This window comes from Kribbella sp. NPDC031520, from assembly GCF_055580825.1.
On sequence record NZ_JBVIKS010000005.1, the window covers coordinates 581762 to 696113 of the forward strand.

The following is a 114352-nucleotide window of genomic DNA, read 5'->3' on the forward strand; positions in this document are numbered from 1 at the left end:
CCGCTGCCGCGATCGGCAAACGTTCCAGGATCTCCTCGTCACTCACGCCGCCGAGTCTGACACCGGGCGTATTTCCGGCTCAACCGGGACGCTGATCCCTTGTGGATAACCGCGCGGCTCTGAATCCTGACAACAGGAAACCCAGGGGAGGGGAGCTATGTCTCAGCTTGCGGAAATGGGGGTCGACGCGCTGCGCTCGACCGTGGAGGGACCGGTACTGCTACCGGGCGACGAGGGCTACGACGACGCGCGCCGGTTGTGGAACGCCGGAATCGACCGTCGACCGGCTGTGATCGCCAGGTGCCGGAGCGCGGCCGACGTGAGCCTCGCGGTGCTGTTCGCCCGGGACCAAGGACTGGAGATCGCGGTCCGGGGTGGCGCGCACAGTACCGGCGGGAAGAGCGTCGTCGACGACGGGCTGATGATCGACCTCAGCCAGCTCAACCAGGTCACGGTCGATCCGGAGGCGCGCCGCGCGAGGGTCGGCGGCGGCGCCCTGCTCAGCCAGCTCGACGCGGCGGCGCAGGAGTACGGCCTGGCGACGCCGGCCGGGATGGTCAGTCACACCGGTGTCGGCGGGCTCACGCTCGGTGGCGGCATGGGCTGGCTGACGCGCAAGCACGGACTCAGTATCGACAATCTGGTCTCGGTGGAGGTCGTCGTCGCGGACGGCCGGATCCTGCGTGCGTCGGACGACGAGAACCCGGACCTGTTCTGGGCGGTCCGCGGCGGCGGCGGCAACTTCGGAGTGGTGACCGAGTTCGAGTTCCGGCTGCATGAGCAGGCGCCGATCATCCAGTTCGGGCTGGCGTTCTGGGACCTCGACCGCGGCGCGGACGTGCTCCGGCTGGCGCGCGAGGTGATCCCGAAGCTGCCGGACGACGTGAACATCGTGGTCGGTGCGGTGAACGCCCCACCGGCGCCGTTCGTCCCGGCGGAGTACCACTTCCGGCCGGGCTACGCGCTGATCGTGAACGGTTTCGGCGCGGCCGAGGAGCACGCCGCGGTGATGAGCGAGATCACGTCGGCGCTGCCGCCGCTGGTCGAGTTCGCGAGCCCGATGCCGTACGTCGCCCTGCAGCAGCTGCTCGACGAGGCCAACGCCTGGGGCTCTCACGCGTACGACAAGGGCCTGTACATCGACGACTTCAGCGACGAGGTGATCGACGTGATCACCGAGCACGTGCCGCAGAAGACGTCGCCGGGTTCGGTCCTGCTGGCGTACCGGCTCGACGGTGGGTACTCGCGGGTGCCGGACGACGCCACCGCGTTCAGCGGCAGCCGGGCTCCTGGGTACGGGTTGTTCATCGTCGGCCTGGCGCCGACGGCGGAGATGTTCGAGCCGGACCGTTCCTGGGTGCGGGCCTTCTGGGCGGCGATGGTCCCGGTGAGCCGCGGTATCGGCAGCTACGTCAACGCCGAGAGCGAGACCGACGAGGAGCGGATCCGGGCGTCGTACGGTGCCAAGTACGACCGGCTGGCCGCGATCAAGGCGACGTACGACCCGGACAACCTGTTCCACCTCAACGCCAACATCAAGCCAGCGGCAGCTGGTAGTTGACGAACGTCTGGTGGGTCGTGAAGCCGAGGTTCTCGTACAGGCCGAGTGCGCCGGTCGGGTTGTCGGCGTCGACGCCGAGGGCGGCCTGCTGGTAGCCGGCCTCCGCGGCCTTGGCGAGGACCTTGGCGAGCGCCGCCCGGGCCAGGCCGCGCCCGCGGTACGCCCGGCGGGTGCCGACCTGGCCGATGTACAGCTCGCGGACGCCCGTCGCCTCGGTGTCGGCGTCGTACTCGAAGGAGTTCACGTACGCCGCCACGGTGTCGCCGTCCATCACGACGTACGACTGGAGGCCGCGGAACGCCCGCGTGCCGATGCTCCGCGCCCTCCACGTCTCCACGCTGGGCTGTGTCCAGCCCCAGTGGTCCGAGAAGGCCTCGAAGTGCGCCTCGCGCAGCGCCTCCTCGTAGGCGGTGTCGTACGGCTTGAGCCGGAGGCCGTCCGGCAGCTGCGCCGCGGGCACCGGCCGGTCGAGTGGGCGGCGCATGTCGAAGTAGTACCGCACCTCTTCGAAGCCGAAGTCGCGCATCAGGGCGGTCGCGCCGGCGTTGGTGCTGACCGCGCCGGCGCTCGTGTACCCGGGGACGTCCGGGTGCGTGGCGAGATGTAGCTCGCCGGCCCGGCCGATCAGCCAGCGCATCAGCTGGGTACCGAGGCCGCGACGGCGCCACTCGGGGTGCACGGTACCTTCGGCGCGCACCCGGTCAACGTCCACCACGGACTCCCGGGCGTGGGCGATGCCGTAGCCGATCAGCCGGCCGTCCGCCCAGAGGGCGATGCTGTCGCGGGCCAGGTCCAGACCGGGCATCCGCAGTTCCTCGGCGAGATCCTCGGCCTCGAAGTTCTCGCCCTCCTGGTCGACCTCTTCCTTGGCTGCCCACAGCTCCGCGAACGCCTCGGCGTCGTCCAGTGTCAGCGGCCGCGCCGCGATCCCATCCGGCCAGTTCATGCGATCGACGGTACGGCGTGTGCAGGGCGGGAGCACGCCATTAACGGAGTTGTTCCGCGAGCCAGCGGACCGCCAGCGGGTACCGGTACTCGATCCCGCCGTGGGTGCCCTCGAACAGCTCGAAGTGCGTCCGCTCGTCCGGTACGCCGGCCTGCTGCACCGCCCGGTGGAACGCGGTCGCGCCGAGGTCCAGGTAGTACTCGTCCTGGCGGCCCGCGTCGATCCACACCGCCCGCAGCGAGCGGACCGCCTCGGCGTACTGCTCCTGCTTCGCCATCTCCACCGGGTCGCGGGACAGCCAGCGCGACCACACCTCCGGGATGGTCGCGCCGAGGTCGTCGAACGGCAGCAGTACGGTCCCGTCGGGCTCGGCGGAGTACGCCGACGCGTACCCGTACATCTCCAGCAGGTGCAGGTCCTCCATCGTGGTCCGTCCGGTCCGGGTCTCGAGCACTTCGAAGTACTTCTCGAAGCTGCCGTCGTACTTGTCCCGCAGCGTCCGCGCGCGCTCCGGGAACTCCGGCCGGTAGCAGACGTCGAAGAGCGCATCGCCCGCATGCGTCGCGAGCGCACCGAACACGTCGGGCCGCAGCATCGGCGTGACCATCGCGGTGTAGCCGCCGCTCGACTTGCCGGTGACGGCGCGGTGGTCGCGGTCCGGGATCGTCCGGTACGTCGCGTCGATCCACGGCACGATCTCGTCACACAGGTACGACTGGTACTGCCCGGTGCCGGGCGAGTCGAGGCACTGGCTGCCGCCGTACCGCGTCCACGAGTCGACGAACACCACGACCGCCTTCGGCGCACCCTCCTCGGCGAACATCGCGTCCAGGAGCTCCGGGTACGGCTGGCGGAACGGGGCGCGGTTGAACCACATGCCGACGTGGCCGGTGTAGCCCATCGTCACGTAGATCGACGGGTACCGGTCGTTCGAGTCGTCGTACCCGGGTGGCAGGTAGACCAGTACCGGCCGTTCGTGCGGGTCGCCGAGCGGGTTCCCGCGCAGCAGCTCGCTGGTGTACGTCGTCTGGTCCAGGCGTCCCGTGTACTCCGCCGACCACGGCAGCATGCGGTACCTCCTACATCGCGTCAGGGGCCTCGATCCCCAGCAGGCCGAGTCCATCCTGCAACACCTTCCGGGTCGCCGCGCACAGGGCGATCCGGCTTGCTCTGGTCTCGCCTGCACTGCTCAGCACCGGGCACTGCTCGTAGAAGATCGAGAGGGCGGACGCCACGTCGTACAGATAGGTGCAAAGCCTGTGCGGCTGGAGCGTCTCGGCGACCTGCTCGACGGTGGTCGCGAATCCGGTGAGCAGGAGGGCGAGCCGCTGCTCGGCCGGGTCATTGAGCTCGGTTACCTTCCCGCCTGGTGCATCCGCCTTGGTGAGCAGCCGGGTGAGCCGGGCGTGCGCGTACTGCAGGTACGGGCCGGTGTTGCCGGTCATCGCGACCATCCGGTCCAGGTCGAACACGTAGTCGTTGCCCCGGTCGCTGGACAGGTCGGCGTACTTCACCGCGCCGATCCCGACGGCCCGCGCGGTCTCCTCCCGATCCACCCCGTCCCGCCCGGCGAGCAGCGCGTCGGCCCGCGCCACCGCGCTGTTCAGTAGCTCGACGAGCTTGACGGTGCCGCCTTCTCTGGTTTTGAAGGGCTTTCCGTTCGGTCCGAGTACGGTGCCGAACGAGACGTGTTCCGCGGGCACATCGAGCCAGTGGGCCGTTCTTGCGAGGGTGAAGATCATGTCGAAGTGCAGCGCCTGCCGGTGGTCGACGACGTACACGATCCGGTCGGCGTGCAACGTGCTGACCCGATGCCGTACGGCGGCCAGATCCGTTGCGCTGTAGCCGAATCCGCCGTCGGACTTCCGTACGATCACGGGCAGCGGCGTACCGTCCCGGCCGAGGTATCCGGGCAGGAACGCGCACATCGCACCATCGGACTCGGTCAGCAGACCCTGCTGCTCCAGTTCGTCGACGACGTGCGGCAGATCGTCGTTGTAGGCACTCTCGCCGACGACGTCTGCTCTGGTCAGTGCGGACCCGAGCAGGGCGTAAACCTTGTCGAAATCATCGAGCGATACGTCGACCATGTGCTGCCACATCGCCCGTGTCTCCGGATCGCCTGATTGCAGTGCGACCACTCTCAGCCGGGCCTTGTCCGCGAAGTTGCCATCGGCATCGAAGTGCTTCCGGCTCCGCTCGTACAGGTGCTGCAATCCCTCCAGATCAAGGGATTCCGCCTTTGTCCGTTCCTCGAGCAGCTGCTCGATCATCATCCCGTACTGCGTGCCCCAGTCGCCGACGTGGTTCTGGCGGATCACGTCGTACCCGGCGTACGCCAGCACGTTGCACACCGCGTCGCCGATCACCGTGGACCGGAGATGGCCGACGTGCATCTGCTTCGCGACGTTGGGCTGCGAGTAGTCGACGACGACCCGTTGGCCGTTGCTGCTGAACGTCTGCGGCTCGTTGACCGCCTTCGCCAGCGTTTGCGGGAGCAGGGTCAGGTTGATGAATCCTGGTCCGGCGATCTGCGGTCTTTGGCAGAGGTCCTCGAGGTGCATGGCGGCGACGAGGCGTGCGGCAACGTCCCGCGGCGGTTGCTTCAGCTCGTTGCCGATCCGCAGCGCGAGGTTGGTCTGGAAGTGGCCGAACTCGGGTTTGGTGCTCGACCGCAGCTCGGGATCGTACGTACCGAACGCGGCGGCGGCAGCTTGGATTCTTGCGGACAGGACAGACAGCAGTGCGGACATGACAGAGTCCTTCAAGGGGAGACGCGACTGGAACAGGCTGAGGTGTTCAGACAGTGCGTCGTCGTCGCAGGCTGAAGCGCACGCGAAGGGCGTGGGACGGCTTCAGGCTGATCGACATGTCAGCCATTATGCACGAAGTACGGCGACGGTGCCGGGGTCCGATCCGCTAGCGGCACGATCGGCGGTACGTCGGTCTGCCCGAGGAACACCCGCCGGACGACGCGTTCGGCCGCGTGCCCGTCGTCGAACTCGCAGAACTTCTCCCGGAACAGCTGCCGGTGCTTGGCTGCCTCGGGCGCGGCGTACGCACCACTGCGGAGGGTGGCGAACAGCTCGCCGGCGGACCGGGCGACCACGCCCGGGGAGAACTCGGTGACGTCGAAGTACGTGTCCTGCCGGCTGTCGTCGTCGACGTGCAGCACGATCGGCCGGTCCAGGTTCGCGTAGTCGAAGGTGATCGACGAGTAGTCCGAGACCAGCACGTCGGCGGCCAGCATCAGGTCCTCGACCGGTGCCTTCGGCAACAGTGCGTTGGCGTTCGGGCCGGCGGCGAGGGCCAGCTGGGCCGGGTCGAGCCCGTCGCCGGACGTCGGCGCGTACAGGATCAGCAGCTGCGAGTCGTCGTATCCGAGACCGGCCCGGATCGCCCGGACCTCGTCGAGGGTCGCGGTCAGCAGCCGGTCGTTGCGCGGGTACCCGTACTCGAGCTCCTCGAAGTACGCCGGGTACGTCCGCTCCCAGATCTCCGACGAGTACCGGTTCGAGGACAGGTTGAAGTCCCAGCGGTCGACCTCGCGCATCAGCTCCTCGAGGTCCAGCTCGGTGCCCGTGTGGCACAGGTCGACCCCGACGGTCTTCAGCGGCGTACCGTGCTGGGTCTGCAGGTGGATCTGGCCCTCGCGCTTGTCCAGGTCCGCCGGCCAGTTGGTGTTGCTGACGAAGTACGTCGCCTTGCCGAGCAGCTTCTCGTACGCCGGGGAGCCCGCGACGACGTACTCGACGCCTTCCGGGATCGCGGCCAGGTGCTCGTTGCCGACCACCCACACGCCCCGCAGGTGTGGTGCGAGCTCGGCCGCCTTCTCGTAGATCGCCCGCGGGTTGCCGGCGTACTGCGTGAACCCGTACGCGCCGTACGCGACCAGGTTCGGGTCGAGCTTGCCGCGGCGGAGCAGCTTGCCGACGGTCTTGCGCGGGCTCGGGACCTGCAGCATCCGGGCGCTCAGCTTCAGCGTCGAGTACGTCGCGTAGTCGTCGTGGATCAGCAGCCAGCGCTTGAACCCGCGCGCCGTCCGGTCGGTGCTGTAGCCCTCGGGTTTCCAGCGCTTGGCGAAGGCGTGCGCGGCGTGGAAGAACTCGGCCCGGTCGTCGGGATCGATCCGCTCGGGCTTCGCGAGCACGGCGAGGATGTGGTCCAGCGACCGGTCGAACGCGAACCGGTGCCAGCCGGTCAGCTCCGGGTCGGACTGGATGAACGCGTGCACACGGTCGTACTGGTCGAAGATGTCCCACTGCCGGCGGCCGCTGGTGGCGTGGATGTTGCCGCCGGTGCGGTGCTGCCGGTAGTGCACGACGATCCGGTCGAGGGTCGCGATCCGCTCGGCGGTCAGCATCGTCGAGTACGTCCACGGGGCGTCCTCGTAGAACCCGGACGTGAACGCGAACCCGTGCCGGGTGAGGAACTCGTGGCGGTACGCCTTGTTCCAGACCACCTCGAGGAAGGTCAGGAAGATCGGGCGCTCGGCCGCGGTGAACACGCCGGCGCCCTCACGGGCGAACGCGTCGTGCCGCTGGCTGCCCAGCACCCGGCCGTCCCAGAAGATCCGCTCGTAGTCGAACATCACGATGTCCGGCTCGTCGGTGGCGTCGACCCGGGCCGCGATCGCCGCCAGCGAGCCCGGCGTGTAGACGTCGTCGGCGTCCAGGAACAGCACGTACTCCCCGCGGCACTCCTTCAGCCCGGCGTTCCGGGCCGGGCCGAGGCCGACGTTCTCCTCCAGGTGCAGCACCCGCACCCGCGGGTCGGCCGCCGCGTACTCGTCCAGGATCCGGCCGGACCCGTCCGGATCCGCGTCGTCCACCCCGATCACCTCGAAGTCGCCGAACGACTGCCCGAGCACCGAGTCCAGGCACGGCCGCAGCCACGCCCGCGAGGCATGACAGGGAACCACGATGCTGAACTTGGGGGCCATGCCTCGTCATCTTAAGGTCAGGGCATGAGTGTTGATGTGTTCGAGCCACTGGCGGCGCTGGAAGGGGTCGGTTCGGCGGCGCGAGCGGCCCGGGATGCGGTCGACGTACTGCTCCGGGACCGCGGGCTGCGACGGGTCGGTTCGGACATGACCGCGGAGGCGCTGCTGCGGGGCGCGCACGCGTCGGCAGCGCTGGCGGGCAGCACGGCGTCTGCGGAGGACGTACGGCGGGGCGCCGCCGACGGACTGGCCTCCGGCGCGGTCCGGATGACCGGCGAGCTGATGACGCTGGCCGCCCAGGCGGACAAGTCGCCCGTGCAGGTCTGGACCAGACTGCACCAGTTGGCGGCCGCCGATCTGGCCGGGGGAGACCAGTTGGGTCATCTGCGGACCAGTACCGAACCGGTGCCGGACGACATCCCGGGCCTGCCGCCGGCACCGCCCGCCGACGAGATGTGGGAGCGGTTGAGCGCTCTCGCGCAGAACCTCACCCGGCCGACGAAGGCGCCGGGGCTGGTGGTCGCCGCGATCGTGCACGCCGAGCTCGCCGTCCTGCGGCCGTTCCCGATCGCCAACGGACTCGTTGCCCGGGCCGCCGAGCGCTGCCTGTTGGTTGCCCGAGGCATCGACCCGGTCGCGGTGACCGTACCGGAGGGTGGTCACTATCTGTTGCGGGCAACCTATGCGTCGGGCCTCAGCGACTACACAGCGCAAGGTTTGACCGGGGTTCGTGATTGGTTGCTGCGGTCGTGTGAGGTGCTGACAAAAGGTGCCGAGCTCTCGCCGCTGGCCCCGTCCGGCCGGCCGGCCCCGGAACGTGCGAACGGCGCTCTCTGATGAGAACGCCGTCGCTGGCACGTCACCCTGGTTACCATGCGTGCACCGGTTTGCCGCCACAGGACTAGCCTGGGTCGCGCTGCCCCTTTGGGATGGGCTGGTCGCCGCGTGGGTGCCCGGGTTTCGTGCAATCTCTACCGGACCCGAAGGCCCTTTGCTGATTCCTTTGTACTCCTGAAAGCCCTTTCTGTGAAGGGGATGCGGCGCCTTCATGGAGTTGAGAACAATGAAGCTACCTTCAGCTTTCAGCTGCTCCGGGCACGCCGCCGCGACGCCAGCAGGAAGGCTCCCGCGACCACCGCCGCGACCACGCCGACCGCTACGGCCGGTCGTCGTACCGCCGGGAATCCAGTGTGCTCCGCGGGCTCCGCGAACTCCAGGACAGGCCACCCGCGCTCGGCCGCGACCCGGCGCAACGCCTTGTCCGGATTGACCGCGAACGGGTGCCCGACGGCGGCCAGCAGCGGCTCGTCGGTGATCGAGTCCGAGTACCCGTAGGAGGTCGCGAGGTCGTAGCCCTCGGCCGCCGCCAGCGCCTCGATCGCGGTCACCTTGAGCGGACCGTACGCGTACTCGGCGATCTCGCCGGTGTACTTGCCGTCGGCAATGACCATACGGGTGGCGATCACCTTGTCGGCGCCGAGCATCGCGCCGATCGGCTCCACCACCTCGGCGCCGGACGAGGAGACGATCACCACGTCCCGGCCGGCCTGGTGGTGCTGCTCGATCAGGTCCACCGCCTCGGCGTGGATCATCGGCCGGACGATGTGGTCGAGGGTGTCGGCGACGATCGCCTTCACGGTCGCGACGTCCCAGCCGGTGCACATCGCCGAGATGTACTCGCGCATCCGCTCCATCTGGTCGTGGTCGGCGCCGCCGAGCAGGTAGACGAACTGGGCGTAGGCGCTGCGCAGCACGGTCCGCCGGTTGATCAGCCCGCCGGCGTAGAACGGCCGCGAGAACGCGAGCGTGCTGGAGCGCGCCAGAATGGTCTTGTCCAGATCGAAGAAAGCCGCCGATCGAGCCGTCCCGGAGTCCGCCATGCAGTCGAGGATAGGCAGTCGGGAGAAACGCCGGGCGACCCGGGCTTTTGTGTGGGCCGGTCTCCCGTTAGACTGATGATCAGTGTGACAGTGACACTGGCCGCGAGCGTCCGATCGGGCGCGACCGGCACCCGGGTGGCACACCGCCGATCGAAATCTGATCGAGATGTGTGAAATCTGGTCTTGGGGGGTACATACCCCCTGACAGTGGCAGACTGTCGCCTCCTGAACGGCCCCCGGCTCCTCCCCCCGAGCCCGTGGCCGAAGACGGCCCCCGGTCACCCCCCCGCCGGGGGCCGTCGCCTTTCCCGGGACAGCCAGGTATTCGTAAAGATTCTCGCTTTTCTGCCCGTGGGAGCGTTCTCACTTTATGTAGGGTCTTGACAATGTAATTGCCTGGTCACAGGTTGTTAGGCATGAAACCGCCTGCACACCGCCCCCAGGCAGCGGTCGTCATCAGCCTGATCGCCGTAGTCATGGCCTTCCTGGTCCCCGGTTCCGCGTCCGCGGCCACCAACCTCGTCACCAATGCCGGCTTCGAGACCGGCACGCTCTCCGGCTGGAACTGCCCGGCCGGCGGCGTCACCACGTCCGACCCGCACTCCGGCTCGTACGCCCTGTCGGCGACGCCAAGCTCCGGCGACATCGCCCAGTGCGCGCAGACGATTGCGGTCCAGCCCAATACGGCGTACACGCTCTTGGCCTGGGTCAAGGGCTCGAACGTCTACCTCGGGGTGGACGGTGGTCCTTCGACCTGGACGACCAGCTCCGGCTGGAGCCAGCTGACCGTTCCGTTCACCACGGGCAGCACGTCCTCGGTGATGATCTACGTGCACAGCTGGTACGCGCTCCCGGCGTACCAGGCCGATGACGTCGTACTCGACGGACCAGGCGGCGCGCAGGACACCACACCGCCGTCGACGCCGGGCGGCCTGGCCGTCGGCAGTCCGACGTCCAGCTCGCTGCAGCTGACCTGGTCGGCCGCCTCCGACGCGAACGGGATCGACCACTACGACGTCGTACGGGGAACCGGGTCCGCGCAGAGTGTCGGCAACGTCACCACCTGGACTGCCACAGGACTGAGCGCTTCGACGACCTACTCGTTCAAGGTGCGGGCGTGCGACCCGAGCGGTAATTGCTCGCCGTACGGCGCTGCAGTGTCGGGCACCACCTCCGACGGCAGCACCGTCCCGCCGGCTGCTCTGCCCGCCCACGTGCTCACCGGGTACTGGCAGAACTTCAACAACGGCGCGACCGTGCAGAAGATCTCCGACGTACCGGCCGCCTACGACCTGATCGCGGTGGCCTTCGCGGACGCCGACGCGTCCAAGCCGGGCGGCATCACGTTCAACCTGGACAGCGCGGGGCTCGGCGGGTACACGGTCGATCAGTTCAAGGCGGACATCGCGGCGAAGCAGGCAGCCGGGAAGAAGGTCATCCTGTCCGTCGGCGGCCAGAACGGCAGCATCTCGGTCGGCGACTCGACCGCCGCGGCCAACTTCGCCTCGAGTGCGCTGGCCGTTCTGCGGACGTACGGGTTCGACGGGATCGACATCGACCTGGAGAACGGCGTCAACGCTCAGTACATGGGTCAGGCGCTGCGCAGCTTGCAGAGCCAGTTCGGTAGCGGGCTGGTGATCACGATGGCGCCACAGACGATCGACATGCAGAGCACCTCGACGGAGTACTTCAAGCTGGCTCTGGCGATCAAGGACATCCTGACCATCGTCAACGTGCAGTACTACAACTCCGGCTCGATGAACGGCTGCAACGGCCAGGTGTACTCGCAGGGCTCGGTCGACTTCATCACCGCGCAGGCCTGCATCATGCTCCAGGGCGGCCTGCGTCCCGACCAGGTCGGCCTGGGCCTGCCGGCGTCGTCGCGGGCGGCCGGGAGCGGGTACGTCGACCCGTCGGTCGTCAACAACGCGCTGGACTGTCTGACCGCGGGCACCGGCTGCGGCGCGTACCGGCCGAGCTCACCGTGGCCGTCGCTGCGCGGGGCGATGACCTGGTCGACGAACTGGGACGCGACGAACGGCAACCAGTTCGCTTCCCAGGTCGGCGGCCACGTGCACACCCTGCCCTGACCATGCACAGCTATCGACCGGCTCCGGTGCTGGAGGCGCTCGGTGTCTGCTCGGAGGACGAGCAGCTCTACCGGGCGCTCCTGGCCCGCCCGGAGTCCACTGCGACGGATCTGACTTCGTTCGTCGACTGGCCCGCCAACCGGGTCGGCCGGCACCTGCGATCGCTGTTGTCGCTCGGCCTGGCGTCCCGTACGCCAGGCCGTCCGGCCCGGTACGTCCCCGCCGTACCGGAAGCTGCGGTCGAGCTGCTCGCGCTGCGGAAGCAGGCGGCGATCGTGGAGGCCCGACTGGGTGCGGCGACGCTCACCGCGGAGTTCCGGCAACCGGACGCGTTCACAGTGATCCGCGGGAGCGAGGCGATCGCGCAGCGGTTCTACCAGGCGCAGCAGTGCGCGCAGGACGAAGTACTCGTACTCGACCAGTTGCTGCTGTCGAGACGTCCTGGGGTGACCTATCGGACGATCTACGACCTGGCCACGCTGTCATCGCCCGCTGATCTGGTGGCTGCTCGCTCGTCCGGCTGTCGCATCCTGCGCGACATTCCGCTCAAGCTCGTGATCGTAGACCGCCGCACAGCCCTCCTGCCCACTACCGCGGAGGTGGTCGTGGAAGTCGGCCCGTCAAGCCTCTTGGACGCTCTGCTCCGGCTCTTCGACCTCTTGTGGCAGCAGGCCAGCCCGCTGAGCCCAGCAGGTTGCGAAGGCCCGCTGACGTCGGACGACCAGCAGTTACTGTCGCTGGCCGCTGCCGGCCTGACAGACCAAGCCATAGCCCGTCGCCTGGGAGTCGCCCAACGAACCGTTGAGCGCCGGATGCAACGCATCCTGCGCGCCCTGGACGCCACGACGCGCTTCCAAGCGGGTCTGCGCGCAGGACAGCAGGGACTGCTCGTCTAGTCCGTCACATCCGCAACGGTGGCGCCGAGAGCCTTCGTCAGGGCTCCGGCGTCCACCGTGATGCCGACGCCGTGGTCCCCGCCGCCGATGGAGATCGTGCCGGTGATCCGCTCGTCCGCGATCACCGGCCAGTCGTGCGTGCTGCCGAGCGGCGTGATCGTTCCACGGACGTACCCGGTGACGTCGTACGCGGTGTCCTTGTCCGGCATCGAGATCCGGTTCACCCCGAGCAGCGCCCGCAGCTTCGGCCACGCGATCTCCCGGTCACCTGGCACCAGGACGAACCGGTAGTCGTCGTCGGACAGCCGTACGACGATCGTCTTGATCAGCCGGGCCGGTTCGATGCCACGTGCGGCCGCGGCCTCCTCCAACGAGTTCACCCGGCCGTGCCTGGTCACCTCGTAGGTGAGCCCCAACTGGTCAGCCGCTTCGGTCGCATTGGTCACCCGGCTAGTTTTGCACCTTGCTGGGAACGTTCCTGAGCAGCAGTGCGAGGACCAGCGTGACCGCGAACAGTACGGCGGCCTCTCCGGCGACCCCGGTCCACTGCGCCCGGCTCCACGCCGTACCTGCGAGTCCTCCGAACACCGAGGAGCCCAGGTAGAACGAGAACAGGTACATGCTCGATGCCTGTCCTGTCCCGACGCCGCTCGCATGCGCCCGCGCCGGCACCCACCCGCTGGCCACACCGTGCACTGCGAAGAAGCCTGCTGTCATCACAGCCAGCCCTAGGACGATCAGCGGCAGCGGAGCCGCCAGGGTGATCGCCACACCGACCAGAGTGATCAGACAGCCAATAGGAACGACGGCCCGGCGTCCGTAGCGGTCCGCCAACGACCCGGCGGTGGCGGAGCCGGCTGAACCGAGCAGGTAGACGCAGAACACCAGCCCGGCCGCACCAGCGCTCAACTCGTACGGCGAACCCGACAGCCGGAAGACCGCGCCGTTGTAGACGGCTACGAACGCGCCCACGCCGGTCGCCGCAATCCCGTACAGCGCGAGCAATGCCGGATCCCGCAGCACCTTGCCGGAGGACAGCCGTGCCGGGCTGGGGTGGAAGTTCCGTGACGCGGGCAGCAGCAACCAGACGACGGCGGCGCACAGTACGCCGACCAGCGCGATCCCACCGGTCGCGAACCGCCAGCCGCCGACATCGGATAGCCCGCCTGCGATGAGGCGGCCCGCCATGCCGCCAACCGCCGTACCGGCGATGTAGAGGCCGCTGGCTCGAGCATGACTGTCCTGGTGGACCTCCTCGCGCAGGTAGGCCATGGCAACCGCAGGCAGGCCGGCCATCGCGATGCCCTGCAGCCCTCTCAACGCAAGCAGGGTGTGCCAGGTGGGAGCGAACGCGCTGAGCAGTGCGAAGAGGGACGTCGCGGCGACCGACCAGCGCATCAGGTTGGTCCGGCCGAGCACCTCTGACGCCGGACCGGCGACGAGCAGCGCCAGACCCAGCCCGAACGTGGCGAACGACACGCTGAACGCGCTCTGACTGGGGGAGACGTGGAAGGCGTCGACGAGCTGCGGCAGCAGCGGCTGGGTGCTGTAGAGCAGGGCGAACGTCGCGAGCCCGGCCGCGAACAGCGCGACGGACAGCCTGCGGTACTCCGGGTCGCCGGGCAGGTACCCGGTCTGGCGTGCGACGGACTGGTGCATGTCTTCGACGGTCGCACCGTTCGAGCGATACGTAAAATGTCGATCTCAGTGGAATTCGATACGATTTCAGTATGCACGTCGAGGATCTGCGGTGGTTCGTGGTGCTCGCGGAGACCGAGCACCTGACCGAGGCGGCGGCCGCGCTCGGTACCAGCCAGCCGAATCTGACCCGGTCGCTGCAGCGCGTCGAGCGGGCGTTCGGCGTGGCCCTGTTCGAGCGGGAGCGTCGCGGCGTACGGCTCAATCCCTATGGCCGGCTGGTGCTGGAGGCCGCCCGGGCCGGTACTGCCGCGGTCGACACCGCGCAGCGGCGGATCGACGCGCTCCTCGACCCGGAGTCGGGGACGGTGCGGCTGGCGTTCCTGCATTCGGTGGCGACCAGCCTGATGCCGGACCTACTCAAGGCGTTCCGGGCGGCGGCGCCGCAGGTGGAGTTCGAACTCCGGCAGGAGCCGGCGCACGACATCGTCCAGGACCTCGAGAGCGGCGAGGCCGAGATCGCGATCATCGCGCCGCGGCCGGATCCGTCCCGGTTCGGCTGGCATCTGCTGGAACGGCAACGGCTGTGCCTGCACGTGCCGCCCGGTCACCCGCTCGCCACTCGGCGGCGAGTCGAGCTGGAGGCGGCGCGGGACGAGCCGTTCGTCGGGCTGCAGCCGGGGTTCGGGTTCCGGCGGGTCACGGACCGGCTGTGCCGCGAGGCCGGGTTCACGCCGCAGCTCGCGTTCGAGGCGACCGACCTCGCGACGATCGACAGCCTGGTCGGGGCCGGCCTCGGGGTGGCGATCCTGCCGGCCGGGGCGGTCCGCGGGAACGACAGTGGGGCGGTCTCGGTGCCGCTGGCCGGCGTCCGGGCGCAACGGGAGGTCGGGCTGTCGTGGCGGCTGAGTACGCCGCTGTCGCCCGCCGCGGAGCGGTTCCGGGCGTTCGTCCGGTCCCGCCCGGCGACGACCAGTTGACCGTCCAGGCGGCAACTTCCGTAGCGTTCGTCCGATTTTGCCGGTGTCGACTTGCAGTCGGGGGGCTTTGCGCCGCACCCTTGCCTGCGTGAGGAAGCGTCTGGGAGGGTTCCGGCCGAGTCGCCGGCTGCTGTTCGCGGCGGGGACCGCGGCGGCTGCGTCGACGGTCACAGCTGGTGCCGCCAGTGCCGCCGAGGCGACGCCGGGCGTCGCCCGGATCTCCGCCGGGGCCTACGGGTCCGGGGTACTCAGCGCCTGGGAGGGCTTCGCCCGGGCGATCTCGAACGAGGCACAGATCCGCCGGACCCGGGAGACCGACGGGGTCTTCATGTTCGGTGACAGCATCGGCGTCCAGGACGGACCGGCGCTCGCCCAGCAGCTCGCCCAGCTCGGGATCAACATGGCCGTCCACAACTGGGCCGGCCGTCCGGTGACGCCCGCCGTCGACGCACTGGACACCTGGGCGCAGGAGTACGGCCTGCCGCACCGGATCCTGATGTCGGTCGGCTCCAACGACATCTTCGCGCCGCCCGCGGTCGCGGCGCAGATCGACCGGACGATGCAGATCGTCGGCGACGAGCGGACCGTGTACTGGGTGAACGTCCAGGCCGCGCGGACCGGGCTCGGGCCGGACATCAAGGTCGCGGACCAGCGCAACAGCGCCTGGATCAACCTGCAGCTCGCCGATGCGCAGCGCCGCTACGACAACCTGCGGATCGTGCACTGGGCCGAGCACCTGGCCTCCAGCCCGAACCGGCTGGGCCGGCTGCTTCGGGACGGACTGCACCCGTCGATCCCGCTCGGGCGGAACGCCCGCAACGGCCTGATCATCTCGGCGATCAAGTCCGGCTGAGTCCGGCTGAGTACGGCGGTCGCCCGCCGCACCCAGCCGGTGGTTCTCAGAAGCCCGCGGTGATCCGGGTGAAGTCCCAGTCGTTCTGGGCGATCCCGCTGCAGTTCGACACCACACCGCCGCCCGCGCAACCGCGGTCGCGGTTCACCGACCAGAACGCCAGCCGGCCGAGCCCGTTGCTCTTCGCCCAGTTGGTGATGTTCTGCCAGGTCGCGGTCGTGGTCATCTCCTGCTGGTCGGACAGACCGTTCATGCCGGAGATGCCCTGGTGCGCGTAGGCCTGCGCGCTGGTCCAGCCGAAGGTGGACATCAGCTTGTTGTTCAGGCCCTGCTCCGCGGCCACCGTGTCGTTGTAGATGTTCGAGCTGCCGAAGTCGAACGGCATCAGCGTGAACACGTCGATGTTCGAGCCGATCGCCTTCGACTGGTCGATCAGCCGGTTGCCGTAGTACGTCGGGCCGGTCGTCGACGTACCGAACGTGACGATCGTCTCGATGCCCGGGTTGTTCTGCTTGACGATCTTCAGCGCGGTCAGGATCCGGTCCTGCACGGCCTCGTTCTCGAACTCGTCGGAGTTCTCGATGTCGATGTCGATCGCCTTCAGGCCGTAGGCGTCGATCACCTGCTGGTACGCACCGGCGAGTGCTTCCGGCGTACTGCAGTTGGGGCCGAGCTTGTTACCGCTCCAGCCGCCGAACGACGGTACGACGTCGCCGCCGGCCGCGCGGACCGCCGCGATCGCGTTGGCGTCCGCGCTGCCCTGCAGCGGGCGGCTGCCGTCCCAGGCCGGGTTGCAGCCACCGGACGAGAGTACGAACGCCATGGTGAACGCCTTGATGCCGGTCGCGTTCATCACGGTCGCTGGGCTCGGCGGGTCGCCCCAGCCCATGTAGAGGTACGGCGCGGCCTGCGGAGAGCCGGTGTTGGTTCCACCGGTGCCGGTAGTAACGGAGACGCTGCTGCTCTTCGCGCCTTCACCCGCACTGTTGGACGCGCTGACCTGGTAGCTGTACGACGTGTTCGCCGCGAGGCCGGAGTCCGTGTACGACGTACCGGTCGGCGAACCGACCTTCGTACCGTTGCGGTAGACGTTGTAGCTGGTCGCACCGGATACACCGGACCAGCTGAGGTTGACCGACGTACCTGACCCCGTACCGGACAGACCCGTCGGTGCACCGGGGACGGTGCCGCCACCGCCGCCCGAGCAGGATCCGCCGTTCAGGCGGCACGCGGCGAGGCCGGGGAAGTTGCCAGGGCTGCCGTTGAAGCCGAACGAGACGGTCGCGCCAGGGGCGAGCGGGCCGGCCCAGCTCGGCGGGGTGAACGTGTGCGTCTGTCCGCTGCTGGTGTGGTTGGCGTCCCAGGTCGAGGTGACGGTGTAACCGGACGGGAAGTCCAGTGCGACAGACCAGGTGCTGAGAGAGCTTGTGGTGCCGTTCGTGATGGTCACCTTGCCTTCGAAGCCAGTACCCCAGTCCTGCACCTTCGTGAAGCTGGCTGTGACTCCTGCTGCGCTGGCCGCCTGTGCGGTCAGCAGGGCGACAACCACCGCGGTGATGGCTGCTATCGCCAGAGAGATGCGTTTCATGGTGCTCCGATCAGTGGGCGGTTACGTGATCAGACCCGTCCCCAGAGTGCGGGAACGTTCGGCGGCTCCCAGCCGACCTGGGAGGTGTGCCCCTGGATGCATTTGTAGGTGACACCGTCGTACGCCACGAGCGCACCGGTCGCGTACGTCGTGTTCGGCGCCCATGGGGTGGCCGTCGGGGGCGTCGGTGTGGGCGTCGGCGTCGGCGTGGGGGTCGGGGTAGGCGTAGGCGTAGGAGTTGGGGTCGGCGTCGGCGTCGGCGTGGGGGACGGCGTCGGGCCGGAGCAGCCTGCGGTACTGGCGTTGACCGAATCGACCACGTTGTTGAAGAGCGTGACGCCGGTGTCCAGTGCCTCGAGCGAGTACATCATCGCGCCGGCCAGCCCGTTGCAGTGCTGGTAGTCGGCTTTCGCCTTGATCGACTGGGCGTTGTCACCGGACCAGAACGTGCCGTTGCTGTAGAACCAGCTCGACTGCGTCGCGTCGTCGAAGTGCGTGGCCGACGGGTTGTCCACGAAGCCCGTGAGCTCCTTGTAGAACGAGACACCCGGGACGTTTCCACTCAGCGCATGACCGTCAGCCGGACCGGTAGCAGTCTGGTACTTCCCGTTGTCAGTGGCCGGTACTCCCTTCCATCCCCTGTAGTAGAAGGGATATCCGATGCTCAGCTTGTTCGCCGGGAACCCGCCGGGGATGCCGTACGCCGCGTCGCCCGTCGTCCAGGCCTTCACCGCGGCGTCGACCGAGTACTTGCCCTGCCCCGGTGGGATCGGGTTGCTCGGGTCGTTCGGCGCCGTGTACAGCGGGTCCTGGAAGTTCGTCGGCCCGGTGGCCTCCCAGCCGCCGTGCATGTCGTACGTCATCACGTTGTTGTAGTCGAGGTACTGCCCGATCTTGTCGGTCTCGATCGTGGCGATCTTGTCCTGACCGGCTGGGGTCGCCGCGGTCAGGTAGTACTTCTTCCCGGTCTGGCCGCCGTACGCGTCGAGCTGCGCGCGGAACTCGGCCAGCAGCAGGGTGAAGTTCTGCTTGTCGGCGGCGCTGTAGTGGTTGCCGACGTGGCCGTTCGGCGAGCCCGGGTACTCCCAGTCGATGTCGACACCGTCGAAGATGCCGGCCGCGGAGCCAGCACCGCCGAAGCCGTCGATGACCGGCAGGTCGCCCTTCATGAACATGTTCACGCAGGAGCTCACGAAGGCCTTTCGCGACGCGTCGGTCGCCGCGGCGTCGGAGAAGTACTTCGAGTAGGTCCAGCCGCCGATCGAGATCAGGATCTTCAGGTTGGGGTACTTCGCCTTGAGCTTCTTGAGCTGGTTGAAGTTCCCCTGGATCGGCTGGTTCCAGACGTCGCCGACACCGTCGACGCTGATGTCCGCACCGTATGACTTGCCGTAGTCGGCGAACGCGTCACCGGCGCCGTCACCCGCGCTCGGGTTGCTCTCGTCCTGGGACGCGGCCTTGTTGGCCATGAAGCAGGTGTGGCTGGCCGGGTCGATGTTCGCGAAGGCGTAGTTGAGGAAGTCCAGCTTGCCCGCGACGCCGGTGGTGACCAGGTTCTTCGGGTAGAAGCCGTTGGCGTAGATCCCCCATTGGGTGAAGTACGCCGTCTTGACGCCGCCGCTGGTCGCCTGTGGCGCCGCGATGGCTGCGTTGGCCGGGGTGGCGTCCGGGCTTGCCAGCGAGACGCCGGCGGCGGTGATCAGGGCGGTGGCCGCGACGGCGGCGGTGGCTGCGAGCGTGCGTAATCGACTCATCAGAGTTCCTCCGGAGCGATGGGGCGAAGCGGTCCGGTGAAATTTAGTTAAAGACGCTTCGAAAGGAACGGTAACTGTTCCCGCCGGGTTGGTCGCTGGCTCGTCGTGGCGGGTTCCCGCTGCTGACGGAAACCCGACAACCCTTTGTCCACAGGGATCCGATGCCGTGTCCGGAAACCCCCGAACAACGGCATGTTCTAGGTATGGACACGAACTCGCCAACCCCATCGGTGCTGATGGCAACTACCAACGACGCCCTGCTCGACGACTTCCTCCGGCTCGCCGCGGCCGCCGCCGTCACGCCGCACGTCCAGACCGATCTGGGTGGCCTGCGGCGTCGGTGGCAGCTGGCTTCGCTGGTCGTCATCGGCCGCGACCTGGCCGAGCCGCTGGCCCGCCTGCAACCCGTCCATCGTCCGGGCGTCGTCGTGGTCGGCTCGGCCGCCGACGGCGACGACCTCTACCGCGCCGCCTTCGACATCGGCGCGGACCTGGTCTGCCGCCTGCCCACCGACGAACCATTGCTCGCCGGCAAGCTCGTCGACGCCCTCGACGGCGGCACCCGCACCGCCGTCACGCTGGCCTTCGTCGGCGGCTGCGGGGGAGCGGGCTCGACCACCCTCGCGGCCGCGGTGGCCGTGCTCGGCAACCGCCGGGGCTTGCGGACGATGCTGATCGACGGCGATCCGCTCGGCGGCGGCATCGAGCTTGCCCTCGGCATCGAACGCGATCCGGGAGACCGGTGGCCCAAGCTCCTGAACGCCTCCGGCCGGGTCAGCGCCGCCGCGCTCCGTTCCGCGTTGCCGTCGGTCGACGGCCTCGCGGTCCTGTCCTGGGACCAGTCCGACGTCACGGTCCTCCCGCCGGACACGATGAGCTCGGTGATCGGCGCCGCCCAACGCAGTACGGATCTGGTCGTCCTCGATCTGCCCAGACGTGCCGATCCCACGGTCGAGGAAGGATTCGTCCGCGCGACGGCGACACTCCTCGTCGTACCGTGCGACATCCGTTCGGTCGCCGCCGCGAAACGCCTCTGCGGCCCGCTCCGGTCCGTCGCCGGTGACGTCCGGCTCGTCGCCCGCGACTCCCGTCCCGGCCTGGCGCCCGCCGACGTCGCCACCCACCTCTCCTTGCCCTTGGCAACGAGGCTCGGCATCGACCCGAAGGTCCCGTCGGCCATGGACGACGGTCGTTTCACCCCGCACCGGCGAAGTCCGCTGGGCCGCGCCGCCACCGACATCCTCGACCTCTTCGACCCCTTGGAGTCCACATGACTACCGCCGTCGTTCCCACCGACCTGCTCGACCGCGTCCGCGGCACCCTCGCTCTCACCGGCGCCGAGCCGACACCGGTCCACGTCGCCGCGGCGCTCCGCGCCGACGGCACGATCTGCGGCGACGCCATGGTCCTCGCGGTCGTCACCGCTCTGCGTCGCGAAGCCCTCGGCGCCGGTCCGCTGGACAGCCTGCTCGGCGAGCCCGGCGTCACCGACATCCTGGTCAACGGCCCCGACGAGGTCTACATCGACCGCGGCCAGGGCCTCGAGTTCATCGCGATCCGCACCGGCGACGAACAAGCCATCCGGCGTCTCGCGGTCCGCCTCGCCGCCGCGGCGGGCCGCCGACTCGACGACTCCACACCGTACGTCGACGTCCGCCTCTCCGACGGCACCCGTTTCCACGCGGTCCTCGCACCGATCGCCGCGCCCGGCACCTGCCTGTCCCTCCGGGTCCCCTCCCGCAAGGTCTTCACCCTCGACGACCTGATCGCCGCCGGAGCGCTGCCACCGGCTGGTGCCGAGATCCTGCGCAACCTCCTCGATTCCCGCCTGGCCTTCCTGATCAGCGGCGGCACCGGCACCGGCAAGACCACCTTGCTCAACACCCTGCTCTCGTTGACGAATCCCGCCGAACGCCTGGTCCTCGTCGAAGACGCCAACGAACTCCGCCCCGACCATCCGCACGTCGTCCGCCTCGAAGCCCGCCCACCCAACATCGAAGGCGCCGGCGAGATCTCACTTCGCGACCTGGTCCGTCAGGCCCTTCGGATGCGTCCCGACCGCCTCGTCATCGGCGAGGTCCGAGGCCCCGAGGTCGTCGACCTGCTGACCGCTCTGAACACCGGTCACGAAGGAGGCTGCGGCACCATTCACGCCAACTCCGCAGCCGACGTGCCCGCCCGCCTGGAGGCCCTAGGTGCTCTGGCAGGCCTCTCCCAGTCCGCCGTTCACAGCCAAGCCGCATCAGCTCTGCACGCCGTGATCCACCTGACCCGCGGCCCATCGGGCCAACGCCGAGTCGCCGAGATCCGCACCCTGACAAAGCCTCCAGGCGCCCCGCTGACGACCCACCCGGCAGTCACCTTCCACCCCAACAACACCCACACCCTGCACCCCGCCGCCCACCTCTTCACCAGCGCCTCATGACCGCAGCCATGGCAGCCGCCCTCCTGACCCTCCTGGCCACAACCCTCGCCCTACCGCTGTCCCCAGGACTCCACCGACTGACCAATCCCGAATCCACCAAGGGCTTTCGACCAGCTCGCCGAGAGCTGCCGAGCCGCCATCTCCGCCGCCGACTCACCCGAGCCTGGTTCCTCATCCCTCCAATCGCCGTGGCCACAGCGATCCTCGGCACGCAGGTCCTCGTCTCGTTCCTCGCGATCACCGCCGTGCTGGCTCTCGTCGCCACCCAACGAGCCCACCACTCCCGGGAGAAGGCCACCACAGCCCGCCGTACCACCATCATCGAAGCCCTGGACGTACTGGCTGCCGATCTCTCCGCCGGCCGTCCACCGATCTCCGCCCTCGAGGGCGCCGCCTCCATCAGCCCCGACTTCGAAGCAGTCCATGCCGCAGCCAAGCTCGGCGCCGACGTGCCCGCTGCCCTGACCCGTGCCTCCACCACTCCCGGCGCGGCCGGCCTCCGGGCCCTGGCCGCCGCCTGGCGAGTGACCGAACAGTCCGGAACTACCTTCGCCGCCCTCACCGAACGCCTGGCCGACGCGCTGCGAGCCGACGAGTCCATCCACCGCCAAACCGAAGCCAGTCTCGCCGGCGCCCGCTCCACCGCCCGAATCCTGGCCGTCCTCCCCGCCGCCGGCATTGCCCTCGGCTACGCCCTGGGAGCCGACCCACTCACATTCCTGACCGCCACCCCACCCGGCTGGCTCTGCCTGGCCGCGGGCCTGTCCCTGACCGCCGTTGGACTCCACTGGACCACCCGAATCGCAACCCTTCGAACCTGATCCGCATGCCGCACGCACTCATTGCCGCCGCAGCCGTTGCTCTAGGCACCTACCTGGTCCTGCCACCCCGACCCGATCTCCGCCGCCTGACTCCACCTCGGCCACGCACCACACCAAGCCCACCGCGTTCCCACCGCCTGGCCGCAACCGCGATCGCCGTGGCAGCGCTCGTGCTCGTCGGCCTCCCGTGGGGCCTGCTCCCAGCCGCTATCGCGTACTACGCCATTCCCCGAGCCATCTCCCGCCTCGAGCCAACCGCCACCAAACAACGCAACGCCCTGATTGCCCGCGACCTACCTCTGGCCACAGACCTCCTGACCGCCTGCCTCCGAGCCGGCCGCCCACCCCAACACGCTCTTCGGTTGGTAGCCGAAGCTCTACCCGGCCCCTTGGCCGACCTGTTCACCAAGATCGCCCACCACCTGTCCCTGGGCGCCGACCCCACCAAAGCCTGGGCGCTGCTCGACACCGAACCGTCCTGCGTCCCGATGGCCAGAGCCATCTCCCGCTCCCTTCGCTCCGGCGCGCCGCTGACCAACACTCTCGAACACCTGGCCGACGAAACCCGCCGCAACCACCACCACACCGCCGACCAACAAGCCCGAGCCGCAGAATCCCAAGCCACGTTGCCACTGGGGCTCTGTTTCCTCCCCGCCTTCGTCCTTCTCTCCATCGTCCCGACCATCACCGACGCACTGATCCCGTACCTCCCACACCCCTGACCCAAGCCCTCCGTGAACAGGAGCCCCGATGCGCGATACACGAGTCACCGCCACGCCCCGCAAACGCACAACACAACGCGGCGCCATCACTGCCGAGTACGCCATCATGATCGTCGGAGCCTGTGCCCTCGGCGGCGTCCTGGTGGCCCTCCTCAGATCCCCCGCGATGCAGAACGCCCTCAAAGCCATCATCAACTACGGCCTGAAACTCGCCGGCGTAGAAGGCGTCCACCTGTAATACCCGCCCACCCACAATCCGGCGGCCGGCCGCCACCCCCTCCCCGGCCGGCCGCCACTCCAGGGCCGCCACTCCAAGGACGCCAATGCACGAAGACCTCACAATCGCCCCACCCATCCCCAGGTCTCCATCAGCTACCCGGCGCACCACCGCCCTCCGCGCGTCCCGAATCCTGCGGCGGCGAACTGAACGCGGCGCTGTGACGATCGAGATGGCTCTTGCTCTTCCGGTGCTGATCTCTCTTCTGCTGCTGGGGATGTGGTCCATCGGCCTCGTCGTGCTCAATATCCGTTGCATCGACGCCGCCCGCGACGTAGCTCGTGCGGTTGCCCGCGGAGACTCACCCGACCAGGCACAAGCAATCGGTCACCGCACCGTCCCGACCGCCACGATCACCATCACCCGCGATCAGTCGGACATTCACGTGACCGTGACCGCTGCTCCCACTCACAACCCACCGATCCTCAAGCTCATCGCTCCCACCACCCTCAAAGCAACCGCCACCCTGCAAGCCGAACCGGAGACGTCGTGACCCCGACCAAACGTGCTCGATCCGACCGAGGTAGCGCGACCCTCCACGCGGTCTTCGTAGCCATGCTCCTCTTCACCACCCTCACCGTCGCCGTCCTCTGGACCGCAATCTCGACGACCCGCCACAAACTCGCCGCCGCAGCAGACCTGACCGCCCTGAGCGCAGCCCACACCCTGGCCGACGCCGACGTACCAGGCGACGCACCTGCAGCATCCTCCACGCAGCCCGCGCAGCCCGCGCAGCCTGCGTCGCCTGCGCTGCCCGTGCCGTCTGTGCTGCCTGCTCCGCCCGCGTCGTCCGTGCTGCCTGCGCCGTCCGTGCTGCCCGTGCTGCCTGCTCCGCCTGCACCGCCCGTGCCCTCCCGGACTACGTCCCCGTGTTTGACAGCAGCGCGTACGGCGGTGCTCAACGACGTTCAGCTCGTCTCCTGCGAGGTAACTTCCACCGCGGTAACGGTCGAGGTTTCGCTCCAACTCGACCTTCGCGTAGCTCGCCCGACCCTGACCGCGAGCGCCCGAGCCGGCCCGCTGTGAGGCTGCGTCGTCAACCACCTTGCGGGTCGGATACTGGAGTGGTCGCGATCTGGTCGCAATCTGATAGAGATGCCGCGTTGATGTGGACGGCGTCCGCGGCAGCGTTCCATGATCGGGAACCGAGTACTGCTCATCTCCCGGACGTACTTCCCCGGCGCCCGGACGGTTACCTCGGAGGCTCGTTTGCCCGACCCGATTCGGCTGCTGCTGGTCGATGACCAGATTCTCAGTCGAGGCCTGCTTCGCAGCGGTCTGGAGCGTGAGCGCGATCTGCAGATCGTTGCCGAGCTCAACCGATCTGACGACGTCGTCGGTGCCGCCAAACGGCACCGGGCGAACGTCGCGCTGCTGGACGCCGGCGGTCCGGGCAACGACAGCATCACCGTCACCACCGAGCTGCGTACGTCGATACCGGAGTGCCGGGTAGTCATGCTCACGACGTACGGACGTCCCGTACACCTGCGCCGCGGGCTCGACGCCGGAGCGAAGGGGTTCGCGTTGAAAGGAAGTCCGGCACCGCAGTTGGCCGATGCGGTACGGCGGGTGCACCTCGGACTGCGCGTCGTCGACGCCAACCTCGCGGCCGAGAACCTCAGGTACTCCGAGACGCCGCTGAACGAAGACGAAACGGACACCCTCCGCGCCGCGCGGAACGGTGGATCGGTCGCGCTGATGGCGCGGAAGCTCGACGTCTCCGAGCGCGTGATCCGCACCCGCCTGTGGTCAGCCATCGGTAAGACCGGCGCCCGCACCCGCTCCGACGCAGTCCAGATCGCCGAACAAAACGGCTGGCTCCTCGACTGACCGCCGAACCGGTCCTCCAGAGCCTGCACCTCCCCGGCGCACCCCGACGCTGAAATGCGCGACGGCGGTGCCACTCGAGTGGTTGCGTGGGACGGAGGTGCCACTCGAGCGGCTCGCCGGGACGGAGAAGCGGCTCGAGTGGTTCGCCGAGCGGGAGCGTCACTCGGGTGGTTGCGTGGGGAAGGAGGAGACTGGGGCGGTGGATGCCGTGCGTAGTCAAGTGGTTGTGGTCGATGCGGCGAACGTGGTCGGGTCTCGGCCGGACGGGTGGTGGCGTGATCGGGTCGGGGCGGCCCGACGGCTGCTGGTTCGGCTTGCTGCGTTGGCGGAGCGGTTGCCCGACACCGACGTGATCGTGGTCCTGGAAGGCGCCGCCCGTCGAGCCGTCTCGGGGGAGGACGCGCCGGACGCGGGTCAGTTGCGCGTGGTCCTCGCGCCCGGCTCCGGTGACGACACGATCGTGACTGTGACCGGCGAAGTAGTTGCCCAGCCCCACCATCCCGCCGTCACAGTAGTCACCGCGGACCGAGGTCTACGCGAACGACTCAACCCCACCGGCGCCACCACCACCGGCCCCCGCTGGCTCCTCGACCAACTCGACGCCCTACCCCAGCCTCCGACGACCTGATACCCCAGCCTCCGCCCGTCCGCGGACCGCGCCGCCGCCACCTGTCCGCGCTGGCTCCTCGACCAGCTGGACGTCCTGCCGCACGCCCGACCACCTAGTACCTCAGCCCCTGCCTGTCTGCTGGGTCAGCTGCAGGTGGAGAGGAATTGGCCTGTGTGGGTTACCAGGAGGTGGGGGCCTGGAGTGGCGGGAAGGTGGGTTTTGGGGGTGGTGACGGGGTGGTGGGTGCCGTCGGGGGAGATGACGAGGGTGTTGGGGGCGTTGACCGCGACCAGTTCGTCGTCCACGCGGAGCAGAACGGGGGCGTTGTAGGACCAGGAGAGGGCGGTGCGGCCGGCGGCCAGGGCTTCGAGGGTGGCGGTGGGGAGTTCGTCGGGGCCTTCGGCGGAGGCGTCGACGGCGATCCAGGTGGTGGGGGTGCCGGGTGGGGTGATCGAGGTCGGGTTGTGCCAGTCGCTGCCGCCGATCGGGGTGGTGCGTTCGAGGCCCCACGCGTGCCACCACGCGATCGGGCCGCCCCAGGTGTGGTCCAGCCAGGAGGAGTGCCAGATCTCGGCGAGCGGCGGGTGTTCGGGGAGCGGCTGACGCCAGGAGCAGTCACCGCCCAGCGGGTGGTTGATGGAGAGCAGACCGCCACGGTCGGCGACCTCCGTGACCCAGGTGGCCGCTGGACGGCGGAAGTCGATGAAACCGATGTCGCCGAACCCGTTCGCGTGGCCGGTGTCGGTGGTGACTTCCTGGCCCGGGATCAGGCCGATGCCGAAGCGCTTGCCGAGTGCGGGGAGTTCGGCGTGATGAGCGACCGTGTTGTGGTCGGTGACGGCGAGTACGTCGAGACCGGCGGAGACGCCGAGCGCGGCGAGGTTGGCGATCGGGGTGGAACCGTCGGAGTGCAGCGAGTGGGCGTGGAAGTCGCCGGCGATCCACTTCAGTCCCTTGGCGGCGGGGAGGGTACGGCGTGGTGGTCGCTGGGGTACGGCGATCGCGGCTGTTAGGTCTGCGTACTCCTGCAGGCCGGGGATCGTGGCCACCGGGCCGGTGACCGCTTCGACGAGGACCTCAACACCGTCGACGGGTATCCGGTAGAGGCCGAGAACGATCCACCAGGTGCCGGGTTCGAGGGCGCCGGGGAGGTAGCCGGGGGTGGCGGCGTCGGGCGTGATCGCGAACGTACGGCGCGCCCCGCCGGACCAGCCGCGCCAGCCGGCGGCGCCCTCGCATCCGATGTCGATGACGGCGCCGTCGACCGGTGGGACGGTGAGCGTGACGAGGAGTCCGGGGCAGTCTTCCGGGATGTCCACGGGCAGCGAGTGCCAGACGGACTCGGCACGATCATCGAGGGTCCAGCGCCGACGGTAAGACGTGACTGCCATGAGTTAAGTCTCCAGGGTCAGGCGACGGCGGCCGGTTGACGGGCGAGGAGTTCGCCTGAGTCGCGGTCGTAGAGGAGGACTCGTGCGGCGGGGGCCGTGAGGGTTACTGCGACGCCGGGCGCGGGTTCTTCCTCTTCGGGGACTGTAACGCCGACCAGGGTGCCGTCGCAGTCGACCGTCACCAGGGACTGGGTGCCCAAGTTTTCGGCGACTACTACGGTGCCTCGCACGGCCGGGCCGGTTGCGTCGTTGTTGGTGGTGAGGGTCAGGTACTCGGGGCGGATGCCGACCGTCACCTCTGCGCCCGCCGGGGTGGAGAAGGTTGTTGCGGGCAACGATCCGCCGGCGACCGAGACCGCGCCCACCGGACCGGCGCCGTCGAACGATGACGCGCCGTCGAACGATGACGCGCCGGCCTCGCCGGCACCGTCCGGCGAGGTGGTGATCCGGCCCGGCAGCAGGTTCATCGGCGTGGACCCGATGAAGTTGGCCACGAAGGTGTTGGCGGGTCGGGCGAAGACCTCGCGGGGCGACCCCAGTTGGCGGAGCTTGCCCGCCTCCATCACGGCGATCCGGTCGGCAAGCGCCAGCGCCTCCGCCTGGTCGTGGGTGACGAAGACCGTGGTGATTCCCAGGTCGCGTTGCAGCTTCTTGAGGAACGTACGCGCCTCCAAGCGCAGACGCGCGTCGAGGTTCGACAGCGGCTCGTCGAGGAGCAGCACCTTGCCTTCGGAGGCGATCGCGCGGGCCAGGGCGACTCGTTGCTGCTGGCCGCCGGACAGTTGGCCGGGCTTGCGTTCGAGGAGTCCGTCCAAGGAGAGTTCGCCCGCGGTACGAGACGCAACTGAAGCGCGGGTGGCCGCGGCGACCCGCCGTACCTTCAACGGATACGTGATGTTCTCGGAGACACTCATGTGCGGGAAGAGCGCGTAATCCTGGAACACCATCGCGACGCCGCGCTTGCCGGGCTCCGTCCGGGTCACGTCCGCGGCGTCGATCCGGACCGTGCCCTCGGTCGCGGTCTCCAGGCCGGCGATGGTCCGGAGCAGGGTGGTCTTGCCGCAGCCGGACGGGCCGAGCAGGGCGAAGAACTCGCCGTCGGGCACGTGCAGGTCCAGCCCGTCGACGGCGCGGACGCCGTTCGGGTAGACGGTCGCGAGGCCTTCGATGTCGATGCCCGCCATCAGCTCTTGATCCCTCCGTGGAAACGGAACCCGTAACGCGAGTTCACCAGCAGGTACAGCACGACGACCGGGATCGAGAACAGCAGTGAGAACACCGGCAGCACCTGCAGGTTCACACTGCCGCCTTCGTCGGTGAGGGTTTGCATCAACACCGCACCGGGCTGTTTGTCGATCGACCGGATGAGCAGGAAGGGCACCAGGAAGTTGCCCCAGGAGTTGACGAACGCCCAGACCATGATGGTGGCCAGGCCGGGACGCGCGACCGGGAGTACGACGTCGCGCAGGATCTGCAGCGTGGACGCGCCGAACACCCGCGCCGACTCCTCGTACGACTTCGGTACCGCGTCGACGAAGTCCTTCAGGATGAAGATTGCTGCCGGCAACAACCCGCCGGTCATCACCAGCGCCACCCCGAACCGCGAGTCGATCAGCCCGAGCTGGAACATCATCACGAAGATCGGCACCATCGCCGCCGTACCGGTGACGACCGATGACAGCAGCAGCAACCCGTAGAGCAGTGCGTCCCGCCCCGGGATCCGCACCCGCGACAACGCGTACGACGCCAGGGCGGCGAACGCGGTCACGGCGACAGCGGTCGTGATGCAGATCAGCAGGGAGTTGACCATCGAGTGCATCGCATACGGATGTGCGAGCGTCTTCCGGAAGTTCTCCAGCGTCCAGTCCGGCCAGGTCACCCCGAGACCGGGCGAGGCGTCGAACGGGGCCGACGCGATCCACAGCATCGGTACGGCGAAGAACAGCGTGATCGCACAGATCAGGACGTAGAAGCCGATCCGGCGGAGCACAAAGGACGTCATGAGCGCCTCCGGAGCAAGCGCAGATAAACCAATGAGACCAGCAGGTTCGCGATCAGCAGCAGGAACGAGATCGCCGACGAGTACCCGAGCTCACCGCCCTGCAGCGCCACGTTGTAGATGTAGACCGGCACCGTCTCGGACGCGTGGTTCGGCCCGCCCTTGGTGAGCAGGAACGGCGAGAAGTCGTTCGCCGTCCACAGCGAGATCAGCAGCGTGTTCGTCAGTACGTGCCCGCGGATGTGCGGGAACACCACGTCCCGCAGCGTCTGCCAGCCCGACGCGCCTACCATCCGTGCCGACTCCAACTGCGACGGCGGCACTGCCTGCAGCGCGGACGAGTACAGCATCATCGAGAACGCCGTGCCGCGCCACGTGTTGAACACGACGAGACACAGCATCGGGTAGTCGATCAGCCACGCGGTTCCCGGCGTACCCAACAGACTGTTGAGAGTCCCGCCGTCGCGGTCGTAGAACGCGACCCACAGGTACGCCACCACCGTCGACGGCAGGATCCACGCGAGTAGCGTCAGGGCCTCGACGGTACGGCGTACCACCGGACGCGCGCGCCGCAGTACCCAGGCCAGCGTGAAGCCCAGGACGTTCTGCCCGATGATCGCCGAGCCCAGTACGAACAGCAACGTCAGCCACAACGCGTTGTGGAACAGCGCGTCGTTCAGCGCGCGGGTGTAGTTCGACAGGCCGACGACCGACGGCGACACGGCCTCGACGCCGGTCAGCCGGTAGTTGGTGATGCCGATGTAGATGGTCCAGAGCGCGGGGAAGATCAGGAACGCGCCGATCAGCAGCAGCGCGGGCGCGATGAAGCCGAGCGCGCGGCCGACGCCGAGGCCCGCGACGTCGCGCGCGGGTCCCCGGCCGCCGCCCGATCCACGTCCCGGCACCGGTTCGGCGGGCACGGGAGGTGCGGAAGCGGAAGTCATCAGTTACTGGTGACCTTGTCCTTGCCGCCGGCCGCGGCCTCGACGGCCTTCTGGTACGCCGAAGCCGCGGCGTCGGTGCTCTTGCCGGCCACCACGTCCGCGGTCGCCTGCTGCAGCGCCGCCGAGATCTTCGGGTACTCGGCGCGGCCCGGACGGTACTGCGTGACCGGCAGCACCTTGTCGGCGACGAAGCTCAGCATCGGGTCGCTCTTCAGTACCTCGCTGTTCACGTCGGACCGCTGGGTGATCTTCGCGGCACCGGCCAGCGACTCCTTCACCATCTCGGCGGAGTTCATGAACTGCAGGAACTCCCAGGCCTGCTGCGGGTACTTCGTGTTCGGGTTGATCACGGTCACGCCGCCGCCGGACATCGAGACGAAGTCCTGACCCTTCACGCCGGCCCCCGGCGTGCGAGCCGGGATCAGCGCCCAGCCGACCGCGGCGTCCCGGTCGGCCATCTTCGCGACGCCTTCCTTGGGCTCGACCACGCTGCGCCAGAAGTAGTCGCTCTCCAGCAGGATGCCGATCTTGTTCGCGGCGAACTCGGCGAACGACTTGTCCCGGCCCTTGGCCTCCTTCTGCAGCACCGGGTCCCCCAGGCCCGTCGAGTAGACCTGGTGGTAGAAGTCCAGCACCTGGCGCAGCTGCGAGGTGTTGCCCAGCCACTTGCCGTCGGAGTTCACGGTCGCGCCGGTGCCGGCCAGCAGCGGCAGCACGCCCTGCATGGTGGTCGCCTCGCCCATCGCGGTACCGGCGTTGATCTGGATCGGCGTCACGCCGGAGATCTTCTTCAGCGCCTGACCCGCGGAGATGATGTCGTCCCAGGACTTCGGCTGCCAGTCGGCGGGCAGGCCGGCCTGCTGGAAGAGCTTCTTGTTGAAGTACAGGACGCGGCCGTCGGTGCCACCCGGTACGCCGTACCGCTGGCCGTTGTAGCTGCCGAGCGCCTGGACCGACTCCGGGATCTGCTTCCAGCCGTCCCAGCCGTTCACCTTCGCGGCATCGCCGACGGTGTCGGTGAGCGGCTTGATGTAGTTCGCCTGGGCGAACTCGCCGACCCAGATGCCGTCGATCTGGAACAGGTCCGGGCCGGACTTGTTCGACAGGTCGAGGGACAGCTTCTGCTTGTAGACCTCGTCGTCGGAGCCGTCGCCCTGGAACTTGACGGTGACGTCGACGCCCTTGCCCTTCTGCTCGGCGACGAACTTCGGGATCAGTACGTCGGAGATGAAGGTGGCGCCGGCGCTGCTCTTGCCGCCCTTGACCGAGTTCGAACCGAAGGTCAGCTCGACCCTCTTGGCGTCCGCGTTGCGGTTCGCGTCCTGGCCGCCGCTGTCGCCGGACCCGGACGAACCGAGACAGCCGGTGAGCAGGGCGAGGGCCGCGGCGCCGAGTACGCCGGCGGTCGTCAACCGCGAGAGTGATCGCATCAGGGCTCCTTGCAAAGTCGTCCAGCGGGCGTGCCGGTCAAACATTGGCATCATCAGGCGACTATGTGAAGACTTTTTCCCAACCCTGAGTCGAACGTTTGCCAGGGGCTATGGGCAACCAACCGGAACTTGTCAAGCCGGGATCCCACGGGACGGATTGCGGAAGAGTTAAAGGTCGCTCAAGGTTCTGTGGCAACACGTAGTGAAGTAGATACACAGGGTTATCAGCGAGCTACGGTTTTGCCGTTCGCTTCAGGTGATCGGAGGTGAAATGACGTGAGACTTGTCCACGGGCTTGCTTGCCTGGTCGACGACCTGCTGGGTTGCTGGTGCTGGTGGTGACGGCCGGGGCGGCGACGACACCGGGCTCCCGCTGACGCGCAAGCAGCGGGCACTCCGGGCTCATTCCCCGAGCGCCGCCCCCCGAGACAGGAGAAGAAACGGCCGGCCCCGACGATGTCGGGGCCGGCCGTCCTCTCGTTGGCTCGGGGGCCTGTCCTACCTCAGCTCTGCGCCAGCTGCATCATCTGCTTCGGCAGTGTCGTCATCTGCGCCGGGATCGGCAGCTGTGGCCGGAGCAGCGACAACAGGCTGGCGGCCGCGCCGGCGATCGGCAGCGGCAGGGCCAGGCCCAGCGATGCCAGCAGTGCGTTCACCAGGGCCAGTACGGCGCCGAGGATGTCCAGGCTCGGGACCGGGAGTCCGCTCCAGGCCTCGATCGGAGTACTGGCGACGCTCATGCTGCCCGTCGGTTGCGCCTGCTTGGCCTTCCCCTTGCCAAGCAGCGACGTCAGGGCGAGACCACTGGCAGCGTTCACGAACGTGCCGGAGCTCTCGTCGTAGGACCACTTCTGCCCGTCGCCGCTACGGCAGGGCAGGACCAGCAGTGGCGCTGCGGCCGGCACCTTGGCCAGGTCCGCGCCGCTGTCCAGGCAGGCTCCCGTCTTCGCAAGGGCGCCACCGACGCTCTTGCTCATCGCGACCTGCAACTGTCCGGACTCGGTGTAGATCCACTCCTGGGTCTTGCCCTCCTTGCCCGGAGCGCAGGCCATCATGACCGCCATCGGGACCTTGTCGGCCGCGACGAACGTCAGGCAGTAGCGGGTGTCGGAACGGGTGGCGATCTGTTGGGCCACGCCCACCGTCACGCCGGGAGCCTTCGAACCGCTGGGTTCGGGGTTCGCGGCCTGGGCCGGGACGGCCGTGGCGATGGCGACGCTGACCGCGAGCACCACCACGCCGGTGCGGCTGAACAGCTTTCGGATGATCAAGACAACCTCCAGAGGTCGTGCTATCACTCGGCGTCAGGTCGTCGGGACCCCGTGCGAGAGCCGGAAACGCCGGCAGTGACTCAGCGCGACGTTGACGCCACAACAAGTAATGCACAGGTCTGGCGATCGGGGTTATCCCGATCCCGCAAAACTTGATGCCAATGGCAACAAACTGCCAGCCGGATATCGTTGCGCAAGGCATCGATATCCGGCTGGGAGGTTGCTGTTCCGGGGCTGTGAGCTGTTCGAGATGTTACGGCAATCCGCTGGAATTCCAGTAGTCCACTGTGTTGGAAGATGCCGTAGGCAACAGAGTTGTCAGTGCGGTTGTTTGGTGTCCCTGGGGTCCGGCGCGAGCTCCTGCTCGTTCGCCAGACGCTCGTCCGAGGGCGCCTCGGGCGTGGTGTCGGCCGCGTCGGCGGTGGAATCACTCTCCGCGATCTCGCCGCCGACGGTGTTACCTGACGTGACAGCCGCCTGGTTGCGGAGTTCGCGCATCTCCTTGCGGCGGCGCAGGTTCCGCGCGAGGCCCTTCTTCAGCAGCCAGAGCCCGGCGATCAACGCGGCGCCGGTGATCAGGCCGAGGAAGTACACGGTCGGCACCGAGACGCCGAAGTCGACGCCGAACACCTCGAGCTTGGTGGACACGGTCGACGACACCGAGACGCCGAGCCCGAACAGCACCGCCAGTGCGATCAGAACGATTCCGAGAACGGCCATGACGACCCGCCTCTCCGCCGGCTACACCGGCTCACTGCCCAGTAATGCGGTGAGCAGCGCCACGGCGCCGCTCTTGTCGAGTGGGTTGTTCTGGTTCCCACACTTGGGCGACTGTACGCACGAAGGGCATCCATCCGTGCATTCACAGTGTGCAATCGCCTCGCGTGTCGCGGTCAACCACTCGCGCGCCGCGGAGTACCCGTGTTCGGCGAAGCCGGCGCCGCCCGGGTGCCCGTCGTACACGAAGACCGTGAGCCGGCCGGTATCTGCGTGCCGGGCGGTGGAGACGCCGCCGATGTCCCAGCGGTCGCAGGTGGCGAACAGCGGGAGCAGTCCGATCGACGCGTGCTCGGCCGCGTGCGCGGCGCCCGGTACGTCGGCCAGCCCGAGCGACTCGACGACGCCGTCGGGGATCGTCCACCAGACCGCCTTGGTCCGCAGCGTCCGCTCCGGCAGGTCCAGCGGCTGCTCGTCGAGTACGTCGCCGGTCGCGATCAGCTTGCGCTGGTACGAGATCACCTGGCTCGTCACCTGGACCCAGCCGCGGGACAGCTCGGCCGTACCCCAGGTGCACGTCTCCTCGGTCGCGAGGATGCCGATCTCGGTGACGTCCCGGGCGAACGTCGTGTAGTCCGGCGAGGCCTGCTCGACGACCGCGGCGTGCTCCTCGAGGTCCAGCGAGCGCACCAGGTACGACTCGCCGGCGTGCACGTAGACCGCGCCCTCGTGGACCGAGGAGTGCGCCGAGCCGCCGTCGACCGTACCGAGCAGGCGCCCGGTGCGGTCCTCCACGATCTGAACGGTCTTCCCGCCGGCGGAGCGGATGTCGATCGCGTCGACGGCCCGCTCCCGGCGCGTCCAGAACCACCCGTGCGGTCGCTCCCGCAACAGCCCCTGCCGGACCAGTTGGGCGATGACGGACTCCGTGGTGGCGCCGAAGATCTCGTAGTCGTCGGCGGTCAGCGGGAGCTCCTGCGCCGCGGCACACAGCTGGGGACCCAGGACGTACGGGTTCTCCGGGTTGAACACGGTCGCCTCGACAGGCCGTCCGAAGATCGCCGCGGGGTGCCGTACCAGGTAGGTGTCCAGCGGGTCGTCACGCGCGATCAGCAACGCCACGGCATCCCCGCCGGTCCGACCGGCCCGTCCTGCCTGCTGCCAGAGCGATGCGCGCGTGCCGGGCCAGCCAGAGAGCAGTACGGCGTCGAGCCCGGCGATGTCGATGCCCAGCTCGAGAGCGTTCGTCGCGGCCACTCCGGTGAGCTCACCGCTCTGGAGCATCCCCTCGAGCCGTCTGCGCTCCTCAGGAAGGTATCCGGCCCGGTAGGCCGACACCTGGTCCGTCAGCGTGGGGTCGACCTCGGCCAGGTTCTCCCGGGCTGTCATCGCGACTGACTCGGCGCCACGTCGCGACCGTACGAAGGCGACCGTACGGACACCTGAGACGACCAGGTCGCTCAACAGGTCCGCCACCTCGGCCGTTGCGGAACGGCGTACCGGAGCGCCGTTCTCGCCGCGCATGGAGGTCAGCGGCGGCTCCCACAGGCCGAAGGCGATCCCACCGCGCGGAGAGCCGTCTGCGACGACCTCCTCCATCGGCAGGCCTGTCAGACGTTCTCCCGACAGTGCAGGCTCGGCGACAGTCGCGGACGCGCAGACGAAGATCGGATGAGCGCCGTACTGCGCACAGACCCGTCGGAGCCGCCTCAGTACGCCGGCGACGTGAGCGCCGAACACGCCGCGGTAGTGGTGGCACTCGTCGACCACTACGTACTGCAGGCAGCCCAGGAAGCGCGCCCAGCGCTGATGGTTCGGCAGGACCGATCGGTGCAGCATGTCCGGATTGCTCAGCACGTACGTCGCGTAGTCGCGCGCCCAGTCCCGCTCGGTCAGCTCCGAGTCGCCGTCCAGCGTCGTCGCACGCAGCCCCGGCACGGTGTACGACGAGACCGCGCGGAGCTGGTCGTGCGCCAGGGCCTTCGTCGGCGACAGGTAGAGCACCGAGGCTGTCCGGCGGTGCGGTGAAGCGGCCTGCGCGATGCTCAACGTGGCGAACGCGGGCAGCAGGTACCCCAGCGACTTGCCGGACGCCGTACCGGTCGCGACGACCACGTGCTTCCCGCTGTACGCGGCCTCTGCCGTCGCGACCTGGTGAGTCCAGGGGGCCTTGATGCCGGCGTCCTTCAACTGGTCGAGGACCTCGTGCGGGACCCAGCGTGGCCAGTCGCAGGTCTGCCCGAGCCGGGGCGGGACGGACTCGACGTGCGTCAACCGGTCGTCGCGACCGGCGGCCAGGCTCTTCAGAACCGCCGCCGCCTCACCACCTGCACGCATACGGGGAGCCTAGTCGCCGGGACGGACAGCCGGCGGCTGAGCGCCGGCTGAGAATGCACGTTCCGATGCACGCGCTATTTCCGGACGGGAATCGACTTCGCTCGGCCGAGATGAAAGAGTTTTCGGCAACGGGTCTTACTCACGGTCCGTACATGGTTGAATGCAGCAGTTCACGGGATCGGAGGCCGAAGTGGATCTGTCGCTGACCGCGCGCGCCGAGGGCGGGCGGACCGTCATCGAGGTCGCGGGGGAGATCGACGTCTACACCGCACCGAAGCTCAGGGAGAAGATCGCCGCGCTCGTCGACGAAGGGGTCTACGACCTCGTGATCGACCTGGAACGCGTGGAGTTCCTGGACTCCACCGGTCTCGGCGTTCTCGTCGGCGGACTGAAACGGGTGCGTACCCACGACGGATCCCTGTCCCTGGTCTGTACCCAGGAACGGCTGCTGAAGATCTTCCGGATCACCGGCCTGACCAAGGTGTTCGACATCCACCCGGATGTCGCATCCGCTATCTGAGCAAGCGAAAACGTAACTCCGGTACTACTTTGGGTGACCGTTCCGCCCGGGTTGCGGCACGGGTCTTGCCGTTTCGGTCCGGTATGGCGTAGACCACCCTGTCGTCAGGTCTGGTCGGGAACCCGTTAGAGTAACCCACCGCGCCAGTCCCCTGGCGCTGTGTCGTATTTCCCCAACCCTTCGGTTGCGGCAGACGGGGGCCGTCAGACCTACATGGGTTGCCTACAAGGAGGACGGATGTCCGCGCTGCTTGCTGCACAAGCGGTGGATCTTTCGTCGAGCAACACCACACTGGTGATCGTCGTCGGAGTGATCGCGATCCTCGCGGTCGCCATTGCGATGGTCTTCCGGGGCCAGGTGCTTGCCGCGAACGATGGCACCGAGAACATGAAGACGATCGCCGCCGCGGTCCAGGAAGGCGCATCCGCCTACCTGAACCGGCAGTTCCGGACGCTGTCGATCTTCGCCGTTGTCGCGTTCCTGTTGCTGTTCCTGCTGCCGGCGCACACCGACGGCGGCAACGAGACCACGCTGAAGATCTTCCGATCTGTCTTCTTCCTCGTCGGTGCGGGCTTCTCCGCCCTGATCGGCTACCTGGGCATGTGGCTCGCGACGCGCGCCAACGTCCGGGTTGCCGCGGCCGCCCGGGACGAGGGCCGCGACCCGGCGATGCGGGTCGCGTTCCGTACCGGCGGCACCGTGGGTATGGCGACCGTCGGCTTCGGCCTGTTCGGTGCCGCGCTGGTGGTTCTGCTCTTCAAGGGTGACGCTCCGACCGTGCTCGAAGGCTTCGGCTTCGGCGCCGCGATGCTCGCGATGTTCATGCGGGTCGGCGGCGGTATCTTCACCAAGGCCGCCGACGTCGGCGCGGACCTGGTCGGCAAGGTCGAGCAGAACATTCCCGAGGACGACCCGCGGAACGCGGCGACGATCGCCGACAACGTCGGTGACAACGTCGGTGACTGCGCCGGTATGGCGGCCGACCTGTTCGAGTCGTACGCCGTGATGCTGGTGGCCTCGCTGATCCTGGGCAAGGCCGCGTTTGGCGAGCAGGGCCTGATCTTCCCGCTGATCGTGCCGGCCATCGGCGCCGTCACCGCGGTCATCGGTGTCTTCCTGACCCGCCCGCGGACCGGCGAGAACGGTCTGCGCACGATCAACCGCGCGTTCTACATCTCCGCGATCGTCTCCGGCGTGCTCTGTGCGGTGGCGGCGTTCGTCTACCTGCCGAGCAGCTTCAAGGACCTGACCGGCGCGGCCGGGACCCCGATCGCGAACTCCGACGGCGACCCGCGGCTGATCGCGACCGTCTCGGTGATCATCGGCATCGTGCTGGCGGCCATCATCCTGGCGCTGACCGGTTACTTCACCGGCACCGAGGACAAGCCGGTCAAGGACGTCGGCAAGACCTCGCTGACCGGTGCGGCGACCGTCATCCTGTCCGGTATCTCGGTCGGCTTCGAGTCCGCCGTCTACACCGCCGTGGTGATCGCGGCGGCCGTGTACGGCGCCTTCCTGGTCGGCGGCTCCGGCATCGTCGCGCTGTTCGCGATCGCGCTGGCCGGTTGTGGTCTGCTCACCACCGTCGGCGTCATCGTCGCGATGGACACCTTCGGTCCGGTCTCCGACAACGCGCAGGGCATCGCCGAGATGTCCGGTGACGTGGACGGCGAGGCGGCCCAGATCCTCACCGAGCTGGACGCCGTCGGCAACACCACCAAGGCGATCACCAAGGGCATCGCGATCGCGACCGCCGTACTGGCCGCGACCGCGTTGTTCGGCTCCTACACCGACGCGATCCGGACCTCGCTGGCCGCCAACTACGCCAAGTTCGAGGCCGACGCGCTGGTCTTCAACCCGGGCACGCTGGTCGGCATCATCCTCGGTGCCGCGGTCGTGTTCATGTTCTCCGGCCTGGCCATCAACGCGGTCGGCCGCGCCGCCGGTGCGGTCGTCTACGAGGTCCGTCGCCAGTTCCGCGACATCCCCGGGATCATGGAAGGCACCGGCAAGCCGGAGTACGGCAAGGTCGTCGACATCTGCACCCGTGATTCGCTGCGGGAGCTGGCGACCCCGGGTCTGCTGGCGCTGACCGCGCCGATCGCCGTCGGCTTCGGTCTGGGTGCGGCGGCGCTGGCCGGTTATCTGGCCGGTGCGATCGGTGCCGGCACGCTGATGGCGGTCTTCCTGGCGAACTCCGGTGGTGCCTGGGACAACGCCAAGAAGCTGGTCGAGGACGGCAACCACGGCGGTAAGGGTTCGCCTGCCCACGAGGCCACCGTCATCGGTGACACCGTCGGTGACCCGTTCAAGGACACCGCCGGTCCGGCCATCAACCCGCTGATCAAGGTGATGAACCTGGTCTCGGTGCTGATCGCCCCGGCCGTCGTCGGGATGTCCGCGATCGGCGACAACCCCAACACCGCGCTGCGGATCGTCATCGCGGTGGTCGCGCTGGTCATCCTGATCGCCGCGGTCTGGGTCTCCAAGCGCCGTGAGTCGGTCATCGCCGACACCCCGGCGGAGGCCAAGGCAGCCGCCTGAGTTGTACCTCCAGCAACGGCCCGCCGGTTCCGACCGGCGGGCCGTTTCGCATGGACCCGGGGCGCGCCCGCCGTTTACTGTCGTCGTACGACGCAATTGCGGGGAGGTACAGGTGCCTCGACGACTAGGGACCTTGCTACTTCTCGTCCTGGTCGGTGTGCTGGCGACGATGCAGCCGGCGAGTGCGGCGACGCCGCAGCCGGATTCCGCGTACCTGTATGCCGCGCATCAGCTCAACCTGACGATCATCGAGGCCGCGCACGCCGCGACCACCCAGGCGCACACTTCGTGTGTCCGCAAGGCCGCCGCGCAGATCGAGCGGGACCACCGCAAGCTCGCGGCGCAGGAGCTCGACATCGCGACCCGGTTCGGGATCGTGCTGGTCACGGTTCCGTCGCTGGCGCAGCGCAAGCAGCTCGACGCCCTCGCGGCGAAGGGCAAGAAGCGCGGGTACGACGCGGCCTGGCTCGCACTGCAACGGCAGACCCACCAGCAGTACTTGGCGCTCGTTCAGGGCGATCTGCCGAAGAACGCCTCGCCGGCCGTGGAATCGGTCGCGGACGGGGCCAAGCCGGTGATCGAGATGGATCTGCGGATGGTCGCGGGTCCGTGCCGTACTGGAGCCGGCACTCCGGTCGTCGCCACCGGTGACGGCGGGCAGCAGGCCGCCAAGTCCAAGGCGCAGACCCGGGCGGCGCTGATCCTGCTGGGGATCGGGCTGATCCTGCTACTGGTCGGCAAGTCGATCTCGATGAAGCGCCGGCTGATCGGGATCGCGGCGATCGCGGGCGGGCTCGTGATGATGTTCGGCGGCCGGGTCCACAACGCGGGCGAGGTCCCGGATTCGGGAACGGCGGTCGCGGACCGGGAGGCCGCCGTACCTCCCGTGAAGGTGAAGTTGCCCGGCTACCTCGAGGCGACGGTACGGCCGGTGGCGACCAGCGCCGACGGCCAGTTGCAGGTACCGGCGTCGGCCGATGTGGGGTGGTGGGCTGCGGGGGCTGCTCCGGGCGCGGAGGGCGGCACAGTACTGCTCGCGGGGCATGTGGACACCACCCGCGGGCTCGGGGTGTTCGCGCCGCTGTCCGGCGTACCGATCGGGGAGAAGGTCGCGGTGACGGCGGGGGACGGCGACGTGCACTGGTACAAGATCGTGGCGCGTCGGACGTACAAGCAGAGCGCGCTGCCCGCGGACCTGTTCCACGGCGCGGTGAAGCCCCGGCTGGCGCTGGTGACGTGTACGGGCCCGTTCGACCACAAGACCAGGCGCTACAGCGACAACCTGGTGCTGTACGGCGTACCGGTGGACTGACGAGCTTTTGGCAGTAACTTCCGGGTTGATAGCCGGAAGTACCCCGTCCCGTCGACTTTCGACTGATGCGATCGCGCGGTGGATTCGGGGATCGTCGGGGTTGTGGTCAGGGGTTCAACCGATGGCAGCCGCCGTCGTCCGGACGGCAGAATCAACCCACGGGTGGACACACCGGATCCGCCCGGGGTCCGATGCTCTGCACCCGGTGGACCTCGATACTGATCTCATCACGACACGACCCGGACGGCCGGGAACACTTCAACGCCACCGACGAGGAGTACGGCGATGATCGAGGCAAAAGGCCTCACCAAGCGATACGGCGAAACAGTTGCCGTTGACAACCTGTCTTTCGAGGTCAAACCCGGTAAGGTCACCGGCTTCCTCGGCCCGAACGGGGCCGGCAAGTCCACCACCATGCGGATGATCCTCGGCCTGGACACCCCGACGGGCGGCTCGGTCACGATCGACGGCCAGCTGTACCGCGACCTGCACCGGCCGCTGACCAAGGTCGGCGCCCTGCTGGACGCCAAGTGGGTGCACCCGAACCGCTCGGCCCGTTCGCACCTGGCCTGGATGGCGGCGTCCAACAAGCTGCCGAAGAGCCGCGTCGACGAGGTGCTGGCCCTGGTCGGCCTGAGCGACGTGGCCGGCAAGCGGGCCGGCAACTACTCGCTCGGTATGTCCCAGCGGCTCGGCATCGCCGGCGCCCTGCTCGGTGACCCCGAGATCCTGCTCTTCGACGAGCCGGTCAACGGTCTCGACCCCGAGGGCATCGTCTGGATCCGGAACTTCATGCACCGGCTGGCCGACGAGGGCCGGACCGTGCTGGTGTCCAGCCACCTGTTGTCGGAGATGGCACTGACCGCCGAAGAGCTGGTGGTCATCGGTCGCGGCAAGCTGATCGCGCAGAGCAGCACCCAGGAGTTCGTCGACCGCGCCAGCGGCACCACGGTCAAGGTCCGGACGCCGCAGCTCGACCAGTTCGCCACCGTCCTGAGCCAGCAGCAGTACGTGACCCGGATCGAGGACGTCGAGAACGAGGGCAAGGTGCTGTTCGTCGAGGGCGACATCAGCACCGACCAGGTCGGCGAGTTCGCCGCGGAGCACGGCGTCGTACTGCACGAACTGACCCTGCAGCGCGGCTCGCTGGAGCAGGCGTTCATGCAGATGACCGGAGACTCGGTCGAGTACCACGCACAGGAGGACGTCGCCGCGGTGACGCACCTGGATGGGCCGAACGCGGCCGAGTTGGCCGCAGGTCCGAAGGAGGACAACTGACATGTCGGTGATCACTGTCGAGCGGATCAAGCTCTTCTCGACCCGTTCGCCGTGGTGGTGCATGGTGGTCGCCGCGGTACTGACGCTCGGCCTGGCCGCGCTGGCCACTGGCTTCACCAAGGGCACGGTGACCATCGGGCTGACCCAGGGCGGCGCCCAGCTCAGCCAGATGGTGATGATGGTGATGGCGGCGCTCGCGGTCACCACCGAGTACCGGTTCGGCACCATCCGGACGAGCTTCCAGGCCGTTCCGCAGCGGACGTCGCTGCTGCTCGGCAAGACCGCTGTGGTCGCGGCGCTGTCCGCGCTCGTCGGGCTGATCGCCTCGTTCGGCGCCTGGGGGATCGGCAACCTCTTCTCCCACGGCGCGGACCTGTCGATCGACACCGCGGCCGAATGGCGGCTGCTAGCCGGTCAGGGCCTGGTGTTCGCGCTGTCGGCGGTGATCGCGGTGGCGATCGGCATCCTGATCCGGCAGAGCGCCGGCGCGATCGCGATCCTGATCCTCTGGCCGCTGCTGGTGGAGAACCTGTTCAACCTGATCCCGAAGGTCGGCGACGACATGTCCCGCTGGTCGCCGTTCCAGAACGCCGCCTCGTTCCTGAACCAGGGGCAGGACTTCGGCGTCAACGGTCCGCAGGGCGACTCCCAGTACGCGCTCGGCCCGTGGTGGGCGCTGCTGTACTTCGCCGGCTGGGCGGTGCTGCTGATGGCGATCGCGCTGTTCTCCGCGAGCAAGCGCGACGCCTGACCGAAGACAACCCCGGTCGGAGTTGAGGGGCCCTGACCGGGGCGTGGCCCGGCCGGGCTGAGGGGTCCCGGCCGCACCGGCCCGTGGAGCTCCGGTACTCACCGGAACTCCACGGGCCGTTCTGTTGCCGGTTCAGGTAGCCATGGGATGCGGTAGGCGTTTACCCTGCGGCGCATGACGGACTGGGAGCAGGTGCGCGAAACGGGGTTCGCCGTACCGGAAGGACGGCCGCCGGCGGAGTTGATGGCCGAGCTGGCCGAGATGTTGCGGTCGCCGGATCCGGTGGTGCGGGACCGGCAGGCGTACTCGACGTTGGCGACCTGGATCACCCGTGGGGTGCTGTCCGCGGACGAGCTGCGGGCGCTCGGGGACGCGATGGTGCCGCGGTTCGGGGACGCCGAGGTGCAGGCGCGGACGTTCGCGCCGCTGATCCTGGACGCGATCGTCACGGCCGGAGTGTTCGAGCCGGGGTGGGTGCCGCCGTTCGAGCGCTGGTACGTCGCCGAGGGCGACCTGCGCGGGTACGACGACAAGCTCGGCTGGCTGCACGCGGTCGCGCACGGGGCGGACCTGCTGGGCACGCTCGGCCTGCATCCGGCGGTGGAGCCGGTACAGATGCTCCGGCTCGGGATCGGGCGGTTGCTGACGCCCACGCCGTACGTGCTGCGCGACATGGAGGACGACCGGCTCGGCTACGCGCTCGCCGCGACGCTGACTCGTACCGACCTGAGCGCTGCCGACGCCACCGGCTGGCTCGACCCGGCGATCCGGGCGCTGTCGAACCCGCCGGCCGAAGGGATCACGCCCGAGGTGACCAACACGATCCGGACGCTGCGGGTCGTGTACGTCCTCGCGGAGCACGGACTCCGGGTCGGCGATGCGAAGAAACTCACACGGATCCCCGAACGCGAACAGGTCAAGACAAGGCTCGCCGACGTGTTCCGGATCGTCACCCCGTACTATCTCTGATCTTGATGTCGTCGGAGGCAACTACCTTGGGGAGTAGGACGCATCCGACTTTCGTCTGGGATTCCCCTGAATCCTCCCCGAGGAACGGCATGTCGCGGTCCAGGGCGGAGTACAGGTGGTGTCAGGTGGCAGAGGAGACTCGGTCCATGACAAGGTTCTCTGCTGGCATGCCGTGGCCCCCTCCCATGGTGGTGCCAACGCCACTACCCGAGTAGTGCCAACACCATCAGATCTGGTCCCTGCCGACGTTAGCTTTAGTCACAAGAGCCGTTCGGGGGCGCAGTCGAGAGAGGGCGCGTAGAAGTCATGGTTGCGACATACCTGAAGCGTTGGGTCGGCAGCCGGATCCTCAACAGGAGTACCCGCAAGGGTGGTCTCGACCTGTCGAAGATGCGGATGTTCCCCAGCTCGGTCTCGATGCCGCTGCGCCGGCACGGGCTGGACCCGGTGCCGGAACTCGGAGCCGTCCGTGAGACCGAGCCGGTGCACAAGCTGGCCCACCTGTTCGGGCTGAACGTCTGGGTGGTGAGCGGGCATGCCGAGGCCAAGTACGTGCTCTCCAACGAGGAGGACTACAGCCACGACATCCGTCCGCTGGTCGGCTCCGACCCGAACAAGCCGTCCGAGGGGATCGGCGGCCTCGGGTTCACCGACCCGCCGGACCACACCCGGCTGCGGAAGCTGCTGACGCCGGAGTTCACCAAGCGCAAGCTGGCCCGGCTGGAGCCGGCGATCGAGAGGATCGTCAACGACCAGCTGGACCAGATGGAGGCCAAGGGCCCGGTCGCCGACATCGTGTCGGACTTCGCGTTCAACGTGCCGTTCCTGCTGATCGCGGACCTGCTCGGGGTCGAGGAGCAGGACCGCGACCGGTTCCGCGCGCTCGGTCCGGCCCGGTTCGACATGTCCGGTGGTGGGATCGGGCTGTTCGGGTCGGCGTCGGAGTCGCGTGAGTTCCTGTTCGAGATCGTCCGCAAGCAGCGCGCGAACCCAGGCGACGGGCTGATCGGGTCGATCATCCGCGACAAGGGCGACGACATCGACGACGTCGAGCTGGGTGGGCTCGCGGACGGGGTGTTCCTGGGCGGGTACGAGACGTCGGCCAGCATGCTCGCGCTCGGCACGCTGGTGCTGCTGCGCGACCCGGAGAACTTCGAGCGGATCCGGAACGAGCCGGGCGCGGTCGACGTGATCGTCGACGAGCTGCTGCGGTACCTGACCGTGGTGCAGGTGGCGTTCCCGCGGTTCGCGCGGCACGACCACGAGCTGTTCGGGCAGCAGGTGAAGAAGGGCGACCTGGTCGCGGTGTCGCTGTCCGGTGCGGATCGCGACAAGGGCGTCTTCGGGTCGGACGCCGAGGACTTCTACCCCCGTCGTACGGTCTCCTCCGCGCACCTCGCGTTCGGCCACGGCATGCACCGGTGCGTCGGCGCCGAACTCGCCCGGATGGAGCTCCGGGCCGCGTTCACCGCGCTTGCGCACCGCTTCCCGGACCTTGCCCTCGCCGTGACGGAAGACCAACTCCGCTTCCGCGACTTCTCCATCGTGTACGGCGTCGACTCCCTCCCCGTCCGCCTCCACGCCGCCACCGCCGAACAGGCCGCGGGCTGATCCACAACACCTCCCGGGGTCGGCCGACATCGCCCGACCCTGGGAGCCGCAACACGACAGCGCTCCGCCGGCACGGCAAGCGCGTCGGCTGAACGATTCACGCTGCGACGCGCAGTGCGGTGATTGTGGCACCAGGTGGTCGCTGGCTGGATCGGGCCGTGACAGGACGTGGGGTGGGCGGTCACAATGGGCGGTCCGGCCCGAGAGGCGGGTGTCGGATCAGGAAGGGCCGTCGGCGGTATGGGCAATGGCGAGGTGGCGGCGGGCCGGATGAGTGCGGCCCTGACCGGCCGGATCGCCGCCGCGATGACCGCGGCCCAGTCCGGTGGGCACGCGAGTGCGGCGGCCGAGATCGAGGCGATCCGGGCCGAGTTGCGCGGCGTACCGAGCTACACGCTCGCGGCGGCGGAGTACGTGCGGGGTGTGACGGCGCACCACGCCAGCGACGCCGATGAGGCGCTCCGCGCGGTGGATGCCTGTATCGAGGTCGCACGCGCGATCGACGAACCCGGCTGGGAGGCGAACGCGCTCCCGATCCGCATCATCAACCTCGCCCGCAGCGGCCGCGGCGGCGACACCATCAACGACCTGGTCGCGGCCGAGGCGGCCTTGAACCGGACGAAGGACGCCGGCCTGATCGCGTGGGCGCACACCGGCCTCGGGTACGCGTACGACGTACTACGCCTTTTCGAACTGTGCATTCCGCATTACGAGCTCGCGACCCGGCTGGACGAGGACGTGTTCGAGCTGGCCGAATCGCGCGCGATCGACCGCCTGAACCTCGCCGAGACCTATCTCCGCTGGGCGCACGAACTCGAGCGCCTCGGCGATCCCTTGTACACAAGGGAGATCGAGGAACGCTTCGCGTCCGCCGCGTACTGGTCCCGCCAGGCCGAGCGGGTGATCGTCGACGACGAGTCGCAGGAGTTCTGGAAACTCAGCGCCCGGCTCTGGCTCGCCGCGGCCGCGACCGGCGAGGACCCGGCGCAGGCGGTCGCCGACCTGACCGAGATCCGCGACGAGATCAGCAAGCTCGGCGAGACCGAGCGCCTCGCGCTCGCCGGCGCCTACCTGGCCAGGGCGCACCGCGCCAACGGCCAACCGGAGCAGGCGAAGGAGGCCGCGGACCGCGCCGCCGACGACCTGCTTCCGTTGGCCGATCCATCGACCCACATCCTGGTCCTGCAGACCCGTTCGGAGATCGACGCGATCGACGGTACGCCGGGAGCGGTCGCCGGACTGGCCTTCGCGCGTTCGGTCGCCCGCGGCTGGTGGAAGGAGCGCCAGCGCGCGCTGAACGCCGTACGGCATGCGCTTGCCGTTCACGATCTACCGGCCCGGCACGATGCGGAATGGCATGCCGCGCGGCAGGATCCGCTGACCGGCGTGGGAAATCGCCGCGCCATGGACGAACGGCTGACCGCGGCCCGCGACTCGGGCCGTGCGGTCACCCTGCTCGCGATCGACGTCGACGATCTGAAGGTCGTCAACGACACGTTCGGGCACGCCTGTGGTGACGAATTGCTGCAGGTTGTCGCAAATCTCCTGGTAGAACAGGCGCGAGCGACCGATGCCGTGATTCGATCGGGTGGCGACGAGTTCTTCGTGGTACTCGACCAGCCGGACGCCAAGGGCGGTGCACAGCTGGCCGAGCGGATCCGGGTCGCCGTCGAGGCGATCGCGGCGACCACGGACAAACCGTGGCTGGGCCGGCTCGGACTGAGTCTCGGGTACGCGGCGACGGCCGAAGGGCTCGGGGTCGAGCAGCTGATCGCGAAGGCGGACCGGCGGCTGTACGAGGACAAGCAACGCAGGAAGTGAGGGGGGAGGTGCGGTGCGCGAAACGTCGGGGGTGACGGCACGAATTGCGGCGGCGATGACGCGGGCCCAGTCGGGCTACGCGGTCGACGCGATGGCGGAGATCAACGCGCTGCTCGCCGAGCTCGACCCGCGGCCGACCCACGAACGGGCGGCCGCGGAGTACGTCCGGGCCGTCGCGGCGCATCACGCGACCGACGCCGTCGAGGCGCTGGACGCGGTCGACGGCTGTATCCGGGTCGCCCGCGCGATCGACGAGCCGGGCTGGGAGGCGAACGCGATCGCGGTCCGGATCGTCACGCTGATCCGCACCGGCGAGGGCGGTGACTCGGTCACGGACCTGGTCGCCGCCGAGAACGCGCTGTCCCGGACGCGCGACCTCGGCCTGGCCGGCTGGGGACACACCGGCCTCGGGTACGCGTACGACCTGCTCCGGCTGTACGAGCTGTGCATCCCGCACTTCGAGCTCGCCGCCGAGGGCGACCACGACCCGCTCGGCCTGCCGGAGTCGCCCGCCATCACCCGGCTGAACCTGGCCGAGTCGAACCTGCGCTGGGCCCACGAGCTCGAGCGGCTCGGCGACACGTCGTACGACGAGGAGATCCAGGAACGCCGGCGTGCCGCGCACCGCTGGGCCGGCGAGGCGGTCGAGGTGATCGTCAGCGCCGACCTGCTCGGGTACTGGCCGATGGCCGGGCGGATGTGGCTGGCGGCGAGCAACGCCGATGCGGATGCGGCCGAGGCGGCGGTGATCCTGAAGGACTGCCGCGACCAGCTGGCCAAGCTCGGCGACCTCGAGCTGGCGGCGATCGCAGGTACGTACCTGGCGAAGGCCTACCTCACGCTCGGCCGGACCGGTGACGCGCTGGCAGCCGCGGACCGGGCGGCCGGCGACCTGCCGGTGACGTCGGATCCGCCGGTCGAGGCGCTCGTCCGGCACACCGTCGTACAGGTCATCGCCGCGTCGGGTGACGCCGGTGCGGCGACCGGGTTGCAGTACGCGCGCGCGATCAGCCGCGGGTGGTGGGCGGAGCGGTTGCGTGGTCTGTATGCCGTACGCAGCGCGCTCGCGAACCACGAGCTCTCGATCCGGCACGATGCCGAATGGCGGGCCGCCCGCGAGGATCCGCTGACCGGCGTGGGGAATCGGCGCGCGCTCGACGAGCGGATGTCGGTCGCGCGCGACTCCGGCCGCTCGGTCGCGGTGGTGGCGATCGATGTCGACAACCTCAAGGTGATCAACGACAGTTTCGGGCACGCCAGCGGCGACGAGGTGCTGCGCCGCGTCGGGGCGCTGTTGACGGAGCAGTGCCGCGCGGAGGACGTCGTGGCGCGCGCGGGCGGGGACGAGTTCGTCGTCGTACTGGACAACCCGGACGAGCGCGGTGCGCCGGAGCTGGTCGAGCGGATCAAGCTCGCGGCGGACCGGGAGGCGGCGCGGGCCGAGGAGCCGTGGTTCGCGATGCTGCGGTTGAGCGTTGGCCAGGCCAGCAGTACGGACGGTACGCCGGTGGCGGATCTGCTCACCGAGGCGGACCGCCGGATGTACGCCGAGAAGCGCCGGCGCCGGGGCGCTCAGTAGTCCAGGAATCCTTCTACGACAAGGTTTCTGACCTGTGGGAGGTAGTCGGAGAGTACGTCGACCACCGGGCGGTCGGTGAGGTCGGCAAGGGCCGCGAGGATCTGGCCGGTGGTGAGTTCGCCGTCGCAGGCGCCGACGAAGCCGGCCATGATCGTGTCGACCTGCTCGGCCCGGCGCATCCCGCGTTGTCTTCTGAGCACGATCGTCGCGGGATCGTCGGCGCCCGGTCGGCCGGTGGTCTCCTGGATGACGTCGTCGGCGACGCGCAGGTGCAGGGCGGTCAGATCTGTTGGCAACCCTTCCCGGCGTTCGAACCGGTGCAGGACGTGCGGGCCGATCGGGCGCTCGATCTCGTACGGCCAGGACTCGGCGTCGAGCGATCCGTCGACGTTGTGCAGGGTGATCCAGCCCATGCCGATCGCCTCCACGTTCTGCTGGTCGAGGTAACGCATCCATTCGTCGTACCTGGTGGTGTACTGCGGCGTGCCGTGCAGCCCGGCGTCGCGCAGCCAGAGCTCGACGTACTCCGTGGTGTCGAGCTGCTCGCGCTGCACGGCCCAGGCCGCGCGGTCTGCCGTCCACCCGGCGATACGGTCCTGCCAGTCTTCGCCGCGTACGCAGGTCCAGTTGGCCAGCAGCTGACACCAACCGCCCTCGGTCAGGTGGTCCGGCGCTTGCCTTACGAGCTGCTCGACGACGGCGTCACCGATGAACCCGGTCTCGCGGTACGTGAGGTCACCTCCGGGCGGGGCGATCACGTACGGCGGATTGCTGACGATCAGGTCGAACCGCTCGTTCTTCACAGGCTCGTACAGGCTGCCGTCGCGAAGGTCGAGGTCGACATGGTTGAGCGCCGCCGTGGCTCTGGCGAGCTCCAGCGCCCGCGGGTTCACGTCAGTGGCCGTGATCCGGCCGACCTGACCCGCGAGATGCAACGACTGCACCCCACACCCGGTCCCGATGTCGAGCGCCCGCTCGGCTTTGATCGGCACCGTCAGCTGAACCAGACTGAGACTCGCCGGCGCGATCCCCAACACGTAATCGGACCGCATAACCTCCCGCCGCCCGTCCAACCCCGGCGTCAGATCCGCAACCACCCACCACTCCCGCTCCTCATCCGCAAACGGCCGGATGTCGAGAAGCGCCTTCACCTCACCACCGCTACGCCCAACGATGCCAAGGGCAACCAGATCGACGGCCGGAAACGCCTTACGTACCGCACTTTCCGGAACATTTCGCTGCAACAGGAACAGCCGAATCATCGTGTCGAGCGCATCCCCCGACGCCGTACGCAGGGCGGCCGGCGCGGTCTCGTTCCGCGCCAGGGCTCCATTCGCCTGACCGCCGAGCCGCTCGGCGACCCCGTCGACGGTGTACCCGGCGCCGGCGAAGGCCGTACGCAAACTCTCGACCGCGCTCCCCGTCAGTTCTTGCATGCGAGCATCCTCCCACCCCACCACCTCGCCCACCGAGCTGGAGGGTGTGCCACCCCGGCCCGGGCCGGGGTGGGGGGTTGGGGAGGATTTCCCGCCCGGATCGGCACGAAATCCTCCCCAAGTCGGACGATCTTCCTTACGGGTTGCAGGTGAGTTTGGCTTCGGCCCAGTCGGCGTGGTCGCTGGTTATGCCGTCGCCGCCGTCGGTTACCTGGAGGGTGAGGGTTTGGGCGTTGGTAACGTCGACCGTGGTGGTGGCGGTGGGGGAGGTGCCGGTTAGTTGGTCGGACGTGTAGCGCGCGGTGCCGTCGGTCAGGACCTTGAAGGTGACTTTGCCGCGGTCTTCTACTTCGTCGTCCACGCCTAGTTTGCTGGTGAAGGTTTTGCAGTTGCCTGCCAGGCGGACAGAGATCGACGAGGGGGCGTGGGTTCCCAGGCCCTTGGCGTACTGGATGCCGTCGAGCGTGATCGGGCCGCCGTCGCCTGCGGCGTCCTCGCCGTTGCTGTGGTCGCGTTCGACCGGGCCCCAGCCGTTGGTGGAGTCGAGGAACTCCAGGTCGCTGACCCAGTTGTCGCCGGTCGGTGCCGGGGGCAACGGTTTGTCGGCGATCGTGGCGGCGAAGAAGCCGAGTCCGCCGCCGGGGAGTTTGATCGCCTTGACGGTTTTCCCGGGATCGAGCGGTACGGCGGTGTAGAAGACCCGGTAGTCGGTCGTCGTGTTGCTCAGGCCGGCTGCCGTGTAGCGGCCCTTGACCGACACCGCGAGTTTGGCGCCGCCGGTGGTTGGGTCCTGGCAGCACCAGTTCGGTAGCTGGAACGTGCCTTCGGAGGTCGTGCCGTCGGTGTAGATGATCGTCACCGTTCCGCGGGCGTTCAGGCTTGCTCCGGAGCCCAGGAGCGCGAGATGCGATCCGGTTCCGGAGACGAGGATCGGTGCTGACTGGTTCTTGACGACGTTCGGTGTGCCGGGCGCGCCGGTCGGCCAGGTGAAGTTCGCGCCCTGGACGGAAACCGTTGCACCTGGCGTGTACCCGGCCGCGGCCAGTGCCTCGCCGTTGAAGCTGTCGCCGGATCCGTCGAAGTTGCCTTGTTTGTACGTCGACGCGTTGCTGATCCCGACCACGTTCGCCGCCTGCGACAATGTTGCGTACGGCAACTGCGCCGTGCCGCTGGCGGTGTTCGCATAACTCATGCCTTGGGCAACGTACGACGACCTCAGCGTCAACGTGAAGCTCGCCGGTTTCACGTCCGCGCCGGGCGTGACCTGCAGTTTCGTCGTGACGCTTTGGCCAGGGGCAACTTCGGCGAACGTGTTCTGGCCGCTGACGGACCAGCCGGCCGGGACCTGTACGTCGAGCCGGACGTTGCGGACCGTCGTACCGGTGCCGTTGCGGAAGGAGGCGGTGACCTCGGTGGGCCGACCGGGGGCGTTCCAGAGCGACGGTGTCGTGAGCTCAGGAGTGCCGAAGGTGTTCGTCACGTCTGGGCCGCCCACCGCGGAGGTGCCGTTCAGCAGTACGACTGCGGACTTCGAGGTCGGAATCGATCCGGTCTGGATCCTGGTGATTCCGTTCGAGTACGACCATTCGACCGCCTTCCCGTCCACGAAGACGTTGTGCGGGGCGGCGCCGGTGTGGAGGGTCAGGTCGTACGGACGCGCGGCCGGCTTGCCGTCGTACGTGCCGATGCTGGGCCCGATGTCGACCGTGACGTCGCCGCGGCCTGCTACCGGGGCGACGACGGTGAAGGTCTGCGTCGCGGACTGGGGCGAGCGCGTCACCCGGTCGTCCTCGTACATGGCGAACGACGACTTGCCCGACGGGTAGATGTCCACGCTGACGGCATCGCCGGGCTTCTGTTCGGCGGCGTTGTTGATACCGGACTTCCACATCGGTACGACCGCACCCGCCTTCACGAAGAGCGGCAGCGTGTCGAGCGGTGCGTGGTACCCGTTGACGGTCGTCGGGCCTTGGTACACGCGGCCCGTCCAGTAGTCGATCCACCGGCCGGCAGGCAGGTAGATGCCGTTCTTCACCTCGTCGGCGCCGTACATCGGCGCGACCAGGAACTCCTTGCCGGCCAGGAACTCGTACTTCGTCGTGTCGTCCCACGTGCGAGGGTCGTCCGGGTACTCGAGCACGAGCGACCGGTTCAGCGGTGCGCCGGTCCGGTGCGCCTCGGCGGCGTACGTGTAGAAGTACGGCAGGAGCCGCTCGCGGAGCTTCAGGTACTTGCGGTTGATCGACGTGTACGGATCGCCGTACGCCCAGGGCTGCTTGTACGCCGGGGTCGACCAGCCTGACATGCTCATGAACGCCGGGTTGAACACCTTCCACTGCAGATCCCGTACGTACGACGTCGCGCTGCCGCCGAAGATACCGTCGACATCGCCCGCGCTGTAGGCGATCCCGGAGTTGCCGGAGCCGGTGATCGCGGGGATCTGCCACTTGATCGCGTCGAGCGAACCGCTGTGGTCGCCGGTCCACTGCACCGCGCACCGTTGTGCACCGGCCCAGCCCTCCACCATCCACGCGAAGCCGCGGGCGTTGCTGTACTGCTCGATGCCGTTGTGGGCGGTGTCGCAGGCGCTCAGCGCGTACCGGTATCCCGGGCCGACCCACGCGACGTCGAGCTTCCGGACCCGCACTCCGGCATCACCGATCTCGGCCGGCTGGCGATCCAGCGAAGACTGGGTCCACAGACCCATCTGGATGTTGCGGGCGCGCAGTTCGTCGCCGGTCTGCTTGAGAGCGGGAATGTCGCGCTTGCCCCACCAGGTGCCGTCGACCAGCTCGGAATCGGTGTTGGCGGAGTACCCGCAGCCGTAGTCGTCGTTGACGAGCATCCAGCCGCCAGGCATGTCCTCGTCCTTGAAGCGTTGCGCGACCTTGACCGCGTCGAGCGTGGTCACCTTGTCCGGGTTGACCTTCCAGTCGTTGCTGGGGTCCGGGTCCGTCCCGTAGTGGCCGCGGTTGTAGCAGTCCGAGTCGCCGTACTCGAGCCCGTAGATCGGCGGCATGAACGGCCGGCCGGTGAGCTCGGTGTAGCGGTCGAGCGAGGTCTTCAGGTCGCCGACGAAGTAGTACGCGTCGAAACGCTTCTCGTCGTGCGTCGTGACGACAGGGTTGGTGAAGGTGTAGCTGCCTGGGCTGAACGTGTCGCGGAGTACGCCGTACCCGGCGGTGCTCATGTAGTACGGCGAGGCGTTCGGGTTGCCGCCGTCCTCCCAGTTGAAGTCCCTGGAGATTTTGATCGTCTGGTCGCGGTGCGAGAAGCGTCCGTTCTGCATCCCGCCGCCGAAGAACTGCTCGTTGGCGCCGCGGTCGAGGGTCTGCGTGGTCGAGGTGTCGGTCCACGAAAGCGGTGCGGCCTCGGACCAGACGAGCTGGCCGTTGGAGCGGTAGACGGAGAACTTCAGCGGCTGCTTCTGGGCTCGTACTTCGATCTTGCCGGTGCTGAGGGAGTAGTACGTGCCCTGATCGCGCCAGGTCGTCCGTGGGGTGCCGTAGTCGGTCTTGGTGACGATGTTCGACCCGTCGCCGGTGTTGGCGGGGTCGGTGAAGTTGCCGTCGGGTGCCATCCAGAGGCGGAACACGTCGTCCTTGAGGAAGACGACGCGGACCTTCGCGGGGCCGGCGGTAAGGGTGTAGGTCGCCTGCTCGGCGGAGAACGAGGTGACGTCACCGAGAGTGGTGCCGGCGGCCCGGGCGGGACCGGCGGTGTACACGAGTGCACCGGCGAGTAATGCCAGGGCGACTACTGAACGTTTCATGCGGACAAAGATGCTCATCACTGCCTCACTTCACGCATCAATGAACAATGGTGCGCACATTGAAGCTCACCGACCGTGAATTGTCATCAGGTCAGCTTCATCAAGTTGAGACGGTGTCGCCATCACAGGGTGAAACAGCGCGATGACGATGAGTCGCATGGCGAACTCGCGTCCCACCAGCCCCAACAGTCACGGACTCACCAGGCGTCACCTTCTGATGGGCAGCCTGGCGGCGGGCATCGTGGCGGCCACCCCAGGTCTGGCGGACGCGTCACCGTTCGACCCGACCACCCCTCGTGCGCAGGGCGATCCGGACTTTCATCCCGTGCGGTTCAGGTTGCCTGCGCCGAGTGGGCGGAAGGCGATTGGGACGACCGTCGTCCATCTGGTGGACAAGGGGCGGCCGGATCCGAGTATGCCCAGTGGGCAGCGGGAGCTGATGGTCAGTTTCTGGTATCCGGCAGGCACAGACACGTCGGCGCCGTTCGCGAAGTACATGCCGGCGCGGACCGCCGTCGAGGTCGACGACGCGTGGACGGGCGACTACGGGCTGGCGCTGCCGACCGGGTCGTTCGACTTCGGGAACACCGTGACGCACGCGCGGATCGATGTACCGGTCCAGCGCCTGAGGCATCCGGTCGTACTGTTCTCGCCCGGCTATCAGTACAGCCGATTCGTGAACACCGCGCAGGTGGAAGACCTGGCCAGCCGCGGGTACGTCGTCGTCACGATGGACCACCCGCACGAGACCCCGATCGAGTACCCGGGCGGCCGTTTCCTCCCCGGAGCTCCCCAGCAGGAACCGCCGAAGCCGTCCGACATCCGCGCCGCCGTCGACACCCGCAGCAAGGACGCGCGGTTCGTCCTCGACCAGCTCGAACGGATCGCCGACGGCGACACCGTCGATGCCGAAGGCAAGGATCTTCCGGACGGGCTGGCCGAGGGGCTGGACCTGCGCAGGATCGGGATGTTCGGCTTCGGGCTGGGCGGCTACACGACCGGCGACACGATGCTCGCGGACGAGCGGATCCTGGCCGGCGCGGACCTCGACGGCACGCTTCAGGACGACCGCCTGAAGGGCCCGCTCGGCGACGTCGCCGTCCACGGGCTCGACCGCCCGTTCCTGCTGTTCGCGTCCAGCGAGACCCAGCGGACCGCGCCCGGCAAGGAGTACTACGACAAGTCCTGGGCCGCGTTCTGGAAGGCGCAGCGCGGCGGCCGGCTCAACCTGGCGCTGGCCCGGACCAAGCAGAAGGCGTTCACCGACTACCAGTTCATCTTCTCCCAGCTGTTCCACGACATCTACGGCGAGGACCCGATCGTCTCGTCGGTGATCAAGGCGCTCGTCGGCGGCGCGAAGCCGGCCCGCAGCGTGCTCGCCCAGCGCGAGTACCTGGCCGCGTACTTCGACCTCACGCTCCGTCGCCGCCCGGCGCTGCTGCTCCGCGGCGACTCCCAGAAATTTCCTGAGGTACGGTTCGTCCGCTGAGACGGCGTACGCTCGTCGAAGTCGCCCGGGGCACACTGTGGTGGGGTCGCGACGCGCCGTGACGGTGGGGCGTTCACCACTTTCTGGCACCCTCGGAGGAATAGCGGGGCCGTCAGCGGTTACCGTGCGTTGAGAAAAGGCATTGCCGTCGGCCGTACCCTGTCTCCGGGCAGGGTCGGTTTGTGCTCGGGGGAACAGACGTCTGACGAGAGGCGTTGTCGGCAGGACGAGAGTAGGGAGCGCAGTGGCAGGGGCAGCAGGGACGAAGACAGCCGCAGGGACCCGTCTGGTGATTGTCGAGTCGCCGAAGAAGGCGCGGATGATCGCCGGCTTCTTGGGGTCCGGGTACGTGGTGGAGTCCAGCTTCGGCCACATCCGCGACCTGCCGAGCGGGGCGGACGAGATCCCGGCGAAGTACAAGGGCCTGCCGTGGGCCCGACTGGGCGTCAACGTCGACGACCACTTCGACCCGCTGTACGTCGTACCGGCCGACAAGAAGGCACAGATCCGCAAGCTCAAGGACCTGCTCAAGGGCGCCGACGAGCTCTTCCTGGCCACAGACGAGGACCGCGAGGGCGAGGCGATCGCCTGGCACCTGCTCGAGGAGCTGAAGCCGACGGTCCCGGTCAAGCGGATGGTCTTCCACGAGATCACGCCGAAGGCGATCCAGGACGCGGTCGGCAACGCCCGGGACATCGACGAGGACCTGGTCGACGCCCAGGAGGCGCGCCGGATCCTCGACCGGTTGTACGGGTACGAGGTCTCGCCGGTGCTGTGGAAGAAGGTCATGCCGCGGCTGTCGGCGGGCCGGGTGCAGTCGGTCGCGATCCGGATGGTGGTCGACCGGGAGCGCGAGCGGATCGCGTTCCGCAGCGCGTCGTACTGGGACCTGGACGCCACGCTGGACGCCGGCGAGAGCCGCAACCCGCAGTACTTCCCCTCCCGCCTGGTCTCGGTGGACAGCAAGCGGGTGGCGCAGGGCCGTGACTTCAGTTCGACCGGTGAGCTCAAGGGCGCGAACACGGTCCACCTGAACGAGCAGACCGCGACCGCGCTGGCCGCCGCGCTGCGGGAGTCGCAGTTCACGGTCCGGTCGATCGAGTCCAAGCCGTACACCCGCAAGCCGTACGCGCCGTTCCGGACCACCACGCTGCAGCAGGAGGCCGGCCGCAAGCTCGGCATGTCCGCGTCGCAGACCATGCAGGTCGCCCAGCGGCTGTACGAGAACGGCAACATCACCTATATGCGTACCGACAGTGTCACGCTGTCGGACACCGCGATCACCGCCGCCCGGGCGCAGGTCCGGGAGCTGTACGGCGCGTCGTACCTGCCGGACAAGCCGCGCGTCTACACCTCCAAGGTGAAGAACGCCCAGGAGGCGCACGAGGCGATCCGGCCGGCCGGTGAGACGTTCCAGACTCCGGCGCAGACCGGTCTGAGCGGCGCCGAGTTCCGGCTGTACGAGCTGATCTGGATGCGCACGATCGCGTCCCAGATGAAGGACGCGGTCGGGAACAGCGTCTCGATCAAGATCGACGCGACCGCGGCGACCGGCGAGCAGTGCGAGTTCACCTCGTCCGGCCGGGTGATCACGTTCCACGGATTCCTCAAGGCGTACGTCGAGGGCGCGGACGACCCGTCCGCCGGGACGGACGACCAGGAGACCCGGCTGCCGGACGTGGTCGAGGGCGACGTACTGCCGGCGTCCGAGGTGATCGCGTCCGGGCACGAGACCAAGCCGCCGGCGCGGTACACCGAGGCCACGCTGATCCGCGAGATGGAAGAGCGGGAGATCGGGCGGCCGTCGACGTACGCGACGATCCTCGGCACCAACGTGGCCCGCGGGTATATCTACAAGAAGGGTCAGGCGCTGGTTCCGGCCTGGCTGGCGTTCGCGGTGGTGCGGCTGCTCGAGGAACACTTCACCCGGCTGGTGGACTACGCGTTCACCGCGACGATGGAGGACGTGCTCGACGAGGTCGCCTCCGGTGACCTGCAGCGCGAGGGCGTACTGTCCCGGTTCTACTTCGGCGACGACCAGCTCGAGGGCCTGAAGTCGATGGTCACCGACCTCGGCGACATCGACGCCCGGCAGATGTCGACGTTCCCGGTCGGCGGTGACGACTCCGGGATCGTGCTCCGCGTCGGCCGGTACGGGCCGTATGTCGAGGACAAGGACGAGCGGCGCGCGAACGTACCGGAGGACCTGCCGCCGGACGAGCTGACCGTCGACAAGGCGAAGGAGCTGCTGGAGCAGCCGTCGGGCGTCGAGCACGAGCTCGGTACGGCGCCGGACACCGGCCTGAAGGTCGTCGCGAAGGCCGGCCGCTTCGGTCCGTACGTGACCGAGGTACTGCCGGAGGACGCGCCGAAGAGCGCGAAGCCGCGGACCGGGTCGCTGCTGAAGTCGATGACGCTGGACTCGATCGGCCTCGACGACGCGATGAAGCTGCTGTCGCTGCCGCGGGTGGTCGGCAAGGACCCGGAGTCCGGGGACGAGATCACCGCGCAGAACGGTCGCTACGGGCCGTACCTGAAGAAGGGTACGGACTCGCGGTCGCTGTCGACCGAGGAGCAGATGTTCGACATTACGCTGGAGGAGGCGCTTCGCATTTATGCGGAGCCCAAGCAGCGTGGTCGGCGGGCCGCCGCGCCGCCGCTGAAGGAGCTGGGCGAGGACCCGGAGTCCAAGAAGCCGGTGGTGGTGAAGGAGGGTCGCTTCGGTCCGTACGTGACCGACGGGGAGACGAACGCGACGCTCCGCAAGGACGACTCGGTCGAGACCATCTCGCTGCTCCGCGCCGCCGAACTGCTGGCGGAGAAGCGCGCCCGCGGGCCGGTGAAGAAGACCGCGAAGAAGACCGCGGCCAAGAAGACGACCGCCGCGAAGAAGGCAACGGCCACCAAGAAGACAGCGACGAAGAAGGCCGCGACCAAGAAGACCGCTGCCAAGAAGACGACCGCGAAGAAGGCTCCGGCGAAGAAGTCCTGAACGTACATTGGAGTCAGTACCGGCGGATTTGCGAGGAGCGCGGATGACGAGTGCGGTCGAGGTCAGCGCGCAACGGTTGCGGGAGCGCGGTGAGCGGGTGACGCCGGCGCGGCTCGCGGTGGTCGAGGTGCTGGCCGGCACCGAGGAGCACCTGAGCGCGGAACAGATCGGCGAACGCGCCGAGCAGCTGCGGCCGGGCATCCACCGCGCGACTGTGTACCGCGCTCTGGACGCCCTCGGCGAGTTCGGGCTGGTCACGCACGTGCACCTGGGCCGGGCGGGTACGACGTACCACCTGGCCGGCGATCTCGCGCCGCGGCACCTGCACCTGCGCTGCTCGGAGTGCGGGACCGTGTACGACGCTCCAGGCGACATCCTGGAGTCCGCCCGCAAGAAGGTCGCCCGCGAGCTCGGTTTCCACCTGGCACCGGAGCAGGTAGCTCTCGTCGGGGTTTGCCGGAACTGCGCGCAGAGCAACTGAGCCGAGCCCTGGGCGGGCTGTCCTGGCGGGCTTAGGCTGACGGCGGACTGTGTCACGGCCCAGGCCATTCCCTGTGGCGAACACTCCGCTTGCCCCTGACCTGGGCCGCGCGGAGAGGAGTCCGTCATGCATTCTCTGCGACGATGTCTGGTCCTGGCCGCTGCCCTCGCGTTCAGCGCGATCGCGGTTCCGGCCGCCCATTCCGCACCGGCTGCCGACGCGTTGGTGAGCTCCGGCAGCCTAGCCACAACCCACCCGCAGAACGCGCAGAACGAGCCGTCGATGGCGGTCAGTGCGATCCGTCCGGACGTCCTCGCGGCGGGCGCGAACGACCTGGTGGACATGCAGCCGTGCTCGCAGGACGCGGCCGTCAAGCACGGTGCCTGTTCGTACCCACTCGGCACGTTCAACCTGGGCGTCGGGCTCAGCGGTGTGTACTTCTCGTTCGACCGCGGCCACAACTGGATCCAACCGACGTACTCCGGGTTGACCGCGGCCGACTGCAGCCCGACCGTCGAACCCTGTACTCCGCACCCCGGGCCGATCCACACGGTGCCGAACTACTTCGAGAACGGCCTGCGTTCCCGCAGCGACACCGGCGTGACGTTCGGACCGGCGCCCGGCCCGAACGGGTTCTCCTGGGCCAACGGTGACCGGCTGTACTTCTCCAGCCTGTCCACCAACCTCACCGACACCGTGATGCGGAACACCGGCTCGAGCCAGAACGGCACCTTCGGCGTGAACGTGTCGCACATCGACAACGTGACCCGGGCCAGGATCGCCGATCAGTCCAACTGGTCGAAGCCGTACTTCGCGGCACCGCACGCGGCCTTCAGTTCCGGACTCGACAAGGAGCAGGTCTGGGCGGACAACGCCGAGTCCAGCCCGTTCTTCGGCAACGTGTACGTCTGCTACTCCGACTTCCACAGCCTCAGCAACGGCGACGCGTTCCCGCTGAAGCCGATGGTGTCGACGTCTCGTGACGGCGGTGTCACCTGGAAGCAGCACCAGGTTGCGCCGGCCATCGCCAACGGCCGGCAGGGGTCGTACGACGGCTGCACGGTGCGGACCGACAGCCACGGTGTCGTCTACGTGTTCTTCACGCACTTCGGTGGGACCGGCCTGGCGGGATTCCACAGCGTGATCAAGTCGCTGGACGGCGGCCAGACCTGGCGGGCTCCGGAGGACGTCGTGGCGATCACCGATCCGTGCTTCCACCACGACCCGATCACCGGGCGGTGCATCATCGACGGCATCGCCGGCGCCCGGACCGACCTGGCCGCGATGCCGAGCGTGGACATCGCCAACGGCTCGCCCACTGGCGTGGGCGCGACGAACGAGATCGTCGACGCGTGGGTCGACGGGCGCGACGGCTCGAACCACGAGCTGGCGTTCCTCGCCTACTCGACGAACGGTGCGGCCTCGTTCAGCACACCGTCCCCGATCCCGCCACCCCTGAGCTCACCCACCGACATCGCGTCGTACGCCGCCCCGGCGATCAGCCCGGATGGCAAGCGGGTGTATGTGACGTCGCAGTCGTTCACGCAGCCGTTCCAGACGACCACTGCCAACCCGCGGCCGGAACACGGGGTGCTGCAGAGTGCCGCGATCGGGGCGGGTGGTGCGCCCGGCCTCTGGACGACGGAGTACTCCGGGCCGACCGGTGACGCCCGCGGTACGAGCCAGGGCCGGATCCTCTACAACGAGTTCCTCGGCGACTACGTGTACGCGATTGCGACCGTCGACTACGGGGCCGGGGTCTGGACGGACACCCGTGGTACGACGGAGTGCCCGGCCTTCGACACCTGGCGGCAGCAGTCGGCGGCGGCGGGTCACCTCGTACTGCCCGGTGCGCCGTGGCCGCTCGGGGTCTGCCCGGAGACCTTCGGTAACAACGACATCTACAGCGCCACCACCGGATAGGAGGCTCGCGGACAGCCCTGACCTGATCAGGTCAGGGCTGTCCATATCTGTTGATCGGTGTGGAGTTGTGAACAATTAGGCCTTAGGGTCGACTTTCGTGACTGATTACGTCGAGGACTTTGCTTCCGGGGAGAACGTGCTCCCTCCGCGTTCGTGGCTGGACGACGACTCCGGGCGGCTGCCGCTCAGCGGGGACTGGAGCTTCCGGCTGTCCCCGACCGTGGCGGACGCGCCGGACGACCTCAAGGACCCGGACACCAGCAGCTGGGACACCATCGCGGTCCCGGGCCACTGGCAGTTGAGCGGGTACGGCAAGCCGGCGTACACGAACGTCGTCTACCCGTTCCCGCTCGAGCCGCCGTACGTACCGACCGACAACCCGACCGGTGACTACGTCCGCACCGTGACGGTGCCGGCCGGTTTCGCGGGCGCGAAGGTCGTGCTCCGGTTCGAGGGGGCCGACTCGCGGTTCGCGGTGTACGTGAACGGGTCGTACGTCGGGTGGTCGTCGGGGTCCCGGCTGGCGTCGGAGTTCGACGTCACCGAGCTGGTTGCCCCCGGCAAGGATGCGCAGATCGCCGTCCGGGTGCACCAGTGGTCGACCGGCAGCTACGTCGAGGACCAGGACATGTGGTGGCTGTCCGGGATCTTCCGTGAGGTCAACCTGCTCGCGCTGCGCCCCGACGCGCCGACGGACGTGTTCGTGAAGGCCGCGTGGGACCACATCGACGGCGCGGGCACGCTGCTCGTCGAGTCCGACGTACCGGGCACTGTTTCCGTGGCCGAGTTGGGCCTCGAGGTGCCGACCGGTGAGCATGTACGGGTCGAGGGCGTACAGCCCTGGAGCGCCGAGGTGCCTCGGTTGTACGACGCCGTACTGCGGACCGCGGGCGGCGACGTACGGTTGCGGATCGGGTTCCGGACCGTCGCGATCGTCGACGGGATCTTCACCGTCAACGGCAACCGGGTGCTGTTCAACGGCGTGAACCGGCACGAGTTCCACCCGGACCGCGGCCGGACGCTGACCGAGCAGGACATGCTCGACGACGTACTGATCATGAAGCGGGCCGGTATCAACGCGGTCCGCACCAGCCACTACCCGCCGCACCCGCACTTCCTCTCGCTCTGCGACGAGTACGGGCTGTACGTGATCGACGAGTGCGACCTCGAGACGCACGGGTTCGGGTACGAGCCGCAGCCGCCGAACCTGCCGAACCCGGTGATGGACCCGCGGTTCCGCGACGACCTGGTGCTGCGCATGCAGCGGACGGTGCACCGGGACAAGAACCACCCGTCGATCGTGATCTGGTCGCTCGGCAACGAGTGCGGGATGGGTTCGAACCTGAAGGACATGTACGACGCGGCGAAGGTGCTCGATCCGTCGCGGCCGGTGCACTACGAGCGCGACACCGAGGCCGAGTTCGTCGACATCTACTCGCGGATGTACACGTCGCCGGAGGGGTGCGCGGAGATCGGCGCCGACACGTCGTTGTACCGGAACCTGCCGTTCATCCTGTGCGAGTACGGGCACGCGATGGGGAACGGGCCGGGCGGTCTGCTCGACTACCGCGAGGTGTTCGACAAGTACCCGCGCTGCCAGGGCGGGTTCATCTGGGAGTTCATCGACCACGGTCTGCGGACGACGATCGACGGGCGCGAGGTGTACGCGTACGGCGGTGACTTCGGCGAGACGATCCACGACGGGAACTTCGTCTGCGACGGGCTGCTGTTCCCGGACCGGACGCCGTCGCCCGGCATGCACGAGTACACGAAGGTGATCGAGCCGCTCCGGATCGTTGCTGACGGCAACCGCGTGTCGATCACCAACCGGTACGAGGTGCTGGACACCGGCCATCTGAGGTTCACGCTGCGGACCGAGGCCGAGGGTGAGGTCATCGGCGACGGCAACCTGCCGGTGCCGGTGATCGCACCGGGCGAGACCGTGTCGGTCGAGCTGCCGCCGGGGATCGAGAAGCAGCGCGCCGACGGCCGGCCGGAGACCTGGCTGACGGTCACCGCCGAGCTCGCCGAGTCGACGCCGTGGGCCGACGCCGGACACCGGATCGCCTGGGGTCAGATCCGCCTGGACGAGCCGGCTGCGGCCGCGCCGGTGGTCGCTGGTACGCCGGCTGAAGGTACCGCTGGTCTCGACGGGATCACCGTCGGTGGCGTGCGGAACGTGCGGCTGGACGTCTGGCGGGCGCCGATCGACAACGACGCGATTCCGGGTGTCGCGGCCGAGTGGCGTGAGGAAGGGCTGCACCGGGTGCAGCACCGGATCGTGTCTCAGGGTGAGCGCGACGGCGCGTGGGAGGTCGTCACGCGAACGGCGCCGCCGCAGTTGCAGTGGGGTCTGCGTAGTACGTGGCGCTGGACTGCTGTCGACGGGGTGGTCGTGCTGCAGCTGAACGTCGTACCGGAAGGCCAGTTCCCGGAGGTGCTGCCGCGGCTCGGCATCACGCTCGAACTGCCGAAGGCGGAACGGGTCGAGTGGTTCGGCACCGGCCCGAACGAGGCGTACGTCGACACGCGCGAAGCCGCCGCGGTCGGGAAGTACTCCGCCACGGTCGCCGAACTGCAGACGCCGTACGTCCGCCCGCAGGAGAACGGCCAGCGCATCGACACCCGCTGGGCCGCGATCGACGGCCTGCGCATCGAGGCCCTCGACCAGCTCTTCGGCCTCACGGTCCGCGACTGGACCACCCACGACCTGGAAACCGCCCAGCACACCGCGGACCTGGTCCCAGGGGACACCACCTACGTCACCCTCGACCTCGCCCAAACCGGCGTAGGCACCGCAGCCTGCGGCCCCGCCCTCCCCGACCGCGACAAGCTGAAGACGACCCCCGCCACCCTCACCCTCCGCTTCACCACCCGATAACCCGGACCGCCAGGCCACCACAATCGCTCCCACGGCACCCGCGCCCCGCAGGACGACCACCGCGAACACCATTTGTGATGGTCTGGCGATCCGCCACAACCTCACCCCGCCGCGCCGCCCACCCCTCCACCCGGGCCGATGCGGCGGGGTGACAGTTCAGGCGGACGTGAGCCACTCACCAACCCAGTCGACCGGCAGACCCGCACGCTCGGCGCATCCATCAACACCAACGTCCAGCCTGATTGGTGAGTGCTGCAGGTCCGCTCCCCTCCACCACGTGCAGACGTGTCAGAGACGCTCTTCGCGGAGGTCGGAGATCGTGCTCGTCGAGTCCGTCGCCATCTCGGCCTGGTCGGCGGGGAGGACAAGTGGTGTCGGGTCGCTCGCCGGGATCAAGCGCCCGCGACGGATGAGGTCGGCACGAACGCGCGTGCTCCTGTCTCCGTCGACCGGGGTGGTGTCCATGGGGTCACCGTAGAACACCAAGCGACCGACTCAGATGGCGATGGTTGGGCGGGGGTGGGTTGGGGTGGGGGGTGGGTGGTAGGCGTGCCAGGCCTTGGTCAGGCGGTGGACGGCTTCGGTCAGGTCTGTGGGGTGGGCTCGGAAGTGTAGGCGGATGTAGGGCCGGCTGTTGCCGGTGATGTCGAGGCCGGCGCCGGGGAGGATGGCCAGGCCGTTTCTCAGGGCTGTTTGGGCGAAGGATGTGCCGTCGCCGTGGGGGAGGCAGGCCCAGAGGCATTGGCCGCCGGTTACCAGTGGGACCTTCCACGTGGGGAGGTGCTGGGTCAGCAGGGTGTGTAGATGGTCGTGGCGGGCTTTGAGTGTTTCGTGCAGCTCTGGGTCGTCCAGGAGCGGTAGTAGGTGCACCGCAGCAAGCTGGGTGGGGATGTTGCCGCCTAGGTCGTGTACTGCACGCAGCCTGGCCAAACGGTTGATCAGGGGCGGCGCAGCGCGGACCCAGCCGATCCTCAGACCGCCCCAGATGCTCTTGCTGAGTGAGCCGATGGAGATCACCGTGTCGCCGTACGCCGCTATCGGCGTGACCACAGGCTCGCCCGGGAAGGCAAGATCAGCAGGGACCTCGTCCTCGATCAACGGCACACCCGCGCCGGCCAGGCGCTGACGCGCCAACGGGGACAGCACCGCACCCGTGGGGTTGTGGTACGTCGGGATCACGTACGCCAGCGCCGGACGACGTTCCCGTACGGCCGTCTCGAAGCCCTCAAGTCCTACGGGCAGCCCGCGCAGTACTGCGCCCTCCTCCCGGAACGCCTCGAGCGCTCCCGGGTACGTAGGCGCCTCCACGATCACCTGATCGCCAGGAGACACCAGGGCGTGCGCCAGCAGTGAGAGCGCCTGTTGACCGCCGTTCGTCACCAGCACCTGCTCCATGCGTGTAGGCACGCCACGGGCGGTGTAGCGATCCGCCAGGGCCCGCCGCAGCGCCGGCAGGCCGTACGGGTAGTAGCCGATGTCGTCAGCGATCTTCCCGAGCTCGGGCGCGATCCTCGCGAACGCCTCCGCCAGTTGCGGCGGCGGATCACCCGGCGCTGCACAGATCGCCAGCAGTACGTCGTCGTCCCGGGCCTCCAGTGAGTCCAGGAAGATCGGGTCCACCGGAGCCTCTTCGACCTGCGCATCGGTGGGTACCCCGGCCACGCGTGTACCGCTGCCCTGGCGCCGGGCGATCCGCCCTTCGGCCTGGAGCAGGTCGTACGCCGCGACCACCGTCGTACGGCCGACCGCCAGCGCACCGGCGAGCGCGCGGTCCGGCGGTAGGAGCGCGCCGGGCGGGAGCTCGCCGTCGTCGATCAGCCGGCGCAGGCGGGACGCGAGCAGCACATAAAGCGGGCCGCGGCCGGACGACCAGCGGCCCAATCGGTCAACCACCTCGATTGGTCTCATTCGCGAACCAATTCTGCCGGATTGGCTCTGCCTCCGCGAGGGCTGCCGCAGAACCATTAACGGTATGCCGAACTTTCCGCGTCACCCGATCATGTCCCTGACCGCCGAACAACCCCGGTACGAGCTGGGCGAGAGCTACGGGCCGGACCTCCGTCTCGCGGACCTGCTGACGCCGGAGCTGGCGGAGCTGGAGCTCGGCTACGGTACGGCGGCCGGGGACGCGCGGCTGCGGAGCGCGATCGCCGAGCGGCACGGCGTACGGGCCGACCAGGTCGTCGTCACGGTCGGCGGGATGCACGGGATCTTCCTGCTCGCCTATCTGCTCGCGGGCGAGGTGGTGACGACAGCGCCGGAGTTCCCGATGACTCGGAGTGCGTTCGAGACGGTGGGTGCGTCGGTTCGCGTTGTGCCGTTGGGGTTCGACGACGGGTACCAGCTGACCGCCGAGGCAGTGCGCGCGCAGCTGACGCCGGGTACGAGGCTGGTCAGCCTGGCGACGCCGCAGAACCCGTCCGGGGTCGCCGTACCGCTTCCCGTGCTGCGCGAGATTGTCGCGGCGATGCAGCAGATCTGCCCGGACGCGTACTTGATGGTCGACGAGACGTATCGCGTTGCGTCGTACGGCGAGGAGCCGGTCGCGGAGACGGCGGTGGGTCTCGGACCGCGGGTGGTGGTCGTGGCCTCGTTGTCGAAGTGCCACGGTGCGGCGGGGCTGCGGATCGGGTGGGTGGTCAGCACGGACGACGAGCTGATCGAGCGACTGGTGCCGGCGAAGTTCGGCACGGTGGTGTCCGCCTCGCCCGTCTGCGAGGCGCTGGCGGTCGAGATCTTCGCGCAGGAGCAACCCATCCTCGCCGGCCGAAGGACTTGGCTCGAGGAGAACCTTCTGATTACCCAGGACTGGGTCAACGCCAACAGTCAGCTTGTGGAGTGGGTCCGGCCGGATGCCGGCGCGTTGTGTGTCGTGCGCTTGCGGGCGGGAGTCGATCTCGGGCGGTTCAAGCGGGCGGCGGCGGAGATCGGCGTACGGCTCGCGGACGGGGACTGGTTCGGGGACGATGCCCGGGTGTTCCGTCTCGGGTTCGGTTACCTGCCGGCCGCCGACCTGAAGGTGGCGCTGGATGCGCTGCGCGAGGCTGTCCATGCGTCCCACTAGGCTTGCGGTGTGCCGGAGGCCTATGACCCGTTGACCGATCCTGCACCGGCGCACGACGTGCGGGCGGTGTTGCGGATCCGGGCGTTCCGGCGGTTGTGGATCGCGTTCGGGCTGTCGAGTCTGGGCGACTGGATCGGGCTGCTGGCGCTGACCGCGATGGCGAAGTCGTTCGCCGGCGACAACTACCAGCTGGCGAACTTCGCGATCGGCGGCGTGCTGTTCCTGCGGGTGCTGCCGGCGCTGGTGATGGGGCCGGTGGCGGGCTGGATCGCGGACCGGCTGGACCGGCGCTGGACGATGATCCTCGGCGACCTGGTCCGGGCCGCGTTCTTCGTCACGATCCCGATCGTCAACACGCTGACCTGGCTGCTGGTCGCGACCGTGCTGATAGAGATCGTCAGCCTGATCTGGGGCCCGGCCAAGGACGCCAGCGTGCCGAACCTGGTGCCCCGGCACCGGCTCGAGGCGGCGAACCAGCTCAGCCTGATCACGACGTACGGCTCGGCCCTCCCGGCCGCGGCGCTGTTCACCGCGATCACGCTGGTGACCCGCTGGGCCGGCGACTTCTCCATCCAGCTGGCCGTGTACGTGAACGCCGCGACGTTCGCGATCTCCGCGTTCGCGATCGTGTCGGTCGCCGAGATCGGCCGCGCGGTGCACGACCACGAGGATCACCCGACGCTGTGGCGGACGATGGTCGAGGGCTGGTCGTACGTGACCGGTACGCCGGTGGTCCGCGGCCTGGTGGTCGGGATCTCCGGGGCGTTCGCGGCGGGCGCGGTCGTGGTCGGCCTCGGCCGGACGTACGTCGAGGACCTCGGCGCCGGCGACCCCGGGTACGGCCTGCTCTTCGGCGCGGTGTTCGGCGGTCTCGCGCTCGGTATGGGGTTCGGGCCGCGGATCTTCTCCGGGCTGTCCCGGCGCCGGCTGTTCGCGGCCGGGCTGGTCGGTTCCGGGATCTGCCTGGCCGGGCTGGCGCTGATCCAGCAGATCGAGATCGCCACGATGATCGCGATCCTGCTCGGGTTCTGCGCGGGCGGCTCGTGGGTGTCGGGGTACACGCTGCTCGGGCTCGAGGTACCGGACGCGGTCCGCGGGCGGACGTTCGCGTTCGTGCAGTCCGCGGTGCGTACCGTGCTCGCGATCACGCTGGCGATCGCGCCGTTCGCCGCCGGTGCGATCGGCCGGCACACCTGGACGATCGCCGGCCACTCGGCGACGTACAACGGCGCCTCGATGACGATGGTGATCGCCGCGGTGGTGGCGGGCGTGATCGGCCTGCTCGCCTGGCGGCAGATGGACGACCGCCCGGGCGTGCCGTTCTGGCGGGACGTCCGGCGCAGCTTTGGCAAGACCCGCGGTGACTATCCGGTCACCGGCCTGTTCATCGCGCTCGAGGGCGGCGAGGGCGCCGGCAAGTCGACGCAGTCCGCGCTGCTGGTGAAGTGGCTGGAGGAGCAGGGCCAGCAGGTGCTGCTGACCCGCGAGCCCGGCGCTACCGAGCTCGGCAAGACGCTGCGCCAGATCGTCCTCGACCCGGCGACCGGCGACATCTCGCACCGCGCCGAGGCCCTGCTGTACGCCGCGGACAAGGCCGAGCACGTCGACTCGGTGATCAAGCCGGCGCTGAAGGCGGGCGCGGTGGTGATCACCGACCGGTACGTCGACTCCGCGCTGGCCTACCAGGGATCCGGCCGCGACCTCGACGTGTCCGATGTCGAGCGGGTGAACCGTTGGGCCACCAACGATCTGCGGCCGAACCTGACGATCCTGCTCGACCTGCCGCCGAAGAGCGGGCTCGGCCGGTTCACCGAACGGGACCGGATCGAGGCCCAGGGCGACGCGTTCCACGAGCGGGTCCGGCACGCGTTCCTCGAACTGGCCGCCGCCGAACCACAGCACTACCTGGTCGTGGACGCGTCCCAGGACCGCGAGGACATCGCCCGCCAGATCCGCGCGCGGCTGCAACCAATGCTCCCGAAGGTGGACCTATGAGTGTCTGGGACGACCTGGTCGGGCAGGAGCCCGCTGTTGCCGTACTGCGGAAGGCGGTCGGCGGAGCGTCTGCCGTACTGCGTGGTGAACGCGGCGCGGCCGTCGCCGGGATGACGCACGCGTGGCTGATCACCGGGCCGCCGGGATCCGGCCGGTCGAACGCGGGGCGTGCGTTCGCGGCGGCGTTGCAGTGCGCGGACGACGGCTGCGGCGAGTGCAACCAGTGCCGTACAACGATGACCGGCGCCCATCCGGACGTGTCGCTGATCCGGACCGAGCTGCTGTCGATCCGGGTCAGCGAGGTCCGCGAGCTGGTCCGGCGGGCCGCGATGAGCCCGACGCAGGGCCGCTGGCAGGTGATGGTGATCGAGGACGCGGACCGGCTGACCGAGCAGGCCGCGGACGCGTTGCTGAAGAGCATCGAGGAGCCTTCGCCGCGGACCGTCTGGGTGCTGTGCGCACCGACCGTCGAGGACGTCGTACCGACGATTCGTTCACGTTGCCGCCTGCTGGTGCTGCGGACGCCGCCGGTGGCGTCGGTCGCGGAGATGCTGAGCGCCAAGCTGGGTGTGGACGCGGACCTGGCGTGGTTCGCGGCGCGGGCGGCGCAGGGGCACATCGGCCGGGCGCGGGCGCTGGCCCGGGACCCCGAAGTACGCGACCGGCGGAACCGGGTGCTGGAGGTGCCGTTCGCGCTGCGTGACCTCGGCGCCTGCCTGAAGGCGGCGCAGCAGCTGGTCGACGCCGCCAAGGAGGAGGCGAAGGCCAGCGCGGAGAAGGTCGACGAGAAGGAACGCGCCGCGCTCGAACAGGCGCTCGGCGTGGGGACGAAGGGCGCCAAGCCGCGCGAGGCGAACGCGGCGCTGAAGGAGCTCGAGGACCAGCAGAAGGCCCGCGCGAAACGCTGGGAGCGCGACGTCCTGGACCGTTCGCTGGTCGACCTGATGGCGCTGTACCGCGACGTGCTCGTGGTGCAGACCCGGTCCGGCACCGACCTGATCAACGCGGAGCTGCAGCGCAACATCGAGCAGCTGGGCGCGCGGACGACGCCTGAGCAGACGGTACGGCGGATCGACGCGATCGCGATGTGCCGCGAGGCGATCGAGGCGAACGTGGCGCCGTTGGTCGCGCTCGAGGCGATGACGGTGTCGCTGTTCGAGGGGCGTGGTGACGGATTCAACATTCCGCGCCGGGTGCTGCGCTGAGGCGTGATTCACGTCCGATAACTGGGCGGTCGGTGTAACACCGAGACCAGCGGGTCCGATGACTGGGTGGACCGGGCGATGTGCCCGGCGCTTCCCGAACGGACCCAGATGAACCAGCCGCCCTCCCCGATCCAGCCTGCGCGGCAGTCGTTGCCGCCGGCTGAGTCCTGGCTGGAGGGCGTCCCGGACCCGCTGCGGCAACGGCAGGACGGGTACGCGATCGCGGCGTTCGCGGTCAGCCTGCCCGGGCTGGTGCCGTTCGCGGTCCTGCTGGCGGGGATCGCGCTGCGCCGGATCAAGCGCCTCGGCGGGCACGGGAAGCGGCTCGCGCACGCCGCGTTGCTGGTGTCGCTGTGCTGGGTGCTGGCGATCGGTACCGCGGTCACACTCAACCTGATCGCCGAACACCGTCGCGGGATCGGCCGCACCGTGTCGATCTCCCGGGTCGAGGTCGGCCGGTGTTTCGACGCGGACCTGGAGTCGGACGCGTTGCGCGTCGTACGGATCGCGGACTGCGCGCAGCCGCACACCGGTGAGGCGTACGCGAAGGTCCAGGCGGCGCTGGTCGGGCTGACCGCGGCGCAGACCGGCGCGGCGGCGACCGACCAGTGCGCGGGCGCGTTCGTCGACTTCGTGGGGAAGCCCTACGAGCACTCCGAGCTCGACATGTACTACGTGGTGCTGGAGAACCGCGAGGTTGCTAACGGCAACGTCCTGTGCCTGTTGGGGATGCCGGGAACCCACTTGACCGGTACGATGCGCGGAGCGCAACGTTAGGTCCTGTCTGATGTTCCAGCGCCTACTGCGGGGCACTCGGCACGGCACCTCGCCGCACGGGTGCAAAGGCCACGATGCTCCGCATCGAGTCCTTCGCCCCCGCACGCCGATGCACCGCACCGAGCACCTCCTCGCTACGGCGCTGGAACATCAGACAGGACCTGGCGCTCTCTGGGGATTGTGGGGGAAATCGTGACTCAGCCGCCTTTTGAACCACCGCCGCCGGACCCATCGCGGGACGCGGACCGGCCGCAGGACACCTCGCACGATGCGACTCGCCCGTTTCCGACGTACGGGCGGTCCGGGGAGCCTGGGTCGGCTGGGCAGGAGTCCGGTACGTCCTGGGCGGCGCCGGGGCAGTCGACGTACGGCCAGACCTCGTACGGGCAGGCGACGGCCGGGCAGCCGCAGTACGGCCCGCACGGGCCGGGGGCTGACGGACCGCCGCCGCCCTACGGGCAGACGCCGTACGGGCAGACGCCGTACGGGAACGGGTACGGGCCGGGGCAGTATCCGCCGGCCTACGGGCAACCGCCGGCAGCGTACGGGTACGGGTACTCGGGTGGTTCCGGTGATCAGAACGTGCTGGCGGTCGCGGCTCTCGTGTGTGCTCTCGGCGGGATCTTCATCGGCGTGTCCGCGCCGGTTGCCGTCGTACTGGGCATCGTGGCGTTGGTCCAGCTCAGCCGCCGCCCGCAGTCCGGCAAGGGTATGGCGATCGCAGGTGTGGTGATCGGCTCGCTGGTGACGATCGGGTACGTCGTGGTGATCGGGCTGGTGATCGCCTTCGGGTCGTCCAGCACCGACGACTCCGGCGCACCGGACCCCGGGACGGACAGCGCCTACATCGACGAGCTGGTGGTCGGCGAGTGCTTCGACGACATCGGCAGCAGCGAGGACGACGAGGTGCAGCGTCAGCCCTGCCCGCAGGCGCACGACGCCGAACTGGTCGCGATCGTCGCCCTGCCCGCCGGCACCTACCCGGGCGACAAGGCCATCGACAAGGTCGCCGACCAGGCCTGTACGCCGCCGTTCGGTACGTACGTCGGCAAGTCCCGGGACGAATCCGAGCTCTACCTGACCTGGCTGACGCCGGACAAGTACACCTGGAACTCCGGCGACCGGCGCGTCTTCTGCGTCGCGTACGGGCCCGGCGACGAGAAACTCACCGGCACCGTCAAGAACAGCCACCGCTGACGCACTTGCCGAGGGCAACCCTCTCGAACCGGTACGATGCGCGAAACACAGCACATGGGAGCAGCGTGACTCAGCCACCGCACGGCGCGGACCCGAACCGACCCCAGGACAACCTCCCAGTCCAGCCCCAGCAACCGTGGACCGCCCCGAGCCAGGAGCAGCCAACCTACGGACAGGGCACCTACGCCCAGCCGCAGTACGGCCAAACGCAGCCGCAGTACGGCCAGCAGCCTGGCTACGGCCAGCCGGCCCAGCCGCAGTACGGCCAGCAGCCCGGCTACGGACAACAGCAATACGGCCAAGCCCCCTACACGCCGAGCGTGTACGGCGGCTACGGCTACAGCGGCTCGCCCGGTACGAACGGCCTGGCCACCGCCTCCCTGGTCTGTTCCCTCGGCGGCCTCCTGATCGGCCTCTCCGCCCCGGTCGGCATCGTCCTGGGCCTCATCGCCCTCTCCCAGATCAAGAAGACCAACCAGGACGGCAAGGGCATGGCGCTGGCCGGCGTCATCGTCGGCTCCGTCCTGACGCTCGGCACCATCCTCGTCTTCGTCTTCCTGATCGTCCTGGGCTTCGCCAGCAGCAGCTGACCGCAACCCAACCACGGCAGGTGCAAGTAGGCTGGCGGGGTGGGCATGGTGATGGCGGTGTCGTTCGAGCGGTACGGGCGGCTTTACTACCTTGATCCGGGGGAGTTCCGGCCTCGGGTGGGGGACAAGGTGCTGGTGCCTACCGACGACGGGCCTGAGGTTGCGGAGTGTGTTTGGGCGCCGCAGTACGTGACCGAGGAGGTCGGCGGACTGCCCTTGTGTGCCGGGATCGCGAGCAGCAGCGACCTTGAGCGGGACGAGCAGAATCGGCAGCGGCGGGCGGACGCCCGGGTGATCGCGAAGCGGACGATCCGGCAGCACGGGTTGCCGATGAAGGTGGTCGGGATCGATTTCGTCGATCGGCGGGCGGATATCGACCAGCTGGTGATCGTGTACTTCTCGGCGCCGCACCGGGTGGATTTCCGCGAGCTGGTGCGGGATCTGGCGCGGGCGCTGCGGGCGCGGATCGAGTTGCGGCAGGTGGGGGCGCGGGACGAGGCGCGGTTGCAGGGCGGGATCGGGCCGTGCGGGCGGGACCTGTGCTGTGCGACGTTCCTGAAGGACTTCGAGCCGGTCAGCGTGCGGATGGCGAAGGACCAGGACCTGCCGCTGAACCCGTTGAAGATCTCCGGCGCCTGCGGGCGGCTGATGTGCTGCCTGAAGTACGAGCACCCGCTGTACCAGGAGTTCAACGCGAAGGCCCCGGCGGTCGGAAGCGCGGTGGAGACCCCCGCGGGTGATGGAGTGGTGGTCGGGCACAACGTCCCGAGCGACACGGTCGTCGTACGGCTGGCGGCCTCGGGCCGGCGTTGTGCGTGCAGCCGGGCGGACGTGTGTTCGCCGCGGCAGCAGTACGAGGCCTCGAGTACGACGACCCCGGACGCACCGCCCGTAGTCCCCGAAGAAGAACCGCCAGTACCCGAAGAAGCACCGCCGGCCCAGGAAGAGCGCCGGACGAGGAAGCCGCGCCGGCGTCGCCGGTTGCACCATGACGACGAGGGAGAAGCCCCGCAGTGAGATTCCGCAGGTCGACCGTACTGGTGGCAGCTCTTGCGGTCCTGGCGAGCGGATGTGGGGTGGCGAGTCGCGCGCAGGGCTCCGGTGACGGGACGGGTCCGACGGTCGGAAGCAACCCGCCGAGCGGGCCGGTGGGGCCGATCCCGGCGGGGCTGGAGAAGTTCTACCAGCAGAAGCCGGACTGGGAACGCTGCGGTTCGAACCAGCAGTGCGCGACGATCCTCGTACCGCTGGACTACACGAAGCCCGCCGGCCAGACGATCGAGCTGCGGGCGCGCAAGGTGCTCGCGAAGGACCGTGGCGGCCGGATCGGCACCCTGTTCATCAACCCGGGCGGGCCGGGCGCCTCCGGGCAGGACTTCGCGGCGCAGACGCCGATGTTGTTCGGGGCGTCGCTGCTGCGGAAGTTCGACATCATCGGCTGGGATCCGCGCGGTGTGGGCGAGTCGACGCCGGTGAAGTGCCTGGACACGGCGCAGCTGGACGCGATGATCGCCGCGGACGGCAGCCCGGACACCCCGGCCGAGGTCGCGGATCTGGACCAGCAAGCGAAGACGTTCGCGGCCGGCTGCGAGAAGCGGTCCGGCGCGCTGCTGCCGCACGTGAACACGAAGGACGCGGCCCGCGACATCGACGTACTGCGCGGGATCGTCGGCGACCCGCAGCTGTACTACCTCGGCATGTCGTACGGCACGTACCTCGGCGCGACGTACGCCGAGGAGTTCCCGAAGAACGTCGGCCGGATGGTGCTGGACGGCGCCGTCGACCCGGCGATCACGTCGGCGCAGATGGGGCTCGCGCAGGCGAAGGGTTTCGACAAGGCGCTGGACGCGTTCGCGGAGGACTGCGCGCAGCGGTCCTGCAAGCTCGGCAGCAGCAAGAACGAGGTACTGGCGAAGATCGACCAGCTGATCAAGGACAGCGACGCGAACCCGCTGCCCGGTGACGGGAAGCGTGAGGTCACGCAGGCGCTGGTCGTCCTCGGCATCGTCTACCCGCTGTACCTGAAGGAATTCTGGCCGCGTCTCGAGGACGCGGTCGCCGACGGCCTCACCGGGAACGGCGCGCGCCTGCTCGCGCTCGCCGACGAGTACACCGACCGCAAGCCGGACGGATACGCCGACAACTCGAACGAGGTGCAGATCGCGGTCAACTGCAGCGACCGCCCGGACGCCACGTCGATCGCGCAGATTCAGGCGGGCCTGCCGGCGTTCAAGGCGGCGTCCCCGCGGTTCGGCGAGTTCATGGCCTGGTCGTCGACCGCGTGCCTGAACTGGCCGGTGAAGCCGACGGACAAGCCGCACCCGATCAAGGCGGCCGGTTCGAAGCCGATCATGGTGCTCGGTACGACGCGCGACCCGGCGACGCCGTACGAGTGGGCCGTCGGTCTGGCGCACGAGCTGGAGAACGGCATCCTGGTCACCCGCGACGGCGACGGTCACACCGCGTACCTGTCCGGCAACGCCTGTGTGAAGAACGTCGTCGAGAGCTACCTGGTGCAGGGCAACACGCCCGCTGCCGACATCAAGTGCTAGTTGGGGCGGTTGTCCCCGGGGTTGACCGGCACCTTGAGCGTGTCGATCGCGTGCTGGAGGACGGCGCGCAGGCCGGCCTCGTCCTGGGGGCGGCCGCCGACGGTGATCTCGACGGCTGAGGTCTTGCCGTCGTCGAGCGAGATCCAGCGCGACAGGCCCATCCGCGGCCCGCGGGTCTTGTCGACGTACGTGTAGACGAGCAGGCCGTTGTCGCGGCTGATCACCTGCAGGTTCTTCTCGTCGATGCTGCGCTCGCGGTCCTTCACCAGCTGGTCCGGCGTCTGCTTGCTGCCGCGGGTGTCGAACCGGAGCTGCCAGACACCGGTCGGGTCGAGGAACTTCGGCCGGGTGCCGCTTTGCGCGCTCTTCCAGCCGGCCGGGACCTCGGCGGAGACCGGGTCGTTGTCGGTGCCGAAGTTCTGTACGACGTACTGCAGGCTGTCGGCCTGGAGCCCGTCACCGTGGCTCGGCGTGCTGGACGGGGTCGGGCTGACGATGCTCACCGGCGTGTCGTGCGCTGTGAACGGGTTGCCGCCGTTGACGGCGACGACCGTGCCGAAGGCCACTACCCCGACGGTCATTCCCGCCAGCGTCATCAGCAGCGCCTGGTGCCTGGGCGTGAGCATCCCGACCTCGCTTCCTCTCTCCCGGGCGATTATCCCCGACGAGAGGGGCGTCACCGCAAACCGCCGCGTACGCTGGCTGGTCGTGGAGATGTCCGACACCGCTTTCCGGCAGGCCCTGCAGCGTTACGACGACGGTACGGCGGAACGCGCCGACCTGAAGCTGCTCACCAAGGAACTGCTGAACCGCCTGGTCGCGAAGGCGCCAGGTCACGCGGTGGAGGTGCGGATCCCGCCGTACGGCGCGGTGCAGTGCATCGAAGGCCCGCGGCACACCCGCGGTACGCCTGGCGCCGTGATCGAGATGCCGCCGGAACTGTGGATCGACGTCGCGCGCGGCCGCTTGACCTGGGCGGACGCCCGGATGACCGGCAAACTCCGGGCCAGCGGCGAACGCACCGACCTGACCGCGCTCCTGCCCCTGGCATGACTGAGCCGCGGCACTCCCCTGCAGTGCCGCGGCCCGAGTCCGATCAGTGTGCGGAAGTCGACCAGATCGCGGTCCGGCCGTACACGATGACCAGACGCCCGTCGTTCCGCATCTGCAGCACTGCGCCGTGGCGGACGGTCCTGCTGGACCACAGCGGCCGCTTGGCCGCGCTGTAGACGACCAGGTTGCCGTCGGTCTGCATGACGACGTACGCGCCCTTGCTGATCGTCTTGGTCGACCAGACCGGGGTCTTGCCGTACTTCACCATGACGAAGTTGCCGTCGGTCTGCATCTGCATCCGGTAGACCCGGCTCGGCGAGACCAGCAGGTCGTAGGCCTTCATGACCCGGCCGGAGCCGAGCGTGCCGATGATCATGTGCCGGTACCAGACCGGCTTGTTGCGGATGTTGTAGATCACCAGGTTGGAGTCGTTCTGCACGGCCAGGAACGCGCCGGTGTTACCCGCGGTGTTGCTGGCCCAGACGACGGTCCGTCCGGAGACGACGACCAGGTTGCCGTCGCGCTGCATGATCAGGCTCGAGGCCTTGCGGTTCGTCACCGAGGCCCACAGCGGGGTGCGGCCCTTGTACAGGACCGCGTTGCCGTCGGTCTGCATGATGAGCGTGTAGAGACCGTTCGCCGAGCGCCGGTACTGGCCCGGCTTCAGGTACTGGCCGGACTTGAGCACGTCCGAAACCGCGGTCGTGGCGGTGTTCGCCGTACCCGCGGCGTGGGCCGTGGACGGAACAAGCAGGGTGGCACCGGCGGCCGCGCCCACGGCGAGCGTGGCGAGCAGCCGGGTGCCGGCCGACTTGATCGAGATCATGCGGTTGTTCTCCGATTCCCGAGATTCGGCCGGGGGGTCCGGCCTCCGAGATTGACGCCAAGGGCAACCAATCGGTGGTCACGTTAGGACGGTCCCGGGTCGCTGCCGGATCCTTTCGATCCTGGTGGAAAGGCCGGCCGGTAAACAGGTTCGTCCCGAGCAGTCGGACCTGTCACCATGTTGCGGTGGCAGCAAGTCTTCGTACGCGGCTGGCCCGGTTGCGTGTCGATCTGACCCCGTGGCGTGGTTCCCGCGACTTCCGCATCCTGCTGGTCGCCGGCTCGGTGTTCTTCCTCGGCGGCATGGTCGGGTACGTCGCCCTGCCGTACCAGCTGTACCAACTCACCGGCTCGAACTTCGCGGTCGGCGCGATGGGCCTGGTGACGATCGTCCCGCTGATCGTGTTCGGCCTGTACGGCGGTGCGCTCGCGGACCACGTGGAACGCCGGAAACTGCTGGTCGGGACCGGGATCGCCCAGGTGCTGATCTCCGCGCTGATGGTCGCGAACACGCTGCTCGCGCACCCACAGGTCTGGCTGATCTACGTCTGCGGCGCGCTGAACGCGGTCGCGTCCTCGCTGCAGCGGCCGTCGCGGGAAGCGCTTCTCCCGCGGGTCGTGAAGCACGAGGAGATCCCGGCCGCGGTCGCGCTGAGCTCGCTGACCTCCCAGGTCGGGCAGCTCGCCGGCCCCGCGCTGGGCGGCGTACTCGTCGGCTCGGTGGGCGTGACCTGGGCATTCTCGGTCGAGCTGGCCGGGATCGTGTTCGCCACGCTGCTGTATGCCCGGCTCGGGTCGTACCGGTCCCGCGAGCACACCACGGCGCCCAGCCTGCGCGCGATCGGCGGCGGGGTCGTGTACGCGTTCCGCCGCAAGGACCTGCTGGCGACGTACCTGGTCGACATCGTCGGGATGTTCCTGGCGATGCCGATCGTGCTGTTCCCGGCGTTCGCGACCGACATCCTGAAGGAGCCCAAGCTGCTCGGGCTGCTGTACAGCGCCGAGGCGATCGGGGCGATGTTCGCCTCGCTGACGAGCGGCTGGGCCAAACACGTGCACCACCAGGGCCGGGCCGTCGTACTGGCAACGATCGGCTGGGGTGCCGCGGTCGGGATCGCTGGGCTGGCGCCGAACATCTGGTTCGCGATCGGGTTCTTCGCCCTCGCCGGTGCCTGCGACATGGTCTCGGTGCTGTTCCGCTCGGTGATCTGGAACCAGACCATCCCGGACGAGATGCGCGGCCGGCTGGCCGGGATCGAGATGCTCGGGTACTCGCTCGGCCCGCTCGGTGGCCAGGCCCGTTCCGGCCTGGTCGCCGACCTGACGACGGTCCGGACCGCGATCGTCAGCGGCGGGATCCTGTGCGTCGCCGGCGTGGTCGCGACGTCGGTCTGGCTGCGCGAGTTCTGGCGGTACGACGCCCGCACCGACGAACACGCCGTACGGGAAAGGGAGCTCCGCGCCGCCGGTTAGGCTGCCTGATCATGCGTACCCTGATCGCCGCCGGGCTGGCCGTCGTACTGCTTGCGGGCTGTGGTGGTCACGGGCAGGAGACCGCGCCGAACGTGCCGCCGCTGGTGTCGGTGAGCTCGCTGGACACCCCGTCGGCGACGCCCTCCGATACGCCGACGCCGACCGCGTCGGCGACGCCCGCGGCGACGGTGTGCCAGAAGCTGGACCAGGAACTGGTCCGGACCACGCTCGGCGTACCCGCGGTGGACATCCAGACGAAGGCGACGCCCACCGATTTCGGGATCCCGACGTACGACGTGTGCCAGTTGACGCTCAGCAACTTCCCGAACGGTCCGGTGCTGAACGTCGAGACCTCGGTGCTCCCGGCAACAGCGGCGACGCTGGCCGCGACGCAGAAGGCGTACAAGGGCGAGCCGGTGAAGCCGGCGGCAGTCGGTGAAGGCGGCTACGGGGCGAGCACGTTCGTGGTGTTCCGGCAGGGCGGTCGGCTGTACAAGGTCGCCGGGCCGAAGGCGACGCTCGCGAAGTACGTCGTCCTCGCGCAGGAGGTCGCGCGGCAGGCGGAAACCGTGCCGACGGCGGACCCGCTGGTCACACTTCCGGAGTGCGACCGCGGGTCGTCCGCGGCCGAGAAGGTGCTGGGCGACCAGCCGACGGCCCGCCGCGACAGCACGTCGGCGTCCGGCGACCCGAGCTGCGGCTGGCTGACCGCGACCAGCGTGCTGACCACCTCGGTACGGCACACCCCGCAGGCGAAGGCGTTGATCGCCCCGCTCCGCAAGGCTTCGACCTCGCAGTCGATCCCGTTCGGCGACGAGGGGTACGTCGACACCGCGACCGGTCGCACCACGATCCGGGTCGGTGACGACAAGCTGGTCGACTTCGTCCCGCTCCCGGCCCGCGCGATCAACCCGGACGTGATGACCCAGTTCGCACTCGCTATGGCCTCGACCTACACGCACTGAGCGTCGCGATCGCTTCGGTGATCTCGGACGGGGTACGGGCCGCGTACCCGAGGACCAGACCGGGTGCGTGCGGGAGCTGGCAGTGCCAGGAGAGCGGGTGGCACTTCACACCGGCCTCCAGTGCGGCGGCAGCCAAGGTGGTGTCGTCGCCGTCGTCGAACGTGATGGTCAGGTGCAGACCGGCTGCGGCGCCGTGGATGGTTGCGTCCGGCAAGTGGTTGCGGATCGCGGTCACCATCGCGTCCCGGCGAGTACGGTGCCGGCGGCGGAGGAAACGTAGTTGGCGTTCGAGTTCGCCGGATTCCATCAGGTGCGCGAGGGTGAGCTGCGGGAGTGCGGCGTTGCCGAGATCCGCCAGGCGTTTGCGGCCGATCAGCTCGTCCTTGTACCGCGGCGGCGCCAGCATCCAGCCGATCCGGAGCGCGGGCGCGAGCAGCTTGGAGACGCTGCCGACGTAGATCACCTGGTCCGGGAGCAGCGCGCGGAGGGCGGGGACCGGCGGGCGGTCGTAGCGGTGCTCGGCGTCGTAGTCGTCCTCGATCACCAGTCCGCCGTCGGTGGCCCACTGGACGAGTTCGCGGCGGCGTTCGCCGTCGAGGACCGCGCCGGTGGGAAAGTGGTGTGCCGGGGTCGCCATCACCACGGCCGCGGAGGACTTCCGCAGTACGTCCACCTGCAGGCCGCGGTCGTCGACCGGGACCGGCGGCGTCCGCATGCCCCAGCCCTGCAGGTGCTGGCGGGATCCGAGCGATCCGGGATCCTCGACGGCGATCTCGTGGATGCCGCGCCGGTCGAGCAGCTGCGCGACCATCGCGATCGCCTGGGCGACCCCGGCGACGATGATCAGGTCGTCCGGGTCGGCCGCGATCCCGCGGTACCGCGCCAGCCAGCCGGCCACCGCCCGCCGCAGCGCCGGGGTGCCGGCGGGATCGCCGTACCCGAACTCGGCGGCCTCCAGGTTCGTCAGCACCGCCCGCTCGGCGCGCAACCAGGCCGTCCGGGGAAACGCGGCCAGGTCCGGCACGCCCGGTGTCAGGTCGATCCGGGCCGGGGCGGCCCGCAGGCTGTCGAAGATCTCGAGGCCCTCGGCGGGACGACAGGAGGTGTCCGCGATTTCGGCCGGTGCGGCGGCTGCTCCAGGCGGGCGGGGCCGTGTACGTAGACGACTACCTCCTGTCGAGCGGTCGGCGAGCGGGACCGCGACCACGATCGTGCCGCGCCTACCTCGTCCGCTGACCTGGCCGTCCTCGGTGAGGCGTTGGTACGACTCGGTGACGACGCCGCGGGAGATGCCCAGGTCCGCGGCCAGCGTGCGGGTCGACGGCAGCCGGGCGCCGACCGGGAGGTGGCCGTCGGCGATCGCGGTCCGCAGGCGGTCGGTCAGCCAGTCCGCGAGCCCACCGGCCGGCGCGTCGGCCGGGTCGAGCTGCAGGAAGTCCGATCCTTTGGACCGGCTACTTACCCCTGAATTGGACCTGTTCACAGGACCATTGTGGCGCGACCGTTGAGGTATGGGAACCGACTACGTCCACGGCTACACCCCGGCGGAGACCCGCCGCCTGACCGACCAGGCCGGCACGCTCGCCGACCTGCTGCACGGCGGTACCACGTACCCGGCCGGCAGCCGAGTCCTCGAGGCCGGCTGCGGGGTCGGTGCGCAGACCGTTCAGCTCGTCACCCGCAGCCCGGGGATCGAGCTCGTGTCGATCGACATCTCGGAGGAGTCGCTGGCTCAGGCGAAGGCTCGCGTCGCCGAGCATGCGCCGTACGCGAGCGTCGACTGGCGGCACACGGACCTGTACGACCTGCCGGACGAGAGGTTCGACCACGTCTTCGTCTGCTTCGTCCTCGAACACCTCGCCGATCCGGCGGCGGCCCTGGTCCGGCTGCGCGGTCTGCTGAATCCCGGCGGCACGATCACCGTCATCGAGGGCGACCACGGGTCCGCGTTCTTCCATCCGCGCAGTCCGCGGGCGCAGGCCGTCATCGACTGCCTCGTCGACCTGCAGGCCGCCGCGGGCGGTGACTCGCTGATCGGCCGCCGGCTCCAGCCGCTGCTCGAGCAGGCCGGGTACGTCGACGTACAGGCCGGACCGCGGACCGTGTACGCCGACCAGAACCTGCCCGAGCTCGTCGACGGGTTCACCCGGAAGACCTTCATCGCGATGGTCGAGTCGGTCCGCGAACGCGCGCTCGCCGCCGGGCTGGTGACACCCGCCGAATGGGCCGCGGGCATCCGTGACCTGTCCCGATCCGCCGAGCCCGGCGGCACCTTCCACTACACGTTCTTCAAGGGAGTTGGACGGACATGATTGCCTTCCTGATCCTGATCGCCGCGATCTGCGCTGCCCTGAACCGGAACCGGCGCCGCCAGCTCCGGTCCACGATCGGCGCCCCGGCCGACCGCGATCTGCAACGATTGATCGACGATCTCAGGGCGCGTTCATGAACGCCTGGTAAACAAGGAACCATGAGCCCTACCGAGCAGCTCGAGATCGAGACGAAGTACGACGTCGACGACAGCGTGATCCTGCCCGCGCTGCACGAGCTGCCCGGGGTCGCGAGCGTCGCGCAACCGGTCGAGCTCGACCTCGAGGCGGTGTACTACGACACCCCCGACCTCGACCTCGCCGGGCGCAAGGTGACGCTGCGCCGGCGTACCGGTGGCGAGGACGACGGGTGGCACGTGAAGTTGCCGGTGTCGTCGGGCGAGCGGCTCGAGGTCCACCATCCGCTCGGCCGCTCCGCCCGCAGCGTGCCGATCGCGGTCGTCCGTACGGTCCGGGTGCATGTCCGCGACCATCCGCTGCTGCCGGTCGTGACGCTTCGGACCAGGCGGATCGTCCACCGGCTGCTCGACGAGAACGGCGGCGTCCTCGCGGAGGTCGCCGACGACAGCGTGACCGCGACGGTCGAGGGCGGCGAGCCGGAGAGCTGGCGCGAGTGGGAGGTCGAGCTCGCCGGCGGCGACAAGTCGCTGCTCTCCGCCGCGGGTGAGCTGCTGATCGAGGCGGGCGCCCGGCCGGCGAGTGGCCCGAGCAAGCTGGCGCGGGCGCTCGGCGATCGCGTACCGGCGTACGACGACGACTGGACGCTGCCGAAGAAGCCGCGGATGTCGGACGTGTTCCGCGCGTACGCCGGTGCGCAGGTGCAGGCGATCCGGGAGCGGGATCCCGAGGTACGGCGGGACGTGCCGGACTCGATCCACAAGTTCCGGGTCGCGACCAGACGGCTCCGCTCGGCGCTGGCGACGTACCGCCCGGTCGTCGACCGCGCCGCCGGGGACGAGCTCCGCGACGAACTGAAGTGGCTGGCCGGCGAACTCGGCGCCGCCCGGGACGCCGAGGTGCAGCGTGAACACTTCGCCGCCGAGGTCGCGGAACAACCTGCCGAGCTCGTGATGGGCCGGGTCGGCGGCCGCATCGACGACCACCTCCGCGGCGTCTACCGCGAGGGTCGCGCGGGCGCCCTGGCCGCCCTGGAGAGCCCGCGCTACTTCCGCCTCCTCGACGCGCTGGACGAGCTGATCGCCAAACCCCCGCTCACCGGCGACGACCGCAAGGCAGGCAAGCAGATCGGGGAGCTTCTCACCCACGACTACAAGCGGATGCGGAAGGCGGTACGCCGGTCGCAGCAGGCCGAGACCGCCGCGGAACAAGACCACGAACTCCACGAGGTACGAAAGGCCTCTAAGCGGCTGCGCTACGCCGCCGAGTCCGCCGTACCGGTGCTGGGCGACGAAGCCGCCAAGCTCGCCGCACAGGCCGAGGAAGTCCAGGAGATCCTCGGCGAACACCAGGACTCGGTCGTCTCCCGTGAACTCCTCCACCGCCTGGCCCTGGAGGTCTTCGCCGAAGGCGGCAACCCCTTCACCTACGGCCGCCTGCACGCCGCCGAGGAGACCCGCGGCAACACCTCCCGCGAAGCCTTCTACGAACTCTGGCCCACGCTCAAATTCCAGCTCTGACAAACGAGAGACGGACCCGGGCGGGAGGGTGCCGGGTCCGTCTCTGGGGCGGGGGTGGGGCTGTCAGGCAGGTTCGCGTCGATTCAGCAGGGCCTGCCTGACAGGTCTCAGTGGGTGACCGCCTTCTCGGCGCCCGCGCCGGTGAGGGAGCGGACCTCCATCTCGGCGAACTTGTCGACGTCGACCGGCTCCTTGCTGGTGATCGTGCCGAGCCAGCCGAGCAGGAACGCCAGCGGGATCGAGACGATGCCCGGGTTGTCCAGCTGGAACCAGTGGAAGTCGACGCCGGTGTCGGTGATCATCGACAGGCTCTTGCCGGTCTTGGCGTCGACCTTGCCGGAGACGACCGGGCTGAAGACGATCAGGATGATCGTCGAGGCCAGGCCGCCGTAGATGCTCCACAATGCGCCGCGGGTGTTGAATCGCCGCCAGAACAGTGAGTACAGGATCGTCGGCAGGTTCGCGCTGGCCGCGACCGCGAACGCCAGTGCGACCAGGAACGCGATGTTCTGCCCGTTCGCGAAGATGCCGCCGACGATCGCGACGATGCCGATCACGACCGCCGTGTACCGGGCTACCCGGACCTCGCCGTCGCCGCTGATCTGGCCTTTCTTGATGATCTGGCCGTAGATGTCGTGCGCGAACGACGTACTCGCGGTGATCGTCAGCCCGGCCACCACGGCGAGGATGGTCGCGAACGCGACCGCCGAGATGACGCCGAGCAGTACCTCACCACCGAGTTCGTAGGCGAGCAGCGGGGCGGCGGAGTTCGCCTTGCCGGGGGCCGCCTTGATCCGGTCCGGTCCGACGATCGCGGCAGCTCCGTACCCGAGCACCAGCGTGAACAGGTAGAAGATGCCGATGATCCAGATCGCCCAGCTGACGCTGCGCCGCGCTTCCTTCGAGTCCGGCACGGTGTAGAACCGCATCAGTACGTGCGGCAGGCCGGCGGTGCCGAGCACCAGCGCGAGCGCGAGCGAGATGAAGTCGAGCTTGGTGACACCGGTGTGGCCGTACTGCAGACCCGGGCTGAGCAGCTTCTCGCCGGCCGCCGGGCTCTTGTCGACCGCGGCGCCCAGCAGGCCGGACAGGTTGAAGGTGTACTTCGCCAGCACCCAGAGCGTCATGATGCCGGCGCCGATGACCAGCAGCACGGCCTTGACGATCTGCACCCAGGTGGTGCCCTTCATGCCGCCGACGAGCACGTACGTGATCATCAGGATGCCGACCACGGCGATCACGAGGCTCTGACCGGTCTTGCTGTCGACGCCGAGCAGGAGGGCGACGAGACCCCCGGCGCCTGCCATCTGCGCCAGCAGGTAGAAGAAGCAGACGCCGAGGGTCGAGATCGCGGCCGCCATCCGGACCGGCCGCTGCTTGAGGCGGAACGACAGTACGTCGGCCATCGTGAACCGGCCGGTGTTCCGCAGGAGTTCCGCGACCAGGAGCAGTGCGACCAGCCACGCGACGAGGAAGCCGATCGAGTACAGGAAGCCGTCGTACCCGTTCAGCGCGATCGCGCCGGCGATGCCGAGGAACGAGGCGGCGGACAGGTAGTCGCCGGAGATCGCGATGCCGTTCTGCGGGCCGGTGAAGTTCCGGCCGCCGGCGTAGAAGTCCGCCGCGGTCTTGTTGTTCCGCGATGCCCGGAACACGATCGCGAGCGTGGCCAGCACGAACAGCCCGAAGATCAGGATGTTCACGGTCGGGTTACCTACTGTTGCCAGCGGCAACATCAGCGGGGCGGTCACTGTGGTGCTCCCTCGATCTGGTGGCGCAGCTTCTCGGCGTCCGGGTCGAGCTTGCGGTCCGCCCAGCGGACGTAGATCAGCGTGATCGCGAACGTCGACACGAACTGGGCGAGGCCGAACAGCAGCGCGACGGTGATGTTCCCGCCGACCTTGTGCGACATGAAGCCGTGCGCGTAGTCGGCGAGCAGGACGTAGACGAAGTACCAGACCAGGAACAACGCGGTCATCGGGAAGACGAAGCGGCGGAACCGGCGGCGCAGCTCGGAGAAGTCCGGTGACAACTGGACATCCCGGTACGTCGTCAGGTCCGGATCGCGCGTATCACTCATCGCGGGCCTCCAACGGGGATCACGCCGGGCGGTTCGGACCCGGCTTGTCCGTACTGTGGCGCGCGTCACGCCCCGGCCGACAGTACGGACGCGCTTCGAGCGCTCAGCGGAGCACACCAGTCGTTCGATGGATCACTAACCTGCGATGAACGGTAGGAATCACACGACGAACGGTCAGCGCGACGGGAGGCCACGATCGACGTCGACGGCTTCCGGGGTGTGCAGGCGGACCATGCTGCGGGCGGTGCCGGCCGGGATCCGGTCCGGGGTGAGCTTCGAGACGACGATGACGGCAAGGAACGCGAGCGGCATCGTCCACGCGGCGGGCTGGCCGACGAGCGCGCGCGGCCAACCGCCCTGCGGGGCGCCGGACACGTTCACCAGCGCCGCCGCGCTGGCCGCGATCCCGCCGACGACCAGCCCGGCCGCGGCGCCGGTCGTCGACATCCGGCGCCACCAGATGCCGAGTACGAGCAACGGGCAGAACGTTGACGCGGCCAGCGCGAACGCGAGCCCGACGGTGTCCGCGAGACTCAACGCACCGGTCACCGTGAACGCGAGGTACGGCACGACCATCGCGAACAGCGCCGCGATCCGGAAGCTGTTGACCGCGACGTAGTCCCCGCCCGTCCAGCGATGCAGCCGGCTCCGCAACAGGTCCTGGTCGATCACGCCGGCGATCGCGACGGTCAGCCCGGACGACGTCGAGAGGAACGCCGCGAACGCCCCGGCCGCGACGAGTGCCCCGAGCAGATCCCCTGCTGTACCAGGGAAAACGCGCCCGGGCAGCTCGAGTACGACGGTGTCCCCGCCGGTGCTCACCAGATCGGGCGCGAACGTCCGGCCGAGTACGGCGTACATCGGCGGGAAGAGGTAGAACAGGCCGAGCAACGCCAGGACGACGACGGTGGTACGACGAGCCGCGCGGCCGTCGGGGTTGGTGTAGAAGCGGACCAGGACGTGCGGGAGGCCCATCGTTCCGAAACAAAGGGCCAACAGCAACGAATAGGTCGCGTACAACGGGTGGTCCCGGCCGCCCGCGCGGGACAGCGGCTCGGCCCACTCGGCCGCGGCGCCGTGCAGCGAATCGAGCACGCCGGTCGGCTGGTGCCAGAGGAGCAGGATGACGAAGATCGGTGCGGCCAGCGCGGTCAGCTTGAGCCAGTACTGGAACGCCTGGACGAACGTGATCGACCGCATCCCGCCCGCGGCCACGTTGATCACCACGATCACCGCGACCACTGCGGCTCCGACCTGTGGTGGTGCGCCCGTGACTGTCTGGACCGCCAGCCCGGCGCCTTGCAGTTGTGGGAGTAGGTAGAGCGTCCCGATACCGACCACCAGGCCGGCACAGATCCGTCGTACGGCGGCTGACTCGAAGCGGGTCTCTGCGAAGTCCGGCAATGTGTACGCACCAGACCGTCGGAGTGGAGCGGCTACGAGAACCAGAAGCATCAGGTAGCCGACGGTGTAGCCGACAGAGAACCACAGCATGTCCGCGCCGTTGACCAGTACGAGTCCAGCGACGCCCAGGAATGACGCAGCGGACAGGTACTCGCCGCTGATCGCTGACGCGTTCCAGCGGGGTGAGACCGCGCGGCTGGCGACGTAGAAGTCGCTGGTGGTGCGAGAGATCCGCAGACCGAACAGCCCGATCCCGATCGTCGCCAGCACCACCAGGCCGATCGCAGCCACGCTGATCGCGGAGGACATCGCTACTGCCGTCCCACGAACTCGGTGAACTCCGCCTCGATCCGCTCCGCGTTGCGGACGTAGATGCGCGCGGCGACGTACACCACTGGGTACACCAGGATGCCCAGGATCACCCAGGGGAGTGGGAGACCCAGCACGGACAGGGTGCGCGTCGGAGGGACCAGCCAGAACAGGAGGGGGATGCTGCCGAGGACAAGTAGTACGCCGCCGATGACGGCCAGCGTGAGCCGCAGCTGCGACTGGACCAGCGACTGCATGTAGACCTGGCCGAGCCGGGTCTGCTCGTCGATCTCACGCGTACCTGCAGGCGTCAGCGGACGGCGGGCGGCGCCGGCTCGCGGGCTGGTGACGCGTACCCGGCGCGGTCCGTCCGGCGTGCTCATCGGAGTGAGGTCGGACGGACGAGGAGGTCGCGGAGCTCGCGGGTGTGCCGTCGGCTGACCGGGAGCCAGTCGTCACCGACCCGGACCGAGCAGCGGCCGCCGTCCACCCGCATCTCGTCGACGTGTTGCAGAGCGACCAGTGTGCTGCGGTGGATCCGCGTGAAGCCCGCGTCGCGCCAGCGTTCCTCCAGCGTGCTCAACGGGATGCGTACGAGATGAGAGTTCTGGCCGGTGTGCAGGCGCGCGTAGTCGCCCTGAGCTTCGACGTACCGCACTGTGGAGCGCTGGACGAACCTGGTGACGCCCGCGAGCTCTACCGGGATGACCTCGTCCTCCGTCTCGTCCGGTGACTGCAGCGCGGTCGGAGCGCCCTGCGTGACCACCCGACGTACCGCCTCGGCCAGCCGCTCCTGCCGGACCGGCTTCATCACGTAGTCGGTGGCCTCCAGGTCGAACGCCGCCACCGCGTGCTCGTCGTACGCCGTCACGAACACGATCTGCGGCCGGCTCGCGAACTTCGACAGCACCCGGGCCAGGTCGATGCCGTCGAGTCCGGGCATCTTGATGTCGCAGAACACCACGTCCAGGTCGGTCGCCTGCAGGATCTTGAGCGCGTCCGGGCCGTTCGACGCCGTCCGGATCTCGCCGATCCGGGGGTCCTGGCCCAGCAGGTACACCAGTTCGGCCAGGGCAGGCTCCTCGTCGTCCGCAACGAGCACGCGCAGGGGAGTGTCGGCCATAGGGCGACTCTAAGGGGACGCATGCACCCCTGAGGAGTATTTGGGGATCCGGAACGTCACCTTGGTCCCGGCGTCCACCGCGGTCTCCACCACCAGGCCGTACGCGTCGCCGTACACCTGGCGAAGCCGTGCGTCGACGTTGCCGAGGCCGACGGAGTCGCTGCTGGAAGCGCCGGACAGGGCCGCCCGGATCACCTCCGGGTCGCTGCCGGCGCCGTCGTCCTCGACGCTGATCTCGGCCTCGTTGATCCGGTCCCGGGCGCGGATGGTGATCGACCCGGCCCCGGACTCGAGGCCGTGCCGTACCGCGTTCTCCACGAGTGGCTGCACGACCAGGAACGGGATGACCACCGGCAGCACTTCAGGGGCGATCTGCAACGACACCTTGAGCCTCTCGCCGAAGCGGGCCTGCTCCAGGACCAGGTACCGCTCTACGTTGCGCAGCTCGTCCGCCAGGGTCGTGAACTCGCCGCCACGCCGCAGTGCGTACCGGGAGAAGTCAGCGAACTCCAGGAGCAGTTCACGCGCCCGCTCGGGGTCTGTGCGGACGAACGACGCTATGGCGGCCAGAGCGTTGTAGATGAAGTGCGGGCTGATCTGAGCGCGTAGAGCGCGCAGTTCCGCCTCCATTGCCCGCGTCCGCTCTTTGTTGAGCTCTGCCAGCTCTACCTGGCCGGAGACCCAGCGGGCTACCTCTTCGGTGGCTCTGACCAGTGCGGCCGAGGTGCTGTTGCTGTACGCGACCAGCACGGCAACGACTCGTTCTTCAGTGACGATTGGCGCGACCACCGCAGTACGGATGGGGCACTGCGGGTCCCCGCAGGCTACGTCGTGTGCGCCCAGTACTGCGGTACGGCCCGAGCGGAGCGTCGGCGCGGCCAGGTCCTTGGCGTCGCGGCGGTGGTTGCTCTCGTACGGTCCACCGATGCCGTCCCAGGCCAGTACGCCGGACGAGTCGCAGATCGCGATGGCCGCCGTACCCAGGAGGTCTCGCAGGTGGCGGCTGGCCTTGCCCGCCGCAGCCGGGGTCAGGCCTTCGCGCAGGTGCGGGCTGGCCAACGAGGCGGTATGCAGGGTCGCATACGTGGCCTTGTCGGCCGGAGTCCCGAAATGCTTCCGCCGGCGCGCGAACACTCCTTGACGGTAACCGCTCAGCCCTCCGCGCGCGGTCTGAACGCCTCCAGCGCCTCCGTGTCGGAGTACGTGTGCAGCAGGTACTCCGCTACCCACTCCTCGCGTCCCGGGTACGTCGACTCGCTGACGATCCGGTCCGCTGCCGCCTTGGCGTCCAGCGCGGACCGACGCAGCTGTACGCCGTCTACTGTCAGGAGCGCCCAGCTGGGACCAGGTGCGCCGTACGGCATGCCGACGCTGCCTGCGTTCACCACGAGCCGTCGATCGACCTGACGGGCGAACGGCATGTGCGTGTGGCCGCAGACGACCGTCCTTACTCCCTCGGGCAGTCCGGTGAACACCTCAGCCCACCGGGAGATCGGACTGTCCACCAACACCATCTCGATGTCGTCGCGAGGGGTGGCATGGCAGAACAGGATATCCCCGATGGTCACGGTCGTCGGCAGCTGAGCCAGCAACTCGACCTGGTTGTCCCGCAACTGGTTGGCGGCCCACGGACTCACCGCATCCGGCGGTTCGCCGACGAACGTCCCGCGCACCATCTCCACCAGCTCACGATCCGCGTTCCCACGCACCCACACCGCCCGATCACCCAACGCCTCGAGCAGATCCAACGTCTCCACCGGCTGCGGCCCACTGGCAATGTCCCCGGCCAGCACGACGGCATCCGCCGCCTGCACGTCCGGCTCAGCCAGAACAGCTTCCAACGCGGGCAAAACCCCATGAATGTCAGCGAGTACTGCAATCGTCATGCCCGCAGTCTCCTGCAAAACACCTGCAAACACAGGCCAATCTGCTCCCGGCAGATCACGCGCCGATCAGCAGGTTGCCCTTGCCCGGCGGAGTCGCCAGCTCACAGGCGCCGGTGGAGATGGTGCAGCGGACGATCGACGCCGGCGTACCTTCACCGTCGTCAGCGAGCAGCAGCAGGTGCTGGTCGTCCTCAGGGACCGCCTGCCGGAAGACGCCGGACCACACGTGCAGCAGGGTCCCGTTCTTGGCGTCCAGTGCGGCCGTGATGCCGTCGCCGTACCCGTCCTGGTACTTGGAGCCCGCGATGACAGTCGACCCGTCCAGCGTGAAGCCCGTGATCATGTAGTCGCAGGTCCGCCACAGGCGTTTGCCGGTGGGGACTGTCAGCAGGCTGCTGCAGCTGCTCTGGTTGGCAAGAGTGGTCAGTGAAGCAGCCGTGCCGATGCTGGACACCGCGAGCGGCCTTGGAACGGCCTTCAGCATCACGGGCTTCGACTCGCCCGGCGTCCACTCGTACAGGGCAGTGGCGCCGTTCCGCGTTGTCGATCCGTCGAAGTAGACCTTGCCATCGACGTACGCGTGCAGCGTGGTGTTCCAGATGTCGGGGAGGGTGACCTTCTGGACGCTTTGGGACGCGGCCTGTTCGGCGTAGACGGTGACGCCGGGCAGTTGCTCGCCGGTGTCGTTCAGCTTGGTACCGGCGTACGCCGCGGCTCCGCCGTCGTCGGTGGTGACGAGCTGGGTGACGTCGGGCGTGTGGCGGGTGATCTGGCCGGTGCTGTCCAGCGTGAGCAGCTCGTTGCCGAAGCCCTTGGTGACCACGGCGAGCGACGAGGCACCGAGCCGGGCGACCGCCTGGATGTCGGTGGTACCGGGGACGGTGACGTCCTCGCCGGCGCCGCCGCGGATGGTGCGGCCGCTGAGGTAGGTGATCTGCGGTGCGCGGCCGGTGGTCAGCTTCTTGAGGTCGAGCTTCGTCTTCACGGGACCGGCCGGGGTGGCAGAAGGGGAGGGCGTCGGCATCTGCTTCGGCGTCGCGGGCGTCGTGGGCGTCGTGGGCCGCGTAGGAGTCGCCGACGGGGATGCCGAGAGCGGGGCGGCGGCGGCGCCTTCCGCGTTGGCCTGCGGGCCCTGGCGGTAGGCGAGTGCCCCACCGCCCGCGACGGCGGCGACGGCGACGGCTGCGACGAGGGCGGCCAGGAGGCCGTTCTGCCTTCGCATCGGCGATCTCCTCGGAACGTTCGTGGTCGGGGCACGGTCGGTACGGGACCGTGCGGCGGACCACGGCCGGCGCGGGCGCCCGGCCACCCGCTTCGGGGACTGTGACGCCCGGAAATGCCGCTTTGTTCACTCCAGCGATCGAGTCGCAGGACGGATCGAGCATAATTGCGCCATGGACCAGCCATCCCGGATCGGCAGGTACTCCCTGGTCCGCCGGGTGGGTGCCGGGGGTTTCGCGACTGTCTGGCTGGCGCGCGACGACCAGCTGGACGCCGAGGTCGCGGTCAAGATTCTGTCCGAGAACTGGGTCGAGGACGAGGATGTCCGGCGCCGGTTCCTGGCCGAGGGGCGGTTCCTGCGCAAGGTCGACTCGCTGTACGTCGTCGGGGTGCACGACATCGGCGAGGCCGACGACGGCCGCCCGTTCATGGTGCTGACGTACGCCGACGGCGGCACGCTCGCGGACCGGATCAAGGCCGGCCCGCTCGAGTTCGGCGAAGCGGTCCGGATCATCACCCAGGTCGGCCGCGGCCTGAAGCACCTGCACGCCCGCGGCGTCCTGCACCGGGATGTGAAGCCGGCCAACGTGCTGTTTCGCACCGACCCGAACGGCGACCGCGCGATGCTGTCCGACCTCGGCCTGGGCAAGTCGCTGGCCGAGGTCTCGCGGATCACCATGCCCGGCGGCACCCCGGCGTACGTCGCCCCCGAACAGGTGATGGGCGAACGTCTCGACCACCGCGCCGACCTGTACTCGCTCGGCGCCGTCGCGTACGCCGCCTTCACCGGCCAGGCGCCGCACGGTGTGGCCACACTCGGCGCAGTGATGCAGATCGAGAAGCCACCGCCTTCGATGACCACGCTGCGCGCGGACATCCCGGACGCGATCGATGTCGTCGTACGGCGTGCACTCGAGCCGGACCGCGACCAGCGCTGGCCGGACCTCGACAGCTTCCTCAATGCCCTGCGTGAGGCACACACCACCGGCAAGGTCCCTGCGCGCCTGGTACCGGCCGCAGAGATGCCCGCGCCGACAGGAACGAGCGCACCGGTCGACCAGGCAACCGCACTGGCCAGCACCAACGAGCCAACAGTCGCCAGCAAGCCCAAGCGCTCCCGCCGAGCAGGCGTCTTCACAGCACTGGCTGCAGTAGTCCTGGCCGCAGCAGGCGGCTACGGCGGCTACCAGTACGTCCTGACCCGCCCGGTCGAGGTGAAGAACGACAAGCTGGCCGTGGATGTCCCGCGTGCTTGGGGGCAGAAGGCTGTTACCGACGGGCAGTCGCTTCTGGTCAGTACCAGCACGACGAAGTGGCAGACCGACGCCGCGACCGAGGGCGTCTTCCTCGGCGTCGTGAACGCGGCAGCCGTGCCGAGAACTGTCACGCCGCCGTCCGGCTGCACGGTGAGCAACGCGGACGTGCAGAGCGCCGCCGCGACGTTCCAGCTCGGCTGTGGGGCAGGCCCGGGCATCGTCGAGCAGTACCGCCTCGTAGGCAACAACACCCTGCTGCACGTTCAGGTCCGGGCCGACGACGCGAAGACCCGGACCTCGGTGCTGAACTCCGCGACGTACAAGCCGTAAGGCACCGGCGTCGGGCCTGCGAACGGACGCCGTACCGTAGGCCTCATGACTGACCTGTCTGCGGCCATCGACCGCGTTCTGCCCAGTGTCCGTGCCGACCTCGAGGACCTCATCCGGATCCCGTCGGTCAGTTACGAACCGGCCCGCGCGGCCGACGTCCAGCGCTCCGCCGAGGCGACCGCGGCGCTGTTCGAGGCCGAAGGGTTCACGGTGCAGATCGTCCGCGCCGGCGACGGTGCGCCGGCCGTGATCGCGAAGAAGCCGGCCCCGGCCGGGAAGCCGACTGTGCTGCTGTACGCGCACCACGACGTCCAGCCGACCGGACCGGTCGAGCAGTGGACCTCGGACCCGTTCGAGCCGACCGAGCGGGACGACCGGCTGTACGGGCGGGGCGCCGCCGACGACAAGGCCGGGATCGCCGCGCACCTCGCCGCCGTACGGGCCTTCGGCAACGATCTGCCGGTGGGCGTGACGGTCTTCGTCGAGGGCGAGGAGGAGATCGGCTCGCCGACCCTGCTGCAGCTGCTCGACGAGTACTCGGACGAGCTGGCCGCGGACGCGATCGTGATCGCCGACTCCGGCAACTGGGAGGTCGGGCGACCCGCGCTCACGGTGTCGCTGCGCGGCCTGGTCGAGTCGTACGTCGAGGTTCGAACGCTTGACCACGCCGTCCACTCCGGCCTCTTCGGCGGCCCGATCCCGGACGCGCTGTCCGCGCTGTGCCGGCTGCTCGCGACTCTGCACGACGACAAGGGCGACGTCGCGGTCGACGGTCTGCACGCGTCCCGCGCTGCCGACGTCGTGTACCCGGAGGATCGGCTGCGCGCCGAGTCGTCCGTACTGGACTCCGTCCGGCTGACCGGTTCCGGCTCGCTCGTCGACCGGCTCTGGACCCGCCCGGCCGTCTCCGTCGTCGGCATCGACGCGCCGTCGGTGGCCGAGGCCAGCAACACGCTGGTACCGGTCGCGCGGGCCAAGGTCAGCCTGCGGGTCGCGCCCGGCGACGACGCGATCAAGGCGAGCGCGGCCCTCAAGGAGCACCTGGAGAACCACGCGCCGTGGGGTGCGCAGGTCACCGTGACCGAGGGCCAGACCGGCCAGCCGTGCAGCGTGAACGCCCGCGGCGCCGGGTACGAAGCGGCCCGTTCGGCCTTCCAGGAAGCGTGGGGCGTCGAGCCTGTCGACATGGGGATGGGCGGCTCGATCCCGTTCATCGCCGAGTTCCAGCAGGCCTTCCCGCAGGCGACCATCCTGGTCACCGGCGTCGAGGATCCGGACACCCGCGCGCACGGGATCGACGAGGGTCTGCACCTCGCCGAGTTCCGCAAGGTCTGCCTGGCCGAGGCTCTGCTTCTTCAGAACCTGGCCAACCAGGCCAGGTGACTCGTGATGACGCTCACTCGGCACCGGCGACGCCCAGGCACGCACCTCGCTGCGTTGGAGGAGCATCCACGATGAAACCCGCATCGAGGACGCTCCTCCGCCTTGCGATGCACGCACCTGGACGCCGCCGGCACTCGAGCGAACATCATCACGAGTCACCCATCGGGCTTTCCGGCGACCCAGTGTTTGGCATAGGTTTCGGCGAGTGAAGATCGCAGTCGTACGGGAGACCAGACCGGCCGAGCGCCGGGTCGCGCTGGTGCCGGAACATGTCGCGAAACTGATCGAGCTCGGGTACGAGGTCGCGGTCGAGCCGGCCGCCGGTGAACGCGCGCTGTTCTCCGACGACCAGTACCGCGAGGCCGGCGCCGAGGTTGCCTGGGGCGCCGATCACGCCGCCACCATCGTGGCCTCGGTGCAACCGCTGGAACGCGAACGCCTGCAGCGGTTGCACGCCGGTACGGCGCTGATGTCGTTCCTGCCGACCAACCCGCCGGATGTGGTACGGACCGCCACCCGGGCCAAGCTGACCGCGTTCGCGATGGAGCTGATCCCGCGGATCTCCCGGGCCCAGTCGATGGACGCGCTGTCCTCGCAGGCCCTGGTCGCCGGGTACCGGGCCGCGATCGTCGCCGCCGAACGGCTGCCCCGGTTCTTCCCGCTGAACATGACCGCGGCCGGTACCGTCCCGCCGGCCCAGGTGCTCGTCCTCGGCGCGGGTGTGGCCGGCCTGCAGGCGATCGCCACCTGCAAGCGCCTCGGCGCGGTCGTCAAGGCGTACGACGTCCGCACCGCCGCTGCGGAGGAGATCGCGTCGATGGGCGCCGTACCGATCGAGCTCGAGCTCGGCACCCTCGACGGACCGGGCGGATACGCCCGCGAGATGACCCCGGAACGCTCGCAGCTCCAGCGTGAACTGCTCGCGCCGTACGTTGCCGCCGCGGACGCCCTGATCACGACGGCCGCCGTACCGGGCCGGACCGCGCCTCTTCTGGTCACCCGTTCGATGGTCGAGCAGATGAAGCCCGGGTCGGTCGTCGTCGACCTGGCCTCCGAGCAGGGCGGCAACGTCGAGGGCTCGGTCGCCGGTACCGAACTGACCATCGGCGACGCACTGGTCTGGGGCGGCGCGAACGTGCCGTCCCAGATGGCCGGCCCGGCGTCCCGGCTGTACGGCCAGAACATCGCGAACCTGATCCGGCTGATGACCCGGGACGCCGCCTTCGACCCGGACTTCGACGACGAAATCGTCCGCGGCTGCTGCGTCACCCACGACGGCAGCATCCTGCACGAGCCGACCCGCGCTCTTCTGGAAGGACCGCAGACATGAGTCAATCGATCGCGCTGCTGACGATCTTCGTCCTCGCGGCCTTCGTCGGCGTCGAGGTGATCAGCAAGGTCTCCTCGACCCTGCACACCCCGCTGATGTCCGGGGCGAACGCCATCCACGGCGTCATCCTGGTCGGCGCCATCATCGTCACCGGCGCCACCGACTCGGTGATCGTGATGATCGTCGGGCTGCTCGCCGTCGTCCTGGCGACGGTGAACATGGTCGGTGGGTTCGTGGTCACCGACCGGATGCTCGAGATGTTCAAAGGTCCAGGGGCCCGCAAGAAGGAGCTGCAGAAGTGATCCCCACCTGGGCCCAGATCGGGTATCTGGTCTCCGCGGTCTGCTTCATCGTCGCGCTGAAGGCACTGTCGTCACCGCGGAGCGCGCGGTCCGGCAACCTGATCGGTGCGGCCGGTGCCGTACTCGCGGTGCTGATCACGTTCGCCGCCTACAAGCCGAATCACCTGGCGCCGATCCTGATCGCGCTGATCATCGGCACGATCGGCGGTGTGATCGGCTCGCGGCGCGTGCAGATGACGCAGATGCCGCAGCTCGTTGCCTTGTTCAACGGTGTTGGTGGTGGCGCGGCCGCACTGGTCGCGCTGCTCGAACTCGGCGAGGTCCCGGCGGACGCCACCGTGGCGGCGACCGCTACCGCGTTCACGATTCTCGTCGGTGCGATCAGCTTCGCCGGCTCGGTGGTGACGTTCGCGAAGCTGCAGGAGTTGATGACGACGCGGCCGGTGACGTTCCCCGGTCTGCCGGTGCTGTTCGTCGCGTCGGTACTCGGTGGGATCGCGCTCGGGGCGTGGCTGGTGTCGGACCCGCGCGTGTGGGTCGGCGTACTGCTCTGCCTCGTCGGTCTCGCGATCGGCGTGATGCTGGTGCTGCCGGTCGGCGGTGCCGACGTACCGATCGTCATCTCGTTGCTGAACGCCTTCACCGGGTTGACGGTCGCGGCCGGCGGTTACGTGCTCGGCAACACGCTGCTCCTGGTCGCGGGCACGCTGGTCGGTGCGGCCGGTACGTTGCTGACGAAGCTGATGGCGGACGCGATGGGGCGGTCCGTGTTCAACATCCTGTTCGGCGCCGTACGTGGTGGATCGACGTTGGGTGCCGGTACCGCGTCCGATCGGCCGGTGATCTCGGGTGGTCCGGAGGATGTCGCGATCCTGCTCGGGTACGCGAACAAGGTCATCGTCGTGCCCGGGTACGGACTCGCCGTCGCCCAGGCGCAGCACACGCTGCGCGACCTGGTCGAGGAACTGCAGTCCCGCGGCGTGAAGGTGGACTACGCCATCCACCCCGTCGCCGGCCGGATGCCCGGCCACATGAACGTACTGCTGGCCGAGGCCCAGGTCCCGTACGAACAACTTCGCGAGATGGACGACATCAACGGCGATTTCAAGACGACCGACGTGGTCCTGGTAGTCGGCGCCAACGACGTGGTCAACCCGGCCGCCCGCAACACCCCGTCGGCCCCCATCTACGGCATGCCGATCCTGAACGCCGACGAGGCCCAACGAGTCATCTTCCTCAAACGCTCCATGCGCCCCGGCTTCGCCGGCATCGAAAACGAACTCCTCTACGACCCCCGAACCACCCTCCTCTTCGGCGACGCCCGAGACTCCCTAACCAAACTCCTCGCCGCGTTGAAGACCGTCTAACCCCACCCACACTCGGCTGGCGCGCCGCCGCCCGAGCTGTTTGTGGTAACTAATCGGCGCCTGGTGCCGAAAAGCTTCCACAAACCCGCCGCTGCCGGCCCAGCCCATCACGGGAGCCTGCCCCATCCACGGGAACCCGGGCGCCTGTATGGGCGCCTCAGCCCCTGCACGGGCCCGGCCCCGGCGGGAGCCCCGTGCATCTACAGACCCCTGGGCCTTGGCCGCCCCCGGCCAACGACCTCCCCCGGCCAGGCGGATCTGTTGTTGCCCCAATCGCACATCTGTTTGACTTCCATCAGCGGGAACTTCGGGCGGCGCACCCATTCCTCTCGCGCCCACCAACCGAAGGAGTCACATTGCGCCGCCCACACAACCCCATTACCCGAGCCTGGGACTGGGGCTAACTACTCAACCCACCCCCGCTGCGCCGCCCGAACCCCCAACTCGAACCGCCCCGAAGCCCCCACCTGCTCACTCAACTTAGCCGCAATCCGCCGCACAGTCCGCAGCGAAACCCCAAGCTTCCGCGCCACCTGCTCATCAGTAGCCCCGTGCACCAGAAGCCGAAGAAACTCCCGCTCCTGAGCGCCGATCCCACCATCCCGAGCCCACTGCTCCTCCGCAAACGGCTCGGCCGCCCTGTCCCAGTAGCTCAGATGGAGTTCCGTTGCCAACCGCACGACAGCACGGCTGTGGTGCACGACGGCGCCGACAGTGGTGTCATCGGGATTGATCCCGATCACCGCAGACTCGTTGTCGAAGATGATCATTCGGAACGGAACCGACGGCGAGATACGAACCTTGCCGCCGAGGCTGACTATGAATTCCAGAATCTCGCGCGACCCCGGTCGTTTGCGTGTTGCTTCTGGGATGAGATAGCGCAACTCCACTCCGCGTTCGAGATGTGGCCGGTCGGGGAAGGTCTCAGGATCCCAGTTGCCGATGCTTGCATCTTGCAGGAATGCCCACATCGACCTCTTCGGCTCGAAGCGCTGCATTCTCTGGTTGGCGAGTTCGAGGCCGTCAAGGATCTCGACATCGTGGGCAGTTCGCTGAGTCAGGAAATTCGCAAGGCCTGCCGTGAATCTGTCCGCAGCGAGCTTGTCTGACCGGAGTTCTTCGCTCAGTGCGTCAATTTGCCGGCTGCCGGCTGTCGGCAAGTCGGCCGAATGCGAAGTGCTGGATCGAGCGGGTACTCCACGCCCTCGAACCAGCTGGGTACCACGAAACCCATCTCGCGTAGCTGCTGCAGGTCTCGGGATGTTTGGTCCGTCGTACGGCCGATCTCTGCGGCGAGTTCGTCGAGCCGTGTTGCCCTACCGAGGTCCGGCCGCTGCAGTAGGACCCGGTATGCATTGAGCAGGTCCTCCGTCAGGCCCGACGAGTCGAACAACGCAGTCAGACCCAGCCGCGCTTGGCTGCGGCTACTCCGAGTTCGAAGCGGCTGGCGGCGTCTAGGCGTTCGGAGAGGTTGGCGGTGATGCGGCGGGCGGTGCGGAGGGAGATGCCGAGTAGACGGGCGACCTGCTCGTCCTTGGCGCCGCCTGCCAGGAGACGCAGTACTTCGGACTCGTGGGGGGTCAGCGGGGTCTCGTCGTCGCGGTCGTCGGGGTCGAACATCTCGGTGGCGCGGGACCAATAGGCGTCGAAGAGCGCCAAGGCGACGGAGACGACAGCCGGGGTTCGATGGATCACTGCGCCGGCGGTCGGGTTCTCCGGGTCCATCGGCATGATCGCGATCTCCTGGTCGAAGAGGATCAGGCGCATCGGCAATGTCGGCGTTACCCGGATCTCGCCGCCGAGCCGGTGCATCGTCTCGGCGTACTCCATGGCCTGCTTCGACGCGGTCATGCTCTGCAGATACACCGTTCGCATCCGGACACCTCGGTCGAGGAGCTCTACGTCCGGTGACCGCAGGGTCTTCGGAACCGACTCGTCGAAGTGTGCCGGAACCAGGCCCCAGGACGTGTCCTTCGTCTTCAACGCGAGCTCCTCGATCCGACGCGATGCGTTGGCGCGTCCTTTGAGGATCTCGACGTCTCCACTGGTCCGCGATGTCAGCAGCTCGTTGTACTGCTCGGCGATGACCTCGGCGGACGCCTCAGCCTCTTTCAGCTCGCCGAGTGCCCTGTTCAACTCGGTGCGCCGTCGTTCCGCAAGGCCGGTAAGCCCGACTCGGGGATGAACCGCGTGTTCACCGTCCGGGTTGGTCCAGGTCGGGACCAGAAGTTCGAGCCGCCTGAGCTTGTCCATCAGCTCCTGGACGTCGCTTGTCGAGCGGTCTACTAGCGCTGCAATCTGCTCGGGCGTACTGTCTGGATGGCTGAGAAGGGCGCGATAGACCGCGAAAGTGGCTTCGTCCACCCCCAGCGGCTCGAGCACTGTCCTTCTCCTCCAGATCTATGTCGGAACTGACCATATACAGAGTGCGTCGACATTTGAGCACCCATGGTGGGTTCGGATTATTTCTGAAGGGACGATACGTGATCAAGAAGGTGCTGACAGTAGTCGGTCTCGCCCTGATTCTCTTCGCAGGTACCCCCGCGGAGTCGTTCGTGGCGTCCGGCGCCGAGCCCGGCTGCATTGGCCACGTCTGCTGGTAGACGCTGGTCGGTGGTGTCCGGGGAGTCCCGTAGACTGCTCGTGTGGCTCGTGGCGATGGTCGGCTTACTCATGAACTCGACCCGCAGGATCTGGGTCCGCAGGACGCTTGTGGCGTCTTCGGGGTCTGGGCGCCGGGTGAAGAGGTTGCCAAACTGACGTACTTCGGGCTCTACGCCTTGCAGCACCGGGGGCAGGAGTCGGCGGGGATCGCGGTCAGTAACGGGAGCCAGATACTCGTCTACAAAGACATGGGGCTGGTCAGCCAGGCCTTCGACGAGGCGACGCTGGCGTCGTTGCGGGGGCATATCGCGATCGGTCACTGCCGGTACTCGACGACCGGGTCCAGCGTCTGGGCGAACGCGCAGCCGACGTTCCGGTCCACGGCGACCGGGTCGATCGCGCTCGGGCACAACGGGAACCTGACCAACACCAGCGAGCTCGCCGCGAGTCTGAACGGCGAGGGTGATCTGGATCTCGGTCTGGACGCCGAGGTCGACCACGCGAAGGCGAACGCCAAGCACGGCGCCTCGAGCGACACCGACATCCTCACCTCGATGCTGGCCGGGTACCCGGAACTCACCATCGAGCAGGCGGCCGCGAAGATCCTCCCGAAGGTCAAGGGTGCCTACAGCCTGATCTTCATGGACGAGAACACCCTGTACGCAGCCCGCGACCCGCAGGGCATCCGCCCGCTGGTGCTCGGCCGGCTGGAGCGCGGCTGGGTGATCGCCAGCGAGACCGCCGCCCTCGACATCTGCGGTGCGAGTTTCATCCGCGAGGTCGAGCCGGGCGAGATCGTCGCCGTCGACGCCGAGGGGCTGCGGTCGACGAAGTTCGCCGAGCCGGACCCGAAGGGCTGCCTGTTCGAGTTCGTGTACCTGGCCCGTCCGGACACCCAGATCTCCGGACAGCGGATCTACTCGACCCGGGTCGAGATCGGCCGCAAGCTCGCCCAGGAGCACCCGGCCGAGGCCGACCTGGTGATCGCGACGCCCGAGTCCGGTACGCCGGGCGCGATCGGGTACGCCGAGGAGTCCGGGATCCCGTACGGCTCCGGCCTGGTGAAGAACGCGTACGTCGGCCGGACGTTCATCCAGCCGAGCCAGACGATCCGTCAGCTCGGCATCCGGCTGAAGCTGAACCCGCTCCGCGAGGTGATCGAGGGCAAACGCCTGGTGGTCGTCGACGACACGATCGTCCGCGGCAACACCCAGCGCGCCGTGATCCGGATGCTGCGCGAGGCCGGCGCGAAGGAGATCCACGTCCGGATCACCGCGCCGCCGGTGAAGTGGCCCTGTTTCTACGGGATCGACTTCGCCAGCCGCGCCGAGCTGATCGCGAACGGGCTGAACACCGAGGAGATCTGCCGTTCGCTCGGCGCCGACTCGCTCGGGTACATCAGCCTGGACGGCCTGGTCGAGGCGACCACCGTCCCGATGGACCGGCTCTGCCGGGCGTGCTTCGACGGGGTGTACCCGGTCGCGCTGCCGGATCCCGAGCAGCTCGGCAAGCACCTGCTGGAGGACCCGGTGCGGACCGACGCCGACGGACTCGCGACGGTGGCCGGTGGAGCCGGTGCCGCCGACGCCCTCAGCCGCCCGTAGTACAAGAGCCGCACCAGGGAGAGAAGAACAGTGAGCGAAGGCGCGAGCTACGCCGCCGCCGGGGTCGACATCGAGGCCGGTGACCGGGCCGTCGAGCTGATGAAGGAGTGGGTGGCGAAGGCGACCCGCCCGGAGGTGGTCGGCGGGCTCGGCGGGTTCGCCGGGCTGTTCGACGCGACCGCGCTGACGTCGTACCGGCGGCCGCTGCTGGCGACGTCGACCGACGGGATCGGGACCAAGGTCGCGATCGCGCAGAAGCTCGGCAAGCACGACACGATCGGGTTCGACCTGGTCGGGATGGTCGTCGACGACCTGGTGGTGTGCGGCGCGGAGCCGCTGTTCATGACCGACTACATCTGCACCGGCAAGGTGGTGCCGGAGACGATCGCGCAGATCGTGAGGGGCATCGCCGAGGCGTGTGTCGAGGCCGGTACGGCGCTGGTCGGCGGCGAGACCGCGGAGCACCCGGGCCTGCTGGAGCCGGACGAGTACGACGTGGCCGGCGCGGCGACCGGTGTGGTCGAGGCGGACGAGGTGCTCGGCGCGGAGCGGGTGCGTGCAGGTGACGTCGTACTGGCGATGGCGTCGTCGGGGCTGCACTCGAACGGGTACAGCCTGGTGCGGCACGTGTTCTTCGACCGGGCCAAGTGGACGCTGGACCGGATGGTGCCGGAGCTTGGTACGTCGCTCGGCGAGGTGCTGCTGACGCCGACGCGGGTGTACGCGAAGCACTGTCTGGAGCTGATCGAGGAGCTGAACGGCGGCGACGACCGGCCGCTGCACGCGATGTCGCACATCACCGGCGGTGGGTTCGCGGCGAACCTGGCGCGGGTGATCCCGGACCAGCTGTCGGTCCGGATCGACCGGTCGACGTGGACGCCGGCGCCGATCTTCGGGCTGGTCGGGCTGCTCGGCGACGTCGCACTGCCGGAGCTCGAGAAGACGCTGAACATGGGCGCCGGAATGGTCGCCGTACTGGACCCGTCCGCAGCCGACGCCGCGATCCAGGCGCTGGGCGCGCGGGACATCCCCGCGTGGGTCTGCGGCGAAGTCACCGCGACTCCTGGCGGCACGGTGACCCTCGAAGGCACGTACGCAAAGTAGCGCCCAGGCGCAGCACTCGTCAGTGTGAGAGCGCCGACCACAAGGAAACCAGCGACGACGAGCTGCCAGCACGCTCCGCCGGGCAGCAATGCTCGGCGGAGTGCACGGGATCCTCAGTCGCCCCCTGACGGCGGATCCCGATCGAGCGGCCCGACGCCTCGGGCTGTTCGATCCGCTGATCCGCCACAGCAGGTGCTGATGTGATGGAACACGTCGGGCGCACGGTGAACTGCTCAGGCACCTGAGAGGCGCTTGAGCAGCTCAGCCGGGCTGATGATGCTTACCGACGGGGGTGGTAGTCGTCGGCGTCGTAGTCGTCGCCGTCGTTGTCGCCGTTCGCAGAACTGTTCCCACCCTGCTCACCGGACAGCTCTCGCTTGAGCTGGTCCAAGTCGGTGTCCCAGGTGCGGTACTTCAGGTCGCGTGCGACCTTCGTCTGCTTGGCCTTTGCACGGCCGCGCCCCATAGCGTCGACCCCCTCGCACAAGTCAACCGGGTACGCTGCGTGGCGCCCACGGATCAGTCGTCAGTAATCGTGGTTCAAGGATACCCGGAGCTGAGGATCGACACACGCACCGCCCCCGGGCCGGGCCTTCCAGAGGTCCGATCACAGCATCGGTGGGGCGGGCCGATCCCCTCGAACCGGCCCGTCCCACCGCGTCAGATCCCCCGCTACTTGACCTCGCGACGTGAGCTTGCCCACAGTCCGACGATGGTCGGCAGGACGATCCAGACCCCCACCGCGGTGAGCGTCTCCGGCACCATCCCGTGCAGGTCACGCTCCGCGATCCGCCCGAGCGCGCCGAACACGTCCAGCCAGTTCGCGTTGTCCTTGAACAGTGCCGGGCCGGCCAGCGACCAGGCGGTCGGCGCGATGAAGAACGCCAGGATCGCGACCGCGGTCTGCGGGATCACCGCACCGAACGCGGCGCCCATGACGACGTTCAGCGCGACGGTCAGGTACGCCCCGACCAGCTGCCCGCCGAGGCCGGCGTACGACATCGTGCGGTCGGTCAGCGCCCCGGTCAGGGCCGTGGTGGCGAGCGCCACCGCGACGACCCCGGTCATCACGACCACGCTCAGCACGACCGCCGAGACGAACTTCGCCAGCTGTACCCGGACCCGGCGCGGCGACAGCGTGAACGTGGTCAGCGCGGTCCGCTGGGTCCACTCCGACGTCATCGCCATCACGCCGATCACCGGCAGCAACAGCATCACCCCGGTGGACGCGGCGCCGAGGAACCCGTCGAAGCCGGCTCCCCGCGTAGGCAGGTGGGTCGCCTGCCAGGTCAGCGCGGCGATCGCGACCAGCAGGATCGCGGCGATCAGCACCCGGCCGCTGCGGGTGTTGACGGACTTGCGGAGCTCGATCGTGACGAGCTTCAGAAAGGACTGACCGCGGGCGGGCGGCAGGCTGGTCGCCACCTCGCTGCGGTGCTTGGCGTTCGTCACGGGCGCGACGTCGGTCACGGTGGTCATCAAAGTCTCCAGGAAGAAGGTGGGTGATCAGGCGGCGGCAGGCGTGGCGGTGAGCTGGAAGAACAGGTCCTCCAGGCCGGCACCGTCGCTCTGGCGGAGTTCGAGCAGGATCTGACCGGCAGCGGCGGCGGCGCGCCCGACCTGCTCGGCGGTGGCGTCGACGCGCAGCGCGCCGTCCTGGGCCGGCTCGGCCTGCAGGCCGGCGGTGGTCAGCGCCGCGCGCAGACCGGCCGGGTCGAGACCGCGGACGAGCGTGCCGGAACCGGCGAGCAGCTCGTCCAGCGAGCCGTTGGCGACGATCCGGCCGCCGCCGATCACGACCAGCCGGTCGACGGTCGCCTGGACCTCACCGAGCAGGTGGCTGGACAGGATCACGGTGCCACCGCGGGCGGCGAAGTCCTGCAGCAGTCCACGCATCCACCGGATGCCCTCGGGGTCCATACCGTTGGCAGGCTCGTCGAGGATCAGTACGGCCGGGTCGCCGAGCAGGGCGCTGGCGATACCGAGCCGCTGCCGCATACCGAGCGAGTACTGACCGACGCGGCGCTTCGCGGCGTGGCTGAGGCCGACCGCCTCGAGCATCTCGTCGGCGCGCGTCTTCGGCACCCCGAGGAGGCTGGCGTTCAGCAGCAGAGTCTCGCGGCCGGTCCGGCCTGGGTGCTGCGCGGCGGCGTCCAGCATGACCCCGACGACCCGGCCCGGGTTCGGCAGGTCGGCGTACCGCTTGCCGGTGATGGTGGCGGTGCCCGAGCTCGGCGGCGTCAGCCCGGTGAGCATCCGCAGCGTGGTGGACTTGCCGGCGCCGTTCGGCCCGAGGAAGCCGGTGATGCTCCCCGGCTGGACGGTGAACGACACGTCCTGGACAGCCGTGGTGCTGCCGTAGCGCTTGGTCAGGTTCTCGACGGTGATCATGACATCGAGTCAACCGTCCGGACCCCCTGCCGCACATCGGACGACCGACTGCAGCTACCCCCTACGAAAGTCGTCCGGGACGGCCCTGGAACCCACCCGGAAGGGGGACGTGATCGCGTCGTCGGTCGAACTACAGTGACGGAATGCGACGGTTGCGCGAGTGGTATGCCTGGTGGATCAGGCATGCCCCGCGGCTGCGCGACATCCTGTACGTCTGCTTCAGCCTGCTGACCATCGTCGCGCAGGCCGCGTCCGGCGGAGGCGGCTGGAGCCCCAAGGACTGGTACGTGCTGGGCGCCGGCATTGTTGCCTCGATCGCCCTGTTGTGGCGCCGCCGGTTCCCGGTGACCGTCACCGCGATCGCCGTCCTCGCAATGCTCACCGGGGGAATCTTCGTCCCGATGGGCCTCGCCCTGCTGACGTTGGCGATCCGCCGCCGCGACCTCGCGCTGGCCGTCCTCGGTCTGGCCGCGTACGCCGCGTACGTCCTCTACGGGCTGGGCAACCGGAACCAGGTCTGGGTGTCGGTCTTCACCGGGCCCTTCCTGGTCGGCACCTGGATCGCCATCGGTGCGTACGTCGGTGCGCGCCGCGACCTGATGGCGTCGCTGCGGGACCGCGCCGAGCGGGCCGAGGCCGAGCGCGAGCTGCGCAGTGAGCAGGCCCGGCTGGGCGAGCGGGCCCGGATCGCCCAGGAGATGCACGACGTACTGGCCCATAAGGTCTCGCTGATCGCGCTGCACGCCGGCGGCCTCGAGGTGAACCCGACGGTCGGCCCGGACCGGGTCGAGGGTTCCGCCCGGCTGATCCGCGAGACGGCCCGGCAGGCGATGGAGGACCTTCGCGAGGTCCTCGGCGTACTGCGGACCGACGTCAGCGTGGCCGGTGCCGACCTGGCCCCGGTCCCGAAGGCGGCCGACCTGGAGCGGCTGATCGCCGCGTCGCGGGACGCCGGCGTGACCGTGGGGTACGACGGTGCGCTGCCGGACGACGTACCGGTCCTGGTCGGGCGCACGGTCTACCGGATCGTCCAGGAGTCGCTGACGAACGTCCACAAGCACGCCCGCGGCGCGGCGACCGATGTCGAGGTGCACGGCGCCCGCGGTGACGGCGTGACGGTGAGGGTGACGAACGTACGGCCGGTGGCGGCTGGTTCACTGCTGCCTGGTGCCGGCGCCGGGCTGGTCGGTCTCCGCGAGCGGGTGCAGCTGACCGGTGGCCGGCTGTCCACAGGGCCGACGCCGGACGGCGGCTGGCGGGTCGAGGCCTGGATACCGTGGGACGACCATCGGCAGGACAGCGAGCCAGTGCTCGTGGACGAAGGAGAACGATGACACGGCTGCTGATCGTCGACGACGAGGCGCTGGTGCGGGCCGGGCTGAAGATGATCCTCGAGTCCGATCCCGAGCTCGAGGTGGTCGCCGAGGCCGAGGACGGCGCGGACGCCGCCTCGATGGTGAAGGAGCACCGGCCGGACGTCGTCCTGATGGACATCCGGATGCCGCGGCTGGACGGACTGGCCGCGACGCGGGAGGTACAGGCGCTGCCGGACCCGCCGAAGATCGTCGTACTGACCACGTTCGACCTGGACGACTACGTGTTCCGGGCGTTGCAGGCCGGGGCGAGCGGGTTCCTGCTGAAGGACACGCCGCCGCGGGAGCTCGTACAGGCGATCAAGGTGGTCGCGGCCGGCGAGGCGATGCTGTCGCCGGCGGTGACCCGGCGGCTGATCGGGCACTTCGCCGGGGACCCGCGGGCCGACCGGAAGCGGGCCGCCCAGGAGCGGATCGCCAAGCTCACCGAACGCGAGCGAGAGGTGCTGGTCGAGGTCGGCCGCGGCCTGCAGAACGCCGACATCGGCCGGAAGCTGTTCATGAGCGAGGCCACCGTGAAGGCCCACGTTTCCAGGGCCCTGGTGAAGCTGGACGCGACGAACCGCGTCCAGGTGGCGATCCTGGCGTACGAAGCGGGCCTGCTCGACGATTAGGGCACGTCTCCTAATCGCGCGAGAAGACGTACACGGCAGTGAGGGCCCCGGTGAAGACGGTGAGCCCGATCAGCACCGGGTAGTACCACGCCGGGGCGCCGTGCCAGACGAAGAACTCCTGCCCGGAGAACAGCACCCGCCAGAACGGCTTCCCGGTCGCGTCCGCCTTGGCCGACATCGCATGCATGGTGCCGTAGCTCTCCAACGCCACCGCGGCGATCCAGAACCCCACGGTCAGGCGCTTCACGCCGGTCAGTCTAGGCAGCGGCGATGAACGAACAGGAAACCGGCCCGGCCGTCGGAGGGGTGGGGGATCGACGGCTCGGACCGGTTTCGGAGTCAGCGTGCCTGGGGGAGAGGACGCTGACGACCGGCCGGCGCCCACTTGGGGGAAGGGTGCCGGCCGGTCAGGACTCAGACGCGCCCGAAGGCGATGCTGCTGGTCCAGATCTTCGCCTTGGCGACCGGACGTCCCGGCCGCGACGAGTGCCACAGCATGTTCGAGCCCGCGTAGATGCCGACGTGGTACACGCCGCCGCCACCGTTGCGGAAGAACACCAGGTCGCCCGGCTTCGCGGCGCTGCGGCTGATGTGCTTGGTCGCGGCGTACTGCTGACGCGCCGTACGCGGCAGCTTCTTGCCGGCGTACTTGTACACGAAGCCGGTGTAGCCGGAGCAGTCGAAGCCGCGGGTGGTCGTGCCGCCGTAGCGGTACGGCGTGCCCTTGAGCTTGGCGGCCTCGCGGAGCACCTTGGCCCGGAAGGTCGTCGTACCGGTCGAGACGCCGTGGTTGCCGTACAGCACCTTGTGCTTCGCGGCCCAGGTCAGCCGGCCCCACGTCTTCTTGTCGGTGTAACCGGTGGCCTTCAGGCCCCACGACGTCTGGAACTTCTTCAGGATCCGGACGGTGCTGCTGCCGAAGTAGCCGTCCGGACCCAGGTGCAGGGCCTTCTGGACGTACTTGACGGTCGGGCCGGAGTCGCCGAGCCGGAGGAGGGGCCGGCTCGGGATGCTGGTGTGACCGCGCTGCTGGGCAGCGGTCATGGCGGTCGTCGACGCGGACGCCGGGGCCGCGGTGGTGGTGACGCTGAGGGCGGCTCCACCGCCGACAGCGAGGCCGACCGAGAGGACGGCGGCTGCGGCCCGGGGGGTCCCCGGACGGGAGGAACGGCGGTGCTTCGCCAGGGTCCGGCCGGTGGGCCGGTCAGTACTGGACTCAGCGTTGACGGCGCGCGAAAGCGACGTCCGTCGGGCAGTGACGGGCATGGTTGTCTCCCGACGCCTGTGAAGTTAGCTGTCGGGTTCGGGCTGGGATTGATAGCCCGGTCCGCTCCCGCGGACTTCACCCCAGGGTTTCGACCACTCACGGTCGAGACCCAACTTCCTGGGTCCCCCACCTCCGCCATTGGTATTCGAGGGGAGCACACGAGCCTGGCGGAGCTCGGCGTTGACTCGTGTGCAATTCGTGTTGGTTACCGAACCGCCGACGACTGTATAACAGAACGATCACGACGCAAACCCTCAGATCCACAATGTCGTTCTCAAAAGGCCCTGAAAGGGCCTCTGACGGCTCAGCAAGTGTGGGTGAACACCAGGTGTCCTGAGCGCGTCTGAGCGGGGCGGAGGCGGCAATTCAAGGTTTTGGTGTGACCTCGGTCACATTCGCTGGTGGCTTTCTGTGACAACGAGCACAGAGGGTGGTCAGGGCACCCTAAAGTCCTTTCGCGTTCAGCTAGTTCCGAGCAGCTCCCGGAAGCGTTCCAGACCCACGTTTCCGCCGGAGAGCACCACTCCGACGCGCTCCGGCAGGCCGTGGATCCGCCCGGCCAGCAACGCGGCCAGCGCACTCGCTCCGCTCGGCTCCAGAACGATCTTCAGCCGCTCGAACGCGAACGCCATCGCGGCCACGATCTCCGCGTCGCTGACCAGCTCGAACGACTCGACCAGCTTCCGGTTCACCGCGAACGTCAGCTCGCCCGGCGTCGCGATCGCCTGCCCGTCCGCGATCGTCCGCGGTACGGCGATCTGCTGCCGCTCACCCGCCGCCAGCGACCGGGCGTGGTCGTCGCCCGCCTCCGGCTCGACCCCGATCATCCGGATCCCCGGCGACAGCATCGTCGCCGCGGTCGCACAGCCGGCCATCAGCCCACCACCGCCGACCGGGACGAGCAGTGCCCCGAGGTGCCCGACCTCCTCGATCAGCTCGAGCGCGACGGTGCCCTGCCCAGCCATCACGTCGTAGTGGTCGTACGGCGGGATGAGCGTCCGCCCACGCTCCGCGGCCAGCTCCTGCGCCAGGGCGGTTCGGTCCTGCGTGTACCGGTCGTACGTCACCACCTCCGCCCCGTACCCGCGGGTCGCGGCCAGCTTCGTCGGCGGGGCGTCCTCCGGCATCAGGATCACCGCCGGCGTACCGGCCAGCCGCGCCGCCAGCGCGACCGCCTGCGCGTGGTTCCCGGACGAGTACGCCGCCACGCCCGCCGCGAGCTGCTCCGGACCGAGCCGGCTGATCGCGTTGTACGCGCCGCGGAACTTGAACGCGCCGATCCGCTGGAAGTTCTCCGCCTTGAGGAACACCTGCGCCCCGACCCGTTCGTCGAGCGTCCGCGAGGTGAGTACCGGCGTACGGTGCGCCACCCCGGCGAGCCGGTCCGCGGCGGCCTGGACATCTGTGAGACTCAGCCCGGTCATAGAGAGACGCTAGAGCATGTCAAGACGCGCCGGCCCGCTCCGTACTGATGGATGAAGGCGCCCGATCGGCGGGAGCCGGGTCCGAAGGAGACATCGTGAAGTACCTACTGATCCTCAACATCAACACCGAGGTGCTCGAGGCCCTGCCGGAGGAGGAGCAGCAGGCCATCGGTGCCGGGCACCAGAAGTTCATGGACACGATCAAGGCGTCCGGGGAGTTCGCCGGCACGCTGGCACTGACACAGCCCGCGGAGTCCGCGGTCGTGAAGGTGCGCAACGGCGTACCGGCGGTGACCGACGGGCCGTTCGTGGAGTCGAAGGAGTTCCTCGGCGGCTTCTACCTGATCGACGTCGCGTCCCGCGAGCGGGCGGCCGAGCTGGCGGCGATGATCCCGGACGCGTCCATCGAGGGGCTCGGGGTGGAGATCCGCGGCGTGGTGTTCGCCGACGGGATCTGAAACCGAAGGGGTTCTCCACCCGCGGTGGAGAACCCCTTGTTTTCTTGAGGTTTCAGTCGGTCTGGTCGTCGACGTTCGCCTCGGCGGCGTTCCGCTTGATCGAGTCGATCCCGTTCAGCGCTGAGGCCTTGGTCTGGTAGCTCTCGCTGCTGGTTGCGATCACTTCGCCGTTCCCGGCCTTCAAGCGGAACCGGAACTCGCCGGACTTGTCCTTGTACAGCTCGAACTTCCCCGCCATTCGATGTACCTCCATAGAGAGTGGTATCGCTCAGTTTCGGAGCGTAGTCCTCTCGGGCGGGTTCGTGCGGCTCAGACACCCGTTCTCAGTGTCGGCTGATCGAGAAGGCCGCGGATGCCGGCCACGACCAGGTCGACGCCGATCGTGTAGTACCGGTCGCGGGACGACGGGCAGATCAGCGAGCCGGCCGCGGCGGTGATCAGCGGGTACTGCGTGGGCGAGAGCGCGCCGAGCGAGGCCCGCTTGCGGCGCAGCGACGCCTCCCGGGCCTCGGGGTCGCTCACCTCGCGGGCGATCGGGTCCGTGGTGACGAGCGAGATCAGCGAGCAGATCGACTGCCGGCCGACCTCGGCCGCGTCGTCGACCGAGAAGCCGCCCTCGACCAGCAGGGCCAGCGCCCGTTCAGCAAGCGCGAGACCGGGCTCGGCGACCAGGATCCGGACCAAGGTGAGGTCAGCCAGCCGCGGGTGACCGCGGAGCGCGTCGACGAACGCGGTCAGCAGCGCGTGCAGCTGCTGGTCCCACGGCTCGTCGGTCGGCTCGGGCAGTACGACGTCCGCGAGCAGCCGGTCGCCCAGCGCCGCGAGCAGGTCGTCCTTGTCCTTGAAGTGCCGGTACATCGCCATCGGGGTGACGTCGTGCTCGGCGGCCAGCTTCCGGAACGAGACAGCGGCCGGCCCTTCGTCGTCGGCGATGGCCAGCGCGGTGTCCACGACCCGCTCCGGATCGAGCCGGCGGGCGGTCTCCTTGGTGATCACGTTGACAAGTCTACACCGTAGACCTAGTGTCTACTACGTAAGCTTACGCCGTATACATACGGTGTAGACCTGACTCTGAGTAATGAGGTACGGCGATGCGACGCAGTCCTTGGGCCACCCTGGCGGTGCTGGCTCTCGCACAGTTCATCGTGGTGCTCGACGTGACGATCGTGAACGTCGCGCTGCCCCACATCCAGGCGGACCTGCACTTCTCCGCCGACTCCCTGCAGTGGGTGATCAACGCGTACACCCTGCTCTTCGGCGGCTTCCTGCTGCTCGGCGGCCGGATGGCCGACCTGCTCGGCCCACGCCGCGTCTTCAGCGCGGGCCTCCTGCTCTTCGGCGCCACCTCGCTGATCGCGGGGTTGTCCAACTCACCCGAGTTCCTGATCGGTGCCCGGGCGGTCCAAGGCCTCGGCGGCGCTCTGCTGTCCCCGGCGGCACTCGCCATCCTGACGACGACGTTCGCGCACGGCCGGGAACGGAACATCGCGATGGGTGTCTGGGGCGGCCTGGCCGGCCTCGGTGGCACGCTCGGTGTTGTCGCCGGCGGCGTACTCGTCGACTCCCTGAGCTGGCAGTGGGTCTTCTTCGTCAACGTACCGATCGTGCTCGCACTGGTCGCCCTGATCCCCGTCTTCGTGCCGGACAAGCGGCACACGACGGGCCGTAGAACCTTCGACACCCTGGGCGCTGTTCTCGGTACTGCTGGGCTGATGGCTGTCGTCTACGGTGTCGTGCGTTCGGAGCCCGCTGGGTGGGGTTCTTTCGAGGTAATCGGCGTACTGACAGCAGGCGTGATTTTGCTGGCTGCCTTTGTCTTCGTCGAATCCCGGTCGGCTGCGCCGCTGGTGCCGCTGCGGCTGTTCCGGTCGCGGGCGCTGAGTGTCTCGGGCGCCTCGCTGGCGTTGAACGGCGCGGGGTTCCTGTCGATGTTCTTCCTGACCGCGATCTACCTGCAGCAGGTCCGTGGCGACAGTGCGCTCGAGGCCGGCGTGCACTTCCTCCCGATGGGTGGCGCGGCGATTGTCGGTGCCGTACTCGCATCACAGCTCGTACAGCGGCTTGGTACTCGCACTGTGCAACTGGGCGGCGCGGTCCTGAGTCTCGGTGGTCTCCTGCTGCTCTCGCAGGCCGACGCGACCGGGAGCTACGCGAGTCAGTTGCTTCCGGGGCTGATCGTCTTCGGGTTCGGCATCATCGGAGTCGGCGTACCGGGGCAGATCAACGCGGTCTCCGAAGTACGTCCGGTCGAGGCCGGTGCGGCGTCCGGGGTGGTGAACGCCATGTACCAGGTCGGCGCTGCGCTCGGTCTGGCGATCGTCACCACCCTCTCCATCGCCCACACCACCCACGAACTGACCCATGGCGCCACCCAACTGCAGGCCCTGCAGTCCGGGTACGAACGAGGCCTGCTGGCAGCCGCCGCCTTCGCCGTGGCCAACGTCCTCCTCACCCTCGCCACCCCCCAACTGCAGCCCACCCAAGAACAACTCACCGAAGCCGCTGCCGCCGCATAACTTGCCCAAGGCAACCACTGTCGAACCTAGGCTGGTTGCCGTGCGCAAACTCAACTGGCCGAACTGCAGCAACGCCAGAGACCTCGCCGGCCTACCAACGCCGACCGGCGAGGTCCTGCCGGGCAGACTGATCCGCAGCGACAACCTTGATCAACTGATTGCCGAAGGCCTCGCAGCTGTCGAGGCCGCCGGCATCACCAGATTCGTCGACCTGCGCAGCGCGTGGGAATGCGCGACCTTCCCGTCCCCGTACGCGACCGACCCCCGCTGGCACAACGTCCCGCTCTGGGACCCGGCAGACGAGGACGTCTCCGGCTTCGACCTGTACGAGCAGTACCGCGTCCTCGTCGACGACTACGCCGGCCGCGTCGCGTCCGCCGTCGCCGCGATCGCCGAGGCTCCACCCGGCTGCGTGGTGGTCAACTGCCACGCCGGCAAGGACCGGACAGGCGTCGTCATTGCCCTGACCCTGGACCTGCTCGGCGTACCGCACGACAGGATTGCGGCCGACTACGGCGACCCGTCCGAGACCATCTTGCGGCTGCTGGCCCACGTACGGCAGCGGCACGGCGGGGCGTACGGCTACCTGTTGCGGGCGGGTGTGACTGATGGACAAGTGGGTGGTTTGCGCAGTCGGCTTACGGGGTGATCCCTGATGTTTTGCTCGGCGGCCGCCTGCTCCCGGCGCGGCTGCTGCACGAGATGAAGCAGCCGGGCATCGAAGGCGGTACGTACGGGCTCGGGCTGTCCTGGCACACGACCGCGTGTGGCGTCGAGGTGTACGGCAACGACGGCGACGCGCTCGCGTACCAGGCGATCTGCCGCGGAAACCGGTCACTCGATGTGACATTATCCGCTCGGCGGTTTGGTGATCCGGCGAAACGGCGAGACTGGTATGGATGCACACGCTGTCCATCTCCCGAAGGGGTCCGGGACCTTGGAACTCGCCATGCTCGGCGCCGATGACTGGCCGATCGCCCGGGAGGTTCGCCTCCGCGCGCTGAAGGACTCGCCGACGGCGTACCTCGCCGACTACGAGGACGAGGTGACCGTCGGTGAAGCCGGCTGGCGGGAACGGTTCACCCGGATGCACTGGGTCGTCGCCCGGGACGCGGCCCGGATCGTCGGGCTGGCGAGCTCGGTCCGGGTGGCCGGCCGGCCGGCGTGCGAGCGGCACATCGAGTCGGTCTGGGTCGACCCGCGGTACCGCCGCAACGGCGTACTGCGGGCGCTCCTCGGCCGGCTCGCCGCCGAGGAACCAGCCGTCACCGAATGGCGCGTCTGGGTGCTGGACACCAACACGGTCGCACGCGAGGTGTACGACCGCCTCGGCTTCAGTCCCACCGGCGAACGCCAGCTGCTAGCAGACGGCTCCGGCCGGCGCGAGATCCGCCTGCGAGCGGGTCGGTAGTCCGTAGCCGCAGGAGATCCAGTTCGACAGCTGCAGCTCGGTCAGTGCGTCCTGCTCGTTCAAGTTGCTCGGAAGGTGGCCGTACATCTTCTGCCAGCGCTTCTCGTCCTGCTGCCAGCTCTCGATGAAGTCGGCGCACAGGTCCGGAGAGATTTGGGTGGCAACGTCCTTCGCGGTCAGCAGCGAGTTCCACATCCGGTCGTACTCGCCGTGCTCGAGCCGGTGCTCCACCTGTTCGAGTCGCGTGATCGTCTGCTCGATCGTGTCGAGCCGGACGTCCTTGTACTCCTTCCAGTGGCCCGGGCTCATCGCCGTCATCAGGTGCTCGTCGAAACCCTGCGGTCCGCTCTCGAGGGCCGCGTACAGACCTTCGGCCAGCAGGTCCCCGAACTCCTCCCGGGCGGCGCGCATCGGATCGGCGAACGGGTCGTACTGCAACTGGCTGACCTCGCCGATCTTCGGCAGCGTCCGCTCCGCGGCGTGCCGGGCGAAGAAGAACCAGTCCTCGTTGTACACGTCGGCGAAGAACGACAGATCCGGAGCCCGCAGGTTGACGCCGAGGGTGGCGCCGCTGACGAACACGTCCTGCCGGAACCCGACCCGCCGGCGAGCGTGGCAGACCACCGAGTTGTCCGGGAACTCCCGGCTCACCATCGATGCGACGGGATGCC

99 protein-coding genes and 1 riboswitch (2 of these 100 cut by a window edge) are annotated in these 114352 nt (G+C 68.8%); of the genes, 55 read left to right on the forward strand and 44 right to left on the reverse strand.

Annotation, left to right across the window (positions count from 1 at the left end):
* Nucleotides 1–46, reverse strand: the beginning of a protein-coding gene (locus ACZ5BU_RS28115; protein ID WP_465703426.1) for a DUF2786 domain-containing protein. 1163 nt of this gene lie to the left of the window's left edge; only the first 46 of its 1209 coding nucleotides appear in the window; it begins with the start codon at nucleotides 44–46; its stop codon lies off the left edge, out of view.
* 111 nt (nucleotides 47–157) lie between these two features.
* On the opposite strand from ACZ5BU_RS28115, the gene ACZ5BU_RS28120 reads away from it, so the two are divergent.
* Nucleotides 158–1561, forward strand: coding sequence for an FAD-binding oxidoreductase (locus ACZ5BU_RS28120; protein WP_465703427.1), 1404 nt, complete (start codon nucleotides 158–160; stop codon nucleotides 1559–1561).
* On the opposite strand, the gene ACZ5BU_RS28125 is transcribed toward ACZ5BU_RS28120, so the two are convergent.
* The 4 genes from ACZ5BU_RS28125 to ACZ5BU_RS28140 form a co-directional block, all read right to left on the reverse strand.
* On the reverse strand, nucleotides 1536–2507 hold the full coding sequence (locus ACZ5BU_RS28125; protein ID WP_465703428.1) for a GNAT family N-acetyltransferase: 972 nt from the start codon (nucleotides 2505–2507) through the stop codon (nucleotides 1536–1538). The genes ACZ5BU_RS28120 and ACZ5BU_RS28125 overlap by 26 nt on opposite strands.
* Before the next feature lie 40 nt (nucleotides 2508–2547).
* Nucleotides 2548–3576, reverse strand: coding sequence for an alpha/beta hydrolase (locus ACZ5BU_RS28130; protein ID WP_465703429.1), 1029 nt, complete (start codon nucleotides 3574–3576; stop codon nucleotides 2548–2550).
* 10 nt (nucleotides 3577–3586) lie between these two features.
* Nucleotides 3587–5260: an arginine--tRNA ligase gene (gene argS, locus ACZ5BU_RS28135; protein WP_465703430.1), complete on the reverse strand. Its 1674-nt coding sequence runs from the start codon at nucleotides 5258–5260 to the stop codon at nucleotides 3587–3589.
* A 119-nt stretch (nucleotides 5261–5379) separates the two neighbouring features.
* Nucleotides 5380–7449, reverse strand: coding sequence for a bifunctional glycosyltransferase/CDP-glycerol:glycerophosphate glycerophosphotransferase (locus tag ACZ5BU_RS28140; RefSeq protein WP_465703431.1), 2070 nt, complete (start codon nucleotides 7447–7449; stop codon nucleotides 5380–5382).
* A 24-nt stretch (nucleotides 7450–7473) separates the two neighbouring features.
* Here ACZ5BU_RS28140 and ACZ5BU_RS28145 point away from each other — a divergent pair, with 24 nt between their 5' ends.
* Nucleotides 7474–8286 (forward strand): Fic family protein, encoded by an 813-nt coding sequence (locus ACZ5BU_RS28145; RefSeq protein ID WP_465703432.1) that lies wholly within the window; start codon nucleotides 7474–7476, stop codon nucleotides 8284–8286.
* A 245-nt stretch (nucleotides 8287–8531) separates the two neighbouring features.
* Here ACZ5BU_RS28145 and ACZ5BU_RS28150 read toward each other — a convergent pair whose 3' ends face one another.
* The gene (locus ACZ5BU_RS28150) at nucleotides 8532–9329 is read right to left on the reverse strand and encodes an HAD family hydrolase (RefSeq protein ID WP_465703433.1); all 798 of its coding nucleotides are present in this window, start codon (nucleotides 9327–9329) and stop codon (nucleotides 8532–8534) included.
* Nucleotides 9330–9745: 416 nt separating this feature from the next.
* On the opposite strand from ACZ5BU_RS28150, the gene ACZ5BU_RS28155 reads away from it, so the two are divergent.
* Nucleotides 9746–11419, forward strand: coding sequence for a chitinase (locus ACZ5BU_RS28155; protein ID WP_465703434.1), 1674 nt, complete (start codon nucleotides 9746–9748; stop codon nucleotides 11417–11419).
* A 2-nt stretch (nucleotides 11420–11421) separates the two neighbouring features.
* Complete coding sequence (locus ACZ5BU_RS28160) at nucleotides 11422–12315, forward strand: helix-turn-helix domain-containing protein (protein WP_465703435.1); 894 nt, start codon at nucleotides 11422–11424, stop codon at nucleotides 12313–12315.
* Here the strand turns inward: ACZ5BU_RS28160 and ACZ5BU_RS28165 are convergent.
* Together ACZ5BU_RS28165 and ACZ5BU_RS28170 are read right to left on the reverse strand one after the other, a co-directional pair.
* Nucleotides 12312–12761 carry an aminoacyl-tRNA deacylase gene (locus ACZ5BU_RS28165; RefSeq protein WP_465703436.1) on the reverse strand — a complete coding sequence of 150 codons (450 nt, stop codon included), beginning with the start codon at nucleotides 12759–12761 and terminating at the stop codon, nucleotides 12312–12314. The two genes, ACZ5BU_RS28160 and ACZ5BU_RS28165, sit on opposite strands and share 4 nt — an antisense overlap.
* 4 nt (nucleotides 12762–12765) lie before the next feature.
* Nucleotides 12766–13974 carry an MFS transporter gene (locus tag ACZ5BU_RS28170; RefSeq protein WP_465703437.1) on the reverse strand — a complete coding sequence of 403 codons (1209 nt, stop codon included), beginning with the start codon at nucleotides 13972–13974 and terminating at the stop codon, nucleotides 12766–12768.
* 71 nt (nucleotides 13975–14045) lie between these two features.
* On the opposite strand from ACZ5BU_RS28170, the gene ACZ5BU_RS28175 reads away from it, so the two are divergent.
* Nucleotides 14046–14933, forward strand: coding sequence for a LysR family transcriptional regulator (locus ACZ5BU_RS28175; protein WP_465703438.1), 888 nt, complete (start codon nucleotides 14046–14048; stop codon nucleotides 14931–14933).
* An 88-nt stretch (nucleotides 14934–15021) separates the two neighbouring features.
* Nucleotides 15022–15786, forward strand: a complete 765-nt coding sequence (locus ACZ5BU_RS28180; RefSeq protein ID WP_465703439.1) for an SGNH/GDSL hydrolase family protein — start codon at nucleotides 15022–15024, stop codon at nucleotides 15784–15786.
* 46 nt (nucleotides 15787–15832) lie between these two features.
* Here ACZ5BU_RS28180 and ACZ5BU_RS28185 read toward each other — a convergent pair whose 3' ends face one another.
* Nucleotides 15833–17374 (reverse strand): glycoside hydrolase family 18 protein, encoded by a 1542-nt coding sequence (locus tag ACZ5BU_RS28185; protein WP_465703440.1) that lies wholly within the window; start codon nucleotides 17372–17374, stop codon nucleotides 15833–15835.
* Nucleotides 17375–17403: 29 nt separating this feature from the next.
* Nucleotides 17404–19128, reverse strand: a complete 1725-nt coding sequence (locus ACZ5BU_RS28190; protein WP_465703441.1) for a glycosyl hydrolase family 18 protein — start codon at nucleotides 19126–19128, stop codon at nucleotides 17404–17406.
* 203 nt (nucleotides 19129–19331) lie between these two features.
* Between ACZ5BU_RS28190 and ssd the strand changes: the two genes are divergently transcribed.
* The 8 genes from ssd (at nucleotide 19332) to ACZ5BU_RS28230 (ending at nucleotide 25831) form a co-directional block, all read left to right on the forward strand.
* Nucleotides 19332–20402 (forward strand): septum site-determining protein Ssd, encoded by a 1071-nt coding sequence (ssd, locus tag ACZ5BU_RS28195; RefSeq protein WP_465703442.1) that lies wholly within the window; start codon nucleotides 19332–19334, stop codon nucleotides 20400–20402.
* Nucleotides 20399–21553 (forward strand): TadA family conjugal transfer-associated ATPase, encoded by a 1155-nt coding sequence (locus ACZ5BU_RS28200; protein WP_465703443.1) that lies wholly within the window; start codon nucleotides 20399–20401, stop codon nucleotides 21551–21553. Before ssd ends, ACZ5BU_RS28200 begins: the two co-directional genes overlap by 4 nt.
* 188 nt (nucleotides 21554–21741) lie before the next feature.
* Nucleotides 21742–22374, forward strand: a complete 633-nt coding sequence (locus ACZ5BU_RS28205) for a type II secretion system F family protein (protein WP_465703444.1) — start codon at nucleotides 21742–21744, stop codon at nucleotides 22372–22374.
* Nucleotides 22375–22532: 158 nt separating this feature from the next.
* The gene (locus ACZ5BU_RS28210) at nucleotides 22533–23096 is read left to right on the forward strand and encodes a type II secretion system F family protein (RefSeq protein WP_465703445.1); all 564 of its coding nucleotides are present in this window, start codon (nucleotides 22533–22535) and stop codon (nucleotides 23094–23096) included.
* A gap of 28 nt (nucleotides 23097–23124) precedes the next feature.
* Complete coding sequence (locus tag ACZ5BU_RS28215) at nucleotides 23125–23334, forward strand: DUF4244 domain-containing protein (RefSeq protein WP_465703446.1); 210 nt, start codon at nucleotides 23125–23127, stop codon at nucleotides 23332–23334.
* Between the two features lie 199 nt (nucleotides 23335–23533).
* Nucleotides 23534–23866, forward strand: coding sequence for a TadE family type IV pilus minor pilin (locus tag ACZ5BU_RS28220; protein WP_465703447.1), 333 nt, complete (start codon nucleotides 23534–23536; stop codon nucleotides 23864–23866).
* Nucleotides 23867–24507: 641 nt separating this feature from the next.
* The gene (locus tag ACZ5BU_RS28225) at nucleotides 24508–25203 is read left to right on the forward strand and encodes a response regulator (RefSeq protein ID WP_465703448.1); all 696 of its coding nucleotides are present in this window, start codon (nucleotides 24508–24510) and stop codon (nucleotides 25201–25203) included.
* Between the two features lie 97 nt (nucleotides 25204–25300).
* Nucleotides 25301–25831, forward strand: coding sequence for a hypothetical protein (locus tag ACZ5BU_RS28230; RefSeq protein WP_465703449.1), 531 nt, complete (start codon nucleotides 25301–25303; stop codon nucleotides 25829–25831).
* A gap of 125 nt (nucleotides 25832–25956) precedes the next feature.
* Here the strand turns inward: ACZ5BU_RS28230 and ACZ5BU_RS28235 are convergent, their stop codons facing one another.
* From ACZ5BU_RS28235 to ACZ5BU_RS28270, 8 genes are all read right to left on the reverse strand, one after another.
* Nucleotides 25957–27204 carry a CehA/McbA family metallohydrolase gene (locus ACZ5BU_RS28235; protein ID WP_465703450.1) on the reverse strand — a complete coding sequence of 416 codons (1248 nt, stop codon included), beginning with the start codon at nucleotides 27202–27204 and terminating at the stop codon, nucleotides 25957–25959.
* 17 nt (nucleotides 27205–27221) lie between these two features.
* A complete protein-coding gene (locus tag ACZ5BU_RS28240; RefSeq protein WP_465703451.1) occupies nucleotides 27222–28388 on the reverse strand; it encodes an ABC transporter ATP-binding protein in 1167 nt (388 codons plus the stop codon).
* On the reverse strand, nucleotides 28388–29206 hold the full coding sequence (locus ACZ5BU_RS28245; RefSeq protein ID WP_465703452.1) for a carbohydrate ABC transporter permease: 819 nt from the start codon (nucleotides 29204–29206) through the stop codon (nucleotides 28388–28390). The genes ACZ5BU_RS28240 and ACZ5BU_RS28245 overlap by 1 nt, the downstream gene beginning before the upstream one ends.
* A complete protein-coding gene (locus ACZ5BU_RS28250) occupies nucleotides 29203–30147 on the reverse strand; it encodes a carbohydrate ABC transporter permease (RefSeq protein ID WP_465703453.1) in 945 nt (314 codons plus the stop codon). Before ACZ5BU_RS28250 ends, ACZ5BU_RS28245 begins: the two co-directional genes overlap by 4 nt.
* A complete protein-coding gene (locus ACZ5BU_RS28255) occupies nucleotides 30147–31577 on the reverse strand; it encodes an extracellular solute-binding protein (RefSeq protein ID WP_465703454.1) in 1431 nt (476 codons plus the stop codon). The genes ACZ5BU_RS28250 and ACZ5BU_RS28255 overlap by 1 nt, the downstream gene beginning before the upstream one ends.
* Nucleotides 31578–32080: 503 nt before the next feature.
* The gene (locus ACZ5BU_RS28260) at nucleotides 32081–32848 is read right to left on the reverse strand and encodes a hypothetical protein (RefSeq protein ID WP_465703455.1); all 768 of its coding nucleotides are present in this window, start codon (nucleotides 32846–32848) and stop codon (nucleotides 32081–32083) included.
* 318 nt (nucleotides 32849–33166) lie between these two features.
* Nucleotides 33167–33568: a hypothetical protein gene (locus ACZ5BU_RS28265; protein WP_465703456.1), complete on the reverse strand. Its 402-nt coding sequence runs from the start codon at nucleotides 33566–33568 to the stop codon at nucleotides 33167–33169.
* Nucleotides 33569–33589: 21 nt separating this feature from the next.
* Nucleotides 33590–35902 carry a DEAD/DEAH box helicase gene (locus ACZ5BU_RS28270; RefSeq protein WP_465703457.1) on the reverse strand — a complete coding sequence of 771 codons (2313 nt, stop codon included), beginning with the start codon at nucleotides 35900–35902 and terminating at the stop codon, nucleotides 33590–33592.
* A 160-nt stretch (nucleotides 35903–36062) separates the two neighbouring features.
* Between ACZ5BU_RS28270 and ACZ5BU_RS28275 the strand changes: the two genes are divergently transcribed.
* The 9 genes from ACZ5BU_RS28275 to ACZ5BU_RS28315 all read left to right on the forward strand — a co-directional run bounded on the left by ACZ5BU_RS28275 (nucleotide 36063) and on the right by ACZ5BU_RS28315 (nucleotide 48287).
* Nucleotides 36063–36422 (forward strand): STAS domain-containing protein, encoded by a 360-nt coding sequence (locus ACZ5BU_RS28275; protein ID WP_272948965.1) that lies wholly within the window; start codon nucleotides 36063–36065, stop codon nucleotides 36420–36422.
* Nucleotides 36423–36659: 237 nt separating this feature from the next.
* The gene (locus ACZ5BU_RS28280) at nucleotides 36660–38966 is read left to right on the forward strand and encodes a sodium-translocating pyrophosphatase (RefSeq protein WP_465703458.1); all 2307 of its coding nucleotides are present in this window, start codon (nucleotides 36660–36662) and stop codon (nucleotides 38964–38966) included.
* A 112-nt stretch (nucleotides 38967–39078) separates the two neighbouring features.
* Nucleotides 39079–40278 (forward strand): DUF4142 domain-containing protein, encoded by a 1200-nt coding sequence (locus ACZ5BU_RS28285; RefSeq protein ID WP_465703459.1) that lies wholly within the window; start codon nucleotides 39079–39081, stop codon nucleotides 40276–40278.
* 285 nt (nucleotides 40279–40563) lie between these two features.
* Nucleotides 40564–41556, forward strand: coding sequence for an ABC transporter ATP-binding protein (locus tag ACZ5BU_RS28290; RefSeq protein WP_465703460.1), 993 nt, complete (start codon nucleotides 40564–40566; stop codon nucleotides 41554–41556).
* A 1-nt stretch (nucleotide 41557) separates the two neighbouring features.
* Nucleotides 41558–42307: a hypothetical protein gene (locus ACZ5BU_RS28295; RefSeq protein ID WP_465703461.1), complete on the forward strand. Its 750-nt coding sequence runs from the start codon at nucleotides 41558–41560 to the stop codon at nucleotides 42305–42307.
* Between the two features lie 174 nt (nucleotides 42308–42481).
* Entirely contained in the window at nucleotides 42482–43276 is a 795-nt protein-coding gene (locus ACZ5BU_RS28300; RefSeq protein WP_465703462.1) for a DUF2785 domain-containing protein, read from the forward strand.
* 306 nt (nucleotides 43277–43582) lie between these two features.
* Complete coding sequence (locus tag ACZ5BU_RS28305) at nucleotides 43583–44887, forward strand: cytochrome P450 (protein ID WP_465703463.1); 1305 nt, start codon at nucleotides 43583–43585, stop codon at nucleotides 44885–44887.
* 240 nt (nucleotides 44888–45127) lie between these two features.
* Nucleotides 45128–46708 carry a GGDEF domain-containing protein gene (locus ACZ5BU_RS28310; RefSeq protein WP_465703464.1) on the forward strand — a complete coding sequence of 527 codons (1581 nt, stop codon included), beginning with the start codon at nucleotides 45128–45130 and terminating at the stop codon, nucleotides 46706–46708.
* A 13-nt stretch (nucleotides 46709–46721) separates the two neighbouring features.
* A complete protein-coding gene (locus ACZ5BU_RS28315; protein ID WP_465703465.1) occupies nucleotides 46722–48287 on the forward strand; it encodes a GGDEF domain-containing protein in 1566 nt (521 codons plus the stop codon).
* Here ACZ5BU_RS28315 and ACZ5BU_RS28320 read toward each other — a convergent pair.
* Together ACZ5BU_RS28320 and ACZ5BU_RS28325 are read right to left on the reverse strand one after the other, a co-directional pair.
* Nucleotides 48281–49723 carry a DUF7059 domain-containing protein gene (locus tag ACZ5BU_RS28320; RefSeq protein ID WP_465703466.1) on the reverse strand — a complete coding sequence of 481 codons (1443 nt, stop codon included), beginning with the start codon at nucleotides 49721–49723 and terminating at the stop codon, nucleotides 48281–48283. The two genes, ACZ5BU_RS28315 and ACZ5BU_RS28320, sit on opposite strands and share 7 nt — an antisense overlap.
* A gap of 136 nt (nucleotides 49724–49859) precedes the next feature.
* Nucleotides 49860–53495 (reverse strand): NPCBM/NEW2 domain-containing protein, encoded by a 3636-nt coding sequence (locus ACZ5BU_RS28325; RefSeq protein WP_465703467.1) that lies wholly within the window; start codon nucleotides 53493–53495, stop codon nucleotides 49860–49862.
* Between the two features lie 157 nt (nucleotides 53496–53652).
* On the opposite strand from ACZ5BU_RS28325, the gene ACZ5BU_RS28330 reads away from it, so the two are divergent.
* The 5 genes from ACZ5BU_RS28330 to ACZ5BU_RS28350 all read left to right on the forward strand — a co-directional run bounded on the left by ACZ5BU_RS28330 (nucleotide 53653) and on the right by ACZ5BU_RS28350 (nucleotide 63261).
* On the forward strand, nucleotides 53653–54984 hold the full coding sequence (locus ACZ5BU_RS28330) for an alpha/beta hydrolase family protein (protein WP_465703468.1): 1332 nt from the start codon (nucleotides 53653–53655) through the stop codon (nucleotides 54982–54984).
* Between the two features lie 289 nt (nucleotides 54985–55273).
* Nucleotides 55274–57976 carry a type I DNA topoisomerase gene (gene topA, locus ACZ5BU_RS28335; protein WP_465703469.1) on the forward strand — a complete coding sequence of 901 codons (2703 nt, stop codon included), beginning with the start codon at nucleotides 55274–55276 and terminating at the stop codon, nucleotides 57974–57976.
* A gap of 43 nt (nucleotides 57977–58019) precedes the next feature.
* Nucleotides 58020–58457: a Fur family transcriptional regulator gene (locus tag ACZ5BU_RS28340; RefSeq protein WP_465703470.1), complete on the forward strand. Its 438-nt coding sequence runs from the start codon at nucleotides 58020–58022 to the stop codon at nucleotides 58455–58457.
* 126 nt (nucleotides 58458–58583) lie between these two features.
* Nucleotides 58584–60380, forward strand: a complete 1797-nt coding sequence (locus tag ACZ5BU_RS28345; RefSeq protein WP_465703471.1) for a sialidase family protein — start codon at nucleotides 58584–58586, stop codon at nucleotides 60378–60380.
* Nucleotides 60381–60477: 97 nt separating this feature from the next.
* Nucleotides 60478–63261 (forward strand): glycoside hydrolase family 2 TIM barrel-domain containing protein, encoded by a 2784-nt coding sequence (locus ACZ5BU_RS28350; RefSeq protein WP_465703472.1) that lies wholly within the window; start codon nucleotides 60478–60480, stop codon nucleotides 63259–63261.
* 288 nt (nucleotides 63262–63549) lie between these two features.
* On the opposite strand, the gene ACZ5BU_RS28355 is transcribed toward ACZ5BU_RS28350, so the two are convergent.
* Nucleotides 63550–63726 (reverse strand): hypothetical protein, encoded by a 177-nt coding sequence (locus tag ACZ5BU_RS28355; RefSeq protein WP_465703473.1) that lies wholly within the window; start codon nucleotides 63724–63726, stop codon nucleotides 63550–63552.
* 30 nt (nucleotides 63727–63756) lie between these two features.
* A complete protein-coding gene (locus tag ACZ5BU_RS28360) occupies nucleotides 63757–65154 on the reverse strand; it encodes an aminotransferase-like domain-containing protein (protein ID WP_465703474.1) in 1398 nt (465 codons plus the stop codon).
* Nucleotides 65155–65233: 79 nt separating this feature from the next.
* On the opposite strand from ACZ5BU_RS28360, the gene ACZ5BU_RS28365 reads away from it, so the two are divergent.
* The 8 genes from ACZ5BU_RS28365 (at nucleotide 65234) to ACZ5BU_RS28400 (ending at nucleotide 74641) form a co-directional block, all read left to right on the forward strand.
* On the forward strand, nucleotides 65234–66325 hold the full coding sequence (locus ACZ5BU_RS28365; protein ID WP_465703475.1) for a pyridoxal phosphate-dependent aminotransferase: 1092 nt from the start codon (nucleotides 65234–65236) through the stop codon (nucleotides 66323–66325).
* A 9-nt stretch (nucleotides 66326–66334) separates the two neighbouring features.
* The gene (gene tmk, locus ACZ5BU_RS28370) at nucleotides 66335–68320 is read left to right on the forward strand and encodes a dTMP kinase (protein ID WP_465703476.1); all 1986 of its coding nucleotides are present in this window, start codon (nucleotides 66335–66337) and stop codon (nucleotides 68318–68320) included.
* Nucleotides 68317–69525, forward strand: coding sequence for a DNA polymerase III subunit delta' (locus tag ACZ5BU_RS28375; protein WP_465703477.1), 1209 nt, complete (start codon nucleotides 68317–68319; stop codon nucleotides 69523–69525). The genes tmk and ACZ5BU_RS28375 overlap by 4 nt, the downstream gene beginning before the upstream one ends.
* A gap of 108 nt (nucleotides 69526–69633) precedes the next feature.
* A complete protein-coding gene (locus ACZ5BU_RS28380; protein ID WP_465703478.1) occupies nucleotides 69634–70302 on the forward strand; it encodes a DUF4190 domain-containing protein in 669 nt (222 codons plus the stop codon).
* Nucleotides 70303–70494: 192 nt separating this feature from the next.
* Entirely contained in the window at nucleotides 70495–71499 is a 1005-nt protein-coding gene (locus ACZ5BU_RS28385) for a DUF4190 domain-containing protein (protein WP_465703479.1), read from the forward strand.
* Between the two features lie 65 nt (nucleotides 71500–71564).
* Nucleotides 71565–72089, forward strand: coding sequence for a DUF4190 domain-containing protein (locus tag ACZ5BU_RS28390; RefSeq protein WP_465703480.1), 525 nt, complete (start codon nucleotides 71565–71567; stop codon nucleotides 72087–72089).
* Between the two features lie 45 nt (nucleotides 72090–72134).
* Nucleotides 72135–73106, forward strand: coding sequence for a PSP1 domain-containing protein (locus ACZ5BU_RS28395; protein ID WP_465703574.1), 972 nt, complete (start codon nucleotides 72135–72137; stop codon nucleotides 73104–73106).
* Entirely contained in the window at nucleotides 73103–74641 is a 1539-nt protein-coding gene (locus ACZ5BU_RS28400) for an alpha/beta hydrolase (RefSeq protein WP_465703481.1), read from the forward strand. Before ACZ5BU_RS28395 ends, ACZ5BU_RS28400 begins: the two co-directional genes overlap by 4 nt.
* Here ACZ5BU_RS28400 and ACZ5BU_RS28405 read toward each other — a convergent pair.
* A complete protein-coding gene (locus tag ACZ5BU_RS28405) occupies nucleotides 74638–75267 on the reverse strand; it encodes a hypothetical protein (protein ID WP_465703482.1) in 630 nt (209 codons plus the stop codon). The genes ACZ5BU_RS28400 and ACZ5BU_RS28405 overlap by 4 nt on opposite strands.
* 88 nt (nucleotides 75268–75355) lie before the next feature.
* On the opposite strand from ACZ5BU_RS28405, the gene ACZ5BU_RS28410 reads away from it, so the two are divergent.
* Complete coding sequence (locus ACZ5BU_RS28410; protein WP_465703483.1) at nucleotides 75356–75694, forward strand: sterol carrier family protein; 339 nt, start codon at nucleotides 75356–75358, stop codon at nucleotides 75692–75694.
* A gap of 43 nt (nucleotides 75695–75737) precedes the next feature.
* On the opposite strand, the gene ACZ5BU_RS28415 is transcribed toward ACZ5BU_RS28410, so the two are convergent.
* Nucleotides 75738–76520, reverse strand: coding sequence for a hypothetical protein (locus ACZ5BU_RS28415; protein ID WP_465703484.1), 783 nt, complete (start codon nucleotides 76518–76520; stop codon nucleotides 75738–75740).
* Nucleotides 76521–76705: 185 nt separating this feature from the next.
* Between ACZ5BU_RS28415 and ACZ5BU_RS28420 the strand changes: the two genes are divergently transcribed.
* Entirely contained in the window at nucleotides 76706–77992 is a 1287-nt protein-coding gene (locus ACZ5BU_RS28420; RefSeq protein WP_465703485.1) for an MFS transporter, read from the forward strand.
* A gap of 11 nt (nucleotides 77993–78003) precedes the next feature.
* A complete protein-coding gene (locus ACZ5BU_RS28425; RefSeq protein ID WP_465703486.1) occupies nucleotides 78004–78957 on the forward strand; it encodes a hypothetical protein in 954 nt (317 codons plus the stop codon).
* Here the strand turns inward: ACZ5BU_RS28425 and pdxR are convergent.
* Entirely contained in the window at nucleotides 78932–80440 is a 1509-nt protein-coding gene (gene pdxR / locus ACZ5BU_RS28430) for a MocR-like pyridoxine biosynthesis transcription factor PdxR (RefSeq protein WP_465703487.1), read from the reverse strand. The genes ACZ5BU_RS28425 and pdxR overlap by 26 nt on opposite strands.
* 28 nt (nucleotides 80441–80468) lie before the next feature.
* On the opposite strand from pdxR, the gene ACZ5BU_RS28435 reads away from it, so the two are divergent.
* The 3 genes from ACZ5BU_RS28435 to ACZ5BU_RS28445 are packed head-to-tail and all read left to right on the forward strand — an operon-like array spanning nucleotide 80469 to nucleotide 82924.
* Entirely contained in the window at nucleotides 80469–81269 is an 801-nt protein-coding gene (locus tag ACZ5BU_RS28435) for a methyltransferase (RefSeq protein WP_465703488.1), read from the forward strand.
* Nucleotides 81266–81406 carry a hypothetical protein gene (locus tag ACZ5BU_RS28440; RefSeq protein WP_465703489.1) on the forward strand — a complete coding sequence of 47 codons (141 nt, stop codon included), beginning with the start codon at nucleotides 81266–81268 and terminating at the stop codon, nucleotides 81404–81406. Before ACZ5BU_RS28435 ends, ACZ5BU_RS28440 begins: the two co-directional genes overlap by 4 nt.
* A gap of 21 nt (nucleotides 81407–81427) precedes the next feature.
* The gene (locus tag ACZ5BU_RS28445) at nucleotides 81428–82924 is read left to right on the forward strand and encodes a CYTH and CHAD domain-containing protein (RefSeq protein WP_465703490.1); all 1497 of its coding nucleotides are present in this window, start codon (nucleotides 81428–81430) and stop codon (nucleotides 82922–82924) included.
* A 107-nt stretch (nucleotides 82925–83031) separates the two neighbouring features.
* On the opposite strand, the gene ACZ5BU_RS28450 is transcribed toward ACZ5BU_RS28445, so the two are convergent.
* The 8 genes from ACZ5BU_RS28450 to ACZ5BU_RS28485 form a co-directional block, all read right to left on the reverse strand.
* On the reverse strand, nucleotides 83032–84660 hold the full coding sequence (locus ACZ5BU_RS28450) for a solute symporter family protein (RefSeq protein ID WP_465703575.1): 1629 nt from the start codon (nucleotides 84658–84660) through the stop codon (nucleotides 83032–83034).
* A gap of 11 nt (nucleotides 84661–84671) precedes the next feature.
* Nucleotides 84672–85004, reverse strand: coding sequence for a DUF485 domain-containing protein (locus ACZ5BU_RS28455; RefSeq protein WP_465703491.1), 333 nt, complete (start codon nucleotides 85002–85004; stop codon nucleotides 84672–84674).
* 174 nt (nucleotides 85005–85178) lie between these two features.
* Nucleotides 85179–86717, reverse strand: a complete 1539-nt coding sequence (locus ACZ5BU_RS28460; RefSeq protein WP_465703492.1) for a sodium/solute symporter — start codon at nucleotides 86715–86717, stop codon at nucleotides 85179–85181.
* A 2-nt stretch (nucleotides 86718–86719) separates the two neighbouring features.
* Nucleotides 86720–87100 (reverse strand): hypothetical protein, encoded by a 381-nt coding sequence (locus tag ACZ5BU_RS28465; protein WP_465703493.1) that lies wholly within the window; start codon nucleotides 87098–87100, stop codon nucleotides 86720–86722.
* Complete coding sequence (locus tag ACZ5BU_RS28470) at nucleotides 87097–87840, reverse strand: LytR/AlgR family response regulator transcription factor (RefSeq protein ID WP_465703494.1); 744 nt, start codon at nucleotides 87838–87840, stop codon at nucleotides 87097–87099. Before ACZ5BU_RS28470 ends, ACZ5BU_RS28465 begins: the two co-directional genes overlap by 4 nt.
* A gap of 9 nt (nucleotides 87841–87849) precedes the next feature.
* On the reverse strand, nucleotides 87850–88974 hold the full coding sequence (locus ACZ5BU_RS28475) for a histidine kinase (protein WP_465703495.1): 1125 nt from the start codon (nucleotides 88972–88974) through the stop codon (nucleotides 87850–87852).
* A 17-nt stretch (nucleotides 88975–88991) separates the two neighbouring features.
* On the reverse strand, nucleotides 88992–89726 hold the full coding sequence (locus tag ACZ5BU_RS28480; RefSeq protein WP_465703496.1) for a metallophosphoesterase family protein: 735 nt from the start codon (nucleotides 89724–89726) through the stop codon (nucleotides 88992–88994).
* A gap of 55 nt (nucleotides 89727–89781) precedes the next feature.
* Nucleotides 89782–90948 carry a hypothetical protein gene (locus ACZ5BU_RS28485; RefSeq protein WP_465703497.1) on the reverse strand — a complete coding sequence of 389 codons (1167 nt, stop codon included), beginning with the start codon at nucleotides 90946–90948 and terminating at the stop codon, nucleotides 89782–89784.
* A gap of 172 nt (nucleotides 90949–91120) precedes the next feature.
* Here ACZ5BU_RS28485 and ACZ5BU_RS28490 point away from each other — a divergent pair, with 172 nt between their 5' ends.
* The 5 genes from ACZ5BU_RS28490 to ACZ5BU_RS28510 all read left to right on the forward strand — a co-directional run bounded on the left by ACZ5BU_RS28490 (nucleotide 91121) and on the right by ACZ5BU_RS28510 (nucleotide 96915).
* Nucleotides 91121–92533: a serine/threonine-protein kinase gene (locus ACZ5BU_RS28490; RefSeq protein WP_465703498.1), complete on the forward strand. Its 1413-nt coding sequence runs from the start codon at nucleotides 91121–91123 to the stop codon at nucleotides 92531–92533.
* A 45-nt stretch (nucleotides 92534–92578) separates the two neighbouring features.
* Complete coding sequence (locus ACZ5BU_RS28495) at nucleotides 92579–93916, forward strand: M20/M25/M40 family metallo-hydrolase (protein ID WP_465703499.1); 1338 nt, start codon at nucleotides 92579–92581, stop codon at nucleotides 93914–93916.
* Nucleotides 93917–94121: 205 nt separating this feature from the next.
* Entirely contained in the window at nucleotides 94122–95246 is a 1125-nt protein-coding gene (locus tag ACZ5BU_RS28500; RefSeq protein ID WP_465703500.1) for an NAD(P) transhydrogenase subunit alpha, read from the forward strand.
* Nucleotides 95243–95548: an NAD(P) transhydrogenase subunit alpha part 2 gene (locus ACZ5BU_RS28505; protein WP_465703501.1), complete on the forward strand. Its 306-nt coding sequence runs from the start codon at nucleotides 95243–95245 to the stop codon at nucleotides 95546–95548. The genes ACZ5BU_RS28500 and ACZ5BU_RS28505 overlap by 4 nt, the downstream gene beginning before the upstream one ends.
* Nucleotides 95545–96915, forward strand: a complete 1371-nt coding sequence (locus ACZ5BU_RS28510; RefSeq protein ID WP_465703502.1) for an NAD(P)(+) transhydrogenase (Re/Si-specific) subunit beta — start codon at nucleotides 95545–95547, stop codon at nucleotides 96913–96915. Before ACZ5BU_RS28505 ends, ACZ5BU_RS28510 begins: the two co-directional genes overlap by 4 nt.
* Nucleotides 96916–97319: 404 nt before the next feature.
* Here ACZ5BU_RS28510 and ACZ5BU_RS28515 read toward each other — a convergent pair whose 3' ends face one another.
* Together ACZ5BU_RS28515 and ACZ5BU_RS28520 are read right to left on the reverse strand one after the other, a co-directional pair.
* On the reverse strand, nucleotides 97320–98075 hold the full coding sequence (locus tag ACZ5BU_RS28515; protein WP_465703503.1) for a helix-turn-helix transcriptional regulator: 756 nt from the start codon (nucleotides 98073–98075) through the stop codon (nucleotides 97320–97322).
* Nucleotides 98076–98313: 238 nt separating this feature from the next.
* A complete protein-coding gene (locus tag ACZ5BU_RS28520) occupies nucleotides 98314–99297 on the reverse strand; it encodes a helix-turn-helix transcriptional regulator (RefSeq protein ID WP_465703504.1) in 984 nt (327 codons plus the stop codon).
* 263 nt (nucleotides 99298–99560) lie between these two features.
* Between ACZ5BU_RS28520 and purF the strand changes: the two genes are divergently transcribed.
* The gene (gene purF / locus ACZ5BU_RS28525; protein ID WP_465703505.1) at nucleotides 99561–101123 is read left to right on the forward strand and encodes an amidophosphoribosyltransferase; all 1563 of its coding nucleotides are present in this window, start codon (nucleotides 99561–99563) and stop codon (nucleotides 101121–101123) included.
* A gap of 30 nt (nucleotides 101124–101153) precedes the next feature.
* Nucleotides 101154–102227: a phosphoribosylformylglycinamidine cyclo-ligase gene (gene purM, locus ACZ5BU_RS28530; protein WP_465703506.1), complete on the forward strand. Its 1074-nt coding sequence runs from the start codon at nucleotides 101154–101156 to the stop codon at nucleotides 102225–102227.
* 280 nt (nucleotides 102228–102507) lie between these two features.
* Here the strand turns inward: purM and ACZ5BU_RS28535 are convergent, their stop codons facing one another.
* The 3 genes from ACZ5BU_RS28535 to ACZ5BU_RS28545 all read right to left on the reverse strand — a co-directional run bounded on the left by ACZ5BU_RS28535 (nucleotide 102508) and on the right by ACZ5BU_RS28545 (nucleotide 104618).
* Nucleotides 102508–102693, reverse strand: coding sequence for a DUF3073 domain-containing protein (locus tag ACZ5BU_RS28535; protein ID WP_355474918.1), 186 nt, complete (start codon nucleotides 102691–102693; stop codon nucleotides 102508–102510).
* 206 nt (nucleotides 102694–102899) lie between these two features.
* Entirely contained in the window at nucleotides 102900–103706 is an 807-nt protein-coding gene (locus ACZ5BU_RS28540) for an ABC transporter permease (RefSeq protein ID WP_465703507.1), read from the reverse strand.
* Nucleotides 103707–103733: 27 nt separating this feature from the next.
* Nucleotides 103734–104618: an ABC transporter ATP-binding protein gene (locus tag ACZ5BU_RS28545; RefSeq protein WP_465703508.1), complete on the reverse strand. Its 885-nt coding sequence runs from the start codon at nucleotides 104616–104618 to the stop codon at nucleotides 103734–103736.
* A 143-nt stretch (nucleotides 104619–104761) separates the two neighbouring features.
* On the opposite strand from ACZ5BU_RS28545, the gene ACZ5BU_RS28550 reads away from it, so the two are divergent.
* Both ACZ5BU_RS28550 and ACZ5BU_RS28555 read left to right on the forward strand, forming a co-directional pair.
* On the forward strand, nucleotides 104762–105952 hold the full coding sequence (locus ACZ5BU_RS28550; protein ID WP_465703509.1) for a sensor histidine kinase: 1191 nt from the start codon (nucleotides 104762–104764) through the stop codon (nucleotides 105950–105952).
* Nucleotides 105949–106605 (forward strand): response regulator, encoded by a 657-nt coding sequence (locus ACZ5BU_RS28555; protein WP_465703510.1) that lies wholly within the window; start codon nucleotides 105949–105951, stop codon nucleotides 106603–106605. The genes ACZ5BU_RS28550 and ACZ5BU_RS28555 overlap by 4 nt, the downstream gene beginning before the upstream one ends.
* Nucleotides 106606–106615: 10 nt before the next feature.
* On the opposite strand, the gene ACZ5BU_RS28560 is transcribed toward ACZ5BU_RS28555, so the two are convergent.
* From ACZ5BU_RS28560 to ACZ5BU_RS28570, 3 genes are all read right to left on the reverse strand, one after another.
* Nucleotides 106616–106852 (reverse strand): hypothetical protein, encoded by a 237-nt coding sequence (locus ACZ5BU_RS28560; protein WP_465703511.1) that lies wholly within the window; start codon nucleotides 106850–106852, stop codon nucleotides 106616–106618.
* A gap of 167 nt (nucleotides 106853–107019) precedes the next feature.
* Nucleotides 107020–107871, reverse strand: a complete 852-nt coding sequence (locus ACZ5BU_RS28565) for a C40 family peptidase (protein WP_465703512.1) — start codon at nucleotides 107869–107871, stop codon at nucleotides 107020–107022.
* A riboswitch (cyclic di-AMP (ydaO/yuaA leader) is annotated at nucleotides 107871–108039 on the reverse strand. Its footprint overlaps the gene before it by 1 nt.
* A 294-nt stretch (nucleotides 108040–108333) precedes the next feature.
* On the reverse strand, nucleotides 108334–109296 hold the full coding sequence (locus ACZ5BU_RS28570; RefSeq protein WP_465703513.1) for a threo-3-hydroxy-L-aspartate ammonia-lyase: 963 nt from the start codon (nucleotides 109294–109296) through the stop codon (nucleotides 108334–108336).
* 95 nt (nucleotides 109297–109391) lie between these two features.
* Between ACZ5BU_RS28570 and ACZ5BU_RS28575 the strand changes: the two genes are divergently transcribed.
* Nucleotides 109392–109754: a YciI family protein gene (locus tag ACZ5BU_RS28575; protein WP_465703514.1), complete on the forward strand. Its 363-nt coding sequence runs from the start codon at nucleotides 109392–109394 to the stop codon at nucleotides 109752–109754.
* A gap of 52 nt (nucleotides 109755–109806) precedes the next feature.
* On the opposite strand, the gene ACZ5BU_RS28580 is transcribed toward ACZ5BU_RS28575, so the two are convergent.
* Both ACZ5BU_RS28580 and ACZ5BU_RS28585 read right to left on the reverse strand, forming a co-directional pair.
* Nucleotides 109807–109992 carry a YegP family protein gene (locus ACZ5BU_RS28580; protein ID WP_465703515.1) on the reverse strand — a complete coding sequence of 62 codons (186 nt, stop codon included), beginning with the start codon at nucleotides 109990–109992 and terminating at the stop codon, nucleotides 109807–109809.
* Between the two features lie 71 nt (nucleotides 109993–110063).
* The gene (locus ACZ5BU_RS28585; protein ID WP_465703516.1) at nucleotides 110064–110750 is read right to left on the reverse strand and encodes a TetR/AcrR family transcriptional regulator; all 687 of its coding nucleotides are present in this window, start codon (nucleotides 110748–110750) and stop codon (nucleotides 110064–110066) included.
* A 95-nt stretch (nucleotides 110751–110845) separates the two neighbouring features.
* Here ACZ5BU_RS28585 and ACZ5BU_RS28590 point away from each other — a divergent pair, with 95 nt between their 5' ends.
* From ACZ5BU_RS28590 to ACZ5BU_RS28600, 3 genes are all read left to right on the forward strand, one after another.
* On the forward strand, nucleotides 110846–112270 hold the full coding sequence (locus ACZ5BU_RS28590) for an MFS transporter (protein ID WP_465703517.1): 1425 nt from the start codon (nucleotides 110846–110848) through the stop codon (nucleotides 112268–112270).
* A gap of 40 nt (nucleotides 112271–112310) precedes the next feature.
* Nucleotides 112311–112919 carry a tyrosine-protein phosphatase gene (locus tag ACZ5BU_RS28595; protein WP_465703518.1) on the forward strand — a complete coding sequence of 203 codons (609 nt, stop codon included), beginning with the start codon at nucleotides 112311–112313 and terminating at the stop codon, nucleotides 112917–112919.
* A gap of 246 nt (nucleotides 112920–113165) precedes the next feature.
* Nucleotides 113166–113681, forward strand: a complete 516-nt coding sequence (locus ACZ5BU_RS28600) for a GNAT family N-acetyltransferase (protein ID WP_465703519.1) — start codon at nucleotides 113166–113168, stop codon at nucleotides 113679–113681.
* Here ACZ5BU_RS28600 and ACZ5BU_RS28605 read toward each other — a convergent pair.
* Nucleotides 113631–114352, reverse strand: partial view of a hypothetical protein gene (locus tag ACZ5BU_RS28605; RefSeq protein WP_465703520.1) — the 3' portion only. The gene runs 481 nt beyond the window's last position; 722 of the gene's 1203 nt are visible here — the last part of the coding sequence; its start codon lies off the right edge, out of view; its stop codon occupies nucleotides 113631–113633. The genes ACZ5BU_RS28600 and ACZ5BU_RS28605 overlap by 51 nt on opposite strands.

What these genes read in the sequence shown, in the direction of transcription:
- ACZ5BU_RS28120 (WP_465703427.1), top strand. Translation starts at nt 158, where the DNA reads ATGTCTCAGCTTGCGGAAATGGGGGTCGACGCGCTGCGCTCGACCGTG.
- ACZ5BU_RS28125 (WP_465703428.1), bottom strand. Translation starts at nt 2,507, where the DNA reads ATGAACTGGCCGGATGGGATCGCGGCGCGGCCGCTGACACTGGACGAC.
- ACZ5BU_RS28130 (WP_465703429.1), bottom strand. Translation starts at nt 3,576, where the DNA reads ATGCTGCCGTGGTCGGCGGAGTACACGGGACGCCTGGACCAGACGACG.
- argS (WP_465703430.1), bottom strand. Translation starts at nt 5,260, where the DNA reads ATGTCCGCACTGCTGTCTGTCCTGTCCGCAAGAATCCAAGCTGCCGCC.
- ACZ5BU_RS28140 (WP_465703431.1), bottom strand. Translation starts at nt 7,449, where the DNA reads ATGGCCCCCAAGTTCAGCATCGTGGTTCCCTGTCATGCCTCGCGGGCG.
- ACZ5BU_RS28145 (WP_465703432.1), top strand. Translation starts at nt 7,474, where the DNA reads ATGAGTGTTGATGTGTTCGAGCCACTGGCGGCGCTGGAAGGGGTCGGT.
- ACZ5BU_RS28150 (WP_465703433.1), bottom strand. Translation starts at nt 9,329, where the DNA reads ATGGCGGACTCCGGGACGGCTCGATCGGCGGCTTTCTTCGATCTGGAC.
- ACZ5BU_RS28155 (WP_465703434.1), top strand. Translation starts at nt 9,746, where the DNA reads ATGAAACCGCCTGCACACCGCCCCCAGGCAGCGGTCGTCATCAGCCTG.
- ACZ5BU_RS28160 (WP_465703435.1), top strand. Translation starts at nt 11,422, where the DNA reads ATGCACAGCTATCGACCGGCTCCGGTGCTGGAGGCGCTCGGTGTCTGC.
- ACZ5BU_RS28170 (WP_465703437.1), bottom strand. Translation starts at nt 13,974, where the DNA reads ATGCACCAGTCCGTCGCACGCCAGACCGGGTACCTGCCCGGCGACCCG.
- ACZ5BU_RS28175 (WP_465703438.1), top strand. Translation starts at nt 14,046, where the DNA reads ATGCACGTCGAGGATCTGCGGTGGTTCGTGGTGCTCGCGGAGACCGAG.
- ACZ5BU_RS28185 (WP_465703440.1), bottom strand. Translation starts at nt 17,374, where the DNA reads ATGAAACGCATCTCTCTGGCGATAGCAGCCATCACCGCGGTGGTTGTC.
- ACZ5BU_RS28190 (WP_465703441.1), bottom strand. Translation starts at nt 19,128, where the DNA reads ATGAGTCGATTACGCACGCTCGCAGCCACCGCCGCCGTCGCGGCCACC.
- ssd (WP_465703442.1), top strand. Translation starts at nt 19,332, where the DNA reads ATGGACACGAACTCGCCAACCCCATCGGTGCTGATGGCAACTACCAAC.
- ACZ5BU_RS28200 (WP_465703443.1), top strand. Translation starts at nt 20,399, where the DNA reads ATGACTACCGCCGTCGTTCCCACCGACCTGCTCGACCGCGTCCGCGGC.
- ACZ5BU_RS28215 (WP_465703446.1), top strand. Translation starts at nt 23,125, where the DNA reads ATGCGCGATACACGAGTCACCGCCACGCCCCGCAAACGCACAACACAA.
- ACZ5BU_RS28225 (WP_465703448.1), top strand. Translation starts at nt 24,508, where the DNA reads ATGATCGGGAACCGAGTACTGCTCATCTCCCGGACGTACTTCCCCGGC.
- ACZ5BU_RS28235 (WP_465703450.1), bottom strand. Translation starts at nt 27,204, where the DNA reads ATGGCAGTCACGTCTTACCGTCGGCGCTGGACCCTCGATGATCGTGCC.
- ACZ5BU_RS28240 (WP_465703451.1), bottom strand. Translation starts at nt 28,388, where the DNA reads ATGGCGGGCATCGACATCGAAGGCCTCGCGACCGTCTACCCGAACGGC.
- ACZ5BU_RS28245 (WP_465703452.1), bottom strand. Translation starts at nt 29,206, where the DNA reads ATGACGTCCTTTGTGCTCCGCCGGATCGGCTTCTACGTCCTGATCTGT.
- ACZ5BU_RS28250 (WP_465703453.1), bottom strand. Translation starts at nt 30,147, where the DNA reads ATGACTTCCGCTTCCGCACCTCCCGTGCCCGCCGAACCGGTGCCGGGA.
- ACZ5BU_RS28255 (WP_465703454.1), bottom strand. Translation starts at nt 31,577, where the DNA reads ATGCGATCACTCTCGCGGTTGACGACCGCCGGCGTACTCGGCGCCGCG.
- ACZ5BU_RS28265 (WP_465703456.1), bottom strand. Translation starts at nt 33,568, where the DNA reads ATGGCCGTTCTCGGAATCGTTCTGATCGCACTGGCGGTGCTGTTCGGG.
- ACZ5BU_RS28270 (WP_465703457.1), bottom strand. Translation starts at nt 35,902, where the DNA reads ATGCGTGCAGGTGGTGAGGCGGCGGCGGTTCTGAAGAGCCTGGCCGCC.
- ACZ5BU_RS28275 (WP_272948965.1), top strand. Translation starts at nt 36,063, where the DNA reads ATGCAGCAGTTCACGGGATCGGAGGCCGAAGTGGATCTGTCGCTGACC.
- ACZ5BU_RS28280 (WP_465703458.1), top strand. Translation starts at nt 36,660, where the DNA reads ATGTCCGCGCTGCTTGCTGCACAAGCGGTGGATCTTTCGTCGAGCAAC.
- ACZ5BU_RS28290 (WP_465703460.1), top strand. Translation starts at nt 40,564, where the DNA reads ATGATCGAGGCAAAAGGCCTCACCAAGCGATACGGCGAAACAGTTGCC.
- ACZ5BU_RS28295 (WP_465703461.1), top strand. Translation starts at nt 41,558, where the DNA reads ATGTCGGTGATCACTGTCGAGCGGATCAAGCTCTTCTCGACCCGTTCG.
- ACZ5BU_RS28300 (WP_465703462.1), top strand. Translation starts at nt 42,482, where the DNA reads ATGACGGACTGGGAGCAGGTGCGCGAAACGGGGTTCGCCGTACCGGAA.
- ACZ5BU_RS28305 (WP_465703463.1), top strand. Translation starts at nt 43,583, where the DNA reads ATGGTTGCGACATACCTGAAGCGTTGGGTCGGCAGCCGGATCCTCAAC.
- ACZ5BU_RS28310 (WP_465703464.1), top strand. Translation starts at nt 45,128, where the DNA reads ATGGGCAATGGCGAGGTGGCGGCGGGCCGGATGAGTGCGGCCCTGACC.
- ACZ5BU_RS28320 (WP_465703466.1), bottom strand. Translation starts at nt 49,723, where the DNA reads ATGCAAGAACTGACGGGGAGCGCGGTCGAGAGTTTGCGTACGGCCTTC.
- ACZ5BU_RS28325 (WP_465703467.1), bottom strand. Translation starts at nt 53,495, where the DNA reads ATGAAACGTTCAGTAGTCGCCCTGGCATTACTCGCCGGTGCACTCGTG.
- ACZ5BU_RS28330 (WP_465703468.1), top strand. Translation starts at nt 53,653, where the DNA reads ATGGCGAACTCGCGTCCCACCAGCCCCAACAGTCACGGACTCACCAGG.
- ACZ5BU_RS28340 (WP_465703470.1), top strand. Translation starts at nt 58,020, where the DNA reads ATGACGAGTGCGGTCGAGGTCAGCGCGCAACGGTTGCGGGAGCGCGGT.
- ACZ5BU_RS28345 (WP_465703471.1), top strand. Translation starts at nt 58,584, where the DNA reads ATGCATTCTCTGCGACGATGTCTGGTCCTGGCCGCTGCCCTCGCGTTC.
- ACZ5BU_RS28355 (WP_465703473.1), bottom strand. Translation starts at nt 63,726, where the DNA reads ATGGACACCACCCCGGTCGACGGAGACAGGAGCACGCGCGTTCGTGCC.
- ACZ5BU_RS28365 (WP_465703475.1), top strand. Translation starts at nt 65,234, where the DNA reads ATGCCGAACTTTCCGCGTCACCCGATCATGTCCCTGACCGCCGAACAA.
- ACZ5BU_RS28375 (WP_465703477.1), top strand. Translation starts at nt 68,317, where the DNA reads ATGAGTGTCTGGGACGACCTGGTCGGGCAGGAGCCCGCTGTTGCCGTA.
- ACZ5BU_RS28380 (WP_465703478.1), top strand. Translation starts at nt 69,634, where the DNA reads ATGAACCAGCCGCCCTCCCCGATCCAGCCTGCGCGGCAGTCGTTGCCG.
- ACZ5BU_RS28395 (WP_465703574.1), top strand. Translation starts at nt 72,135, where the DNA reads ATGGTGATGGCGGTGTCGTTCGAGCGGTACGGGCGGCTTTACTACCTT.
- ACZ5BU_RS28405 (WP_465703482.1), bottom strand. Translation starts at nt 75,267, where the DNA reads ATGCTCACGCCCAGGCACCAGGCGCTGCTGATGACGCTGGCGGGAATG.
- ACZ5BU_RS28410 (WP_465703483.1), top strand. Translation starts at nt 75,356, where the DNA reads ATGTCCGACACCGCTTTCCGGCAGGCCCTGCAGCGTTACGACGACGGT.
- ACZ5BU_RS28415 (WP_465703484.1), bottom strand. Translation starts at nt 76,520, where the DNA reads ATGATCTCGATCAAGTCGGCCGGCACCCGGCTGCTCGCCACGCTCGCC.
- ACZ5BU_RS28425 (WP_465703486.1), top strand. Translation starts at nt 78,004, where the DNA reads ATGCGTACCCTGATCGCCGCCGGGCTGGCCGTCGTACTGCTTGCGGGC.
- ACZ5BU_RS28435 (WP_465703488.1), top strand. Translation starts at nt 80,469, where the DNA reads ATGGGAACCGACTACGTCCACGGCTACACCCCGGCGGAGACCCGCCGC.
- ACZ5BU_RS28440 (WP_465703489.1), top strand. Translation starts at nt 81,266, where the DNA reads ATGATTGCCTTCCTGATCCTGATCGCCGCGATCTGCGCTGCCCTGAAC.
- ACZ5BU_RS28445 (WP_465703490.1), top strand. Translation starts at nt 81,428, where the DNA reads ATGAGCCCTACCGAGCAGCTCGAGATCGAGACGAAGTACGACGTCGAC.
- ACZ5BU_RS28450 (WP_465703575.1), bottom strand. Translation starts at nt 84,660, where the DNA reads ATGTTGCCGCTGGCAACAGTAGGTAACCCGACCGTGAACATCCTGATC.
- ACZ5BU_RS28455 (WP_465703491.1), bottom strand. Translation starts at nt 85,004, where the DNA reads ATGAGTGATACGCGCGATCCGGACCTGACGACGTACCGGGATGTCCAG.
- ACZ5BU_RS28460 (WP_465703492.1), bottom strand. Translation starts at nt 86,717, where the DNA reads ATGTCCTCCGCGATCAGCGTGGCTGCGATCGGCCTGGTGGTGCTGGCG.
- ACZ5BU_RS28465 (WP_465703493.1), bottom strand. Translation starts at nt 87,100, where the DNA reads ATGAGCACGCCGGACGGACCGCGCCGGGTACGCGTCACCAGCCCGCGA.
- ACZ5BU_RS28470 (WP_465703494.1), bottom strand. Translation starts at nt 87,840, where the DNA reads ATGGCCGACACTCCCCTGCGCGTGCTCGTTGCGGACGACGAGGAGCCT.
- ACZ5BU_RS28480 (WP_465703496.1), bottom strand. Translation starts at nt 89,726, where the DNA reads ATGACGATTGCAGTACTCGCTGACATTCATGGGGTTTTGCCCGCGTTG.
- ACZ5BU_RS28485 (WP_465703497.1), bottom strand. Translation starts at nt 90,948, where the DNA reads ATGCGAAGGCAGAACGGCCTCCTGGCCGCCCTCGTCGCAGCCGTCGCC.
- ACZ5BU_RS28490 (WP_465703498.1), top strand. Translation starts at nt 91,121, where the DNA reads ATGGACCAGCCATCCCGGATCGGCAGGTACTCCCTGGTCCGCCGGGTG.
- ACZ5BU_RS28495 (WP_465703499.1), top strand. Translation starts at nt 92,579, where the DNA reads ATGACTGACCTGTCTGCGGCCATCGACCGCGTTCTGCCCAGTGTCCGT.
- ACZ5BU_RS28505 (WP_465703501.1), top strand. Translation starts at nt 95,243, where the DNA reads ATGAGTCAATCGATCGCGCTGCTGACGATCTTCGTCCTCGCGGCCTTC.
- ACZ5BU_RS28535 (WP_355474918.1), bottom strand. Translation starts at nt 102,693, where the DNA reads ATGGGGCGCGGCCGTGCAAAGGCCAAGCAGACGAAGGTCGCACGCGAC.
- ACZ5BU_RS28540 (WP_465703507.1), bottom strand. Translation starts at nt 103,706, where the DNA reads ATGACCACCGTGACCGACGTCGCGCCCGTGACGAACGCCAAGCACCGC.
- ACZ5BU_RS28545 (WP_465703508.1), bottom strand. Translation starts at nt 104,618, where the DNA reads ATGATCACCGTCGAGAACCTGACCAAGCGCTACGGCAGCACCACGGCT.
- ACZ5BU_RS28550 (WP_465703509.1), top strand. Translation starts at nt 104,762, where the DNA reads ATGCGACGGTTGCGCGAGTGGTATGCCTGGTGGATCAGGCATGCCCCG.
- ACZ5BU_RS28555 (WP_465703510.1), top strand. Translation starts at nt 105,949, where the DNA reads ATGACACGGCTGCTGATCGTCGACGACGAGGCGCTGGTGCGGGCCGGG.
- ACZ5BU_RS28565 (WP_465703512.1), bottom strand. Translation starts at nt 107,871, where the DNA reads ATGCCCGTCACTGCCCGACGGACGTCGCTTTCGCGCGCCGTCAACGCT.
- ACZ5BU_RS28570 (WP_465703513.1), bottom strand. Translation starts at nt 109,296, where the DNA reads ATGACCGGGCTGAGTCTCACAGATGTCCAGGCCGCCGCGGACCGGCTC.
- ACZ5BU_RS28580 (WP_465703515.1), bottom strand. Translation starts at nt 109,992, where the DNA reads ATGGCGGGGAAGTTCGAGCTGTACAAGGACAAGTCCGGCGAGTTCCGG.
- ACZ5BU_RS28590 (WP_465703517.1), top strand. Translation starts at nt 110,846, where the DNA reads ATGCGACGCAGTCCTTGGGCCACCCTGGCGGTGCTGGCTCTCGCACAG.
- ACZ5BU_RS28600 (WP_465703519.1), top strand. Translation starts at nt 113,166, where the DNA reads ATGGATGCACACGCTGTCCATCTCCCGAAGGGGTCCGGGACCTTGGAA.